Here is a 110,650-nt window from a genome sequence, read left to right as displayed (position 1 = left end):
GCGGCATCGGCCTCCTGAACAAGCTCAAGGCCTATGCCCTCCAGGAGCAGGGGCTCGACACCGTGGAGGCCAACCATTCGCTGGGCTTCCCCGACGACCTGCGCACCTACGACTGCGCGGTCGAGATGCTCAAGTTCTTCGGCATCACCAAGGTCAAGCTGCTCACCAACAATCCCCGCAAGATCGGGGCCCTGGAATCCGCCGGCATCGAGGTCGAGCGGGAGCGCCACCAGCTGGCCTCCAATCCCCACAATCTGCGCTACCTCAAGACCAAGGCCCGCAAGAGCGGCCACATGCTGGATTTCGAGGAAGAGGCGCTGTAGAAGCTGTCAGCCATCGGCTGTCAGCTTTCGGCTCAAGAAGGGCCCGGCCGCATTTTTTAGCTGACAGCGGAGAGCTGATAGCTGATAGCTATAGAGCCATGCCCGCACCTGTCTCCGACCAGACCATCTATGACATCTCGCATGTCATCCAGCTCTCGGTGGCGCCGGTCTTCCTGCTCACCTCCATCGGGACCATCCTGGGCGTGCTGTCCAACCGCCTGGCGCGGATCGTGGACCGTGCCAGGGCCCTGAAGGACCTGCTGGAAGGCGCGACGGAAGCCCGGATCCCGGCCATCCATGACGAGATGCACACGCTGGCCCGCCGGCGGCAGTTCATCAACCTCGCCATCACGACCGGCACCATCGCGGCGCTGCTGGTCTGCGTCAGCATCGCCACGGTGTTCCTGGGCGCGGTGCTGAAGGCCAATGTGGCCGGGGTGGTCGCCTCCCTGTTCATCCTGGCCATGGCGGCCTTCGTGGCGGCGCTGGTGTCCTTCCTCCGGGAGATCCTGCTGGCCGTGCGGAGCCTGCACCTGGCCTGAGCCCCGGGCCTCCGCCTGGCTTCACCCCCCGCACGGGGGTGTGGCGTTCCGGCCGGCGCCCTTGGTGCCACAATGCCCAGCAGGAGGATGCCCATGGCTCAGGAACTGGAAGGCAAGGTGGCGCTCGTGACCGCGGCCAGCCGGGGGCTGGGCCGTGCGTCGGCCGAGGCTCTGGCGCGGGCGGGCTGCGACCTCGCCATCTGCAGCCGGGACCAGGCCGCAGTGGAGAAGGCGGCGGAGGAGATCCGCCGGGCCACCGGCCGCGCCGTCCTGCCGATCGCCGCCGACCTGGGCCGCGCCGAGGACATCCAACGGCTGGTGGAGGCCACCCTGGCCGCCTACAACCGCGTGGACGTGCTGGTCTCCAACACCGGCGGGCCCCAGCCGGGGCCCTTCATGGCTTTCGATGATGCCGCCTGGCAGGGGGCCTTCGACAGCCTGCTCATGCCCGCGGTCCGCCTGGCGCGGTCCGTGGTGCCCGGCATGCGGGAGCGGAGCTGGGGCCGGATCCTCTTCGTCACCTCCAGCGCCGTCAAGCAGCCCATCCCGGCGCTGGTGCTGTCCAACTCGCTGCGGGCCGCGGTGACGGCCATGGCCAAGACCCTCGCGGGGCAGGTGGCCAAGGACGGCATCACCGTCAACTGCGTGGCGCCGGGACGCATCTACACGGACCGGGTGCGGTTCCTGGATGGCGAGGCCGCCAAGGCCAGCGGCCGCTCCGCGGAGGACATCCTCGCCGAGCAGGGCACCCGCATCCCCGTGGGCCGGTACGGCGAGCCCCGGGAGTTCGGCGAAGTGGTGGCCTTCCTCGCGAGCCCCGGGGCCTCCTACATCACCGGCAGCACCCTGGCGGTGGATGGCGGGGCGATCTCGTCGCTGCTGTAGCGGAGACCTACAGGCTCTTGATCGCCGCGATCTCCTGCGGGTGCAGGAAGCGCCAGGCGCCGGGCTTCAGCAGCGGGTCCGACAGGGGCCCGAACTGCACGCGGCGCAGCTTGCTCACGGGGTGGCCCACGGCCGCGAACATGCGGCGGATCTGCTGGTTCTTGCCTTCGGTGAGCGTCACCTTCAGCCAGGGGTTGTCACCCTTCTCGGCGACCTCGATGTGGCAGGGCTTCAGGCGGCGCCCGCTGAGGAGGAAGCCCTCCTGGAATTCCTTCAGCAGCTCGGGACGCGGATTGCGGTGGACCTTCACCAGATAGACCTTGGGGATCTCGTGCTCGGGGCCCATCAGCACCTGGGCCAGGGCGCCGTCATTGGTCATGAGCAGCAGGCCCTCGGAGTTGAAGTCGAGGCGGCCCACCGGGTAGAGGCGGCCCGGCACGCCCTTGAGCAGGGCCATGACCGTGGGCCGGCCCTGGTCGTCCTTCACCGTGGTGACGTAGCCCTTGGGCTTGTTCATGAGGATGTAGACCGGCGCCTCCCGCTGGATGGGGATCAGGTCCACGGTGATCTCGTCCCGGCGCGGGTCGGCCCGGGTGCCCAGCTCGGTGACGGTCTTCCCGTTCACCTGCACGCGGCCGTCGAGGATGATCTGCTCGCAGGCCCGGCGGCTGTCGATGCCCGCGGCGGCGAGGATCTTCTGGAGGCGGTCCTGTCCTGCCTGGGGCGGGCGGGGCGGGGCGCCGCCGGAGCGGGGTGCCGCGGCCGGGCGCGGCGCCGGCTTGGCCGCGGGGCGGGACTTGTCGATGGCCGGCCGCCGGGCGGAGGCGCCCGAAGCCGAGCGGGCAGCAGGACCCGAGGACGGGCGGGCGGCGGGCGGACGGGAAGCCGAGGCTGGCCGGGCCGGACCTGCGCCCGGACGGGCTGGCGCCGAGGTCCGGGGCGTCCCGGCTGCTGGGCGGCCGGCGGCAGGCTTGCGGGTGGCGGGCGCAGTGCGCGGCCCCTTCGGGGCGGGCTTTCTCATGGCGGCTCCTTCGGCGTCTCCCGACGCGGAACCGTCAGTCTAGCAGGCGGCCGGGGCCCGCGTCGCCCGGACGAAGTAGTGGATGCCCGAGGCCAGCACGAGCGCGGCCACCACCCAGTACATCTCGGGCAGGAAGGGGTCCATCCAGCGCCGGTAGCCCAGCCCGTTGAACATCAGGCCCAGGGACACGGCGACGAGCTGGGCCGCCGTGCTCACCTTGCCCAGGAGGCTCGGATGGAACTTGCTGTCGCTGAGACGGTCCACCGAGGCGAAGGCGTAGAAGGAGATCACCAGGTCCCGCGTGATGGCCAGGATCGCCACCCAGACGGGGATGGGGGCCGTCATGCCCTGGGTGCGCCAGGCCAGGAGGACGAAGGCCGTGGTCATCAGGAGCTTGTCCGCCGCCGGATCCAGCACGGCGCCCAGCGCCGAGCCCTGGTTGAAGGTGCGGGCGATGAAGCCATCGAGCAGGTCCGTGAACCCGGCGGCGGCGAACAGGATGAAGGCCTGCCAGTGGTGCCCGTACCAGACCGCGATGGCGAAAAAGGGGATCGCGAGGATCCGCAGCAAGGTCAGCGCGTTGGGCAGGGTCAGTGGGCTGGTGGTGATCATTTCGTCCAGTTTAGACGGAGATCACATCCTTTGACTTGGACCTTGTAGCACCCTGAGGTTGGGCTAGACTGGATCACGGAGTTGAGACTATGACTCAAAATCTACCAATTCCTCTGAGCGACCTCCAGCCGGGGGATCAGGGGGAGGTGGTCCAGGTGCAGGCGCAGGGGCCCATCCGTCAGCGTCTGCTGGAGATGGGCTTCATCCGCGGGGTGCGCCTGCGGGTGGAGAAGCTGGCGCCCCTGGGTGATCCCATGGAACTCGTGATCAAGGGCTACCACCTGTCGCTGCGGCGGGACGAGAGCGCCTGCATCCTCGTGCACCGGGTGGCCTGATGTCCCTCACCATCGCCCTGGCGGGCAACCCGAACTGCGGGAAGACCACCCTGTTCAATGCCCTCACCGGGGCCCGCCACCATGTGGGCAACTGGCCCGGCGTCACGGTGGAGCGGCGCAGCGGCTCCTTCGAGCAGGACGGCCTGACCCTGGAAGTGGTGGACCTCCCCGGCACCTACTCCCTGGCCGCCCGCAGCGCGGATGAACGCGTGGCCGCCCAGTTCCTGGCCTCGCCCGAGGTGGAGCTGGTCCTGAACGTGCTCGATGCCTCGAACCTGGAGCGCAACCTCTACCTCAGCACTCAGCTGCTGGAGCTCGGCAAGCCTGTCGCCTTCGTCCTCAACATGGTGGACGACGCCGAGAACCGCGGGATCCACATCGACGTGGCGGCCCTGGAGACCCTGCTGGGCGGCCCGGTCATCCCCACCGTGGGCAACCGCGAACAGGGCATCCCCGAGCTCAAGACCCTGCTGGCGGCCATGGCCCGGGGCGAGTCCAACCGCTGCCGGCGCATCACGGTGGACTACGGCCACGACATCGAAGGCGAACTGGCCAAACTCGAGACGGAGATCTGCCGGGACGAGAAGCTCGAGGCGGCCATGCCGCCCCGCTGGCTGGCCCTGCAGCTGCTGGAGAACAGCGCCGAGGCCAAGCGCCGGGTGGCCGAGAGCCATGCCAGCGAGGCCATCAGCGCGCAGCTGGCGAAGAGCTTCGCCTTCCTGGAACCGCATCTGGGTGCCGATGGCGCGACCCTCATCGCCGAGCGCCGCTACGGCTTCGCCCACGGCCTGGTGAAAGAGGTGGCCTCGGCGGCGGATGAGCGGAAGACGCCCACGGCCCGCCTCGACGCCCTGCTCACGCACCGGTGGCTGGGCATCCCCATCTTCCTGGGCATCCTGGCCCTGGTGTACTCGCTGTCCTTCGTCATCGGGAAGATCCCCCAGGACTGGATCGCCGAGGGGTTCAAGGCCCTGTCCGACTTCGCCGGGGCCCGGCTGCCCGCGGGCGAGCTGACCAGCCTGCTGGTGGACGGCGTGATCCCCGGCGTGAGCGCCGTGATCGTCTTCGTGCCCGTGATCATGATCCTCATGGGCTGCATCGCCTTCCTGGAGGACACGGGCTACATGGCCCGGGCGGCCTTCATCATGGACCGCCTCATGCACGTCATGGGGCTCCACGGGAAGAGCTTCATCCCCCTCATCATGGGCAGCGGCTGCAACGTGCCCGCCATCCAGGCCGCCCGCACCATCGAAAGCCCCCAGGACCGGCTCATCACCATCCTGGTGACCCCCCTGGTGAGCTGCTCGGCGCGCCTCCAGGTCTTCATCGTCATCGCGGGAACCTTCTTCACGCCCTTCAAGGCCGCCCTCGCCATCATCGGCATGCATTTCCTGGGCCTGGGCCTGGCCGTGCTCATGGGCCGCATGCTGCGCAGCGCCCTGTTCAGCGGGCCCAGCTCTCCCTTTGTGATGGAGCTGCCGCCCTATCGGCTGCCGGTCCTGAAGGCCACGCTCATCCACATGTGGGAGAAGGGGTCGGTCTTCCTCACCCGTGCCGGCACCACGATCTTCGCGGGCGCCACGCTGATCTGGTTCCTGTCGCGCTATCCCGGCATCGCCAACCGCGAATGGACGGCCCAGTACCAGGACCAGCGCCAGGCCGTGCAGGCCCTGAACCTTTCCGCGGGGGAGACGGAGGACCGCCTGAAGGCCCTCGAGCTGGCGCATGAAAGCCGCATCGTGAACACGAGCCTGGCCGCGCGGCTGGGGCAGAAGGCCTCGCCGCTCCTCCAGCCCATCCTCGATCCCGACCACAAGCGGCCGGAGGCGTGGAAGGATGTCATCGCCCTCACTGCGGGCTTTGTCGCCAAGGAGATCGTGGTCTCCACCATGGCCGTCATCCACCAGGCCAGTGATGAACCCAAGGTGGGCGAGCGCCTCAGTCCCCTCCAGGTGGCGCTGCGCGACAACTCGGGCCTGAGTCCCCTCACGGCCCTGGCCTTCATGGTCTTCACCCTGATCTACACGCCCTGCCTGGGCACCATCGCCATGATCCGCCGCGAGGCCGGCAGCTGGGGCTGGGCGGGCTTCACCATCGCCTATGGCCTGGCCCTGGGCTGGGGCCTGGCCTGGATCACCGTGGTCGCCGGCCGGGCCCTCGGTTTCGCGTGAGGTGGCCATGAGTCTGCAGATCCTCCTCGTCGCATCCGCCGTCAGCTGGTCGGCCTTCTACTTCCTGCGGGGCGCCTACCAGGACCTGAAGGCGGGGAACGCCTGTTCCCACTGCAGCTCCGGCGGCTGTCCCGCGGCGCGGCGGAAATAGGGATCAGAGTCCCCGCGCCCACTCGGGCCGGAGCGGGACCTGGCCTTCCAGGGCGGCGTCGATGGCGGCGAGGATGGCCTCCCGGTCGCGGGGCAGGCGCCCGCCGATGGGCAGGTAGTTCGAAGCATGGTTGGAGCGGAAGATGGCGCCGCTGGGGTGGGCCTCCTCCACGAACCAGCGCAGCTCGGTGAGCAGGCCCCGGACATCCGGGAGGTCGAAGCGGCCCTGCTCCTCCAGTGTGGCGATGGGGGTGCCGGGCACCACGGTCAGGGTCAGCGTGGAGAGGAACCGCGGGTCCATGGCGGTGGCCAGGCGTCCCGAGGCTCGGGCATGCGCTTCGCTGCGCTCGCGGCCGCCCGCGCCGAGCAGGAAGATCAGCGATTGGTCCATGCCGGCCTCCCGGGCCTTGCGCGCCGCTTCGGCATGTTCGGCGGCCGTGGCGCCCTTGGCGAGGCGCTGGAGGGTCACATCATCGCCCGACTCCGGGCCGATGTAGAGCAGCGAGAGCCCCAGTCGCCGGAGGCGCTCCAGTTCGTGGGGCGATTTCTCCAGCAGGTTGCGCGCCGTGGCGTAGGTGCTGACGCGCCGGAGCCGGGGGAAGGCGGAGGCCAGGGCGAGCAGGATGGGCTCCCACATCCCGAGGTCCATGCCCAGGGGATCTCCGTCGGCCACGAAGACGTGCCGCACCTGCTCCGCGAACCGGACGCCGGCCTCGGCGATGTCGGCCAGGACCTCCCCGAGAGGCCGTACCCGGTAGCGCTTGTCCCGGTACATGGCGCAGTAGGTGCAGGCATTCCACGAACACCCGAGGGTGGCCTGGAGGATGAAGGAAGCCGCCTCGCTGGGCGGGCGGAAGAGGGGTTCGTCATAGCGCATGACGGCATTCTCCCGCATCCGGCCGGGCCGGGGCCAAAGGGAGGGGACCCCCCTGGTAGAATGGTGCCGTCCCCGCGAGGTCTCCATGCGAGCAGGTCGCGGAAGGGTCCGGCCGGTCGTGCCTTGGGCGAAGCTGAGGTGCGCGGTCCGTCAGTTCGTCCTCGCGGTCCTGGTGGCCCTGGTGGCCTGGCCGGCCGGGCCGGCCGGGGTCGGGGAGCGGCGGGTCTGCGTGGCCCGGGTGCAGGGGACCATCGGTCCGGCAACGGCCAGCTACCTGGCGCGGGCCCTCGGCGAGGCGGCGGGACGGCAGGCCGAGTGCCTCGTCATCGAGCTGGATACGCCCGGGGGGCTTCTCGACTCCACCCGGGAGATCATCCAGAGTTTCCTGCGCTCGCCCGTGCCCACGGTCGTGTTCGTGTCGCCGCAGGGCGCCTGGGCCGGCAGCGCGGGCTGCTTCATCACCCTGGCCGCCGATGTGGCGGCGATGGCCCCCTCCACCAGCATCGGCGCGGCGCATCCAGTCGGGCTCGGCGCCGGGGGCGAGAAGCAGGACGAGGTGATGAAGCAGAAGCTGGAGAACTTCGCCGCCAGCTACCTCGAGGCCATCGCCATCAAGCGCCACCGCAACATGGAGTGGGCCCGGGCCTCGGTGCGCGAGAGCGCCGCCATCCCCGCCGACAAGGCCCTGGAGCTGAAGGTGGTCGACCTGATCGCCGAGGACCTGCCGGACCTGCTGAAGCGGCTCGACGGCCGGGAGGTGGGCGGCCGGCGGCTGGCGACCGCGGGGGCCACCACGGTCGTGCTCCCGATGTCGGTGCGGGAGCAGGCGTTCCAGACCATCGCGCATCCGCAGGTGATGCTGATCCTGATGCTGGTCGTGGTGTACGGGATCATCGGGGAGCTGACCAGCCCCGGGGCCATCCTGCCGGGCGTGGCGGGCGTGATCGCGCTCCTCCTCCTGCTCTATCTCGCCTCCGTCCTGCCGATGAACATCACCGGCCTGGCGCTGATCGCGGTGGCGCTCCTGCTGTTCACCATCGACGCGTTCGCGCCGACCCACGGCGTGCTCACGGGAGGCGGCGTGGTGGCCTTCTTCCTCGGGCTGTTCATGCTGTTCGACCGGAGCGAGCCCTTCCTGCGCCTGTCGCTGCTGTGGATGCTGCCCGCCACCATCGTGACGGCCCTGTTCTTCATCTTCGTGGCGGGCGCGGGCCTCCGCGCCCAGCGGCTCCCGGCCCGGGCGGGCGCCGAGACGATGCTGGGCCGGACCGTCCCGGCCGTGGTGCCGATCCATGCCACCGGCGGCAAGGTGTTCATCGAGGGCGAGTACTGGGATGCCGTCAGCGCCGTGCCCATCGCGGCGGGCCAGATCGTCGAGATCGTCGCCCGGAACGGCTTGACCTTGACCGTGCAACCGGCAGGGACTTCCAAGGAGGAGGAACCATGAACGACTACGTGCTGTACCTGGGCCCCTGGGTGGTCGTGCTGGTGGTGCTGGGCCTGATCGTCCTGCCCCAGGCCGCCCGCATCCTGCGCGAATACGAGCGGGGCGTGATCTTCCGCTGGGGCAAGCTCAAGGGCGCCAAGGGGCCGGGCCTGATCTTCCTGATCCCCTTCATCGACCGCATGGTGCGGATGGACCTCCGGGTGGTGACCATCGACGTGCCGAAGCAGGAGGTCATGACCCGCGACAACGTTCCGGCGACCGTCGATGCCGTGGTCTATTTCCGCGTCGTGGATCCGGAAGCCGCGGTGGTGAAGGTGGAGAACTTCCTCAAGGCGTCTTCCCTCATTGCCCAGACCACCCTGCGCAAGGTGCTGGGCCAGTCGGAGCTGGATGAGCTCCTCGCCCATCGCGAGAAGATCAATGTCCAGCTGCAGGAGATCATCGACCGCCAGACCGCGCCCTGGGGCGTGAAGGTGAGCACCGTGGAGGTGCGCGACGTCGTGCTGCCCGACGGCATGAAACGGGCCATGGCCAAGCAGGCCGAGGCGGAGCGGGAGCGGCGCGCCAAGGTCGTCAACGCCGAGGGCGAATTCCAGGCCGCGGAGAAGATGGTGCAGGCCGCCGCCATGATGGCGGAGCAGCCGATCTCGCTCCAGCTGCGGTTCCTCCAGACCATGGTGGAGATCTCCAGCGAGCACAACACCACCAGCTTCATCCCGCTGCCGAGCGAGCTGTTCCGCCCGTTCATCCAGAAGGGGTAGGGCACCCGATCTTCTTCAGCAGCCCCGGCGCCGCGCCTCGGAGACCAGGTGCAGCCCCAGGTCCACCGGATCCACGCCCAGCATCGGCAGGCCCGCCACGAAGCCGGGGCGGCCCACGCGGTCGTCCAGGGGGGCCTGCGGGCACAGCGCCTGGAACCGCGCGGTGAGCAGGAGGAGGTTCGCCAGGGTGGCCGGGCCCATGGCCGGGCCCAGGCACTGATAGTTCATGCGGTGTTCGTAGATCATCAGATCCGGCAAGCCGTCGTCCCGCTGCACCAGGAGGAAGGGCTCCTTCGCGTGGGTGGTGTGTTCCGTCGTCCGCGTCACCTTCTTCGTCAGCATCATGCCGCCGCTGAGCACCGCCCGCCCCAGGTCCAGCTTCCGCGTCGTCGTCGTCTCCAGGTCGGTGGTCGTGCGGATGCGCGCGCCGCGCTGGAGGAGGCGCACCGCCGGGAAGGGGCACACATGGGTGCCGCCCTGAGCGTCCTGGGCCTCAAAGCCCTCTGTCGTCCAGGCGAGGCCGCGGAGAACCGCACGGCGGGCGTCCGTGGGCACCTGGGCCGGGTCCGAGATCCAGGCGAGGAAGCCCTCCGCCGTGAGGGCGGCGGCAAGGCCCTCGGGATCGGGTGCGGCCCGCAGGAGGATGCGGGGGAAGGTGCCCGCAAGCAGGCGCGCGCCATCCGACGGCGCCAGGCCCGCGATCCGGGAGGCGCGGGCGAGGGCGTCCGGGTGGTCCGGAAGGCGGCCGAGGGCGATGAACATGGGCGGGGGGGGTGGGCAGGGCGGCTCCCCATGGGTCTGAACAAGGCTTTTCAGGAGGCGCCCGAGTCGAGGATATATCCTGTCGGTACACCGTCTCCAGGGTTCTCTTCCATGGACCTTCCGGGGCGGCGCTATGCTGGCCATTCCGACCAAGGGACTCCCATGCAGCCTGGCCTCTTCATGCACCTCCTTCCGCATTCCGCCGCTTCCACGCGCTAGCCCATGCGAACCCCGCGCCGGATCCTCCTCCTCGTCCTAGGGGCCCTGCTGGGACCGAGGCTCCCGGCCCAGGGCCCCGTCCGGGACGCCGCCGACCTGCAGAAGCAGCTGAACCGCCTCCAGACGGTGGGCAGCGTCCTCTATATCGCCGCCCACCCGGACGACGAGAACACGGCGGTGCTCGCCACGCTCTCCAAGGGGCGCAACCTGCGCACGGCCTACCTCGCCATCACCCGGGGTAGCGGCGGCCAGAACCTCATCGGCCATGAGCTGGGCGACAGCCTTGCGGCCATCCGGACCCAGGAGCTGCTGGCCGCGCGGCGCCTCGACGGGGCAGAGCAGTTCTTCACCTCGGCGGTGGATTTCGGCTTCTCCAAGACGGCGGAGGAATCCCTCCGCATGTGGGGCCACGACCGGGTCCTGGCCGAGGTGGTGCGGACCATCCGCGCCTTCCGGCCCGATGTCATCCTCACCCGGTTCCCGCCGGATGCGCGGGCGGGGCATGGCCACCACACCGCCTCGGCCCTGCTGGCCATCGAAGCCTTCAAGGCCGCCGCCGACCCGACCCGCTTCCCGGAGCAGCTCAAGGCCGGCCTCCGCCCCTGGCAGGCCACCCGGCTGCTGTGGAACCACTACCTCTTCACGGATGAGGCCCCGGCGCCCCCCGCCGGAAGCTTGACGCTGGACGTGGGGGCCTTCGATCCGCTGCTGGGCCGCTCCTACGGGGAGTTGGCCGCCGAGAGCCGCAGCCAGCATCGCAGCCAGGGATTCGGTGTGCTGGCCCAGCGGGGGCGGCGGGTGGAGACCTTCGAGCTGCTGGACGGCCGTCCGGCCAAGGGGGACCTCTTCGACGGGATCGATCTCACCTGGTCCCGCTTCCGGGGCACTCGGGGCGTCGCCGCCCTGTTGCGCGAGGCGCGTCAGGGGTTCCGACCCGATCACCCCGCCGCCATCCTGCCCCAGCTCGTGCGGGCCCTGCACGACCTTCGCAACCTGCCTCCGGAGGCGCAGGCCGAGCCGCTCGTCCAGGCCAAGCGCGCGGAGCTGGAGGAGGTCATCCGGGCCGCCGCCGGCCTCTGGGTGGAAGCCATCGCCGACCGTCAGCGCCTGGCGCCCGGAGACCGGCTCACCGTGCAGGCCGCCGTGCTGGTGCGCGGCGGGGCTCCCGTGGTGCTGGACGCCCTCACCCTTGAGGCGGTTGGGCCCGAAGGGACGCGCGTCCTCGAAACCCGCCGGGATGGGAAGCCTCTGCCCGACAACGCGACCCGCAAGGAACGCTTCGCGTTCACGGTGGCCGCGGACACCCCCCTGAGCCAGCCCCACTGGCTGGGTGGACCGGGCGCCGAGGCCTGGGCGGGTCTGCCCGAGTCCCCCGCGCCCTTCCGCCTCCGGGCCCGCCTGGCGACCCCGGAGGGCCCCTTCGAAGTTACGGTGCCCGTGCAGTTCCGCTTCCGGGATCCGGTCCTCGGCGAGCGGTACCAGCCTCTGGCGGTGGTGCCCGCGGCGCTCGTGACCTTCGCCGATCCGGTCCAGGTCTTCGAGGGGCCCGCGGCGAAGGAGGTGCGCCTCAAGGTGCTGGCCGGGGGGGCGGCGGCCGCGGGGAGGGTGCGCCTGCAGGCGCCGGAGGCGTGGAAGGTGGAGCCTGCCGAACAGCCCTTCGCCCTGTCCCGCCCGGGGGAGGAGCGGGAATTCACCTTCCGCCTCACACCGCCCGCCACCACGGCCTCCGGCGAGCTGCGCGCCGAGGTGGACACGGGCACGGGCTTCAGGCCCGCGCACGCCCTCGTGAGGGTGGACCATCCGCACATCCCCCTGCAGACCCTCCTGCCGGCGGCCAGAGTCCGTCTGGAGCGCTTCGAACTGAGGCACGACGGCCGCCGCATCGGCTACGTCATGGGCGCCGGCGATGACATCCCCCAGGCGCTGCGCCGCATCGGCTACGAGGTGGAGCTGCTGTCGGACGAGGCGCTGGCGCGGGAGGATCTGGCCCGCTTCGACGCCATCGTGCTGGGCATCCGCGCCTTCAACACGCGGCCCGCGCTCCAGAGCCTCAAGGAGCGGCTCCACGCCTATGTGGCCGCGGGCGGCACCGAGCTGGTGCTCTACACCGTGAATACAGGCATTCCGGGGATCAATGCCGGCATGGTCACGGAGGCCATCGGCCCCTATCCGTTCAAGGTGGGCCGGAAGCGCGTCACCGTGGAGACGGTGCCGGTGCACCTGCTCCAGCCCGGGCACCCGGCCTTCCACTGGCCCAACGAGCTCACCGCGCAGGATTTCGACGGCTGGGTGCAGGAGCGGAGCCTCTACCACGCCGAAGGCTGGGATGCCCGCTACACCCCCCTGCTCGGCATGGCCGACCCCGGTGAGCCCGAGGACGGCGGCGCCCTGATCGTGGCCCGGCACGGGAAGGGCCACTACGTGTACACGGGGCTCTCCTTCTTCCGCCAGCTGCCGGACGGAGTGCCCGGCGCCACCCGCCTCTTCGCCAACCTGCTGGCCCTGGGGCATGCCCATGACTGAGGAAGCCCCGCCCCTCCTGGGTACCTGGAAGCGTCTCTACCTGCTCGTGCTCGGTGAGCTGCTGCTCTGCATCCTGGGGTTCCGCCTGCTCGGCTGGGCCTTCTCGTGAGCCGGCTCGACTGGTTCGTCCTGGGCGCCGCCCTGCTCTTCGTCGTCTGCTGGGGCCTCTACAAAGGGCGCGGCGCCACCACGGGGGAGGGCTACATCGGCGGTGGCCGCGACCACCGCTGGTGGCTGATCGGCCTGTCCATCATCGCGACCCAGACCAGCGCCATCACCTTCCTCTCCACGCCGGGCCTGGCCTACACGGACGGCCTGCGGTTCGTGCAGTTCTATTTCGGCCTGCCCCTGGCCGCCATCGTGCTGTCCATGACGGCCCTCCCGCTCTACCACCGCCTGAAGGTGTCGACGGCCTACGAGATCCTGGAGGACCGCTTCGACCTGAAGACCCGGCTCCTCGCCGCCTGCCTCTTCCTGATCCAGCGCAGCCTCGCGGTCGGCATCACCATCTTCGCGCCGGCCCTGGTCCTTTCCGTGCTCCTGGGCTGGAGCATCCACGCCAACATCCTGCTGGTGGGCCTCCTGGTCATGACCTACACGGTGGTGGGCGGGACCCGGGCCGTGGCCTGGGCCCACAGCTCACAGATGGTGATCATCGCCTTCGGGATGATCCTGGCGGGCGTGATGACCGTCCACCGCCTGCCCCCCCACGTGAGCCTCGGCGACGCCCTCCACGTGGCGGGCGGGCTGGGGCGCCTGAACGCCATCGACCTGCGCTTCGACCTCAACAACCGCTACAACCTGTGGTCGGGGCTCATCGGGGGCTTCTTCCTCATGCTCTCCTACTTCGGCACCGACCAGTCCCAGGTCCAGCGCTACCTGGCGGGCAGCTCCCTCACCCAGGGCCGCCTCGGCCTCCTGCTGAACGGCATGGTCAAGGTGCCCCTGCAGTTCCTCATCCTGCTGCTGGGCGTGCTCGTCTTCGCCTTCTACCAGTTCCAGGCGCCGCCGCTCTTCTTCAACCCCGGGCCCGTGAAGCAGGTCCTGGCGGGTCCGGAGGCGCCCGCCTACCGCGCCACGGAGGCGGACTACGCCCGGGCGCGGGAAGCCCAGCGCCAGCGGGCCGAGGCCTTCGTGACCGCCCGGCATGGCGGGGACGCGGCGACGATCGCCGCCGCCAGGATGGAGCTCCAGCGGGCGCAAGCCGAGAGCGAAGCGGTGCGGCAGCGGGGCCTGGCGATCATCGAGAAGGCCAACCCCGGCACCCATCCCAGCGACGTCAACTACATCTTCCTGGCCTATGTGCTGAGCAGCCTGCCTGCGGGGCTGGTGGGCCTCGTGCTGGCCGCGGTGTTCTCGGGCTCCATGTCCTCCATGTCCGGGGAGATCAGCGCCCTCGGCGCGACCACGGTGGTGGACCTCTGGCGCCGCCTCATCGGGGGCAGCCGCGGCGTGCGCGAGGTGTGGGTGGGCCGCATCGCGACCTTCGCCTGGGGCTGCTTCGCCATGGCCTTCGCCGAGTACGCCGCCCGCCTGGGCTCCCTCATCGAGGCCGTGAACATCCTCGGCTCCCTGTTCTACGGCACGATCCTCGGCATCTTCATCACGGCCTTCTACCTCAAGCGCGTGCGCGGCGGCACGGCCTTCTACGCGGCCCTCGTGGCGGAAGCCGGCGTGCTCCTCTGCTTCAAGTTCACGGCCATCTCGTTCCTCTGGTACAACCTCATCGGCTGCCTGGCGGTGATGGGGCTGGCCTGGGGGTTCAGCTGGTTCCAGTCGCCGGGCGCCCTCCCGGAGTCGACCTGATGGGGCCCGCCGGTCCGGCCCCTTCGATAGGGCGCCAGCCGATGGACAGGCCTGGGGCCCTCCCGGCGGAAGCACCCTCGCAGCTCACCTGCTCCTGGGCGTGCCGGGGACACTGCCCGACCTGCCAGGCCCTACGCCGGCGGGAACAAGGCCGGCCCCTGCATCTCGACCTGACGGGAGGCCCTCCCGACGGGGTGGACCACCATGAGGTCCCCCGGGCAGGGAACGAGTAGGGGCTTCACGTCCCGGGTCTGCGCGGCGGGATCCAGCCAGAGATCCCAGGCGGATTCGGGGAGGATGACGGGCATCCTCGGGTGGATGCCGGCCAGGAGGTCGTTCGCCTCCGTCGTGATGAGGCAGGTGCTGACCATCACCTCGCCATCCGGTCCCTGCCAGTCCTCCATCAGTCCCGCAAAGGCGAAGCCTGCGCCCGCCACGGGGTGGATGTAGAACGGCTGTTTGACCTTCCCCTCGGCCTTCCACTCATAGAACCCCGAGGCCGGCACGAGGCAGCGCTTCCGCCTGAAGGCGCCCCGGAAGGTCGGCTTTTCCTCGACGGTCTCCGCCCGGGCCTGGATCGGTTTCGAGCAGGCATTCGGGTCCTTGACCCAGTGCGGGATGAGACCCCAGAAGGCCACATCGGCCACGCGCCGCCCCCGCTCGGGCCGCACGATCACGACATGCTGCCCAGGGGTGATGTCGGAACCCTCCACGATGTCGAAGCCGGGAGGGGCGATGCCGAACGCCTCCACCAGGGACTGCACCGTGAAGAGGAAGGTGTAGCGGCCGCACATGGAATTCATGATGACCGGGATGGGCCCCTGGATTGGGAGAAGCCAGGGCCTCCCACCGGACTTCGGTTGAGGCGCGGCCCCTCTGCTCTCCGCTTCGTCTCGTCGACCCATGAAGGCGCGATTTGAACGGGGCCCGCTGCGCGGTCCCGGTCTGCTCCGGACGCGACATCAAGTCGCCCCCTCCACATCCCACTCGCAGGTCCCGATCCTGCGGACGGTGCCAGGCGTACGCGAAAACCGGAGCACTCGGCTCCGGTTTCCATTCAGGTTGGTAGCGGGGGCAGGATTTGAACCTGCGACCTTTGGGTTATGAGCCCAACGAGCTACCGGACTGCTCCACCCCGCGGTAGATCTTGAGTGTAGCAGGGATCCGGGAAGAGGCAAGGACGCAGGCTGGGCGAGTGTTGGTAGACTCGACGGACGCTCTGGGAGGATCCGATGGGACGCCGCATGGTGGCTGCGCTGGTGCTGTTCGCGGCCATGGGGCTGGGCGCGGCGCCGCGGACCTGGACGCCGGAGAAGTGGTTCGACAAGCCGAGATCGCCGCGGATCGCCAACTACCGGATCGATGCCGTCCTCGACTACGAGCACAAGACACTTGAGGCGACCGAGACTCTGTCGTGGCGGAACACGGGCACGGCTTCCACGCAGGAGCTCCCGCTGCATCTCTACCTCAACGCCTTCAAGGGCCCCCAGAGCCTCTTCGTGCAGGAGAGCGGGGGGCGTCTGCGGAGCGATCAGCAGGACCGGCCGGCGGACGCCTCCTCCTGGGGCTACTGCCGCCTGATCAGCGCCCGCATGGACGGCCGGGACCTCCAGGGCCACGCCGGCGAGGACGAGACGGTGCATTGGCTCAAGCTCCCGCGGCCGGTGGCGCCCGGCGAGACCATCCAGGTGGAGATCGCCTGGGAGAACCGCTATCCCAGGGTCTTCGCGCGCAGCGGGTGGGCAGACGACTTCCTCATGTCCGGCCAGTGGTTCCCCAAGGTGGGGGTCTACCAGGGCGATCGTTGGAACTGCCACGCCTATCACGCCAACACGGAATTCTTCGCGGATTTCGGGGTCTACGACGTATCCCTGTCCCTGCCGAATGCGCTGGGTCTGGCCCACACGGGAACGCAGACGAACTTCATCACCGAGGTCGAGACGGACCCCAAGCGCCCGCTGAACGCGATCTGGCGGCTGCACGCGGAGGACGTCCACGATTTCGCCTGGGCCGTGATGCCGCGGGAGAGCTGGCGGAACCCGACCATGATCGAGTACCGCGGGGTGCAGGTCTTCTACTACATCAATGACCGCAACCGGGGGAACTTCCAGCGGCAGCGGCGGGCCGTGGAGAACGCCCTGCGCTGGAGCGAGGAGTGGTACTTCAAGTACCCGTATCCCACGCTCACGGTGATCGATACGCCCAAGGAGGCCGAAGGGGCGGATGGCATGGAATACCCCACCTTGTTCACCGCCACCTCGGTGGCGTTCGATCCGCTGCAGCAGCGCTTCGAACCGGAGGAGGTGGCCATCCACGAATACGGACACCAGTTCTTCTACGGCATGCTGGCCAGCAACGAGTTCGAAGAACCCTGGCTGGACGAGGGGCTCACCACCTGGTTCACCCACAAGGCCATGGAGCGCAGCTACCACAGCCTGCTGGGCGGCCGGCGGTTCCAGGTGCCCACGGACTTCCAGGAGTGGACCGGCTACTGGTCCCTGCCGTCCGCCGACCCGCTCACGCGGTTCGGGTTCAGGACGATGAACATGGACAGCTACTTCGTCATGGCCTACGGCAAGCCCACCCTGGTCCTGAATCAGCTGGAGGCCATGCTGGGCCGGCCCGTGATGGAGCAGGTGATGCGGGCCTACGCCCAGGAGATGGCCTTCCACCACCCGACCCGGAACGACTTCAAGCGGATCGCCGAGCGGGCGTCGGGCCGCGATCTGTCGGGGTTCTGGCGGGATTTCGTGGAGGGCACGGAGGTGCTCGACTACGCCATCCGGGGCGTGAAGACCCGGGAGGTCACCCAGGGCGGCTGGCTCTTCTCGGACAAGCACCCCGTCTTCGCCTCTCCGCAGCCCGCGGCGCCCGGCCGGGTGGGGTCCATCACCCTGGAGCGGAAGGGCGGCCTGAAGGTGCCGATCACGCTCTGGGTGCGCCTGGAGAACAAGGACGAGCAGCGGCTGGTGTGGGACGGGCAGGACCGCTGGATCACCTACGAGTTCGATTCCCCGGTCGCCGCCGCCGTGCTGGATCCCGACGGGAACTACCCGATGCTCAAGGACCGGCTCCACGCCAGCTACACGCCGAAGCCCATCAAGCGGGGCTTCTACTACTGGTCGCAGATGGTCTGGGGGGCCGTGGCCGGGTGGCTGCAGGGGTGCGGGATCGGCTGATCCGCCCAAGGTCCGGTTCAATCGGGGACTCTGGGACCTCCGTGTTCCCGCTTCCCCTGAAATCCGGGAAAGCCTAGGGCTTCAGCGGCGCCGCATCTCCCATGCGGAGGGCCTGGATGTTCCCCCGGGCGTCCAGGTCGACGAGGATGGGGAACCAGGCCATGCCGAGGCTTTCGAAGGCGGCCCGGCTGGGGACGAAGCGGGCGGTCCGCCCTGCCGCCCTGAAGCGCGCGGCCAGGGTTTCCGCCTCGATCCGCAGGCCCGTGGGGATGCTCGCGTTGCGGTCATCGAACCCGGCGTCGAGGCTGGGGATGATCCAGGCCACATCCGCCGGGAGGTCGGGGAGCGGGCCCTCCTCCGCGGGAAGGATCCAGACGCGGGCCGCGCCCAGCTGATCGAGCCGGAGGTCCTGGTACTCCAGGTCCGGCAGGGTCCAGAGGCGCAGGATCGGCGAAGGGCCGCCGAGCAGGCCGAAGAGGCGCTGGAACCGGGAGATCACGGGCTCGGCCGCCTCGTCCGCCCGGCCCTTGAGCGAGGCGAACCGCGCCTCGTCCTGCTCGGCCAGGGCCCAGCAGAGGGCGTGGCGGAGGGCGTAGCCGCGCGTGAGGCCCGGCCCGCCGGCCAGCAGCCGATCCTCCCAGGCCCGGCGGATCGCGGGCGTGAAGTGGCCCTCGCGGACCTGGACTTGGCCCCACCGCCACAGCGCCAGGGCCGTGCCCGCCTGGTGGAGGGGGAGCGCCGCGAGGCGGGCGGCCAGGCGCGCCCTGGGCGCCTTCAGCAGGGCCCGCAGGGCTTCGGCCTCCCGGTGGGCGGCCCCGGTCGGGAAGGGATTGGCCGGCGGCGCGGCCTGGGGGTCGAAGGTGGCCGCCGCCTGGAGCCACCGGTAGGCCAGGGCCCCCGGACCCTTGGGAGCCTTGGGCAGGGGGCGGCCCCAGTCATAGGCTTCCAGCAGCCGGTCCTGCAGCTCGGCGGCCGTGGGCGGCGCGGGTCGGACCTCGGCGGGTGGCGTGGACGGTGGCGTGATCAATGGCACGGGGTCCCCTTGGTGGCAGAATGATTCTCCGCATCATACGGGAGCCGTCCTTGAATCCAGCCCCAGCAACCCTCATGCCCCGGGAACGCCTTGTGGTGGCCCTGGACCTGCCCACGGCCGGGGAGGCCCTGGCCATGGCCCAGCGGCTGTCGGGCCGCGTGGGCATGCTGAAGGTGGGCCTGGAGCTGTTCTGCGCCGAGGGGCCCGCGTTCGTCCGGGAACTCCAGAAGCAGGTGCCGGTCTTCCTGGACCTGAAGCTGCACGACATCCCCACGACGGTGCGCCGGGCCCTGGAGGCTGTCCTGAAGCTGGATCCGCGCCTGGTCAATGTCCATGCCCAGGGCGGCCCTGCCATGCTGGAGGCGGCCGTGGAGGCCGTGCGCGCCCACCAGGCCGCCGGCGGCCGGACCGAGCTGCTGGCCGTGACCGTGCTCACCAGCCTGGACCGGGAGGCCCTGGCGGCCCTGGGCCATGCCGGGCGGCCCGAGGATCTGGCCCTGGCCTACGCGAAGCTGGCCCACCAGGCCGGCTGCGGCGGCGTGGTGTGCTCGGCCTGGGAGGCCGCGGCGATCCACGAGGCCTGCGGCGCAGGGTTCCACTGCCTCACCCCCGGGATCCGCCCCGCCGGGGCTGCCGCCCAGGACCAGGCCCGGGTGATGACGCCCGCCCAGGCCCTGAAGCAGGGCGCCACCTGGCTCGTGGTGGGCAGGCCCATCACCCACGCGGCGGACCCCCCCGCCGCCGCCGAGGCCATCGTGGCGGAGATGGAAGCCTGATGAGTGCCGGTTCCCCCCTGGTCTTCCGCCCGTCCTTCGCCCAGCGGGCCATGGCCGTGCTGCTCTTCGCCGGGTCCTGGCTGGTGGGGGTCCGCGCCCTGGCGCAGATCCTTGAGCGCCTGCCCGTCCTGCGCGCCTCCCTGAAGGTGGCCGAGGCCGCCAGCGAACCCACTTGGTCCTTCTGGGTGGCGGTGATCGCGGCCATCGGCGCGGTGGTGGCGGGGAGCCTGCTCCTCCTGGGCACCCTCTTCGGCCTGCTCCTGGTGGAAGGTTCTCAGGTGCTGGTGGATGAGCTGGGGCTCGCCGTGGAGCACAACGCCCTGCCGACGCCCTTGGCCCGGAAGCTGGGCGCCGGGCGACTGCCCTGGAAGCAGATCTCCCGGCTGGAACGGTCCGGTCCCTTCTTCGTGCTGCGGGGGGGCGCCGAACCCAAGCAGGCCGGCCCGAAGGATCCGACCCTCCGCTTCCTCATGGTGGACCAGCTCGAGCGCCTGGTGCTCATCGTCCTGGAGCGCAGCCCGAACCTGAAGCACGAGGACTGATGCCCTCTTTCATGGAAGTCTTCGGGTTCATCACCGGCGCTGCCTGCGTGGGCCTGCTGGTGCGCCAGAACATCTGGAACTGGCCGCTCGGCATCGCCAACAACCTGGTGTTCATCGTGCTGTTCTACCGGACGGGCCTCTACGCCGACGTCGGCCTGCAGGGGTTCTACATCGCCATCTCCGTCTACGGCTGGTGGAGCTGGCTGCACGGGGGCCGGGACCACGGCGCCCTGGAGGTCAGCCGGGTGAGGCCCGCCATGGCCGGCCTCCTGGCGCTGGTGGTGGCCGCCGCCACCGGCCTGCTGACCTGGCTGCTCCGCCGCTACACCAACAGCACCGTGCCGGTGCTGGATTCCCTCATCACCGCCCTCAGCCTCGTCGCCCAGTTCATGATGACCCGCAAGTGGATCGAGAACTGGCTGGTGTGGATCCTCGCCAACTTCCTGTCGGTGGGCCTGCTGATCTACAAGGGCCTCTATGTGGCCAGCGCGCTGTACGTCGTGTACCAGGCGCTCTGCGTGATGGGGCTGCTGGAGTGGTGGCGGGCGCTGGGCGGGTCGCGCCAGGTCGCTACATCTTCGGCCGGCTGAGGTAGGCTTCTGCGCCCTTCATCTCGGCCGTGGGCCCGTGAGCGGGCTTCTTCGCCCGTGTCTTGTGCTGCTTCAGGCCCCAGAGGGTCGCCAGCTCCGTGGCCTCGGGATTGCCGGGGGCCAGGGCCAGCACCTCGGCCAGGTCGGCGCGGGCCAGGTCCAGCCGGCCGGTCTTCTCGTGCAGCAGGGCCCGCTTCATGAAGCCCCAGGGATTGGCCGGTTCCTTCGAGATGATCTCGGCGTACTCCGCCTCGGCCTCGGTAAAGCGGCCCTCCTCCTCGGCCGCCTCGCCGCAGAGCAGGTTGGTGACGGCGCAGAAGCCCAGCCAGGCCTTCTGCTCGGCGAACTCGGCCGGCGTGAACCGCGACTTGGCCTTGGCCTGCTGGGCCACCCGGTCGATGTGGCGCAGGGCCTTCTCCGTGTGCGCGTCCACGCGGGCGAAAATCTCGGCGTCGCCGCTGGCCCGGTAGAAGTCCTTCTGGATGCGGCCCTCGGCGCGGTACTGGTCGAACATGCGGGTGCCGGGATACAGCGCCAGGGGGCTGATCTGGCAGTCCTGGGGTCGGGTGTCGCGGATGAAGGCGGCGGTCTCCTCCACATCGGCCCAGGTCTCGCCGGGGATGCCCGTGATGAGGTAGATGCCCAGGTTCATGCCGACCTTGCGCACCAGGCCCAGTGCCCTTCGCGCATGCCTCAGGTTGGTGCCCTTGTCCAGCAGCTGCAGCACGCGCTCGCTGCCGTGCTCCACGCCGAACTGCATGAACTCGCAGCCGGCCCGCTTCATAGCCACCAGGCGGTCCTCGTCCACCAGGTTCACGCGGCTCTGGCAGTTCCACAGGGGATGGAGGCCGCTCTCCTGGATGCCCTGCATCAGGGTCAGCACCCGGTCGCGGTTGGCGGTGAAGGTGTCGTCTCGGAAGCTGAAGTAGGTGAGGCCGTGCTGCTCGCGCAGCAGCCGCATCTCCCGCAGCACCGAGGGCGCGCTGCGGAAGCGGATGGAGGTGCCCCAGAACTCGGGGGTGTTGCAGAAGTTGCAGGTGGCCGGGCAGCCCCGGCTGGTGCTGAGGTAGGCCAGCTGGCCCACGTCGTTCAGGAAGTCAGCCTCCAGGTGCTCGGCGGGGATGCCGATGGCGTCCAGGTCCTCCAGGGGCGGCTGGGGCAGGGTGCGGCCCTCGCGGAGGATGAGGCCCGGCGTGCGCTTCCAGAGGTCCGATCCGGGCGCGGTCTGGAGGCGCTCCGCGAGGCCCAGCAGCACGGCCTCGCCCTCGCCCTGCACGATGGCGTCCAGGGCCGGGCAGTCCTCGAAGACCTCCTCGGCCAGGTGCGTGGGATGCGGCCCGCCCGCCAGGAGGATCGCGCTCGGGCAGGCCTCCCGGGCCCAGGCCAGCAGCTCGTAGGAGCGCTTCCGGTTGAAGGTGAACATGGACACGCCCACCACCGCCGGATTCTGGGCTTTCAGGTAGGCCAGGATCTCCTTGCGCCCCTTGCCGCTCAGGTTCGCCACCCGGCAGGGCAGGTCCCGGGCCTTGAGCATGGCCTGGAGGTAGCCCAGCCCGATGGGCAGGAAGGTCATCCACTCGTCCCCGAAGCCGCTGCGGGGGGCGCTGTAGGTGAGCAGGGTGCGGGGAGGGGGCATGGGCTCCGAAGGCGTGACTTTCCAGTGTACGGAAAGGGATTCCAGAAGGAAGCGGACATTCCAAGTACGGATGTCAAGCCTCGTCTGGAGGGTCCGGAACCGCTAGAATCAAGGCTTCCGGAGCCTCCATGTCCGTTGCCCACGAACCGGCCGTCACTGAACCCCTGGCTCTGGAGCTGGGCCTGTCCAAGGATGAGTGGCAGGTCCTCCTGCGCCTGCTGGACGGTCGCCTGCCCACCTATCCCGAGCTGGGCGTGTTCAGCGCCATGTGGAGCGAGCACTGCTCCTACAAGTCCAGCCGCATCCACCTGAAGAACCTGCCCACCGAGGGTCCCCGCGTCATCCAGGGCCCCGGCGAGAACGCGGGCGTGGTGGACATCGGCGACGGCTGGGCCGTGGCCTTCAAGATGGAGAGCCACAACCACCCCAGCTTCATCGAGCCGTATCAGGGCGCGGCCACCGGCGTGGGCGGCATCCTGCGCGACGTCTTCACCATGGGCGCCCGGCCCCTCGCCAACCTCAACAGCCTGCGCTTCGGAGAGATCGATGCCCCGCGCATGAAGGGGCTGGTGAAGGGCGTGGCCGCGGGCATCGCCGGTTACGGCAACTGCATGGGGATCCCCATGCTGGGCGGCGACTGCGCCTTCGACGCCAGCTACAACGGCAACATCCTCGTGAACGCCTTCACCCTGGGTGTGCTGCGCAGCGACAAGATCTTCAAGGGCTTCGCCTCCGGCATCGGCAACAAGATGATGTACATCGGCTCGAAGACGGGGCGCGACGGCATCCACGGCGCCAGCATGGCTTCGGCCGAGTTCGGCGAGGGCAGCGAGGAGAAGCGCCCCACGGTGCAGGTGGGCGATCCCTTCACGGAGAAGCTGCTGCTCGAGGCCTGCCTGGAGATCTTCCAGACCGACTGGGTCATCGGCATCCAGGACATGGGCGCCGCGGGCCTCACCTCCAGCAGCTTCGAGATGGCCAGCCGCGCGGGCACGGGTCTGGAGATCCGCCTGGACCAGGTGCCCATGCGCGAGGAGGGCATGACGCCCTTCGAGCTCATGCTCAGCGAGAGCCAGGAGCGCATGCTGCTGGTGGCCCGCCCCGGCTGCGAGGAGAAGATCATCGCCGTGCTGCACAAGTGGGGCCTCGACGCCTGCGTGGTGGGCGAGGTCACCGACAGCGGCCGCTTCATCGGCAGCTGGCACGGGGAACCCGTCATCAACCTGCCCATCCAGCCCCTGGTGGACGCCGCGCCGAAGTACGACCGGCCCCGCCAGCGTCCCGGCTACCTGGACGCGGTGGCCGCCGCCCCGCTACCGGCGGACCTCAAGCCCGCCGAGGTGGAGCGCACCCTGCGTCAGCTCCTCCAGGCGCCCACGGTGGCCAGCAAGCGGTGGATCTTCGAGCAGTACGACGGCACCGTGCGCAGCAACACGCTGCTGGGCATGGGCCGCGGCGACGCCGGGATCATCCGCGTGAAGGACGAGGCCGGGCAGGACACGGGCAAGGCCGTGGCCATGAGCAGCGACTGCAACAGCCGCTTCTGCTACCTGGATCCCTTCTGGGGGGCGGCCCACGCCGTGGCCGAGGCCTGCCGCAACCTGGCCTGCGTGGGCGCCGAGCCCATCGGCCTCACGGACTGCCTCAACTACGGCAACCCCGAGAAGCCCGAGAACATGTGGACCTTCGAGCAGGGCTGCCTGGGCATCCGCCAGGCCTGCCTGGCCCTCGATGTGCCCATCGTCAGCGGCAACGTCAGCCTCTACAACGACACCGAAGGCCAGAGCATCTTCCCCACGCCCATGATCGCGGCCGTGGGCCTCATCGAGGACTGCTCAGGCCCGGTCGTCCTCGGCGCGCCCGATGCCACGGCCCTCTCCAAGGTGGGCAACCGGCTCTGCGGAGCCAGCTTCCGGGCCGCCCACGACGGCATCTTCCTGCTGGGCGAGACCCGCGACGAGCTGGGCGGCAGCGAGTACCTGAAGCTGCGCACCGGCAAGGTGCAGGGCGCCTGCCCCGAGCTGCGCCTGGACGAGGAGCTGCGGCTCCAGGCCTGCGTGCGCGAGGGCATCCGCCTGGGCCTCATCCGCAGCGCCCACGACACCAGCGAGGGCGGCCTGGTGGTCGCCGCGCTGGAGAGCGCCTTTGGCGCCAACGACGGCGAGGGCATGGGCTGCCAGCTGATGCTGACCAGGGGCGCCCTGCGCCTGGACAGCCTGCTCTTCGGCGAGACCGCCGGCCGCATCGTGGTGTCGGTCAGCGCCGAGGCCGAATCCAGCCTCGCCACCCTCTGCGCCACCCATCGCGTGCCCTTTGCGAAGATCGGAGCCACCGGCGGTGCCCGCTTCACCCTCGCGGTGGACGGCCAGCCCCTGCTGGACGCCGAGGCTGCCGAGCTGAAGGGTCTGCACGCCGGGGCCCTGGAGGCCGCCCTGGGTTGACAGGGGGCGGCAGCCCCGGGAACCCTGGGGCATTCCCAGAGGGCCCCATGCGTCTGCCCATCCTGCTGCTTCTGGCTTCCTCCCTGGTCATCGCCGGAGTACCCCCGAAGGTTTCGAAGGGTCGGCCCTCGGCCGCCGGGGCCGAAGCCGCCCGCCTGGAATCCGAAGCCAAGCGCGCCAAGGCCTCGGCGGAGCGCCTGAAGGCCAGCGCGGCCAAGGCAGAGGCGCAGGCCAAGGTGGCCGCGGCGAAGGCCAAGGAGGCGGAGACCCGTGCGGCGGACCTTCAGATCCGCGCCTCGGAGGCCCGGGCCAAGGCCGCGGAGGCCGAGGCGAAGGCGGCCTCCGACAAGGCCACCGAGGCCCGCGTGAAGGCCCGCGAAGCGCAGCAGCGGGTGGCCAGCCTCAAGGGGGCCAAGGCGAAGCCGACCAAGCCCGCCAAGCCTGTGGGGCCGGCCGCCAAGCCCGAGGAAACCCCCGCGGCCAAGGCCGAGCCCGCCCCCAAGACCAAGCCCGCGCCGAAGCCCGAGCCGGAGGACGTTCCCAAGTAGCGCCCTTCCGGGCGCTCAGATCCCCATGGCGGCCGGGGCCTTGAGCCTGGCGAGGAGCTTCTGCATCAGCTCCTGGTCCGACTTGAGCGTGGCCTTGAAAGCCGCATGGTCCGTGTGATGGATCTCCCGCCGGATCTCCTCGAGGCTGCGCTCGAGGATCCGCATGAGGAGATCGGTTTCCTTGGCGTCCAGGTAGAGTTCCATCGGTGCCTCCCGCCCGCGCGGCCACCGGTCCGGGCTGGCCGCGTTCGCAGCCAATATCAGGTCCCCGGGGCCCGGGCGCTAGCCCCTTCCTCCCACGAGCCTCGCCGGCAGCAGGAACAGTCCCTTCACGAGCCCGAACACGCCCTCCACGGCGAAGCCCAGGAGCCGGAAGGGGAGGAGCAGGAGCCAGACCAGCGGATAGAGGATCAGGGCCAGGAAGGCCAGGGGCCAGCAGACCACCAGCAGGATGAGCCAGAGCAGGAACGCGGCCATGGGAGCCTCCGACGGGTCAGGATCGGGCTCCGACCCCGCCCACGCCGGGGCGGATCGGCGAACGGGCGCTGGGGACCGGCGGCCGGCAGGGTTAACATCCTTCCACACCTCTTCGGGGAACGACGATGCCGCAGCAAGACGATGCTCTGACCTTCGATCGCCGCGCCTTCCTGGGCGCGGGTTTGGCCACGGGCGCCGCGGCGCTGGTGGGGGGCGACCTGAAAGCCGCTTCCGGCGCCAAGGCCCTGGTGCTGCAGGAGGCCACGGTGGATGGCCTCCAGGCCGGCATGGCGGCGGGGCACTGGACGGCCGTGGAACTGGTGAAGCGCTACCAGGCGCGCATCCGGGCCCTGGACCAGGCGGGCCCGAAGCTGAACTCGGTCATCGAGCTGAACCCCGATGCGCTGGCCATCGCGAAGGCCCTTGATGCGGAGCGGAAGGCCGGGCGGGTGCGCGGCCCCCTCCACGGCATCCCCGTGCTCATCAAGGACAACCTCGATTCGGCGGACGCCATGAAGACCACGGCCGGGTCGCTGGCGCTGGCCGGGGCCCCGGCCCCGAAGGAGGACGCCTTCGTGGTCAGGCGGCTGCGCGAGGCCGGCGCCGTGATCCTGGGCAAGACGAACCTCAGCGAGTGGGCGAACTTCCGCTCCACGCGCAGCAGCAGCGGCTGGAGCGGCCGGGGCGGGCAGACGCGGAACCCCTACGCCCTGGACCGCAGCCCCAGCGGCTCCAGCTCGGGCTCCGGAGCCGCCACCGCGGCCAGCCTCTGCGCCGTGGCCGTGGGCACCGAGACCGACGGCTCCATCGTGAGCCCCGGCAACGCCAACGGCCTCGTGGGCCTGAAACCCACGGTGGGGCTGGTGAGCCGCAGCGGCATCATCCCCATCTCCAGCACCCAGGACACGGCCGGGCCCATGGCGCGGACCGTGCGCGACGCGGCGCTCCTGCTGAACGCGCTGGCTGGCGCCGATCCGAAGGATGCCGCCACCGGCGCCCCCGCCGCCCACCGGGAGAAGGACTACACCCAGTTCCTCGCCGCGGAGGGCCTCAAGGGCGCGCGGCTCGCGGTGGTGAAGAACCTCCTGGGCGTGCATGCCCATGTGGACGCCGTCATCCAGCCCGCCCTGGACCTGCTCAAAGCCCAGGGGGCCGTGCTCGTGGAGGTGGAGCTGAAGACCGCCGCCTACGACGAGGCCGAGTTCGAGGTGCTGCTCTACGAGTTCAAGGCGGGCCTCAATGCCTACCTGGGCGGCCGGGGTGGCGCGGTGAAGGATCTGGCGGGCCTCATGACCTTCGACGAGCGGGAGAAGGCGCGGGAGATGCCTTTCTTCGGCCAGGAGCTCCTCGCGCAGGCCCAGGCCAAGGGGCCGCTGACGGATCCCGCCTACCGGAAGGCCCTGGAGACCTGCGCCCAGGCCCGGAAGGACATCCTGGACCTGCTGGAGAAGCACGCGGCCCAGGCTCTGGTGGCCCCCACGGGTGGGCCCGCCTGGCTCATCGACCACCTCAACGGCGACAGCTCCAGCCTCAGCTTCTCGAGCCCCGCCGCCGTGGCGGGCTGCCCGCACATCACCGTGCCCGCGGGTTTCGCCTCGGGGCTGCCCGTGGGGCTCTCCTTCGTCTCCGCCCCCTGGCAGGAGGGCACCCTCCTGAAGCTGGCCTATGCCTTCGAGCAGGCCTCCAGGGCCCGCCGCCCACCCCGCTTCGCACCTTCCTGCCGCGTCACGCGTTGACAGGGCGGGGACCGAAGACCACCCTGATGTTCCATTTCAAGGAGACCCCATGAACCGCACCCTGTTCGCCCTCCTTCTCGCCGCCTCGCTGGTGGCCGTGGCCCAGGAACCCAAGACCAAGCCCGCCGAGCCCAAGACCGCCGCTGAGCTGAAAGCCGACAAGAAGGCCGAGAAGAAGGCCAAGAAGGCCGATGAGAAGAAGAAGGCCGCCGAGGCCAAGGCCGCCGCCGCGAAGCCGGCTCTCGCTCCGGCCGCCAAGGCTGCGCCCGCCCCCGCGCCGGCTGCTGCCGCCAAGCCCGCGCCTGCGCCCGCCCCAGCCGCTGCCGCGAAGCCCGCCCCGGCCCCCGCAGCCGCCGCGGCCGCTGCCAAGTCCGCCGCCCCCAAGGCCGCGGCTGTGGCCACGGCCATCGTGGCCAACAAGGACTCCAAGATCTACCACCGCGCCGACTGCAAGCTGGCCGGGAAGATGAAGGAGTCGAACAAGGTCGCCTTCGCCTCCGCCGCGGAAGCCGACAAGGCCGGCTACAAGGCCTGCAAGGTGTGCAAGCCCTAGCGGGCACTCTTCAGTCCTCAATTCTCAAGGGAGGTTCCGATGAAAGTGGTTCTGTGTTTGATGCTGGGTGCTTCGCTGGCGATCGCGGCCCAGGTTCCCAGCAAGGATGATCTGAAGGGCGCCGCGAATGCGGCCGTGGACAAGGGCCAGGCCAAGGTGGACACCAAGGCGGATGAGGCCAAGTCCAAGGCTGACAAAAAGGCCGCGGACGCCAAGGCCAAGGCGGATGCCAAGGCCGGCGCGGTTCCCGTCGCCGGGGACAAGGTGAAGGCCGCCACCGCCAAGGGTGAAGGCGCCGCCAAGTCCGGGACCAGCAAGGCCAAGGCCAAGTCCAAGAAGGGCACCACCAAGGGTGCGGAGAAGGCCAAGACCGTGACCGAGAAGGTCACCAAGTAGGCTGTTGTCCAAGCAAAGGAAAAGGGCGCCGACCGGCGCCCTTTTCCTTTGCAGGGGCTTCGCCCTACTTCTTGGGGAACTGCCGGTCGTAGGCTTCCTGCGCGTACTCGCTGGGGGGGACGCCGAAGCGGCGCTTGAAGGCGCGGGTGAAGGCGCTGGCGTCGTAGAAGCCGAGGATCTTCGCCACGTCGCTGGGCCGCTCGCCGTTGGCCAGCAGGGTGACGGCGCGCTGAAGGCGGCGCTCGATGAGGTACTGGTGGGGCGTGGTGCTGGTGGCTTCGCGGAAGAGGCGGATGAAGTGGTCCGGCGTGCAGCGGGCCATGGTGGCCAGCTCGGGCACGCTGTTCTTGGAGCCGATGTGGACCTCCATGTGGTCCAGCACCAGCTGCAGGGTCGAGCGGTTCAGGCGGTAGGGGAAGCGGCCCCGGTCCTCCTTCTCCGTCAGGCGCGACAGCTCGGCGCCCAGCAGGATGAGGAACAGCTCGCGGGTCATGAGCTGCACACCGTCGGGATTCGCCAGCTCCTGGGTGAAGATGCTGAACAGCTGCTTGAGGCTGAGGCTGCGCAGCACGGCGAAGCTGGACTCCTGCCACTTCCGCGGCGGGTTCTGCAGCGAGGACAGCAGCGGCTCCGGGAAGGGCCCCTCCATGAACAGCGCCGTGAAGCCGAAGGGCGCGTTCGCGTGGTGGCGCTTCAGGGTGTGGCCGAAGCCCGGCAGCAGCAGGGCCAGGTCGCCCGAGCGGATGACGCCCTCCTCGCGGTCCTCGCTGGTGCAGACGCGCACCGCGTGGGTGGGCTGCAGCAGGGTCCACGCATCCCGCGCGGGCAGCAGCTTGGCGGGCACGGGATCCCGCTTGAGGACAGCCAGGCGGAGGGGGCCGCTGGTATAAGTTTGGAGGTTTTTGGCTTCAGGTTCGCTCATGGCTCAGGAATAAACAGGCATGCCCATCGGGGCTATCCGGAAGGATGACAGGAAATCTTTTTGCAAGGCATGAAATTTTCACAAGCCAAGGCTGTTTTTTTTTCCAGGATCCCCGGAAGGCCCGCATCACACCTTGCTGAAGGCCGCCGCCAGGCTCCGGAACACGCCCAGGCCGCCCGTGGGGCCCAGCTTGGGATCCACGGCCCGCTCGGGGTGGGGCATCATGCCCAGCACATTGCCCTGGAGGTTCACGATCCCCGCGATGCCGTTCATGGCGCCGTTGGGGACATGGTCCTCGCCGATCTCGCCCTGGGCCGAGCAGTAGCGGAAGGCGACACCGCCGCGGGCCTCCAAGTCCGCCAGGTCGGCGGGGTCCAGCGTGAAGTTGCCCTCGGCGTGGGCGATGGGCACCCGGAACACCTCGCCGGCCTTCATGGCCTGGGTGAAGGGCAGGTCGGCCCGCTCCACCCGCAGGTGGACGTCCGCGTGGATGAAGCGCAGGGATTCGTTGCGCAGCAGGGCGCCGGGCAGCAGCTGGGCCTCGCAGAGGATCTGGAAGCCGTTGCACACGCCCAGCACCAGGCCGCCGTTGTCCGCGTGGCGCTTCACGTCCGCCATGATCGGCGCCAGGGCCGCGATGGCGCCGCAGCGCAGGTAGTCGCCATAGCTGAAGCCGCCGGGAACGAAGACCAGCTCCGTGCCTTCCGGCAGCCGCGCCTCCTGGTGCCAGACGGGGATCGTCTCCCAGCCCATCACCGTGCCGCAGGCGTGGAGGGCGTCGTGGTCGCAGTTGGAGCCCGGGAAGATCGGCACCGCCACCCGCATCACAGCACCTCGATGGAGGCCTTCTCCATCACGGGATTGACCAGCAGCTTGTCGCACATGGCCTGGGCCCTGGCCTTCACCTCGGCCGGATCGGCGCCCGGAATGTCCAGCTCGATGAGCCGGCCGATGCGGACATGCTCCACCTCGAAGCCGAAACCGTGCAGACCCTGCTCCACCGCCTTGCCCTGGGGATCCAGGATCCCCGGCTTCAACTGTACCGACACGCGCACCTTCATGGAGCCCTCCGCCCCTCCAGTGTACCTGAGCGGGCCCCGGTCCGGCGGGGCGGGCGGCCCCGGAAGGCGGCGGAATCAGGCCTTGTTCCGGGTCCCGGGGCGTCTGGGGGCGGCCTTCGGCTTCCGGTCCAAGCCGTCCCAGCGGTGGGCCTCCAGGTCCAGGTTGCCCTGGTCGTCCACCTCGATGCCTTCGTCGCGGAGGCGGGTGATCTGCTCGAAGGCCCCCCACCAGCGGCCCCGGCTCGGCACATAGCCCCGGGTGTTCACCACGCGGTGCCAGGGCAGGTCGGTGCCCTCGGGCAGGCCCGACAGCACCATGCCCACCTGGCGCGGGCGCTGGGGGAACCCCGCCAGCAGGGCCACCTGGCCGTACGAGGCCAGGCTGCCCTTGGGGATCCGCGCCACCACCGCCAGCACCGCCGCGCGGAAGTCGCGGGGCGGGGCCATGGGTTCGATGCGCTTCGCGGGTCTGGGCTTGGGCATGCGCTCAGGCCTGCACGCCCGGCCGCTGGTCGGCGGGCACGCGGGAACGGAAGCCGCCTTCGTAGCTGTGCCAGTGGTCGAGGGTCTCCTCGGGGTAGGCCCAGCACCAGTAGCCGTCGCCGGAATCGAAATCCACGAGCCACAGGCCCTTCACGTCGGCCTCGAGGTCCTGCATGCTCTCCTGCCAGGATTCGACCAGGGTCTGCAGGCGTTCGCGGAGTTCCTCGGCCCGGACATCGTCGGGCACTTCCTCCGCATGGCTGAGCTCTTCGGCGAGACTCGCGGCCAGTGTGTAGACAGGTTCCGTCACCGCCTTCACTTGCGGCATCAGGGCCCGGGCTTCGTCGAGGGTGAAAATGCGGCCCATGGCGCCTCCATTGCTCCATGATAAGCCGATGCGGTTCGTGCCCCAGATTCCATCCAGTTTTGATCCCGGGTCCTGGTTCCCCTTCGCCCCCGTGACCCTGCGGTGGGAGGGCCAGCTGCATCCGGACTGGCCGGCCGCCGTCCGCCGGGGACTGGCGGTCCACGCCATCGACCTGCCCGGCCAGGCCCCCGTGGAAGAGGCCCTGGCGGCGCTCCATGCGGCGCTGGCCCCGGATTTCCTCATCCTGCCCGCGGCCCGCCCGCAGAACCGGGAGGGCGGCTTCCGCCTGCTGGGCCACCTCGAGACCCTGCTGGAGGCCACCAGCGGCCGCGGCGTGAAGCTGGCCCTGCGGATCGAGGGCGGGGCCGAGGCCGAAGTGGTGGAGCTGCTGCGGCAGGCCCGGGCCGAGGCCGTGGGCTACTGCTGGCATCCCGGCACCACGGATCCCGAGCTGCTGGCGGACCGCCTCTGGTGCGGCGTCTGCGAGCCGGGCTCGGACCTGAGCGCCCTCCAGAGGCTCGGCTACCGCTGGGACATGGCCCTGCCCGCCGCGGAGCCCGCCACCTTCCGCGCCCAGGCCGCGGCGCTGGAGGCCGCCCATCCGCCGGTGCTCTTCCCCGCGGAGATGCCCGCCACGGCCCTGGGCCGCCCCGTGGTCCCCGACGACAGCGTGATGTTCGGGCGGCACCTGGAGCGCAAGGGGGGCCACGCGTGACCCCGACCCTGCTCGTCATCGCGGGCGAGGACTCCGGCGACCTGCATGGCGCGGAGCTGCTGCGCGAGCTGAAGGCGCGCCGTCCCGACCTGCGGATCATCGGCGTCGGCGGCCCGCGCATGACGCCTTTCCTGGACCGCAAGCTGGCGGACGTGAAGGATCTCGCTGTCGTGGGCTTCGTGGAGGTCATCAAGCACCTGCCGCGCCTGAACCGGCTCTTCAAGGCCATCCTCGCCGCCGCGGCGGAGGAGGCGGTCGCCGGCGCCCTGCTCATCGACTACCCGGGCTTCAACCTGCGGCTGGCCAAGGCCCTGCGGAAGCAGCTGCCCGCCGTGACGCTGCACCAGTATGTGTGCCCCCAGGTGTGGGCCTGGAAGAAGGGGCGCATCCCCGAGCTGGGCACGGTGCTGAACACCCTCTACTGCCTCTTCGACTTCGAGCCGGAGCTGTTCCGCGGCTACCCCGTGGATGCCCGCTTCGTGGGCCATCCCCTGGTGGAGGTGGTGAAGCCCGAGTGCGACCGCGCCGCCTTCTTCGCCGAGACCGGCCTCGATCCCGCGCAGCCCCTGGTGGCCCTGCTGCCCGGCAGCCGCAGGGGGGAGATCGAGCGCCTGCTGCCGCCCATGGCGGAGCTGGCCAGGCGCTGGCGCACGGCCCGGCCCGAGGTGCAGTGGGCGCTGCCCGTGGCCCCCACGCTGGACCCCGCCTTCGTGCGCGCCCATCTGGGGGACGCCCCAGTGACGCTCGTGCAGGACCGCCCCTACGCCGCCCGGGCCTACGCGGACGCGGCTCTGGTGGCCTCCGGCACCGCCACCCTGGAGACCGCCCTGCTGGGCACCCCCTTCGCCATCGTCTACAAGCTGAACGCCCTCACCTACCAGATGGCCCGCCGCATCGTGAAGGTCCCCCTCTTCGGCCTCGCCAATGTGGTGGCCCGCCGCGAGGTGGCCCCCGAGCTGCTGCAGGGCGAGGTGAACCCCGAGCGGCTGGGCGTGGAGCTGGCCCGCCTGCTGGACCCCGGCACCGCCCGTCGCGTCCGCGCCGAGCTGGGTGAGGTGCGCGGCCACCTGGGCGAGCCGGGAGCCGCGGGCCGCGTGGCCGAGGACCTGCTGGGGAAGCTCCAGGCCTGAGCGGCGGAGTCTGAACCCCCTGAAGATGGCGGCCGCGCAGCAGGGTAATCCATGTTCCCGCGCCATCCGAGGGGCGGGGAGTCCCCGTTCGCCCCAGGTTTTGCCTCCGTTCAGCGGGGAAAGGACCCGGTGGTCACCAATGTGGGTATCGTTCCTACATCCATAATCTGGCGACGGGCTCCGTGATGGGTTGAGTCGTCTAATCCAAGGTTAGGCAACCAATGAGCGCAAAGAAATCCATCTGCTTCATTGCAATTCTTCTTTTGAGTACCTTGGACTGCAGCACACCAACAGCCACCGTTGTGAATTCAGCTAGTGCATTCGAGATCTCTACCGAAATTATCAACAGGAACGATGGCCTAGCTTCGCTCGAGATTACCTCGGTAGACCCTAATGGTGAATTGCTACCAGATATGGTCATCATTATCACTCCAATAAATGACTGGCCACGCTCCTTGAGAACTTACGAGAGTACCCGGTATTCCGAAGGTTCTTTATATCCAGGTCAATACTCAATTAGTGTAGGTAGTGTAGGCAAAACCAATTATTCACTTCAGTCTCATCGGCTCAAGCTACCGGCCAATTCTCACATCACAATTCGAGTCCATCTTGTCCCATCTACAACTGCTCATTGATTACCAACAAGCTTGCCTAACCCTCAGTTCAACTCGGACCCCGCCTGCAATGCCTTCCACTCTTTCTCGTCGCCTCGCTTCCTCGGCTCCGCTCATCGCCTCGGCGCAGGCGGGGCTGATTAGTTTTATTTTTTAGGCCCCGCACCAACCCAAGGAGAAGTCATGGACCAGAACCCCTATGCAGGGCCAAACGCCGTCGTCGCTGATCCCCAAGGCGAGGGTACGAACACTCAGGATGTCGCCAGGGCCCAGAGACTGTTGCTTCTGAGCATTCTCGCGAGCCTTGTGGGCAACATTCTGATGAAGACAGACACCTTGATCGGTCTGCTGGTCATTCCTGTGGCATTGGCAGTCGCTGTATTCAGCATCTGGTGCGTCTACAAACTCTGCAAGGCGCTGTCATTGGGCCCAGTTCTCTGGATCATCGCCATGTTCATCCCCCTTATCAACTTGATTTGCCTTGTTATTCTCAATCAGAAGGCCACCACTTACCTCAAGAGCCAGGGCCTCAAGGTCGGTCTGCTGGGTGCAAAAGTCTAAGTGCGGTCCCATCGGCCTAACCCTGAGTTCAACTCAGACCCCGCCTGCATGGCCTTCCGCTCTCTCCCAGCTTCCCGCTTCCTCAGCTCTGCTCAGCGCCTCGGTGCAGGCGGGGTCGGTTCGCTTCGTCCGTTAGGTGCCACATTTTTCGGATTCATCATGAAAACAACCATGATTCTCTTCTCCCTTATGGCTATTGGTTGTAGTAAGACCGACACGGAACCTGCGCCCGCCCGAGGATCAATGGTAATCGAGAAACATTTTTCTCAAGTAGTCGTGAGATTCCAACCTCCGGCGCCTCTATATCCGGAGGGCGCAAAAGCAACACACATTCAGGGAACGGTGGTCGTCGAGCTCATCATTGATCCAGATGGCATCCCATCACGTGCAACGACTCTCTCTGGGCCAGTAGAACTGGCTCCAACCTCCGAATCGTATGCCATGACTTGGCGATTTGCGCCCACCCTTATCAAAGGCGTACCACAATTCACCAAAACCCAGATCATTTTCCCCTTTAAGCTGCCCCGGTAACCGCCTAATTCTCCACTCAACCCGGGTTCCGCCTGCACGGCATTTCGCGCGCTCTCTCTCAACTGCACGCTTCCTCGGCTCCGTTCATCGCCTCGGTGCAGGCGTGGCCGCTTGGCTTCATTCGTCAGGAAGCCTTTCCAAGGTTCCGGGTTTCACGATCAAAGGTGCCTCATTGAGAGAAAATCCACCCATCATGGTGATCTCCGAAGAAACACCCGAAAGCGTGACGTTCCGGTTCAAAGGAAATCGCTGGGCGGTGGCGACGCTGCTTCCAGGCGTCGCCCTGCTCTGGTTGGTCAGGAACCTTTACCTCTCCAATCATTCTGCCCATTGGCTCCTGGCCGTCGTCGGGCTGTTCGGACTGCTTCTTGTCTATTCGAGCATCTACAGCGCCACGGCCGATCAATGGTTAACCGCTTCCAGCCATCCCAAGGTGATTCAATTTCACAAGAAGAATCTGTATGGCCTCGTTGAATGGAGAAGGCCTTCGGAGGCCTTTCAAGCCATCAAAGTCGGGAGATACGGAAGGTCCTCCAATTGGCAGATCGCCCTGGTTTGCCGTGATGGGCTCGAGTTATATCTCGGTGAAAACGCCTTTGGCGCTTTCACCCACGAGCGAGCCATGAACATCGCCATGAAAGTCAGCAGCAGAACTGGAATCATGGTGGAATCCACCGCCCAGAGATAACGGCCCTGCCTGGCCTTCTGCTCCATTCGGGCCCCGCCTGAAACACCTTCCGCCCTCTCCATCTTTTGTTTTCCCGGCCTCGTTCTCGGCCTCGAGGCCGGTGTGGCCGGATCGCTTCCCTCGTTGGTCTCCACTTCAAGCAAGGAACTCCCGTGAATCCAGTCCAAGCTGTGTCCCAGGCCGCCCCCCGGCTTCTCTGCGCCTTCGGCCTCGCGGCCCTGATCGCCTGTGGGGGCGGGGGTGGCGGCGCGTCGAGTGCGGGAACGCCCGCCCCCGGAACGGATCCCGCGCCTCCTGCCTCCACGGAGTATTGGGCCAAGACCCTGGGCGGATCACAGGCCGATTCGCTCTACCTGATCATTCCCACCGCCGACGGCAAGCTGCTCATGGGCGGCGTCACCCAAAGCTTCGGTGCCGGGGGGACGGACGTCTGGCTGGTGAAGGCCGGTCTCGATGGCGCCCTGGTGTCCCAGTTCGCCTATGGGGGGGCGGGGGAGGACAAGGTCTATGACCTTCGGGCGACGCCCGACGGCGGCTACCTCCTGGCGGGGAGCACCACCTCCTTCGGCGCGAGCGGGACTCAAGGATGGGTCGTGAAACTCAACGCCGACTTGAGCATCCAGTGGGAGCGCCGCCATGCTCCGGAAAGCGGGTATCAGAGTTCCGTCTTCACAGCCGCGGTTCCCACCGGGCAGCACATCGGCGTGCTGGGCTTCCAGTCGACCACCAGCATGGACCGGGGCCTCCTCCTCGATCTGAATGCGGACGGTTCCCTCAACGGTCAAGTCGGATTGAATGGGAATGGACACGACGGCCCAGGGTTCACGAGGGTGGCTTCGGCGTGCAAGACGCCGGACGGCGGGATCGCCTTGGCTGGAGATGCCGACCTGATGCTGTCCGTCTACCATCGGGGCGGATGGTTCGCCCGGATCGCTCCGGACTTGAAGACCGTGACCTGGAGCAACTGGATCGGCGGGAGCAGCTCCTCCTCTTCCTTCGCCATCATCCGCCCGACGTCCGACAACGGCTTCATCCTGGCGGGCCAGTCCCCCGATTCGATCGGGTTCACGGATCCCTGGTTCGTCAAAATCGGTGAAACCGGCCTGACGGCCTGGCAGAACGGGATTGGCGGGTCAGGCTGGAATTCAGCCCTCGATATCCAGGAGCTTCCCAATGGGCATTTCCAGTTGCTGGGATCGACCAGCGCCTTCGGCGCTGGCAGCTATGACCTTTGGCTGATCGATCTGATGGCCAGCGGCGCGGTGCAATGGCAGAAGACCCTGGGGACCACGGCCAGCGAAGGCTTTTTTGGCGCCGCCCTTCACAGCGATCCATCCACCGGCGCCGCCTACCTCGTCTCGGACCGGACCGCAGCCGGGTCGGCCAGCAGCGACGCCTGGTTCTTGAAGGTCAAGCCAGGCGGCATCTGCCCTCCGCTCGATGCCGTGTCCAGCGGCTATGCCTACAGCACCGGCAAGCTGCCCACCTCCCTTGCCCTCTCCACGCCGGCCTTGAACGGAACGCTCACGCCGACAGCCGCCACCCGGACCCCCATCGGCACCCCCTGAAGGCCCTTCACGCGACTTCGCTGAGCCGAATCCGGTCACTTTCACCCGCCCCGCGCCACCCAAGGGTGGGAGGGCCTGATGACGGTGTCCGTCTTTGTGGGGGCGAGCGTGGACGGGTTCATCGCGCGCCTGAACCACGACCTCGACTGGCTGCCGGAGGGAGGCGGGGAACCCCATGGCTACGAGGAGTTCCTGGCGGGCATCGATGCCCTGGTCATCGGCCGCAGGACCTTCAAGAAAGTCCTGACCTTCGAACCCTGGCCCTACGGTACCAAGCGGGTGGTGGTGCTGAGCGGCCAGCCGCTCCGGCTGCCGAGCTCCATCGGCAGCGCGGTGGAGCAGATGGCGGGCTCGCCGGCGGAGATCGTGGCCCGGCTGGCGGTGCGCGGGGCCACGAACCTGTATGTCGACGGCGGCATCACCATTCAGCGGTTCCTGCGGGCGGGGCTGGTGGACCGCCTCATCATCACCCGGGTTCCGGTGCTGATCGGCGAGGGCATCCCGCTCTTCAGCACCCTGCCGCACGACCTCCGCCTGCATCACGTCGCCACCCGGTCCTTCCCGAGCGGCCTGGTCCAGAGCGAGTACCAGGTGCTCCGCTGACCGGGTGGCGCGCTGCGGGTCGGACTAGTGCCCCGCCGGCTTGTTGTCGTACTTGCCCGACTGCTCGACGTAGACCACGGCTCCGTCCGGCTGGCTGTTGGAGTGGGGGTGGTTCGCCGGGATGAAGACATACGAGCCGGGCCCATAGGGTTGCTCGTGGTCGGGGTCGCTTCCGTATCGGAAGGTGCCCGACACCACGACGAGCCTCAGGGCGCTGGAGTGGGCGTGGACGCCGCTCTTGCTGGCCACGGGGAACTTGACGAAGCCGTGCCAGGCCCCCTTGGCGTGGTGGCCCTCGACATCGGCCACCATCACGCCGACGCCCTTGGCCGCCAGGTCCTCCCAGGAAAGCTGGTCGGCGGCGAGGGCGACGGCCTTGCCGGGCGCTTCGCCGGCGTGGGCGCTGGGCGCAAGGGCCAGGGCCCCGGCCAGCAAGGCCGAGGGAAGCACGAACAGCCTTGAAGGTGATATCCGCATTGCCTCCTCCTTGTAGAAAGCCCGCATCGGGCTGTCAGACGATAGCCCCCCGTCTTGCCTGTTGCAACAAGCAGTTCGCCGGCGGCAGAGGCCGGCCTGCCGGCCCGGCGTAGGGTATTGTCAGAACCTCTAAACCCATCCCGGGCTTGGAGCATCCAAGAGATGGATGTGCGGAGGTGCCCATGCTGCCCGGTCTGCTGCTGCTTCCCATGGTGGTCCTCCAGGCCCCGGCGCCCCTGCCGGTGGTGGAGGCCAAGGACCTGCCCAAGGCCCCGCGGGGGCCCATGGTGCCGCATCGCCCGGATGTCGCCGCGGAGGCGAGCATCACGGGGGAGACCCGCCGGGCCGCCCGGAGGGGGCCGTCCATTCCGGCGCTGCAGCTGCCGGCCGGCAGTGTCCGGGTGACGGACAAGGTCCCGGACATCAGCGGCTGGCGGGCCTACGCCATCGAGGTGCCGGCGGGCGGCAAGGTGAAGGTGCACGTGGTGGAGGGCCGGAAGGCCTGGTTCCGGGTGCTGGGCGTGAACGCCTGGGGGCGGGACGAGCCCGGGCTGCTCCAGAACCGGATCGCCACCGGCGAACCCCAGGCCACCTACGAGAACCCCACGAAGGAGACGCGCACCATCTACTTCATCGTGGACACCCTGGACGCCAACATGATCGGCGAACCCTTCACGCTGGAGGTCACCCGGGGTTAGGGCTGGCTTTCGGCGGATCGCCGGGCAGGTGCTGGAACCGGAGGGGCAGGGCGTCGTGGAAGGCCTTCTTCAGCGGCGCGGGGGCTTGGCTCCAGGCCTTCAGGGCCGCGGCGCGGGTGGGGTAGGCGCCGTAGCAGGCCTGCCACCAGCGGAAGCCGTCCGGGCGCACATAGGGCAGCACGAGGACATCCGCGGCTTTGGGCCCCGCGGCCCGGGCCACCTGCTTGAGACCGTCGGCGCGGCCGGAGACCACGAGGCGGAGGGTCCAGGAACCCTGGGGCGCGGCGGCCCGCCGGGCGGCGCCCCGGTGCAGGGCCTCCTGCAGGTCCAGGTGCTCCAGGGGCTTCGCGGCCTCCTCGGGATCGGCGAGGTCCTTCTCCGTGAGGACCCGGCGCGGGGCCTCCACCTGGACCTCGACGCTGCGGGAGGAGCCGCCCATGAGGTTGCTGACGCTCAGCGTGTACACCGTGGTCTTGTCCGGGACCACGGCGATGCTGGACTGGCCGTCCAGTTCCAGGCCGCCGGGTTCCAGGCGCACCTTGGCGTCGCCCTGGCAGATCCACCTCAGGTCCACCTGCTCCCCGGGCTTCACCACGGTGCGGCTGGCCTCGAAGGTGCAGACGCTGGCCATGGGGGTCTTGGTGGCCGCCAGGGCGCGGTGGCCCAGCACGGCCACCTCCACGGTGCGGCTCTGGCCGCCGGCGGCGTTGTTGGCGGTGATGGTGTAGCGGGTGCTCTCCAGGGGCGTGACGGTCACTTCGCTCTTGCCGTCGAGCTCCAGCCCGCCGGGCTCCAGGCGCACCTTGGCGCTGCCGGCGCACTCCCACTTGAGCACCACCGGATCGCCCGGCAGCACGGCCTTGGCGCTGGCGTCGAAGGCGCAGATGCGGGCGGCCTCGCCCAGCGGCAGCCCCGGAGTGACGCGCACCTCCGCGTGGCCGAGCTCGGCGCCGCCGGAGCTGGCATCGAAGACGCGGTAGGTCGTCGTGTAGGCCGGCCGCACCGTCACCTGGGAGCGCCCCGGCAGGATCATGCCGCCGGGTTCCAGCCGCACCTGGGGCGTCTGGGCGCAGGTCCAGGCGAGCAGCACCGACTCGCCGGGGCGCACCTCTCTGGGCTCGGCGGTGACGACCGCAAGGGCGGCAGGGGTCGGAGCCTGGGCGTAGAGGGCCACCAGGGGCAGGAGGGGATGCATTCAGGGAGTGTACCGCTGGAAGGCCTGCGTCGAGGCAGCAGCTGTGCCGATGTCGAAAACATGGAATATGGACAGGGGTTGTAGACTTTTTGCGACTATCACCACTTCCTGAAAGGATGGGCCCATCGCCCGGGCGGGATGGTCAGTCCAGCTGGCGTCCCGTTCCAGCAACCTCCCATGGCACTCCAGACTGCCAGTCCGCTTCAGCCCGGCGATGTGGTCGGCCGCTACCGGGTGGAGGCTTTTGTGGCCGAAGGCGGCATGGGGCGGGTCTACCGGGCCTGGGACGGCTCGCTGGAGCGCCGCGTCGCGCTGAAGACCATCCGCACGGACCACGCCAGCCAGCAGGCGGCCCTCAGCCGGTTCCAGCGCGAGGCCCAGATCCTGGCCAAGCTCGACCACGGCGGCATCTGCCACGTGTACGACTGGCTGGACCACCACGGAACCCTGGTCATGGCCATGGAGTGGGTGGAGGGCACGCCCCTCTCGACGCTGCTGGAGCAGGGCCCCCTGCCGCTGCCGAAGGCGATCCGGCTGCTCCGGGAGGTGGCCCTCGCCCTGGCGGCGGCCCACGCCAAGGGCGTCATCCACCGGGATCTGAAGCCGTCGAACATCCTGATCACGCCCGAGGGCTCGGCCAAGCTCCTGGATTTCGGCTTGGCCAAGGACTTCGAGGGGGCGCCCGAGGACAACTGGGTCACGCGGTCCACACGGCCCGAGGACGAGGCCACCACCGTGACGAGCCCGGGTTCCCGGGGGTCGCTCACCCAGCCCGGCACGGTCATGGGGACCCGGGGGTTCATCGCCCCGGAACTGCTGCTGGGGGAGAAGGCCACGGCGGCCACGGATATGTACGCGCTCGGGGTGGTCGCCTCCCTGGCGCTGGCAGGCGATCCGCCCCCCGCGAAGGACCGCACGCCGATCCCCTGGACCCGGCGGGTACTCAAGTGGCGATCGAGCCAGGGCCAGCATGCCCATGGGCATGCCCCGGGACCTCACGCCCTGCGCGTGCTGGTGGACCGCCTGCTGTCCATGGATCCGGACGCCCGCCCCGGCGCCCAGGAAGTGGTCGAGCGGCTGGATCAGCTCCAGGCGCCGGCCTCCCCGGTGTGGTGGGCCGCCGCCACGGCGGCCGTCACGCTGGCCCTGGCGGGGGTTGGCACCTGGGCCTACGGCCGGGGGGTGCTGCCGGAGTTCTCGGCCTCGCATCAGGCCCGGCTGGTGGTGGTGCCGATCCGGAACTTCACGCCCGATCCGGGGCTGACGCCCCAGGCGGAGATCACCACCACGGACCTGCTGGAGCATGTCCTGCGCAGCTTCCCGCAGGTGAAGGTCGTGCAGGATCGGGAGCCCGGGGAGGTCCGCCCCCTGGCGGCGGCCGCGGGGAACGAGGCCGCCCTCGTCCGGCGTCTGGTGGTCCGGACCGGCGCGGACCTGGTGATGCAGGGGGAGTTGGCCGCGGTTCCGGACTCCGCGGCGCCCGTGCTCCGGCTGAGGCTGCTGGATCGGCAGGGCCGTCTGAGGGCGAGCCGGGAGTTCCGCGCCCCCACGCCGAACTTCGAGCCCAACCTGGCGGTGCCCGCCGTGCTGAAGGAACTGAACCGGACCCTGTCGCCCCTGGGCCGGTCGCCGGAGTTCCCCCCCATGCCCCCGGCGGAGGCCCTCGAGGCCTATGGGATGGGCCGGGACCTGGTCCGGCACGGGGACTCGCTGCGGGCCCTGCCGTTCCTGGAGCGGGCGGCGCTGCTGGCGCCGCGCTTCGCCCCGGGCGTGCGGACCTACGGCTCGACGCTGTACGGCCGGGGAGATCCCCGGGCGCTGTCCACGCTCATGTGGGCCGTGGCCACTGCCCGCGAATCGAGGGACCGCTACTCCGAAGCCGAAGGCCTGATCGGGCTGGCGCTCCTGGCCCGGCGGACGGACCGGACCTCCGATGCCGAGGTCCCGCTGCTCGAGCAGGCCCTGGAACTGGGCCGGGCCACAAAGGACACGGACCTCCAGGCGAAGATCCTGAACGAGCTCGGCGCCCATTGGATCCACCGGGAGGACTGGGCCGCAGCGGAACGGGCGCTCAGGCCGGCGCTGGAGATGGTGACGGCCACGGGGAACCGGCAGCTGCGGACCCAGATCCTGGTGAACCTGGGCAACCGGTCCAAGTACCTGGGCCGCACCCAGGACGCCCGCGCCTTCTATCAGGACGCCTTCGCCGATGCGAGCGCGACCGAGAGCCCCCTGAACCGCGCCCTCACCCAGACCAACCTGGCCCTGCTCGACCTCGAGGAGGGCCGGGCCGGTCCCGCGGAGAAGACCTTCCTGGAAGTCCTCCGGCTGCGCCGGGAGCTGGGGGATGCCGAAGGCGGGTGCCGGACGCTGCTGCTCCTGGGCATCGCGGCCCACATGAAGGGCGACTTCGACCTGGCGGCCGCCCGGTACGAGGAGCTCCTGGAGGACACGCGAAAGCACGACTTCCTGCTGATCCAGGGGCGGGCCCTCTACCGGCTGGGAGACCTCCTGCGGGCACGCGGCCGGCTGCCCGCCGCGACCATCCGCCTGCTGGAGGCCACAGCCCTCCTGGCGAAGAAGGGCACTGTGCAGAACCGGGCCGAGGCGCTGGCGGCGCTGGCCGAGTGCCGGGCCCGGCAGCGGGACCTGCCGGAGGCCGAGCGCCTGCTGGAGGAAGCCCGCGGCCTCGCGGGCGACCGCCCCCAGATCTGGCGGGCCCGGGCCTGGGTGCTGCACCTGCGGGGCCGTGACAAGGAGGCCCAGGAGGCCCTGGCTGCGGCTCTGGCCAGTCCCCGGAGCGAGGATTCCGAACACCGCGAGGAAGTCCTTTCGCTGGTCTCCAGCTGGCGGAAGCGCTCTTGAACCGTTTTCCCCGGGCCGGTCCGCTCGGCCCATCGCCCTCAACCGCTCTGAAGGGAGCCGCCATGCACAACCTGAAATACGCAGGGAAACGCCTCGCCAAGCCCTCGCGGCACTGGGTCTTCACCAACCCGGAGGTGAGGCATTCGATCCACTTCAAGGCCGACAAAAAATGGGAGCTGACCGGGCACGATGCCAAGGGCCTCAAGATCCTGCTGCCCATGCCGGCGGGCGAATTCACCCTCGATTTCCCGGTTCAGTCCTTGAACCTGGCCGAGATGATCATCGACCCGGATCCCGGTGGGGGCACGGTCATCCCCTAGGCGTGAACCCGGCGCCCCAAGGCGCGCTGGTTCAGTTCCCGAGGTAGGTGAACCAGAAGCGCACGCCCAGGTACGAGCCGTCGTAGCCCTCCGGCAGGCGCTGGAGGGGGGCGGCGCGCAGGACGGCCATGCGGGCGCTCTCGTCCATGGCGGCGTTGCCGCTGGGGATCTCCACCCGCACGCGGTCGAGGCTGCCGTCCCGGGCGATGCGGAAGTAGATCTGCACGCGGCCCTGGGTGCTCGACACCCGGTTCCAGTTCGAGGTGATGCGGGCCTGGACCTGCTGCAGGTACCACACGAAGGGGAAGTTGCCGTCCACGCCCCCCACGAGGCCCACGCCGCCCTGGACACCGGAGGTGGGGTTCAGGCCCGGGATGCCGGAGCCTGCCCCGAAGGCCGCGCCGTTGCCGGAGCCCACGGCGCCGGCCACGGGGTTGGCAGTGGCGGTCTTGCCCTTGGCGGCGGTGGTGCCGGTGCCCTGGCTGGTGGCGTCCTTGCTGTCGCCCTTGGCGGCGGACTTGGTCGTCTTCGCTGCGAAGGGGTCCGGGGCCGTGGCGGAGGGCGAGGTGCTGCGGACCGGCGCCACCTCCTCCACGCGGCGCAGGCGCTCGCCGGTCTTGCCCACCTCCATGGCTTCGGAGCCACCGGACTGGCCACCCATGGCCGCGGGCAGGTTCACCCAGGTGACCTTGACCTCCTCGGTCGGCGTCGGGCCGCCCCCCCGGTGCCAGAAGAAGGCGATGCCGACGGTCAGGTGGAGGGCCAGGCTCAGGGCCAGACCCGGCCCCCAGCGGAGCTCGCCGAGGTGGGCGCGGCTGCGGAGGTAGGCCTGGAGGTCCTGGCTCATTTCGCTTCGGTCGGCGGGGCGGCGATGGGCGCGGCGGCGGTGACGAAGCCCACCTGGGTGAAGCCCGCATCCCGGATGGCGTCCACCACCTGGATGACCCGGCCGTAGGGCACGTTGTGGTCGGCCCGCACCAGCACGGGGCGCTTGCCGCCGCTCTGGGCCTTGGCCTTCAGCTGGTTGGCGAGGACGGGCAGGGCCATGAAGACCTGGTCGAACTGCAGGCGGCCGTCGAAGGTGATGCTCACCGTGAGGGCCTCGCTCTCCAGGTTCCGGCCCGTGCGGCTCTCCGGCAGCTTCACATCCACGCCCGTCAGCATCATGGGCGCCGCAATCATGAAGATGATCAGCAGCACCAGCATCACGTCGATGAGCGGCGTCATGTTGATGTCGGCCATGGCGCCGCGCCTGCTGCCTGGAGTGAATGACACGGGTACCTCGCTCGGGGAGGCACCAGTTTAGCGCGGAGTGGCCCGGCCTCTGGACGGCCGCCCGGGTCGTGCGAATCCGCGGTAGGCTACCTTAATATCGTAAATTGACAAGTTGACTGTTGATGGCAAGCGGATCTACCGTGCCATAATTCGGTTCTGGATAGCGGTCTCCGCCGCCAACCTCTCGTCCCGGGAGCTGAGCAGATGGAAGAAGACCCGAAGGCGCGCGACCTGGATCCGGGGCTGTCCCGGGCCGAGACCCTGGCGGGCGGGGCCGCCGATTCCGGAAGCGGCCCCACGCTGGGGACACCCCTCCGGCCCTCGGCCAGATCCGCAGATCCCGGCTTTCCGGTGCCGGCCTGGGACCGCTACGAATGCCTGGGCTTCCTGGGTCAGGGCGGCATGGGCAAGGTGTTCCACTGCCGCGACCGGCGCCTGGGCCGCGAGGTGGCCATCAAGTTTGTGCGCCTCGACGACGACCGCTACGTCGCGCGGTTCATGCTGGAGGCCCGGGCCCAGGCCCGCGTGGACCACGACCATGTCTGCAAGGTCTTCGAGGTGGGCGAGGTGGAGGGCCGGGTCTTCATCGCCATGCAGTATGTGGCGGGGCTTCCCTTCGACGCCGCGGCGAAGGACCTGTCGCTGGAGCAGAAGGTGATGGTGCTGCGGGACGCGGCCCTGGGCGTCCAGGAAGCCCATCGCGTGGGGATCATCCACCGGGACCTCAAGCCCTCCAACATCATGGTGGAGCGCGTGGCGGACGGCTCCCTGCGCACCTTCGTCATGGACTTCGGCCTCGCGCGGGAGTGGAACCAGGACCTCACGGAGACGGGCTCGGTGCTGGGCACGCCCGCCTACATGTCGCCGGAGCAGGCCCGGGGCGAGGTCTCGCGCCTGGACCGCCGCACGGACATCTACAGCCTGGGCGCCACGCTCTACCACATGGCCACGGGCCGTCCGCCGGTCGGCGGTTCCAATCCCCTGGAGGTCCTGGGCGCCATCGCCTCCGAGGACATCCAGCCCATGCGCGGGCCCGGCCTGGACATCCCCCGGGACCTGGAAGCCATCACGCTCAAGTGCCTCGAGAAGGACCGCGCGCGGCGCTACGAATCGGCGCGCGCCCTCGCCGATGACCTCGACCGGTTCCTGGCGGCGGATCCGGTGCTGGCCCGGCCCACGGGGCTCTGGTACCGCCTCCAGCGCAAGGTCCGCAAGCACCGGCAGCTCAGCGCTGTGGGCGCCGCGGCGCTGCTGGTGGTGCTGGTGGCCCTGGGCGTGGCGGTGAAGACCCGGCGCGACGCCGGGCGCCGGGAGCGGCTCGCCCAGCAGTTCACCGAGGCCACGGGCCGCATCGATGCCATGGCCCGCTACTCCGCGCTGTCGCCGCCCCACGACATCCGGCCCGACCTCCAGGCCGTGCGGGATCAGATGGCCCAGCTCCAGGCTGACATGGCCCGGGCCGGCGCCATCGCCAACGGGCCCGGCCACTACGCGCTGGGCCGGGGCCACTGGACCCTGGACGACACGGAGAAGGCCCGGGAGCACCTGCAGATGGCCTGGGACGCCGGCTACCGCGAGCCGCGCGTGGCCTACGCCCTGAGCCTCGCCCTGGGCCGGCAGTTCCGGGACCAGTTCCTGGAGGCGGAGCGCATCGTCTCCAAGGATCAGCGGGAGGCCCGCCTGCGGGAGGTGGAACGCACGCTGCGCGATCCGGCCCTCGCCTACCTCCGCCAGGCCAAGGGTGCGGACGTCCCCTCGCCCGCCTATGTGGAGGCGCTCCTGGCCTTCTACGAGGGACGCCTGGACGAGGCCCTGGTCCGCCTCAAGGCCCTGGGCACCGAGCTGCCCTGGTTCTACGAGGCGCCCCTGCTGCGCGGCTCCCTCCTGCAGGCCCGGGCTTGGCAGAAGTGGAACCAGGGCGACCGGGAGGGGGCCCGTGAGGATTTCGCCGAAGGCCGCCAGGCCCTGCAAGCCGCCGCCATCACCGGGCGCAGCGTGCCCGCGGTGTACGCCGCGGCCGCCGATCTGGAGAACAACGCCTTCTTCATGGAGAAGTACGGGCAGGGGGATGTCCAGGGGCCCTTCGACCGCGGCATGCAGGCCCTGGCCGCGGCCCTCCGCCTCCAGCCGGACCATGCCCCGTCGCTGATCCTCGCCGCGGGGCTGCAGGGGAACCTCGCGGACACGCGGGCCCTCCGCGGGGAGGACGCCCAAGCGCTCGCGGGTGAGGCGGTGGCCTCGGCCTGGCAGGCGGTGAGTGCGGGCCCGGCCCGCGCGGATGCCCGGGTGGCCCTGGGCAAGGCCTACTACGCGCTGGGGAACGTGCGCCTCCTGCGCAACCTGGACCCCACGGAGGCTCTGTCGCGGGGGCTCGCGGCCTTCGGCGGGCTGTCGGCGGAGAAGCGCGACTATGCGGTCTGGAACCACCTCGGCATGGTGAACCAGACGCTGGCCCAGTTCGAAGGCAGCCGGGGGCAGGATCCTTCGGCCCAGTTCAGCGCGGCCATCGAGAGTTTCGGCACGGCCACGCGGATGGAGCCCCATCTTCTCCCCGCCTGGATCAACCTCGGCGCCTGCCTCGAACAGCGGGCGAGGCTGCCCAGGGCCGCCCAGCCTGAGGCCGATCTCCGGGCCGCCGTCGAAGCCCTGGAGCGCGCCCGCAGCCTGAACCCGAAGCACTTCGTCCCCTACTTCATGCTCGGGAAGGTGCACTACGCCCAGGCCCTCCGCGCCCGGGCCAAGGGTGAGGATCCCCGGCCGTCCCTGCTGCGTTCCCGCGACCTGAACCACCAGGGGCTGGCCATCAATGCCACCAGTCCCCATCTCCACAACGGGGAGGGCATCGCCCTGTCCGAACTGGCCCGGGAGGCCTGGGAGCGGGGCGAGGATCCGGCCCAGTGGAGCACCGAGGCCAAGGCCTGCTTCCGGCGGGCGATCCAGGTGGCCCCGGCCCAGTCCTACGGCTACCTGAACCTCTCGGACCAACTCATCACGGAGAGCCAGTGGCTCGCCGCCCCCCGGATTCTCGCGGAGGCCGAGGCCGTGGTGCGGAGGGGCCGCCAGGTGGCGCCGGGAGACCAGGGACTCCTGGACAATGCCGGCCATTGCAGCGCGGTCCGCGTGGCCTGGGCCGTGGCCTCGGGGGCGGATCCCCGCGCCCAGGTGCGAACGGGCGAGGCGCTCCTCGCCCAGTCGCTGGCCCTGGACCCCAAGAATCACGACACCTGGCAGTACCTGGGGACGCTCCGGGCCGCCCATGCCCGGTGGAAGGCCACCTGGTCCCAGGCGACGGAGGCGGATTTCGCCGCCGCCCGGGATGCCTTCGACCATGCCCTGGCGGCTGATCCAGCCTCTCAGGAATCGCTGCTCGCCCTGGGGCAGCTCTGGCGTGCCCAGGCCGAGTGGGAACTGGCCCGCGGACAGAATGCGAGCAGGGCCCTGGCCGAAGGGAGCGCCCGGGCCGAAGCCCTCCTCCAGGCCCGTCCCGAGTGGGCCGAGGCCCTGGCTTTGAAAGGCACGCTTCGTTTGCTCGAGGCCGAAGCGGAACCCCGGGGGACGCGCCGCAGGAAGGGGCAGGAGGCACTGAAGGAACTCGCCGCCTGCGGAGGCGCCAACCCGCACCTCGCACGGACTTTGGCGCCCTGGATGGAGCGGGCCCGGCGACTGGAGCGCGGCGACGCCGCACCGCTCCAGCCGTCGGGCCCGGTGGGTCTCAGCCGGTGACGTTGATCGTGCCGCTGTCCTTGGTCGCCCTGGGCGAAGCGGGCAGCGACACGATGTAACTCCCATCCGTGGCCGTTCCCAGGACCTGGTAGATGTTCGTTCCGCTCGTGCTGGCGTCCACCTCGCAGGTGTCCACACCGAAGAGCGCGGAGCTGCTGAGGGTCACCGAACTGGGTGCGCCCTGGCCGCTCTGCACGAAGTGCACCGAGTCCTGGTTCTTGTTCACCGACAGGTCCTTCGGATTGAACCCGTCGGATTTGACGTTCATCTGCTTGGTGGCCATGGGGCCTCCAGAGGAAGGGGTGGGGTAGATGCCAGAGGCCCAGGTCGGACCCTGGCTGATCGGGAGTGGCCTCATAGCCTAGTCGTGTCATGGAATAAATCGCAATTGTTTAATAAAAAAGTTTCTTTATATGGCGAGGTGGCAGGCCCCATCGGCTCATAGGGCCGGGCGCGCTCCCACGTTCCGTTCAGGACCGCCGGAGCAGCAGCAGCGTCCGATCATCGGCGAAGGGCGTGCCCTGGGCATGGGCCTCCAGCTCGGCCATGAGCTCGGCGTCCAGGGCCTCGACGGGCGCCGCTGCCCTCGCCATGAGGAAGGCCTTGAGCCGTTCCGGGGTGTATTCCTCATCCTTGGGATCGGCCGCCTCCGTGATGCCGTCCGTGTAGAGCGCCAGGAGCCCGCCCGGCGGCAGCAGGAAGGTGCCGGAGCCGTAGCCCTGGCCGGGCAGCATGGCCAGGGGGAGGCCCTGGGATTCCAGCTCCCGGCAGGGCTCGCCGGGAAGGAGGAGGAACCCGGGGTTGTGGCCGGCGTTGGTGTAGGTCACGAGGCCCGTGGCCGGGTCGAGCAGGGCGAGGAAGGCGGTCACGAACCGCCGGCCATCGGTATGCCGCGCCAGGGCCTTGGAGAGGTGGAAGGCGAGGGTTTCCGTCGAGACGTCCCGTCCGGCCCAGGCCTCGAGGAACGCGGCCAGGCTCGCCATGAGGAGCCCCGGGCCCAGGCCCTTACCGCTCACGTCCGCCAGGGCGATGAGCCAGCGGCCATCGCCGCGGGGCCACCACCCGAACAGGTCGCCGCTCACCTGGCGGCTCGGCAGGTTGGTCCCGTAGAGCTGGTAGCCCGGGATCTCCGGGGGGAAGCCGGGCAGCAGGCCCTGCTGGATCCGGCGGGCGAGGTCCAGCTCGTGATCCAGCTTCCGCCGGCTCAGCTCCGCCTCGCGGAGGCGGACCTGCTCGAGCTTGGCGGAGGCCAGGTGGGCGAAGGTGGTGGCGAGGCCCAGGTCCTGTTCGTTGAAGGACCCCCGCGGCGGGCGGGCATCGAGGTAGAGCAGGCCCAGCACGGTTCCCTCGTATTCCAGGGGGGTCAGGATCGCTGTGGTGATGCCGCTGAGCAGGATGGACGGGCTGGCCATGTCCAGGCCGAATTCCCGGAACAGCACCGCCTCCTTCCGCTCGAGGGCCGACTCCACCAGGCTGCGCGAGAGCAGGATGGGGGCCTGTCCCTCGTTCGCGCGGGACACCACCAGGCGGAGCTCGCCCGAGGCCTCCTTCATCAGGATCGCCGCCCGCCAGGGCGAGAGGAGCGTCCACAGCTGGTCCAGCACCTGGGTGAGCAGGGCATCCGCCGGGGCGTCCTTGATGAGCTCGAGGCTCAGCTCCTGCAGGGCCCGGATGACGGCTCCCGTCCGGTCCCGGTCCTGGGCCGGCGTCCAGGCCTTCCGCGCCTGGTCCAGGGACAGGACGAGACTCTGCTGGGAATCGATCTGGTCCTGGGCCTGGATCCGCACCTCTGGGCCCCGGGAGCCCTGGGTCACGCGGATCCGCACGGACCCCATGCGGATCTCCTCGCCGCCCTGCAGCGCGCGTGGGGCCTGGATCGGCTCATCGTTGACGAAGGTGCCGTTCCGGGACCCCAGATCCTCCAGGCAGGGCGTACCGTCCTGGAGCACGATGCGGGCATGCCTGCGGCTGAGACCGCCATCGAGGAAGACCACCTCGTTCTCGTGCGACCGCCCGAAGTGCCAGGCCCGACCATCCTCGCCCCTGAGGAGCAGAGGCGGACGGCCAGGGAGGAGGAGCGTCAGGGGGGTCATGGCGGCTGGCAGGATTGTGGGCCCTTTCGGGCTCCATCGCCATCGGACATGACGCTTTTTCCTGATGCGCGTCCAGGCCCAGGTGGAGGCTGCTAGACCTGGACGGGCACCACGGCGTACTTCCCCTTCGCGTCGCGGCTGACGGTGCCGGCGGGGAACTCGGGATCGTGCTCGAAGATGCAGACGGTGCCCGTGCCGGTCACCTCGTCGAGCAGCTTCTGGCGCTCGTTCACGCAGGTGACCACGTCGAGGTCGTAGCCCATGCACCAGGCCGGCTGGATGTGGCGGGCTGTGGGGATGAGGTCCGCCAGGTAGACGAGGCGCTTGCCGCCGCCCTCGACGATGACGTTCTGGAGGCCCTCGATGTGGCCGGGGGCGGGGCGCACGGAGATGCCGGGCAGCAGCTCGGCGATGCCGTCCACGGTGTCGAGCAGACCTGCGGCCTCCAGCGGCTCCCAGTTCTGGGGCAGGTAGCTGGCCTTCACGCGCAGGTGCGGGTGCTTCGCGTCCGCGAGGTCCTTCGCCTGCACCACGTAGCGGGCGTTGGGGAAGCTGGGGACGGGCTTGCCATCGGCGCCGAAGCGCGTGCTGCCGCCCGCGTGGTCGAAGTGCAGGTGGGTGAGGATGCAGAGGGTGATGTCGGCCGGCTGCACGCCGTGCTTGGCAAGGTTCACGTCCAGCACGCCCCGGCCCTCGAACTTGAAGCGGGCCATGAAGTCGTCGGTCTCCTTGTCGCCGTTCCCGTTGTCCACGAGGATGACGTGCCGCTTCCCGCCCACCTCGCCGCGGATCAGCAGACAGTTCGTGGCCATGAGGATCTGGTTCTCCTCGTCGGCGGGGTAGAGCTTGTTCCACACCACCTTCGGCACCGTGCCGAACATGGCGCCGCCATCCAGCCGGAAGGTGCCGCCGCTGACGATCTGGACGTCCCAGGGACCGAACTGCATGGAGACTCCTAGAAGGCGAGGACCTTGCGGGCGGCCGCCAGCACCTTGTCGGCGTTGGGGAGGATGGCGCGCTCGAGGATGCGGTTGAAGCCCACGGGCGTGAACTCGGAGCCCACGCGCTCCACGGGAGCGTCCAGCCAGACGAAGCACTCGGAGGCGCAGATGGCCGCGAGCTCGCCGCCGAAGCCGCCGAAGACCTTGTCCTCGTGGGCGATGAGCACGCGGTGGGTCTTCTTCACGGACTTCAGGATGGCGGGCAGGTCCAGGGGACTGAGGCTGCGGAGGTCGATCACCTCGGCGGACTTGCCTTCCTTCTCCAGCTTGGCGGCGGCATCCAGGGCGAAGTGGACCGGCGTGCCGTAGGCGAGGATGGTGAGGTCCGTGCCTTCGCGGCGGACGCGGGCCTTGCCGAAGGGCACGGCGAAGTCCGGCGGCACCACGGCGTGGGCCATCTTCGCGTTGTAGAGGAACTTCGGCTCGAGGTAGAGGGTGGTGCCGCGGCTGCGCAGGGCCGTGCGCAGCAGGCCCGCGGCATCGTCCGCGAAGGCAGGCACGACCACGCGGATGCCGGGCAGGGTGGTGAGCCAGCCTTCGACGTTCTGCGAGTGGTAGAGGCCGCCGCCGATGTAGCCGCCGGAGGCCAGGCGGATGGTGACGTTGGGGGCGAACTGGCCGTTGCTGCGCCAGTAGTCGTGGCTGCACTCGACGATCTGCTCGGCGGCGGGCCAGATGTAGTCGGCGAACTCGGCGCCCTCCACCACGACGCGGATCTTGTCGTCCAGGCGGGAGAAGCCGTTGGCGGTGCCGACGATGAAGTCCTCGGCGATGGGGGCGTTGAAGACGCGCTTCTCGCCGAACTCCTGCTGCATCCCCTTCGACACGTTGAAGATGCCGCCCTTCTCCTTGTTGGCCATGTCCTGGCCCCAGATGAAGGTGTCGGGGTTGAGGCGGAACTCCTCCTTCAGGGTCTGGTTGAGGGCCGTGATCACGCTGATGGGGCTGCCTTCGGCGTGGTGCGTGCCGTCTGGATACTGCGCGGAGATCCAGCCCTCGGGGATGACGAAGTCGTGGATGGTGGCGGGGTCGGGATTCGGGGCGGCCATGGCCTGGTCGTGGGCGGCCAGGTAGCGCGCCTGGTTCTCCGTTTCGATGGCCTTCAGCTCGTCTTCGCCGAGGCCGTGGGCCAGGCAGTAGGCGCGGAACTTGGGCAGGGGATCCTTGGCTTTGGCCTCGGCCCGCTCGGCGTCGTCGCGGTACAGCTCGTGGCGGTCCGAGTTGGAGTGGCTGCCGATGCGCACGCACATGGCGTAGACCATGGCGGGGCCCTGACCCGTGCGGACGTAGGCGATGGCCTCCGCCACGGCGCGCATGGAATCCAGGAGGTCCAGGCCGTCGCACTTGATGATCTTCAGGTTCGGGTAGCCGCTGAAGTTGTCGCAGATCTGGGCGTTGGCGCTCTGGTCGCGCTTGGGCACGGAGATGCCGTAGCCGTTGTCCTGCACGATGAAGACCACGGGCAGCTGCTCGCGGTCGGCGCCGTTGATGCTTTCGGAGCAGTAGCCTTCGGACAGCGAGGACTCGCCCTGGCTGCAGAACACCACGCTGTCGCGGCCGTAGTACTTGACGGCCCGGGCCAGGCCCACGGCGTGCTGGGTGTGATTGCCCGTGAGGCTGGACACGTTCTGGATGCCGATGGCGGGCTTCGCGAAGTGGTTGCTCATGTGCCGGCCGCCGCTGGCGGGGTCGGTGGCCTTGGAGATGCCGTTGAGGATGATCTCCTCGGGCGTGAGGCCGGCGGCGAGGCAGGTCATCATGTCGCGGTAGTACGGGAACAGGAAGTCCTGGCCGGCCCGGAAGGCCAGGCCCGCGGCCAGCTGGATGCCGTCGTGGCCCGCGCAGGGCGCGTGGTACGACCAGCCGATGGCCTGCTTGAGATAGTTCGGCGCCTTGTCGTCCAGCAGGCGCCCGAGGTGCATCAGTTCATACCAGTGGCAGAGATCCTCACGGCTCGGAGAGGCCGCGGCCTCCAGCTCGTTCTGGGTCGCTTTCACCAGGGTCGGAGTTTCCAACATCCACCTCCACGAGGCCGGAATCCACCGGCGGTACCAGAGCCCACCATCTTCCCATGGACCCGCCGGACGGGCCAGAGCGCAGGCCGCAGGTCATCCCCGCCGGCTGTTCCAGATCAACGCGGTACCTTGGCGATTGGCTTCGGTAAAGGCTTTGGCGGCGCGCGTCAAAGCCGACTTCAAGGTCATGTCGTCTTCACCCGGGAACCACAGGGTGGCGCCGGTGGGGTGTTCCCCGAGGATCCCGCGAAGCCGCGTGATCAGGACGTCTGCGCCCTCCTCGCTGGTGTGGGGCATGATCAGCAGGTACTGGTCCGTCGACAGTTCGATGAGCAGATCCTCGCCGCGCAGGCGTGAGGCGGCAGCGGCCAGCCGGCCCCGGGTGCCCGTGACCATGGGCTGGGACCAGATCGCCAGCGCGATGGGCTCCTTGCGGCGGCGGGCCATGAACAGCGAGGCGCGCAGCCAGATGTCGAGGTAGCGGCGGTTGGGCAGGCCGGAGCGCGCGCTCTGGAGGGCGCTGTCCTCCACGATGGCGCCGCTGAGTTCCAGGGCATCGAGGGCCCCGTGCAGCTCCTGCTTCATGGATTCGGATTCGAGGGTGCGGGCCATGAGATGACCCATCGCGCGGATCAGTTCCGTCTCAGCCCGGTCGAAGGGTTTGGGGGCGCGGTGCTGCACGCACAGGGTCCCGATCACGTTCTCGCCTTCCTTCAGGGCCACGCCGGAGTAGGCCCGGATGCCGAGTTCCAGATGACCCGGGCTCTTCCGCCACCGCGGTTCCAGGGCGGCATCCCGGATGGTGAGCGGCCGGTCCGGATGGGCCATGACCCAGGGGCAGAACCCCTTCTCCGGAGCCTCGAACACGCCGTTCATGTTGGCGCCGTCCGCCACGGCCCACCAGAAGACCTCGTAGCCCAGGCCGGTGACGCGGGTGAGCAGGGCCCGGTCGACGCCGAGGCGATCCACCAGCATGGCGAGGCCATGCTCGAAGAGCCGGGCCGGGTCCGTCCGGCTGGCGTTGAGCAGATCCGCCAGCGCGGCGAGGTGGTTCCCCTTGGCACTGCGACGCTTGACCGCCTTCCCAGGGCTCACGCATGTCTCCAGATGGTAACCCTAGGGTGCCGGACTTTTCCCACAGCGCAAGGGTCGAGGTGCAAAGCCGGTCTACCAGCTCACAACGCGAATGCTGGGACTCACTTCCTCCTGCAGCAGCCCCTCGATGTAGCGCAGGGTGCCGCTGGTGGAGGAGGGGCAGGAGCCGCAGGCGCCGTGGTAGCTGATCTGGAGGGTCTGGCCGTCGAAGGAGATGACCTCCAGGCCGCCGCCATCCCCGGCCAGGCCGGGACGGATGCGGGAGTCCAGCAGCTGATTGATGCGCTCCAGGGTGGCGTCGGCGTCCCCGCCGGGCGTCAGGGCCGTGTCGCCCGTGTCGTTCTCGGGGAGCTTCAGGTCCTCGATGGACTCGCAGATGGGATCGATGAGGTCGGTCCACTCGGCCGACGGGTCCTTGTTCACCGTGACGAAGCGGTCCATGTAGAACACGGAGGTCACCTTGCCCAGGGCGAAGAGCGCCGAGCCCAGCGGATCGCCCACGGCCGCGCCGAAATCCTTGAAGGATCGGGAGCCGGCCTTGAGGATGGCCGGGTGCACCAGGAACTTCAGGGCGTCCGGGTTCGGGGTGGGCTCGATGTTGATGACCTTGGGCATGGAGGGCTCCCAACAAAGTTTACCAAATTCGTCAGGATTTTCGAGCCGTATCCTTTGGGGGATGATTCGACCCAAGGCTCTCCTGAGTTGGTCCAGCGGCAAGGACGCCGCTTGGGCCCTGCATGTCCTCCGGCAGGCCAGCGAGGTGGAGGTGGTCGGGCTGCTCACCACCACGAACGCCGCCTTCGACCGGGTGGCCATGCACGGCGTGCGGGCTTCCCTGCTGGAGGCCCAGGCCGAGGCCACGGGCCTGCCCCTCTGGAAGGTGCCGCTGCCCTGGCCCTGTCCGAACGAGGCCTACGAGGCCCTCATGGCCGAGGCCTGCGCCCGGGCCGTGGCCGAGGGGATCGGGGCCATGGCCTTCGGGGACCTGTTCCTGGAGGACGTGCGGGACTACCGCATCCAGAAGCTGGCCGGCACGGGCCTGAGGCCCCTCTTTCCCATCTGGAACTCGGACACGGCCGCCCTGGCCCAGGCCATGGTCGCCGCGGGCCTGAAAGCCACCCTGACCTGCGTGGACCCCCGGGCCCTGGACCCGTCCTTCGCGGGCCGGGCCTTCGACGCCCAGCTCCTGGCGGACCTGCCGGCCCCGGTGGACCCCTGCGGCGAGCGGGGGGAGTTCCACACCTTCGCCTGGGACGGGCCCATGTTCCGCCACCCCGTGCCAGTCCGGCGGGGCGAGGTCGTGGAACGGGACGGGTTCGTCTTCGCGGATCTGGCGCCCGCATGAGCCCGCAGGCCACGGGCGCGAGCCTGATGGATCCCGGCAAGCCGCTCATCCTGGTGACCGGCGCCACGGGCTACATCGGCGGACGCCTGGTGCCCCGCCTGCTGGCGGCGGGCCACCGCGTGCGCTGCATGGCGCGCAACCCCGACCGCCTGGCGGGCCGTCCCTGGCCGGGCGTGCAGACGGTGAAAGGGGACGTGAGCGACCCGGCCTCCCTGGCGGTGGCCCTGGAGGGCGTCTCGCAGGCCTACTACCTGGTCCACGCCATGAGCGAGGACCGGCCGGACTTCCGCGACCGGGACCTGGGCCATGCCCTGGTCTTCGCGGCGGCCTGCGCCCAGGCTGGCGTGCAGCGGATCATCTACCTGGGCGGCCTGGGGGATCCCACCCGCCAGCGCAGTGAGCACCTGGCCAGCCGGCAGGAGGTGGGCGGGGCCCTGGGGTCCACCGGTGTGCCGGTGCTGGAGTTCCGGGCGGCGGTGATCGTGGGCAGCGGCAGCGCCAGCTTCGAGATGATCCGCCACCTGACGGAGCGCCTGCCCGTCATGATCACGCCGCGCTGGGTGAACACGCGCTGCCAGCCCATCGGCGTGCGCAACGTGCTGGGCTACCTCACGGAGGCCCTGGAGCATCCGGAAGTGTCCGGTATCTTCGAGATCGGCGGCCGCGACGTCCTCGACTACCGGCGGATGATGCTGGGCTACGCCGAGGCCCGGGGCCTGCGCCGCTACATCATTCCCATGCGCGTGCCGCTGCCGATCCTGTCGGCCCTGTGGGTGGACCTGGTCACGCCCATCCCCCTGGTGCTGGCCAAGCCCCTGATCGAAGGCATGACCACGGAGGTGGTGGTGCGCGATCCCCGGGCCCTCGAGGTGTTCAAGGTACGGCCCATGGCCTACAAGGAGGCGCTGGCGCTGGCGCTGCAGCGCCTGGACGAGGATGCGGTGGAGACCACCTGGGCCACGAGCCTGTTCCGCGAGCAGGAGGAGGAGGTCCTGGGCTCCCACGAGGGCATGTTCCTGGAGCGCCACCACCGGCACGTCAAGGCCCCACCCCAGGTGGTGTTCGAGACCTTCTGCGCCCTGGGCGGCGAGAATGGCTGGCCCGCCGGCAACTGGCTGTGGCAGATCCGGGGGATCCTGGACCGGGTCTTCCGGGGGATGGGCATGCGCCGCGGCCGGCGCCACCCCCGGCAGCTGCGCGTGGGCGATCCGGTGGACTTCTGGCGGGTGGAGGCCCTGGAGGAGGACCGCCTCCTGCGGCTCCGCTCCGAGATGAAGCTGGACGGCCATGCCTGGCTCCAGTTCACCGTGCGGCCGGAAGGGGCCGGCTCGCGCCTGGAGCAGACCGCCTTCTTCGAGCCCCACGGCCTCCTCGGGCTGGTCTACTGGTACGCGATGCTGCCCTTCCACCTCTTCGTCTTTCCCGGCATGATCCGGGCGCTGAAGAGGCGGGCGGAGGCGGCCATGACAGAATCGAGGCCGGGAGCCTGACATGTATGACGCGCAACGGGATGCCTGCCTGGCCGCGGCCCAGGCCGGGGGGAAGGTGCTGCTGGGCTACTTCCGGAAGCTGGACCCGGCCACCATCACCGAGAAGACCAAGAACGACGTGGTGAGCGAGGCCGACCGCGCCGCCGAGGCCGCCATCCATGCCGAGCTGGACTTCCGCTTCCCCCAGTACGGCTTCGTGGGCGAGGAGGGTGGAGCCTCAGGTGATGCCCAGCGCCGCTGGATCGTGGATCCCCTCGACGGCACCCTGAACTTCGTCCAGGGCTTCCCCCACTGGTGCGTCTCCGTGGCCCTGTGGGACGCCGAGGGCCCCGTGGTGGGCTGCGTGCTGGACCCCCTGCGAAACGACTGCTTCCTGGCCGTGCGGGGCATGGGCGCGACCTGGAACGGTCAGCCCATGCACGTGTCCCAGCAGGCGGGCCTGGATGGCGCCTTCCTGGCCACGGGCTTCGCCTTCCAGCTGGGCGAGCGCTGGCCCGCCTTCAATGCCGCCCTTAGTCGTGTGTTCCCCAGAGCCAAGGGCATCCGCCGGGCCGGTAGCGCCGCCCTGGACCTGGCCCACGTGGCCTGCGGCATCTTCGACGGCTACTTCGAGCTGGGCCTCAAGCCCTGGGACATCGCTGCCGGCGCCCTGCTGGTGCAGGAGGCCGGCGGCATGATCACAGACTGGGAAGGCGGGCAGGGCTGGTTCGAGAGCGGGAGCCTGGTGGTGGGGAATCCCCGAGTGCAGCAGGCGTTGCGGGCCTGTTTGCACCAGGCCTAGGCTGCATCGAGGGAAAGGCGCTCCGTTTTGCGCTGGAGGCGGAGGTGCGTGGGTCCGCCCCCCGGGGAGAACAGCTAGTCAACCGGCTTGATCAGATCCTCGAAGGGGGGGTATCCACGGAACTTGCGGAAGTCCTCATCGTGGGTCAGGACGATGGCCAGGTTCGAGCCGCCCATCACAGCCTGGCGGAGGAGTTCGACCATCTGCTCCTTCTGCCCGAGTGCAGCCAGGACGCAGGCACGTTCGAACGGATGGCCGGGCATCGCTCCGGGCCGCGGTGGAAGTGCAGCCAGCTGCGCGTCCACCGCACGGGCCTCGGCGACCGCACCGAGTTCCGCCAGGAGCATGCCCCGATCGGAGAGCGGATCCGGATTGCCGGGATCCTTTGCCAGCCGGGCGTCCACCAGGGCCAGCGCCTCCTTCTGCCGCCCCAGAATGCGGAGCATGTGGATGGTGTCGCCCCACAGCCGCGGGTCCGCCGAAGGGGGATGGCGATCGAGGAATCGCGCCGCCCAGCGCCGGCCCTCCTCCTCCCTGCCGTGGGCATGGAACTCCGAGGCGGCGACGGCCTCCAGGGCCCGGGGGGGGCCGGCCAGCCCACGGCTCGGCTTGACGAGGCTGCCGGCCTGGACCGCCTGCTCCACCTCCGCCACCCGGCCCATGGCCGCGAGCGCCCCAATTTCCCGTATGCGGAAGAAGGTGTTGTCCAGCACCACCGTCATGCCTTTGCGGGCCAGCCGGAGTTCCTCCTCGTACTCTCCCCGCTGGTGCAGGATCCTCCCCATGGGGAGGGCGATCCATCCAGCGAACCAGCCCTCCCAGACCATCGACGAATCCATGATTGGCCTGAATTCCCGAAGCGCGCTGCCATCGTGGTGCAGGTTCAGGTACAGGTTCCCCAGGTCGTAGTGGAGCGAATCGAAATCGCCGCAGGCCGCACGGACATCCAGCAGGGCTTTGACGCCTTCCGCGGGCCGGTTCTCGGCTCTGGCCCGGAAGTAGCGCAGGTAGCCGCGCTCCGCGAACGTGTAGCCGGAGCTGCGGGGTTCGATCTCGTCGAGCAGGGCCCGCGCCTCCTCAGCGCGCTTGGGTGTAGCGATGTAGGCGAGCAATACCTGGATGGCGTCGAATCCGTCCGGGTCGCTTTCCAGGAGCTTGCGCAAGGCGGCAATGGTCCCTTCGGGATCGGCATTGAACTGCTCGTAGTACTTCTTCGACTGCAGCCAGGTGTCCAGGCGGGGTGCTCGCCAGGTGCCGAACCTGGCCCCGCTGTTGTCGCAGAGGGACACGGCCAATGCCCCAGCCAGGTACTGCCTGAGCTCTTTCATCGCGACGGTGGGGTCCTCTGCCGGTGCCTGCCATGGCCCGAGGGAATAGATGGTCGTGCCTGTCCAGGGATCCTCGAGCCGGGCCTGGAACACCAGGTCCCGGCCGCGCCGCGCGTAACTGCCGGTCGCAACCAGCCTCGCGTGCGCGGCCTCTGCCAGCCGGTGCGTGTCACGTCCCCCCGGGGTCACGGCCAGCTTCAGGCTCTGGACCTTCTCGAGGTCCTGGCGGACCAGGTCCGCGGCCTGCTGGCCCAGATCGTCCAGGGAAGGGTCCCCGGTCCGGTTCTCCAGGGGCAGGACAAGCGCGAGGTGATCGTCCCATCTGGGCGCGGCAGGCACCCAGGGGCGCCACCACAGGAGGAGGCCGAGGACTGCGGTCAGTGCCACTGCGGCGGCGGGCAGCCGTCCCCTGCGGGGCAGCCGCAGGCGGGCCCGCAGCCCGGACGGGGACCGGAGGACCGGCGTGCCCTCCTCGGTCGTCATGGCCGCCAGTGCCGCCTCAAGCTCACCGTCGCTCCTGTAGCGCTTGGCGGGGTCCTTCGCCAGGCAGCGGTGGACGATCGCGGTGAGACCCGCCGGGATGCCGGTCGCCAGGCTTTCCAGCGGCACTGGCTCGTCCCGTACGATCGCCGCCAGCGTCTCCGCCACCGAATCGCCGGAGAAGGGGCGCCTCCCGGCAAGCATCTCGTAGAGCACCACGCCGAGGCTGAACTGATCGGACGCGAATCCCACGGGCTTCCCGGTCGCCTGCTCGGGGCTCATGTAGAACACCGTTCCCACCACCATCCCGGTGCCGGTCTCGAGAGTCATCGCCGCGGTTGGCTCCTCCCCCATGTCGCTGCGCTTGGCCAGGCCGAAGTCCAGGATCTTCACCACGCCGTGCCGGGTGAGGAAGAGGTTCTCGGGCTTGAGGTCCCGGTGGATGATCCCCCGCTCGTGCGCTGCCGCAAGTCCTGCGGCGGTTTGCCTCCCCAGTTCCGCGATGCGCGCCACCGTCAGCGGACCCTGGTCCATCAACTCGCGCAGGGTCGATCCCTGGAGCAACTCCATGACCAGGAAGGGCGAGCCCTCGTGGGTACCGAGTTCATAGATCGTGAGGATGTTCGGGTGGTTCAGCGCGCTCGCCGCACGGGCCTCCCGCTCGAAGCGCCGAAGCCGCTCAGCATTCTCGGCGAAGGTCGCCGGGAGGACCTTGATCGCCACCTCTCGCCCGAGCTTCGGGTCATAGGCGCGGTACACCTCGCCCATCCCGCCCTTGCCCAGCAACGCGAGCACGCGATACGGACCGAGGAACGTGCCGATGGGAAGATTTTGAGCGGACATCTTCCTCCCCTCAGAAGCTCAGGGACAGACCCCAGCGCAGGTTGCGGCCTGTGAGCCAAGCCCAGGGCTGGCGCCAAGTAGGGTTGCCTTCCGGGTAGGGGTAATTCCCCCAGGCCTTGTTCTCGTCCACGCCAGTGACCGTCAGCTTGTTGAACAGGTTGAACACGTCCAAGGAGGGCGTGACCTTGACTCGGCGGAAGCGCATCTCATAGCGCAGGTTGAGATCGCATACGACCTGGGTGGGCAGGCGGCCGTGGTTGCCGTACCTGCCGTCGATGGGGTGCGCCGGCCCGTAGCCGCCGAAGTCGTTGGTGCCGTCCCAATCCGTGCTGGGAATGCCGCTCACCAGCCGGGAGAAGGTGCCGACCGTGAATGTGTGGCCGAACAGCGGGAGGCTCTTGGTAGCGAGCAGCTTCAGGCTGTGGGTGTGGTCCAGGGGCAGGAGGCCCACGCCCACATAGGGCCAGTAGTCGTAGGTGAAGGACAGGTTCGCGTTGGCCTGGAACTGCACGGCCAAGCCCTCGTAGGAACCCTCGAAGCGGCTGCGCGTGTAACTGAGCTCGAGGCTGTAGTCGGGGCCGTGCTTGGCCAGGGTGAGGTCGAGGGCTCGGTAGAGGTTGTAGGCGGTGGGGAAGACGTCGTTCACCCACACGTTGAGCGCGCCGGGGTCACTGTGCAGGGCATTGTTCCGCCAGCGCACGGTGGCGCCGGCCTTGGGGTTCCAGAGGATCGAGAAGCCTTCACCATCGATGGGCTGGCCCTCCCTGTCCGTGGGCACCGAATCCTCGATGACATTGGTCAGCTTGCGCCAGCGGAAGTGAACCCCGGCGTACCAGCCGCCATCGAAGAGGTGGTCGTAGCCGAGGGTGTACTCATCGCGCCGGGGCAGCTGGATGCCTTCGGCGATGGGCGGCCGTGTTCCCCAGTGGGCGGAGTAGTCGTTGATCGGCAACGGCTGGAGCCCGGGGATGCCGTCCGGTGGGCCCGTGATGGCCCAGGCGCGGGTGGCGAGGTCGTAACTGGACTGGGCCGGACTGTAGGATTCCAGGTAGTTGCTGTACCCGCCACCGGAGGCCATGACCGGGTTGAGGGGGATCTGCTCGTAGTAGCGGCCATAGCTCCCGCTCAGCTTGCGGTGGCCGTCACCCTTCAAGTCCCACGTGAAGCCGATGCGTGGCTGGGTGACGTCCTTGGCCCTGGTGAACTTGAAGAAGGTGCTGCCCTGGCTGTCCCGCAGCTCCTGGCTCTCGTAGCGCAGACCGTACTTCAGGCGGAAACCCGGCCGAACCTCCCAGGTGTCCTGGATGTACAGGGCAGAGTAGTCGCCCGTGGCTCGGGAATCACGCGTGTAGAAGGTGCGCACCAGGCCACGGAACTGGTACTGGTTGGGGCCGGAGTTGAACTGGTAGATGTCGATGGTGTAGCCACCGGTGGTCCGGCTCTGCTGGATCCATTCCGGGAGGGTGCGGCTGAATCCGGCCTTCAGCGCGTGGCTGTCCCATATCCAGAGGAGGTCCGCCCGGATCTGCCGGGTGGCGATGGTGTTCTTCATGGTGTAGGTTCCCAGGCCTCCATACTGGAAGGCCGTGCCGGCAAGGGTTGCCAGAGGCAATGGCGATCCATCCCAGGGGCCCAGAGGGCTGTAGTACATGCGGTCCCACACGCGGACCTCGCCGCCGTCCGTGGGTGTCCGATTCAGTTCGAACCGGGACCGGCCGGCCTTCACGGCCAGCAGCACGGTTGAGCTGATGGTCCAGTCCCAATTGAGATTCAGGTTCCGGGTGCGGTCGTGGACGGCGGCCCCGAGTTGGGCAGTGCCGTTGGGCGTGGGATAGCGGTTGTCCTGGCCCTGGTCGCGGTTGCGGTCCTGGAGCACGAAGGTCAGCTGATGGTCCGGGTGCGGGAACCAATTCAGCTTGCCGTACAGATTGCGGGTTTCGTCCTTCGGTGGGTCGGACTTGAGGCCTTGGTTGTTGGGGCTCACCGAGGCCGGGTCGGGCTCCACCCGGTTGAAGTTCCCGCCGAGGAAGTAATACAGCCGATTCTCATGCAGGGGGCCGCCGACGGTGAAGGTGGTGTCCCAGGTCCGCTGCGGATCGTTGGGTCTCAGCTGGCCCACGACCGGGTTGTACTTCGGGCGCGCCTGCAGCTGCGGCAGGGTCGAGGTGTAGGCCAGGGAGCCGGCGAAAGTGTTGGTGCCCTGTTTGGTGACGGCCACCACGACACCGCCGAGCGCCGAATACTCCGGGGCAAAGCCGCCGGTCTGAACCTCCACCTGGTCGACCCATTCCTTGGGCAATGCGGCACCCTGAAAGCCGGTGCGGAAGTCGTTGGTCACCAGGCCGTCGAGCAGGTAGAGGTTTTCCAGGGAAGACGCGCCGCTCACCGAAGGGTTGCCATTCCAATTGGTGGTGCCGGTACCCGTGAAACCCGAATCCTCCACCCCGGGCCCGAGCATGAGCAGGTCGCTCAAGTCCCGGCCGGTGGGCAACCGCTCAAGGTCGTGGGCGGTCAAGCTGGAGCCCTGGGTGTTCGTGCTCAGATCCACCTGCAGGGCCGTGTCCACAACCTCGACCCGCGCCTGTCCCAACGGTGCCAGCTTGACTTTCACAGGGTGGGCATTGTCGGTGGTGACGGTGAGGGGCAGGGACAGGGTGGTGTAGCCGGCCAGAGTGAACTCCAGGATCCAGTTGCCGGGGTTGAGCAGGGCGAGATGGAACCCGCCCTTCTGGTCCGAGGTGGTCGTTCGCTGGATTTGCGGAGAGGTCGCACAGATCCTGGCGCCCGCCAGAGGCGTACCTCTGGTGTCACACACCAGACCGGTGATTGCCCCAGTGGTGGACGTCTGTCCCCGCAGCGGCGGATCGGCGATCAGCAGAAGAGAGATGAAGTAGCTGGCGGACCGGGGGGACAACATGTTGCCTCCCTTGGTGCTTTGCGAGCCGGATCAGGAGGGTGGGGTGGATTAAGAAGATAGATAGTTTAGCGATGGGTCGTCTTTTTCAAGGGAAAAGATACCCGCGTCGTCAATGCGTCCAGGCTGGCCTCACGTCCGACGATTCGATCGTGCGACTTCAGCCCTTTCATCAGGTGCACCCCGAAGAACTCGCTTCGTCGCTGCAACCGCCGCCAGTATGTCACCCCGCCTCTGCAGCCATCTCGCCCTCACCAGGCCGGTGGTCGTTTGGGTGGACCGGGAAGGCAAGGCCAACATGGCTAATGGTTTCCAGACCATCGCATTCAAGTGCGGATCCTCCCCCCCGGGGCATGGGGAACCACGCAAGCTGGTCCTTCTTTCCCAGTCCTCCACGATGGGAGGGGATAGGGCCAACCACGACAAGACCGGCTACCCCGGCTCCGATTCGGACAGCCTGGCGTTCAGCCGGTTGAAGCTCTAAACCGGTCACTCGCGGATGAGGCCTCAGCCTTCATCCGCGAGCGACCGTACCTCTGGGTTCGGCCATTCGCCGCCTCAGGCCTCGCCCTTGGCCCGGCGGCTGTAGACGACGACGTAGAGGCACAGGGCCACCAGAGCGGCGAGCCCGAGCCACTCGCCCAGGGCGCCTTCGGCCTGGTGCGCGGTGAGGATGGGGAAGCCCTCGGTCCACTTCAGCTTCACGAAGCTGGCCACCACGCCCATGATGGCGCCGCCGGCCATGAGGCCGCTGGCGATGAGCACGCCGCGGTTCTCGCGGGCCTTGGCGTCGGCTTCACTGGTGCCGGCCTTGGGTCGGTTCACCCAGTGGGCCAGCAGGCCGCCCAGGAACAGCGGGGTGTTCAGCTCGATGGGGAGGTACATGCCCAGGGCGAAGCCCAGGGCGGGCAGCTCCACCATGCGCAGCACGATGGAGAGCATCACGCCCAGGCCGAAGGCATACCAGCGCAGGGGCATGGACACGGTGCCGAAGATGCCTTCGAGGATGGCCTTCATGGCGCTGGCCTGGGGCGCTGGGATGGAGGTGCCCAGGGCCATGGTGCCGTCCAGGTTCACCTGCTTGGCCATGAGCCACATGGCGATGCCCGTGAAGAGGGCCGCGACGAAGGTGCCCACGAACTTCCAGCCGATCTGCCGGGCGGGCGTGGCGCCGATCCAGTGGCCGATCTTGAGGTCGGTGCTGAAGGCGCCCGAGGCCGCCAGGGCCGTGCAGACGATGCCGCCCACCATCATGGTGAGGAACATGCCGTAGCCGCCCGTGAAGTTCAGCTTGAGCATCAGCACGCCCGTGATGACGAGGGTCAGCATGGTCATGCCGCTGATGGGGTTGGTGCCGATGGTGGCGATGGCGCGAGCCGCCACGGGCGCGAAGAAGAAGGAGATGACCATCACCACGAGCGTGGCGGTGAGGGCCGGCATCAGGGCCTGCTTGATGCCCAGGCCGAAGCTGAGGAAGGCCATGGTGCCCACCATGCTGGTGACGAGGCCCACGGCGATCATGGAGCCCGCCAGGCTGCGCTCCGTCCGGACGGCCGTCCGGGGGGATTCGACCGCGGCGTCGCGGTTCATGAGGGCCTTCATGTTGCTGATGATGCTGCGGATCATGTTGGGCATGGAGGCCAGCACGCCCATGACCCCCGCGCCGGCGATGGCGCCCACGCCCACGATGCGGATGTAGGAGAAGAACACCTGTTCCGGCGTCATGTCGGCGATGAGCTTGGTGCCGGGGGCCACGACCAGGGGCACATACTGGCCGATGGCGTGGAAGAGGGGCACCAGCACGAACATGCTGAAGAACGAGCCCGCAGCGATCACGGCGGAATACTTCAGGCCGATGATGTAGCCGATGCCGAGCGTGGCGGCGCTGTTCAGGAAGTTGAAGGACATGAACTTGTCGCGCAGCGCCCGGCCGACCCAGACGTGCTCCAGCCGCAGGTATTCACCCATGCCGCGGAAGATCGAGGTGATGCCGTCGTAGGCGGCGCCGATGCCGGCGGCGACGGCCAGCTCCTTGGCCTGGTTGCCAGCCTTCTCGCCGGTCACGAGGATCTCGGCGGTGGCGGTGGCTTCGGGCCAGGGGAAGATGCCGTGGTTCTCCACCATGAAGTGGTGGCGCAGGGGCACGAGGAACAGGATGCCGATGCAGCCGCCCAGGAAGCTCACCAGCACCACCTGCCAGAGCGTGGGTGTGGGCACGCCGCTGCCGGGCGTCTGGGCCAGGATGTAGAGGGCGGGGATGGTGAAGGCTGCGCCGCTCACCACGTGGCTGCTGTTGGCGCCGATGCTCTGGACGATGACGTTCTCCAGGATCGTGTTCTTGCGGGGGAAGAAGCGCGAGAGGCCCACGGCCAGGATGGCGATGGGGATGGCGGCCTCGATGCCCTGGCCCAGCTTCAGGGCCAGGTAGGCGGCGGCCATGCTGAAGATGGCGCAGAAGATGAGGCCCATGGTGATGGCCCGGGGCGTGGTCTCCGGTACGCCGTCCTGGGGCACCAGTGGGATGTAGGCCTCGCCGGCATTCAGCGGCCGCCGCGCGTTGGCGGGCAGCCCCTTGATCTCCTGGGGTTCGGATCCGTGGGGCATGGGTGGCTCCTGGGCGCTAGGCGGGATAAGACTCGAGCACGGATGCCACCACGCGGCGCGACAGGCCGTGGTAGCCGGGACTGGCGGCGGCGAAGATCTCGCGGGCCAGGGCGCGGGTGCGGGCGTGCTGGCCCAGGGCGCCGTAGAGGGGCCGGAGGTACTTCATGCGGCCCACGCGGGCCAGGACTTCGCGGATGCGGGGGAAGGCCGGCTCGTACTCGGCGGCTGCGGCCAGGGTCAGCCACTCCACGAGGATCTCGTGGTTGCCCCGGCCCATGAGCTGGAGGTGGCCATCCAGCCAGGCGCAGTCGGCCTGGGAGAGCTGGCGGGGCAGCTTCTGGAGGTAGACCTGCAGCTCCGCGGGGGTCCAGGCTGCGATCTGCTGGGGGGTGGGCCGGCCGCCGAGGGCCCAGCTTTCGGCCAGGGCCGTGAGGCCATCCAGCTGCGCGCTACGGAACTGGGGGGCGGTGGCGGGCATGCCGGGCTCGTCCAGGTAGGCCTTGGCGTTCACCGCCTTCAGGGCGCCCGGCAGCTGCTCGTCCACGAAGGCGCAGAACTGCTCGGTGGTGATGGAGGTGAAGCGGAAGGCGTCCATGTACTCGCGGATGAAGCGCTGGAAGCGCGCCTCGCCCGCTTCGCGCTCCAGGGCGGCCACCAGGCGGGCGCCCTTCTCGTAGGGGATGCTGGAGAAGGCGTCGTCGGGATCGATGCCTTCCAGGTGCAGGCGCAGGACGGTGAGGTGGGGTTCCTTCTGGAAGCGCTCCAGGCTGTCCTCCAGGGCCTTCTGGCCCGTGGCCCAGCCCAGGGCCGCGGCGTCGTCACCGTGGAGGGTGCGCAGGATCTTGCGCTCGGCCCAGACGGTGAATCCTTCGTTCAGCCAGAAGTGCTCCATGCTGGCGTTGGTGACGAGGTTGCCGGTCCAGCTGTGGGCCAGCTCGTGGGCCACCACATCCACCAGGCTGCGGTCCCCCGCCAGCAGCGTGGGCGTGAGGAAGGTCATGCGGGGGTTCTCCATGCCGCCGTAGGGGAAGGAGGGCGGCAGGACGAGCATGTCGTAGCGGTCCCAGGGATAGGGCCCGAAGAGCCCCTCGGCCTTGACGATCATCTCCTCCACGCCCGCGAACTCCCAGGCGGCGGCCTCCACCGTCTCGGGCTCGGCCCACACGCGGCTGCGGGGGCTCAGGTCGCGGGCTTCCAGCCGTCCCACGGCCAGGGCCAGCAGGTACGAGGGGATGGGTTGGGGCATGGTGAAGCGGAAGACATGGCGGCCGTCCCCGGTGGCTTCATCCCCATCGGGGCCCGCGGACATGACGGCCGTGAGGCCCTCGGGCACGGTGACCTCGGCCTGGTACGAGACGCGGGCGATGGGCGTGTCCTGGCAGGGCACCATGGTGCGCGCGTGGATCTGCTGGCACTGGCTGAAGAGGTAGGGCGCCACCTTGCCCTCGGTCTGCTCCGGATCCAGCCACTGGAGGGCCATGGCGTCCGGGGCCGTGCGGTAGGTGATGGCCACTTCCTGCGTGCCCGTGGGCGCCGTCACCCGGAGGCGGCTGCCGAGGATGGGATCCGCCTCGCCCAGCTCCCAGGGGATGGGGCCCTGGCCGGGCACCTGGACGGCGTGGATCTCCAGGCCCTTGGTGTCCAGGTCCAGGATCCCCGACACGGGGCCGCCGAACTCGATCGCGACCTCGCCCTCGATGCGCTTGGCGGTGAAGTCCACCCCCAGCTTCAGCCGCAGGCGCCGGGCCTTCGGCTGGGCAGCATCGTAGTAGGAATGCGGATCGGGGCGGGACATGGGGACCTCGGGGAACCCGCCATCATCCCACAGGGCGCGGATCGGCAAGCGTCACAACTAAGAGGCCCCGCGAGCGGGGCCTCTGTAAGGGAAAGGGGGTGCTGGATGGTCAGTGATCGTCACGCTCGTGGGATTCCTCCCGGTGTGTCTCCGGGCTCGGCGCTGCAGCATCCGGCCCCGTGGCGGCCACGATCGAACGGACGCCGAATTCGTGGACCAGCCGCCCTCCTTCATGGGCCACCCGAGTCAGTTGGCCCAGGCCGATGAGGTAGGCGAACAGGAACACCACCGACACGGTCTGCCGGAGCCAGGCCTTGGGCTCCCGTTTGAGCACGAGGGGGACGAGCACCAGAATCGCGAAGGCGAGGGTGAGGAAACTGAACACGACCTGCCCGGTCTCCGCCAGGGATTCATGGCGCTCCAAGGCGGCGGTGATCTGCGGCGTGCGTTCCGCCAGCTGGCCGGCGGCCTCCCCGGTGGCCGCCGCCAGGAACAGGCTGAGGGTCCCGAGCACCATCAAGACCAGGGCCGCCAGGAACCAGCCCTCCCGGGCCCGGCGCCAGAAGATCGCCGCCACGATGAAGAGGGGCGCGACATAGAGCAGTGCGATCGGGAAATGGATGATCAGGGGATGGAGGCTGGTCCAGGCGGGGATGGGAGGCATGGTGACCACCTCAGCCGATGGTGAGGAAGCGGGCGCTCGCGGTGAAGGAGGACGGGCACTTCTCCTGCGGGCGGGTGGTGCTGGTGTACCCGCAGACCGGGCAGACGAAGAAGCTGACGTTCTGGGTCTTCCAGCCATCCAGGTTGTCGAGGGCCTCCTGGTAGAGCCGGGCGTGCTCCGCCTCGGCCGTCTTGGCGTAGTTGAAGGTCCGGATGGCGTCCACCTTGCCCTCCTTGCGGGCCTGGGCGAGGAACCCCGGGTACATCACATCCCGCTCGTAGCTCTCCCCCTTGATGGCGGCCTGGAGGTTCTCGCGGGTGGACTTGACCTCGGGTGCCTTGATGTCGGCCTTGGGTTCGGAGCCCAGGGCCTTGATCACCTGGGCGTGGTTGGCAGCGTGGATCTCTTCGGCCTTTGCGGCAGCCCGGAAGAGCGCAGCCGCCTTGGCGTAGCCCTCCTTCTGGGCCTTCGTCGCGTAGGCCAGGTAGGTGGCGCGGGCGTTGGATTCGCCGTTGTAGGCCGCCTGCAGGTTGTTCAAGGTGCCGGTCTGGGGGCCGGGGGTGGCTGGGCCGGCGGCCGACAGGAGGGTGGTGGCCAAGGCCAGGGGGCTGAGGAAAGCGGAGCGGAATCGGATCATGGAGGTCCTCCGGTGTGGGGCACGGCCCAGATCGGACTAGGCAGGGCGCATGCCAGAGGCCTCGCTGATGCGGATATATTGAAATGCAAAAGTTTATGATCTGTCGATCGCAAGCGGCCGCCCGGTGCCCGTCCCACCATTTGAACGGTCGTCAGGATCCTTGAACGCCCCGGCGCTTCAGCCGGTAGTGCAGATCGCTCCGTGAGATGCCCAGGCGCCGGGCGGCTTCCGCCTGTACGCCCCGGCTTTCGTGAAGGGCCCGGTCGACCAGGCGTTCCTCCAGGGCCGAGACCAGGGCTGGCATGTCCGTTGGGAGGGGGAGTCCCCCGGTGAAGGTCTCGAGGTCGGGCGGAGTCGCGGCGCCCAGGCCTGGCTCGAGGGGGAAGTCCTCCGCCCCGATGTCGGGCCCCTTCGCGAGGATGCAGGCCCGTTCAATGAGGTTCCGGAGTTCCCGGATGTTGCCGGGGAACGGATAGGCCTGAAGCCGGGCCAGGGCTCCGGGAGTCAGGGAACGGCGCGGGAGGCCCATGTCCCGGATCGCATGGTCGAGGAAGTGGGAGCACAGTTCCGGGAGATCCTCCAGGTGCTCACGCAAGGGCGGGACCCGGATGGGTACCACGGCGAGGCGGAAGTAGAGATCTTCGCGGAACAGGCCCTCCCGCACCCGCGCCGGCAGATCGCGGTGGGTGGCCGCGATCAACCGGACGTCCACGTGGCGGGGGGTCCGGCTGCCCACGCGCTGGACCATCCCATCCATCATCACCCGGAGCAGCTTGGCCTGGAGGGAAGGCGGCATCTCCCCGGCCTCATCCAGGAACAGGGTCCCGCCGTGGGCGGCCTCGAAGAGCCCCTCGCGGGCCCGGTCGGCTCCGGTGAAGGCCCCGCGCTCATGGCCGAAGAGTTCGCTCTCGAGGAGCGTTTCGGGCATCGCGGCGCAGTTCACGGCGATGAAGGGCTTCGGGGCCCGCGGGCTCAGCGCATGGAGGGCCCGTGCGGCGAGTTCCTTGCCCGTCCCCGTCTCTCCGGTGATCAGCGCCGTCGCCTGGGTGGGGGCCACCCGCTGGAGCGTATCCCGGAGTTGGGTCATGGGGGCGCTGAGGCCCAGGAGGCCGCGGAGTCCTTCGGGGTGGCCTGCCTGCCGGCGCAGGCGGCGGTTTTCCTTCAGGAGCCCGCCATGTTCGAGAGCCCGGTGCACGGCGGCCTTGATCCCCTCGGGATCGAAGGGTTTCTGCACCACATCGAAGGCCCCCTGACGCATGGCCGCTACGGCCAGTTCGACGGTGGCATAGGCGGTGAGGAAGACGATGGGGACGGCCTCCTCCCCCTGGCGGGCAGCTGCCAAGACGTCCAGGCCCTCGCCATCGCCGAGCTTCTGGTCCGTGATCACCAGGTCCGGCGCCTCGTCCTCCAGGCGCTGCCTGGCCTCGGCGACCGAAGCGGCCTCCACCACCCGGTGCCCTTCTTCCTGGAGCACCATCCGCAGAAGGCGGCGGAGGTTGGTCTCGTCGTCCACGATCAGGATGGTGCCCATGGGGCCTCCTCCTCAGGGATCCGCAGACCGAAACGGACACAACCCGCCCGGTTCTCCTCCAGGACCAGATCCCCCCCGTGGCCACGCGCCATGGAGCGGGCGATCGCCAGGCCAAGCCCGGTTCCCCGGGGCTTGGTGGTGAAGAAGGGCTCTCCCAGCCGGGCGGCCACGGCCGGAGGGATCGCGTCGCCTTCGTTCTCCACGAAGAAGACCACATGCCCCTCTTCGTGCCGGAGGCCCATGCGGATCCGGCGTCCGCGGGGCGTGGCGTCGACGGCATTGAGGAGCAGGTTGAGCAGCGCCTGCTGGATCTGGAACGGATCGAGGCTGGCCATCCGGTCTTCGGAGGGCACGACCTCCAACTGCAGCCCCGCCTCCTCGGCCCGGGCCCGGGCCAGTCCCGCGGCTGAACCCAGGGCCGTGGCGGTCTCCAGGCTCCTGCGATCTGGCCGCCGCTGCCGGGCATAAGCGAGGAAATCCTCTGTGAGCCGCTCCAGGCGCAGGGATTCCTGGGCCAGGATCGAGAAGAACTCATCCCGGTTCTCCGGGGAGGCGTCGGGGCGGCGGGTGGCGCTGAGCGCTGTCCGGATCATGGCGACAGGGTTGCGGATCTCGTGGGCGATGGCCCCGGACAGCCGGCCGATCGCCGCCAGCTTCTCCTCCTGGACCAGGCGGTCCCGGGTCCGGGCCAGCTCGGCCATGCCGGCGCGCACTTCGGCCTCCTGGTGCCACTGCTGGACCACGAGGAGGCGGACGATGATCGCGAACAGGAGGAAGATGAGCGCGACGGTGGTGGCCTCGAAGTACTCGACGAGTGCTCCCGCCGGCGTCGATCCGGCGGGGGTCCAGACCTGGAAGATGGTGAGGCCGCTGGCCACCAGCACGGTGGCCGCCAAACCGGCCAGGGACAACCAGAACGCCGAGGCCAGGACCGGGATGACGAGCAGGACCACATAGTGGCTCTCCTGCCCCGAGTTGATCCGGGCGAGGATGACCGCGAACAGGAGATGCACTGCCACCGAGACTCGGGCGAAGGTGGCCGGCCGCAGCCAAACCCGGCCGGACATGAGCCAGAGTTCGCCGAGGAGGAGCAGGAAGCGGAGGCAGAGCGCCAGCGCGATGGCGAAGGGCAGGGGTCCGAGGAGGGGGCGGAAGACCAGGTGGATGCCGAGCAGGCAGAGCAGCACCCCCAGGCTGAGCAGGATGAGGAGGCTGTTCTGCCTGCGGAAGGCGGCGAGTTCCAGAGGAGGTGGAGATCCCCAGATGCCCGTGGCGAATTGGGAAGTGTCGGGCCCCATGCGTTGATTTGAGCCCTATTCCTCGTCTGGCGCCAGCCCATCCACCTTCTTCATCTTGATCACGTCGCCGTGGTCCTGGACGATGCAGCGTAGCCAGTCCTCGGGGGCCTTGGGGTGGGTGACTTCGCCCTTGCCGTTGCGCACATTGCCATCCAGGTACTTCCAGATGAGGAACTCGCCCAGCTTCTTCCAGCGGCCCATGAGCTCCTCGGACTGGATGGCGGCGCGCTGGGTGAGGTAGGCCTGGGCCAGGGCGGGGTCCTGCTTGTAGAGTTCCAGGGCCTTGCGGTCCACCTCGGCCTGCTCGGCCAGGTAGCGGCCCTCGAACTCACGCTGCACCTTCTGGACGTCCACGATCATGTCGCTCCAGCGGGTGTAGGTGTAGTTGCTGACGAAGTTGAAGGTCCAGAAGGCGCTGTCCCAGCTGAAGGCATCGAAGTTCCCCGTGCCGATGGCGAACGCCTTGGGCGGCGCGGTGATGGCGCAGGAGATGGGCTGGTAGACCGTCGTGTAGGTGTCGTCCACGCCGAACCAGAGGATGCCGCCCACGGGGCCGGGCATCCAGCCGCGGGCCTGGCTCACGAAGGAGAAGCCGGTCTGCTGGGTGCTGATGGCGCGCTCGTGCAGGTATTCCTGGCCATCCACCTTGAAGGTCATCGGACGCCAGCGGTAGGGCAGCTTGTAGGGGCCGGCACCCACGTCCTTGGTCATATCGAATTCGGTGCCTTCGAAGTGGTCGCGCATGAGCTGCATGGCGTCATGCACGTCCAGCTTCTGGTCGGGCTTGATGAAGAGCGGCATGGGCTTGGCGCCCTTCACGGCCTTCACGTAGTCGATGGAGAGGTTCTGGCTGGGCGCGGCGCGGCGGAACAGGCTCCACACGCGGGCCTCGCAGGCGCGCAGGGCCCCGAAGCTGAGGGGCGCGTAGGTGTCCGCGAAGCTGAAGTCCTTGTCCGCGCCCTTGAAGTAGCCCTTTTCCCGGGCGAAGGGGATGACGTCCCTGCTGTAGAGGGCGGTGCCGGGATCGTTCAGGGGGAACTGCCGGATGCGGGCCTGGTTGGCGTGGGCGCTGATGGTGCCGTCCGGCAGGTGGTAGGCCACCCACAGGGCGCCGGTCTGGCCCTTGCCCTTGCCGATCATCTCGAGGATCCAGACTTCGTTGGGATCCGCGATGGAGAAGCTCTCGCCTTCGGAGGCGTAACCGTAGGTCTCCGCCAGGCTGGTCATCACCTGGATGGCCTCGCGGGCGGTCTTCGCCCGTTCCAGGCCGATGTAGATGAGGCTGCCGTAGTCGATGAGGCCGCTGGGAACCTGCAGTTCCTTCCGGCCGCCGAAGGTGGTCTCGGCGATGGTGACCTGGTGCTCGTTCATGTTGCCGACGCGGGTGTAGGTGACGGGGGCTTCGGGGATGCTGCCCAGCACCTTGCCCGTGTCGAAGGTGAAGCCGCTGTCCCACTCCCGGATCACGCGCACCTCACCGGGGCTGTGCTTCGCGCCGGGCTTGAAGTAGAGCTCGCCGTAAAGGGTGTGGCTGTCGGCGGCGTAGGTGATCATGGTCGAGCCGTCCTTGCTCGCGCCCTTGGTGATCAGCAGGTTGGTGCAGGCCTCCAGCGCCGCGCCGGCGGTGAGGAGGGTGGCGAGAAGGACGATGGGGCGGAAACGCATGAAACCCTCGTATCAGGTTGATCAGAAGCGGAAAGTGGCGCCGCAGGTCAGGAAGGACCGGGTGGAACCGTAGCGGACGTCCCGGTGCTCGTGGAAGGTCAGGTCGCTGTAGACATAGCGGGCCTCCACCGAGAAGGTGGGGTTGAAGCGCCAGCCCGCTCCGCCGCTGAGGGTGAGGCCCCATTTGGTGTCGGTGTGGCTGCCGTCGAAGAGGTTGGGGGCGCGCATGGTCTCGTTCCACAGGGTCCCGCCCACGCCGAAGATGCCAAACAGGCCGTGGCGGGCCGGCTCCTCCACATGGGGCATCCACTCGTAGGCCACGCTGTAGGCCTCCATTCGGCTGTCGGCCATCAGGGGGGAGGACACCCAGGCGGAGCCGGTCCAGGTGAGCTGGGTGCCCGCCAGCACGGGGCGCTTGGCGTCCATGCGCAGGTAGTCCATGCGGAACCGCCCCAGGAAGCGGCTCTCGCGGTTGAAGTGGATCTGGAAGCCCGCCTGGAAGCCAGGGTTGAACACGGGCTCCAGGTTGTCCACCGGCGCCAGGAAGGCCACCGCGATGGCGGTGCGCTCGCCGCCCGGGTCGGCCTGGGCGCTGAGGGGCAGCGCCAGGGAGGACAGGACGAGGAGGGCGGCGGTGGCTCGTGTCATGGGATCACCAGATGGAAGGTCGTTCGCTGAGGGGCCGCTTCATGGGATCTCCACCCTTGCAGCCGAACGCCTCGTAGAACTCCGGAAGATTGGCCAGGGGCCCATTGACGCGGAATTTGGCGGGGCTGTGGGGATCGGTGACGACCCGGAGGCGGGTGGCCTCCTCGCGGGTGAGGGTGCGCCAGGTCTCGGCGTAGCCCAGAAAGAACCGCTGTTCGGGGGTGAACCCGTCGAGTTTGCCCACGGCCGCCTTCCCCTTCTGGCTCAGCTTCCAGGCGTCCCAGGCGATCTTGAGGCCGCCCAGGTCGGCGATGTTCTCGCCCAGGGTGAGCTTGCCGTTCACGTGGAGCCCGGGCAGGGGTTCGAAGGCGTCGAACTGCTTCACGACGAGCTCGGCGCGGGCGTTGTAGGCCTTTTCATCCGCAGGGGTCCACCAGCTCTTGAGGTTCCCGTCCGCATCGTACTGGCGGCCCTCGTCATCGAAGCCGTGGGTCATCTCGTGGCCGATGGTGGCGCCGATGTTCCCGTAGTTCACCGCGTCATCAGCCGAGGCGTCGAAGTACGGCGGCTGGAGGATGCCCGCCGGGAACACGATCTCGTTCATGGTGGGGCTGTAATAAGCGTTGTTGGTCTGGGGCGTCATGTCCCATTCGTTCCGGTCGATGGGCTTCCCCAGTTTCGCCAGCCGCCGCTGGAACTCGAAACGCCGGGTCTCCAGGAGGTTCAGGACATAGGGCTGCCGCTTCACCGCCAGCGCCGAGTAGTCGCGCCAGGCGTCCGGGTAGCCGATCTTCACGCGCATGGCCGCAAGCTTCTGCCGGGCCTTGGCCTTGGTGGGGGCGGTCATCCAGGCGAGCCCGTCGATGCGGGTCTTCAGCGCGGTGCGGAGGTTCTCGACCATCTCGCGCACCTTGGCCTTGCTGCTGGCGGGGAAGGCCCGCTGCACGTAGAGCTTGCCGAGCGCCTCACCCAGCCCGCGATCTGCCGCGAACATCACGCGCTTCCAGCGGGGATGCTGGGCGGTGGTGCCCTGGAGTTTCGTGCCGTAGAAGGCGAAGGCTTCCTCTTCAAAGGCCTTCGGCAGGGCCGGCGCGGCGTTGCGGAGGATCGTCCAGCGCAGGTACACGCGCCACTGGTCTGCCGGGACCTCCTGGACCATGCGGCCCAGTTCCGCCAGGAACGCGGGTTGCCGCACGATGAAGCGGTCGGGCGCCGGCACGCCGAGGGCCTTCAGGTAGAGGTCCACGGGGAAGCCGGGGGCGGCGGCCTTGAGCTGGGCCGGGGTCATGGCGTGGTAGATGGCGTTGGGATCGCGCTGCTCCACCCGGGTCATGCTGGCCTTCGCGAGACGGGTCTCCAGGGCCAGGATGCGGTCGGCCTCCCCGGCGCTGGAACCGGCGAGCGTGAGCAGCTTCGCCATGTGGGCCCGGTAGGCGGCCAGGAGTTCCTTCGATTTGGGATCGTCCTTCAGGTAGTAGTCCCGATCCGGCAGGCCCAGGCCGCCCTGGGCCAGCACCATGGAATGGCGGCTGCTCTGCTTGTCGTCCTGTTCGACGCCGAAGTAGAAGCCCGCGAAGGCGCCCACCTGGTGGAGGTCCGCCAGGACGGAAGCCAGGGAGGCGGCATCCTTCACGCTGTCGATGCGCGCGAACAGCGGGGCCAGGGGTGCAAGTCCCGCCGCTTCGATGCCGGCCTCGTCCATGCCGCTGGCATAGAAGTCCCCGACCTTCTGGGTCTCGGTCCCCGCGGCGGCCTTGGCGGCCGCCGCGGAATCCATGATCTCCCTCAGGATCTGGTGGGTGCGGGTGTCGATCTCCTGATCCACGCCATAGCGCTCGTACTCTGCCGGGATGGCGGTGCGCCGGGCCCACCCGCCCACGGCGTACTGGAAGAAGTCCTGGCAGGGCTTCGCGGTGGGATCGAGGTTGGCGGGGTTGAAGCCCTTGTAGGGCAGCTGCGCGGAGAGCGGCGCCAGCAGTGCCAGGACGAGCAGAGCGGATCGGGTGTTCACACGGTTTCCTTTGGCTATCTCCCCGGGGGGCGCAGCCCCCCGGGGGCAGGGGCTACCAGATGGCGGGCCGCACCTTGATGTCCCGCTTCATGGGCTGGCCGTCGGTGCAGCCGAAGGCGTCGTAGAACTCCGGCAGGTTGGACAGGGGACCGACGACCCGTTCCCGGCCCGGGCTGTGGGGATCGGTCTTGAGGCGCAGCGACAGGGCCGCCTCGCGGATGTGGTTGCGCCACACGGCCGCGGCGCCCAGGAAGAAGCGCTGGGGGCCGGTGAAGCCGTCGATGGGCGCGGGTGCGGGCTTGCCCTTGAGGCTGTTCTGGTAGGCGGCGAAGGCGATCTTGAGTCCGCCGATGTCGGCGATGTTCTCGCCCAGGGTGAGCTTGCCGTTCACATGCTCGCCCTTGATGGGTTCGTAGGCGTCGTACTGCTTCACCACCAGGTCCGTGCGGGACTGGTAGGCCTTCTTGTCCGCGTCGGTCCACCAGTTCTTGAGGTTGCCCTGGGCGTCGAACTGGCTGCCGCTGTCGTCGAAGCCGTGGGTCATCTCGTGGCCGATGACGTAGCCCAGGGCCCCGTAGTTCACGGCATCATCGGCCTTCGGGTCGAAGATGGGGGCCTGCAGAATGCCCGCCGGGAAGACGATCTCGTTCATGAGGGGGTTGTAGTAGGCGTTCACGGTGGGCGGCGTCATTCCCCACTCCGTGCGGTCGATGGGCTTGCCGAGCTTGGCGAGGTTCTCGGCGATGCGGAAGGCGGCGGCGCGGCGTACGTTGCCGAAGAAATCATCCCGCTTCACATCGAAGGCGTAGGTCTTCCACTTGTCCGGGTAGCCGATCTTCACGCCGAAGGCGTTGAGCTTCGTGAGGGCCTGCTGCTTGGTCTCGGCGCCCATCCAGTCGAGGTTCGTGATGCGCTCGCGCAGGGCCGTCCGGAGGTTCTCCACCAGCTCGAGGACCTTCTTCTTGGCTTCGGGCGGGAAGGCGACCTTCACGTAGAGCTGGCCCAGGGCCTCGCCCAGGGTGCCGTCCGTCATGGCCTCGATGCGCTTGGCGCGGGGCTCGCGCTCGGGCGTGCCGTTCAGCACCTTGCCATTGAAGGCGAAGGATTCCTCGCCGAAGGCCTTGGGCAGGAGGCTGGCGGTGGCGCTGAGGGCATGCCAGCGCAGGTAGGTGCGCCACTGGGGGGCGGGGACTTCCGAGGCCAGCTTGCCGAAGGCCTGGAAGAAGGAGGGCTGGCTGAGGTTCAGGTCGGTGAGCTTCACGCCGCGGGCCGCGAAATAGCCCTTCCAGTCGAAGCCCGGGGCCTCCGTCGCCACCTGGTCGAGGGTGCGCTTGTTGTAGGTCTTCTGGGGGTTCCGCAGCTCCACCCGGCTCCACTGGGCCTGGGCCAGGCGGGTCTCCAGGTCCAGCACCACCTTGGCGCGGACCCGGGCGAGGTCGGGCGCGTCGCCTGCCAGCTCCAGCATCTTCGCCACGTGGGCTTCGTACTTGGCGCGGATGTCCCGGCTGCGGGCGTCATCCTTCAGGTAGTAGTCGCGGTCCGGCAGGCCCGTGCCGCCCTGGCCCAGGTTGCCCAGATACTGGGTGGAGGCCTTGGCATCCTGGCGCACGAAGAAGCCGAAGCCGCCGGGCAGGCCCTGGCTGTGCAGCTTCCCCAGCAGGGCGGGGAGCTGCTTGACGTCCTTGAGGCCGTCGATGGTGGCGAAGATCGGCTTCAGGGGCGCCAGGCCGCGCGCCTCGATGGCGGCTTCATTCATGCCGGAGGCGTAGAAATCACCCACTTTCTGCTGGACGCTGCCCTTGGCCCAGGTGGTCTTCGCGCTGGTTTCGTTCAGGATCTTCTGGAGGACGGCGCGGTTCCGCTCGCTCAGTTCCTCCATGGCGCCGTAGCGGGACTTGTCCGCCGGCAGGCTGTGGGACTTGAGCCAGCCGCCGTTGGCGAACTGGTAGAAGTCGTCGCAGGGCTTCACGGTGGTGTCGAGGTTGGCGCGATCCACGCCGGGGTTCGACTGGGCGACCAGGCTGAAGGCTGCGAGGCCCAGGCAGAGGCAGAGGGAGGCTCGAAAGGGGGATGCCATAAATGACCTCGTAAGATGAGGGTAAAAGCCTATCAGGAAGGGGCTCGAAGGGATATGTGGATCACCTTCTGCACTTCCGCATGGACGATGCCCTGGGCATCCCGCAGCTCCACGGGGTAGGTGCGATCCACCTTGGGCTGGTCCAGAAGGAGGCGGCGGATCTCGGCCACCTCGGCCTCATCGATCCGGAAGGTGGCGAAGAGGGTGCTGCGGCCCGGCTTGCGGAAGCGGATGGCGGCGGCCTTGTCCCACACGACGTAGCCCGGGCCCAGCCGGTGGATCAGCATGAGCATGCAGAAGGGATCCACCGCCGCGTAGAGGCTGCCGCCGAAGATGGTGCCCACGTAGTTCCGGGTCCGCCAGGACAGGGGCAGGCGCACGCGGATCTCGGACCAGTCGGAGGCGATGAAGGCCACCCGGGCGCCGGTGCCCCGGAAGCAGGGCCAGACGTTGAACGCCCAGCGGAAGAGGCGGGTGCGGAGGGATTCGCGCAAGGGATTCGCGGAGGCTAGAAGCGGACCGTGACCTTCTCGCCTTCCTTCATGTGCACGGTGTCGATGAAGCGCACCTGGCGGCTGCCGTAGGTGAGGATGAGGCTGGAGGTCCGGACGCCGTGCCCGAAGTGCAGCACACCCTTCAGGAGGTTGCCGTGGGTCACGCCGCAGGCGGCGAACACGATCTGCTTGCCGGGGCAGAGGTCGTCGGTGAAGTAGATGCGGTTGAAGTCCACGCCCATGGCCTCGGCCTTCTCGCGACTGGCGGTGTTGGTGTCCACCTTGAGGCGGCCCTGGATCTCGCCGTTGAGGCACTTCAGGGCGGCGGCGGAGAGCACGCCCTCGGGGGCCCCGCCGGTGCCCATCACGGCGTGGATGCCCGTGCCGCTGACGGCGGCGCTGATGGCCGCGCTGAGGTCCCCGTCACCGATGAGCTGGATGCGGGCCCCCGCTTTGCGGATGTCCGCGATGAGCTGGGCGTGGCGCTCCCGGTCGAGGACCGTGACGGTGATCTCCTCGACCTTGCGGTCCAGGGACTTGGCGATGATGTCGAGGTTTTCCTGCACGGAGGCGTCGAGGCTCACCTTGCCCTTGGCGGCGGGGCCCACGACCAGCTTCTCCATGTAGAGGTCCGGGGCGTGCAGGAGGCCGCCCCGCTCGGTGGCCGCCAGCACGGCGATGGCGTTGGGGGCGCCGGTGGCGCACAGGTTGGTGCCCTCGAGGGGATCCACCGCGATGTCCACGGCCGGGTGATCTCCGTCCAGGTCCGCCCCCATGCCCACCTTCTCGCCGATGTAGAGCATGGGCGCCTCGTCACGCTCGCCCTCGCCGATGACGATGGTGCCGTCCATGCGGACGGTCTCCATGGTGTGACGCATGGCCTCCACCGCCAGCTTGTCGCTGTGCTTCCGCCGGCCGTGGCCGATGGAGGTGGCGCAGGCGATGGCCGCCTGTTCGACCACGCGCAGGAATTCGAGGGACAGGGTCTGTTCCATGGGGGACTCCCGGGGGGGCTGATCGAAGCAGGGTCAGGCGAGCCGGTTCACGCTCTGGTGGATCCAGTCGAGGAAGCCCTCGGATCCAGCCTCGACGGGAAACATCAGAATCTCGGGGACTTCGTAGGTGTGCAGGTCGCTGATCACTTCCGACACCTGCGGGAAGAGCTCCCGGGTGGTCTTGATGATGAGCATGACCTCTTCATCGAGATGGGTCTCGCCTTTGAAGTAGTAGTAGCTCTTGATGCTGGGGACGATGTTCACGCAGGCGGCGTAGGCCTGATCCACCAGGGCGGCGGCGATGGTCAGGGCTGTCTCCTCGCTGCCACAGGTGGTCATGATGGTGCAGGCGTCGCTCATCGGGTGGGCTCCCCGCCCGGCGGGCGGAACCTGCCATTGTATCGTGCCGGCAGGGGCGCCGTTCATCACGAAAGCCACGCCTGGATCCCCGCGGTTCCCCGTGGTCTGACCACGACAGGGCTAGGCCCGCATTTGGAGCGATATCCATTTGCGGGGGATCGGTTGAGGTTGCTCTGCCGGAGTTGGGCCCGCCGACCTTTCTGAGGGCTCGATCCACCCGGGCGCGGATTCGAACGCACCCGGCTTCGCCGTGTGCCGGTCTTTCTGTGGCGCCACAGAGGCTCCACCTCCGCGAGCGAAGCGAGTGGGAGCATCCTCCCGCGGAGGATGCGTCAGGTGGAGAGGCACGCCTCGGGCGGTCCCACTCGGAGGTTCGAATCATCGTCTTTTCCCGACCAACAAGAAGGGGGCCCGCAGGCCCCCTTCTTGTTGGTCGGGGCGAGAGGATTCGAACCTCCGACCTCTCGGTCCCGAACCGAGCGCTCTACCAGGCTGAGCCACGCCCCGACGAAGGTTTGACTTTACTGGAAACGGGCGGGGGCGTCCAGTCTGGCGCTATTCCTTCTCCAGACCGAGGCGGATGCGCTCTTTGCGGCGGGCTTCGAGGAGACGCAGGGCGCGGCGGAGGGGATCGGGATCCTGGGGTTCGGTGGGGGATTCCGCCGGGGGATCGCAGGGCACGACCTGGAGGCCGGTCAAGCTGAGGCCCAGGGCCCGGTGGATGCGGTCCCGGATCTGGGGCCACACGGCGGCGACGGCTTCGCGAAGGGGACCGATGCGGGTCAGCTCCCAGCAGCCCATGACGAGCACGCTCCGCTCCACACGCAGGGGGCGGGTGCGGTCCGCCAGGGCGGGGCCGACGAGGAAGGCCCAGGCCCGGTTCAGGCGGGCCAGGGCCTTCTGGTCCGGCAGGCGGGCGCCCAGAGGCACCAGGCGCGGGGCGCGGCGGCGATCGGAGCTCACGGGTTCCAGCGGGGCGGGGGAAGGGGCGCGCAGGGGCGCTCGCCGTTGAGCAGGAGGGGGGTGGCCAGGGTGGGGATCATCTCGTTGGTTTCGGGTTCGAACAGGGGCTGGAGGAGGTTGTGGAGCTCGCCGCCGTGGCGGAACAGCACGTCATCGACGCTCCGCACCCGGCTGGCGGGGATGGCGTTGGCTTCGCAGAAGGCGAGGACCTCGTCGACCGTGCTGGCCTGGGTGCGGACCTCGATGAGGGCGACCAGCTCCTCGCGATCCCTCACGCGGCCCCGGTTCTTCCGCCACTCGGGACGGACCTCCAGGTCCAGGTCCAGCCACATGGCCAGCACCTCGAACTGGCGGTCGCTGCCCACGGCGATGGCCACCTCCCCATCCGTGCAGCCGAAGGATTGATAGGGCACGATCTGGGGATGGGCGTTGCCCCAGCGCCGGGGCGGCTTGCCGGTCATGAGGGCGCCGGCGGCGACGTTCACCAGGCCTGCCAGGGCCGCCTCCATGAGGGGCACCTCGATGTGCATGGCCTCGCCGGTGCGCTCCCGATGGAGCAGGGCGGCCTGGATGCCATTGGCGCAGTAGAGGCCTGCCAGCACGTCCACCAGGGCCACGCCCATCTTCATGGGACGGCCTTCGGGTTCGCCACTGATGGCCATCCAGCCGCTCTCCGCCTGGATGATGAAGTCGTAGCCGGCCCGGCGGGAGGCCGTGACGTCCGAGGCGAACCCCCGCACGGAGGCCAGGATGAGCTTGGGGAACTTCGCGTGGAGCCGCTTCCAGCCCAGGCCCAGGCGATCGGCGGAATCGGCGCGGAAGTTCTCCACCAGGACATCCGCGTCCTTCAGCAGCTCGAAGAGATCGGCCCGGCCTTCCTCCGTGTGCAGATCGATGGCGCGGCTCCGCTTGCCCCGGTTGGCGCAGCGGAAATAGGCGCTTTCGCCGAGGTCCCCGTCCTCGAAGGGGGGCCCCCAGCCGCGGGTGGGGTCGCCCTCGGGCGGCTCCAGCTTCTGCACCTCGGCGCCGAAATCCGCCAGCAGCTGGGTCGAGAAGGGCCCTGCGAGCACGCAGGACAGATCCACGATCCTGAAGTGGGACAGAGGCTTGGGCATCGGGTTCTCCGACACCCAGCCTACTTCAAGTCCACGGGGGCTTCCTTCAGCCTGCGGCCACGGTCTGGCGATAGGCCGCCGTGAGCGTGGCGGCGATCTCTTCGGGGCTGTGGGCCAGGAAATCCTGGCGCTGCATGAGGTGGACCAGCTGGCCGTCCTTGAAGATGGCGGCCTGGGGGCTGGTGGGCATGGCGCCCTCGAAGTACTCCCGGGCCTGCGCGGTGGCGTCCTTCTCCATGCCGGCGAAGACGGTCACCAGATGGTCGAAGCGCAGGTTCTGGGACCGCAGGGCCTCGGTGACACCCGGTCGCGCGCCCGCCGCGGCGCAGCCGCAGACGCTGTTCACCACCAGCAGGGTGGTGCCGGGGCGCTGGAGGGCCTCGTCCACCTGCGCCGGGGTCAGGAGCTGCTGGAAGCCTTCCCGGACCAGTTCCTCACGCATCGGGGCGACCATGTATTCCGGATAGTTCGACACGACTTCCTCCTCGGGTCTTAAAGTTTACCGATTAAGTAAAGATTGATCCAGGTCACAATTCAGGCCGACGAGGAGGAGCCATGCGCATGGCCTTGATGGGCGGGAGTCTCCGCCCGGATTCCCTGAACGCCCGGCTGCTGGGCCACCTCGCGGCCGAACTGGAAGGGCGGGGCCAGGAGGTGGCCGCCTTCACGGGGGCCGCCCTGCGCCTGCCGCTCTATGAGGATGGGGCCGCCCCGTCGCCGGAGGCCCGGGCCCTTCACGCCGCCCTCCAGGCGGCGGAGGGCCTCCTGATCGTGTCGCCCGAATACAACGCGGGCATTCCGGGCCACCTGAAGAACGCCGTGGACTGGCTCAGCACCATGGGGCCCAGTCCCTGGCAGGGGCTGCCGGTGCTGCTGTGCGCGGCGAGTCCCGGCGCCTTCGGCGGCGCCCGTGGCCTGGTGGCCTGGCGGGCGACCCTGGCGAACATGGGCGCGCTCGCCTATCCCGCCGCGATCACGGTGCCTCACGCGGACCAGCAGCTTGATGAGTGCGGGGCGCCGACCGAGCCCCGCACCGCCGCCTCGGTGAAGAAGACTCTGGATGGATTCCTGGCCCTGGTGGCGCGACTCCGCCCGCAGCCTTAGAGGTATGCGATCCTGAACCGTCTTTCTGGAGCCGTCATGAAGGATTTCTTCAAGAGCTTCTTCGCCACGCTGCTGGCCCTGCTGGTGACCGGCGGGTTGGCCCTCGTGCTGTTCTTCGGGGTGCTGGCGGCCATCGGCTCGTCCGGCAAGCCGACCGTGCCGGGCAAGGCCGTTCTGGTCTTCGACCTGGGGACCAGCCTGTCGGATGCGGATCGCGATCCCGAGCCCAGCGAGGCCCTCAGCGAGGCCCTGGGCGGCGGCGGGACCCACACCCAGTCCCTCCCCGCGGCCATCGAGGCCTTGGACCGGGCGGCTGCCGATGGTCGCATCACGGCCCTGTTCCTCACGGGCAGCCTCCAGGGTGCGGGCCCGGCCCAGCTGCGGGAGCTGCGGGAGGCCATCCAGCGGTTCAAGACCCGGAAGCCCGTGCTGGCCTACAACCTGGGCTGGGCCAAGCGGGACTACTACCTGGCCGCCGGGGCCACCACGGTGTTCATCAACCCCTTCGGTGAGATGGAAGTGAATGGACTGGCCAGCGAGCCGATGTTCTTCGGCGAGGCCTTCAAGAAGTACGGCGTGGAGGTGCAGGTCACCCGCGTGGGCAAGTACAAGAGCGCGGTGGAGCCCTTCATCACAGACCGCATGAGCGAGCCCAACCGCGAGCAGGTGCAGAAGCTGCTGGACGACATCTGGGGCGAGTGGAAGGAGACCGTCGCCAAGGATCGGAAGAAGACCCCGGCGGACCTGCAGACGATCGCGGATGAAAAGGGGCTCGTGGAAGCCGAGGACGCGAAGAAGCTGGGTCTCGTGGACCGCATCGCCCCCTACGACGAGGTCCTCGACGAACTCAAGAAGCTGGCGGGCAAGCAGCCCAAGGACAAGGATTTCCCCCAGATCACGCTGGCCACCTACGCCGGCATCCCCGGCGAGGCGAAGCTCGGGAAGACCCGCATCGCCGTGGTCGTCGCCGAGGGCGAGATCGTGGATGGTGAAGGCAAGGCCAGCCAGGTGGGTGGCGAACGCCTGAGTCGCGAACTGCGGCAGCTGCGCCTGGACGACCGCATCAAGGCGGTGGTCCTCCGCGTGAACAGCCCCGGCGGCAGCGCGGCGGCCTCGGAGCTCATCCAGCGCGAGGTCATCCTGACGAAGAAGGCGAAGCCCATGGTGGTCTCCATGGGGCACCTGGCGGCCTCGGGCGGCTACTGGATCAGCACCTACGGCGACCGCATCTTTGCGGAGCCCAGCACCATCACGGGCTCCATCGGGGTCTTCGGCCTGCTGCCCAATGTGAAGAAGCTGGCCAATGATCACGGCATCACCTGGGACAGCGTGCAGACGGCGAAGCTGGCCAATCCCATGACCCTGGCCCGGCCCAAGAACGACCTGGAGCTGGCCCGCATCCAGGGGCTGGTGGATCACATCTACGATCAGTTCGTCGCCAAGGTGGCCGACAGCCGGAAGATGAAGAAGGAGGCGGTCCACGAGATCGCGCAGGGCCGGGTCTGGTCCGGACAGGAAGCCGTAAAGCTCGGGCTGGTGGACGAACTCGGGGGCCTCGATGCGGCGGTGACCTACGCCGCAGGGCGGATCAAGGCGGGCACGGACTACCAGGTGGTAGGGCCGGAACGGGAGCCGGACACCCTCAAGGAGCTGCTGAGGAACCTGGGCGGGAAGCCCCGGAAGCTGGCCAAGCGCGGCGCGGTGGATGGCCTGGTGGACTCCTTCCGACGCCAGCTGGACCTGCTCACCTCCCTGAACGATCCCCAGGGCATCTACGCCCGGCTGCCCTACGAGCTCGACCTGAAATAGCCCGCATGGACTCGTCCTCGTTCGTTTCGGCGATCATCCTGCTGGTGCTGGTGACGGATCCCCTGGGCAACATCCCGGTCTTCATCGGGCTGCTGCGCCAGGTGGACCCGGCCCGGCGCCAGCGGATCATCGTGCGCGAGGTGGTCTTCGCGTTCGCCATCCTGCTCTTCTTCGCCCTCTTCGGGCAGAAGGTACTGCGCCTCATGCACCTCACGGACACCTCCCTCGGCATTGCCGGCGGGGTGATCCTCTTCCTCATCGCCCTGAAGATGGTCTTCCCCCACGCCGAGGGGCCGACGGACCTGCCCGTCCACGGGGAGCCCTTCCTCGTGCCCCTGGCCATCCCCTTCATCGCCGGGCCTTCGGCCATCGCCACCGTCCTGCTGCTGGTGAGCCGGGAGCCGCAGCGGCTCTGGGAGTGGCTGGGCGCCCTGACGGTGGCCATGGCCATCTCGGCGGTGGTGCTCGGGTTCGCCGAGAAGATCGCCGCCTTCCTGGGCGAGAAGGTCACCCTCGCTTTCGAGCGGCTCATGGGCCTGGTGCTCACCGCCATGGCCATCGAGATGCTGCTGGCCGGCATCCAGAAGTTCGTGATCCAGCTGCGGGCGGCCTGAAGTCTAGGCCTTCCGCTTGAGGCTCAGCTCCAGCGTGAACTCCGCCACGGGCTCGAAGGAGCCGTCCGGCAGCTTCACGGCCGCCTGGATGTGCATGGGTTCGGTGATGCGCTCCTCGGAGGCCAGCGTGCGGCGCACCTGGTCGCGGATGGCGGCGCCTTCCTCGCAGATGAAGTAGACGTCGGACTCGGGGCGCTTCAGGAAGGTGGCCTGGAAGGCCTTGAAGACCAGGGAGACCGGCTGCCCGGAGCGCTTGATCTGGTCCATGGCGAGCAGCCCCCCGGCGCAGTCCGCACCGATGGCCAGGGCGCCGAAGTACATGGAGCCCAGGTGGTTCTTCGTCCAGCGCCGGAGCGGAATCCGCACCACGCAGCGGGCCTCCGTCAGCTCGACCACGCTGGGATGCACGGAGGCCAGGAGGGGGATCTTCAGCCACCCGAACAGGCGCATGCCGAAGGTCTGTTTGAATCGGTCGAAGGCTGGGGACATCCCCTCATTCTCAGTCGCCGACCTGGTTCACGTCCAGCAGGCCTTCCGGGGGATCCAGGTCCAGGCGGCGGTTCGGCAGGTCCAGGGTCCACCAGGCCTTGATGTAGGGGATGTCCCGCTGGCCCGTGCGGCCGGGCCGCAGGTCGCGCATCACCACCATGTCGTAGCCGGCCGGTCCGGGATCCAGGCGCAGCACCTCGCCCACCTTGCGCCCGCCGACGTAGACCTCGCAGCCGATCCACTGGTGGCGGAAGCTCTCGCCCTCGTCCAGGACCGCTGCCGATTCAGGCATCCAGAGGGCCCAGCCCTTCAGGGCCTCGGCCGCGGTGCGGTCGGGCACTTCGGCGAAGGCGAGGCAGGGCCGCTCCTGGTGCCAGCGGAAGCCCCTCAGCTTCACGGGCCGGGCCGGGGCGGCCGCTTCGCCATGCTCGAGGTCCATCTGAGGCGGGGCCAGCACCAGACCGGCCATGCCGTCCAGCCGCTCCGGCTCGTCCATGACGGAATGAAAGAGGAACTCGCCCTTGAGTCCCTGGATCTTGGCCAGATGACCCGCCAGCAACATCTCAGGCCTCCCGCTCGTCCTCGTCGTCCAGCTCGAGGTTCACCGACAGGCCGGCCTTCTCGCCGGCCACCTTGCAGAGGGTGCGGAGCGCCGAGATCATGCGCCCATGCTTGCCGATGATGCGCCCGCGATCCCGGGGATCGGCGAAGACCAGCACGTCGCGCTTCTTGCCTTCGCCGCTGATCTCGACCCGGAGCGCCTCCGGGTGGTCCAGCAGGGGGGTCAGCACATCACGCAGGAAGGCTTCGGGATTCATGGTCGCTCCACGAACAAAGAAAGCCGGACCAGGGCCCGGCTTTCGGACGTCGGAAACCGGATTACAGGATCTGGTTCTTCTTGAACAGATCGAGCACGGTCTTGGAGGGCTGGGCGCCCTTCTGGAGCCAGGACTTCGCCTTCTCGGCGTCGATGCGGACCTCTTCGCCGGAACCGGCGATGGGGTTCACGAAGCCCAGCACCTCCACGGCGCGGCCGGTGGGGATGCGGTCATTCTCGGAGACGACGATGTGGTAGAACGGGCGCTTCTTGGCACCATTGCGAGCAAGTCGGATCGAAAGCATGGGCACTCCCTGAGCAGGAAAGTGTATCCCATAAAGGGGCATCGCCCAAGCGCTAATTCAGGGCTCGAAGCTGGAGAGGGGGAAGGTCCCCTCGAGGACGGCCTGGCGCTCCCGGACATTCCGCCTCAGGGTCGGCCAGCGCGGATGGGTCCGCATCTTCTCGAGAAAGGGTGAGGTCTCGTACCAGCGGGCGCAGCTGAAGCCCTGGACGAAAGCCCGGGTGGCGCAGTCCACGGCCCGGTCCGCGTCGCCCAGGAGCGAATAGGCCTCCGCCTGCTTGAAGGTCAGCTCCCCGTCGGGGATGCGGAGCTTCCCGCGGATCTCGTCGATGTTCCGCAGTTCGGCCAGGCCATCCTCGATGCGCCCCTCGAGCAGGGCGCGATAGACCCGGCTGAGATCCTGGAACGGGCTGGAACCTGTCGCCGCTTCGGAGGCCTTCATGTGCGCGAGGGCGGCCCTGCGGTCGCCCTTCAGCAGGGCCAGGTAGCCCTGGTAGAACAGGACGCCCGCATCCTCCCGCACGGCGCGGGCCTGCTGCAGGTCCCGCTCGAAAGCCGGCCAGTTGCCGAGATAGAGATTGGTGGTTTCCACGGTCCAGAATGAACTGGGCGCAAGGGGGGTCAGGAGGGCTTCCCGCCGGGTCAGGGCCGAGTGCGCCCCGGCCAGCAGGCCCGCGGTGCGGCCCGCGTAGGTGAGGCCCAGGTAGAGGTCCGGTGCATCGGGCCTCAGGCGCACCGCTTCGCCAAGCACCCGCAGGGCGAGGTCCTGGTTCCCGGTGTCCGTGAGCATCAGGGACCACAGGAAGGTGGCCCGGGGGTGCCCCGGAACCAGGCTGACGGCGCGCTGGAACACCTTGTGGGTGCGGGAATTGAGGCCGATTCCCGCCTGGGCGGGATCCACCCACAGGCTGCGGTAGAGATGATCCCCCAGCGTCACCCAGGCTGTGGCGCACATGGGCTCAGCCTCGGCCAGGGCCTGGGTGTCACCCAGATGGGCCGTGGCTTCCCGGTCGTCCTGGATGGCCATGGCGTGCAGAAGCGCCCAGAAATGCTCGGGATTGCGAGGGTAGAGGTCCGCCCTGAAACGATGGCGGCGCTCCAGGGGCCAATGGGCCAGCCAGGCCGCCATGGCCTGGTCGGGGTCCATGGGGGGCTGCACATTCAGGTTCCAGGGGTGTCCCGCCAGCAATTCGGCGGGCGTGGTCCACTGGGTCGTCAGGGCCAGCCGCTGCCCCTCCCGCCGCCCATGGAAGCGGAACAGCGCCAGGTCCAGAGGGAGTTTCCGGAGGACCGCGGGCGGAGGGACCGCGGCGGCGTGGATGACCGTGGCACCGGCCAGCACCTCGAAGTGGTCCGAGATCAGGGTCTCGAGCCCCTGGTTCACGTCGGTCTGATGCGAAGGTTCGGGGCTGATGATGAGCACCCGCCGCGCCCCTGGGGAGTGGGCCTGGGATCGCCACAGCCACGCCCCCGCCAGTCCGACGGCCAGAACCACCCCGAGGACCATCCAGGTTCTTGCGGACGACAGGGGGCGGGGGAGCACCAGGGGGACCTCTCGAAGGGAGGGCTAGAAGGGAAGGTTCGGCCCGCCGCCCATCTTGGCCATGCGCTGCATGCGGGCCATGAACTTGGGATCGTTCATCTGGCCCATCATCTTCTTCGTCTCCACGTACTGCTTGATGAGCTGGTTGATCTCGCTCACGGGGCGCCCGCAGCCCGCGGCGATGCGGCGCTTGCGCTTGCCGTCCAGCAGGTTGTGGTTGGCCCGTTCCGCAGGCGTCATGGAATTGATGATGGCCTCGAGATGCTTGATGCGCTTGTCCGTGGCTACGCTCGCAAGCTGATCCTTCATCTGCCCCAGGCCCGGCAGCATGCCGATGATCTTGTTCATGGAGCCCAGCTTCTGCACCTGCTGGAACTGCTTGCGCATGTCCTCCAGGGTGAACTGGTTCTTGGCCATGCGCCGGGCCATGACCTCGGCTTCCTTCTCGTCGATCTTGTCCTTGGCGTGCTCGATGAGGCTGAGGACGTCACCCATGCCGAGGATGCGCTGGGCCATGCGGTCCGGGTGGAAGCGCTGGAAGTCCTCCAGCTTCTCGCCCTCGCCCACGAACTTTAGGGGCTGCCCAGTGGCCTGCTTGATGCTGAAGGCCGCACCACCGCGGGTGTCGCCGTCAGTCTTGGTGAGCACCACGCCGGTGATGCCCAGCTTCTCGTGGAAGGCCGTGGCGCTGCGGACTGCGTCCTGGCCGGTCATGGCATCGGCCACGAAGAAGATCTCATCCGGCGAGGTGGCGGCCTTGATGCGGACCAGCTCCTCCATGAGGCCTTCATCAAGATGCAGACGGCCCGCGGTGTCGAGGATGACCGTATCCCAGCCCTTGAGCTTCGCTTCGGCCAGGGCCGCGGCGCAGATGGCGACAGGATCCTTCACGTCCGTGCGGAAGGAGGGCACGCCGGCCTCCCTGGCCACCACATGCAGCTGCTCGATGGCCGCGGGGCGGTAGACATCCGCGGGCACCAGCAGGGGCGAGCGGCCCAGCTTCTTCAGGAACACCGCCAGCTTGCCGCAGGTGGTGGTCTTGCCGGCGCCCTGGAGGCCCACCATCATCACCACCGTCGGCGGCTTGGAGGCGAAGGTGATGGGATGCTCCGGCGCCTGGCCGCCCATGATCTCCACCAGCTCCCGGTGGACGATGTCGATGAAGGCCTGGGCCGGGTTGAGGCCCTGCATGACCTCGGCGCCGAGGGCCTTCTCCTTCACCCGCTGGAGGAAGGTGCGCGCCACGCTCACGTGGACATCGGCCTCCAGCAGCGCCATGCGCACTTCGCGCAGCACGGCTTCGAGGTTGGCTTCCGTCAGCTTCGACTGGCCCCGGAGGGTCTTCATCGCCTGGCTGAGTTTTTGGGTGAGGCTGTCGAACATGGGACTCCAGGTCGGCACGAAAATTCCATTCTACCGGTGTGCGAGGGCATTCCCCTGTCGTGAAAGGCATCCTCGGTCATAATCCGGTCCGGGGGAGCCGGATATGTCCAATCATCTCGCTGGAAGCCTCAGCCCCTACCTGCTCCAGCACGCCCACAACCCCGTGGACTGGTTCCCCTGGGGCGAGGCGGCCCTGGCCAAGGCCCGCTCTGAAGCAAAGCCCATCTTCCTCAGCATCGGCTACAGCGCCTGCCATTGGTGCCATGTCATGGAGCGGGAGAGCTTCGAGGACCCGGCGGTGGCCGAGGTGCTGAACGCGCACTTCGTGAGCATCAAGGTGGACCGGGAGGAGCGGCCCGACCTGGATGACCTCTACATGGACGCGGTGCAGACGCTCACGGGCCGGGGGGGGTGGCCCATGAGTGTCTGGCTCACGCCGGACCTGGAGCCCTTCTACGGCGGCACCTACTTTCCGCCGGAGCCGCGGGGCGGCATGCCGGGCTTCATTCCGTTGCTCACCCGCATCGCCGAGGTGTGGCGGGAGGACCGATCCGGGGTGGTGGCCCAGGCCGGCAGCCTGGCCACGGAACTCCGTCGCCAGGCCGCCGTGGAGCGGGGCGATGGCTTGCCGGACGACGCGTGGTTCAAGGCCGCCCTCCAGCAGCTCCGCCAGGGCTTCGACGCCCGCTGGGGCGGCTTCGGTCCCGCGCCGAAATTCCCGCAGCCCATGGCCGTGGAACTGATCCTGGCCCGGGGCGGGGCCGAGGACCAGCTCATGGCCCGGCGCACTCTGGACGCCATGTGGGAGGGGGGCATGTACGACCACCTGGGCGGCGGCTTCGCCCGCTACAGCGTGGACGATCGGTGGCTGGTGCCGCACTTCGAGAAGATGCTCTACGACAACGCCCAGCTGGCCGCCTGCTACCTCACGGCCTTCCAGGCCACGGGCGAGCCCCGGTACGCCCAGGTGGCCCGGGAGACCCTGGACTACCTGCTCCGGGATCTGCAGGATCCCAGCGGCGGTTTCCATTCCAGCGAAGACGCCGACAGCGAGGGCGAGGAGGGGAAGTTCTACGCCTTCACGCCCGCCGAGGTCCGCAACGCGCTGGGGGAGGCCGATGGCGCGCGGTTCTGCGCGGCCTTCGGCATCACGGCCGGCGGGAATTTCGAGCATGGCCGGAGCGTCGTCCACCGCTTCTCCAGCGAGGCGAGCGCGCGCCTGCCCGAAGGCGAGGACCGGGCCCTGCGCGAGAAGCTGCGGCTCTGGCGGGACCGCCGCGTCCGCCCCGCCAAGGATGACAAGGTGCTGGCCGCCTGGAACGGCCTGGCCCTGTCCGCCATGGCCCGGGGGTTCCAGGTGCTGGGCGACCCGCGCTACCTGGACGCGGCCCGGGCCTGCGCCGCCTTCCTGCGCCGGGACCTGTGGCGGGACGGCCGCCTGCTGCGGGTGTGGCGGCAGGGGCAGGCCCACACGCCGGGCTTTCTCGAGGACAGTGCGGCCGTGGTCGAAGGCCTGGTGGATCTCTATGAGGCCGGTTTCGATCCGGCCTGGCTGCGCTGGGCGGAGACTCTGGCCGAGGACCTGCTGGCCCGCTTCCAGGATCCCGCGGAGGGCGGTTTCTTCAGCACCGAGGCGGACCAGGCGGATCTGCTCTTCCGGCAGAAGCCAGGTTTCGACAACGCCCTTCCCGGAGGCAATACGCTCGCCGCCCGGGCCCTGCTGCGGCTCTCCCGGCACCTCCAGCGCGAGGATTTCCGGCAGGCGGCCGAGGGGGCTCTCCGCTGCTTCGCCGCCTGGATGCAGCGGGCGCCCCGGGCCTTCCTGGGCATGCTCGGGGTGCTCGATCTGGCCCTGCGCGAGCCGGTGGAGGTGGCCATTTCGGGCGACCCCGGCAGTCCCGCCGTGCAGGCGCTGCTGGCGGAGGTCCATCGGCGGCACTTGCCGGGCAGGGTGCTCTCCGCCTCGGAAGATCAGCTCCTCCCGCTCCACGAAGCGCGAGGCCTCTCCACGGCCGGTCCCTTCGCCTTCGTCTGCCGGGGCCACACCTGCGCCCGGCCCGTGACTTCGCCAGCAGAACTGGCGGCGCTCCTCCACTGACCGGGGTCCTCATGTGACCCGCTGCCCTGGGGTAGATTGGCTACACTGGGGTGGTCATTCGCGCGGCCTTCTTGGATTCCGGCGCGTTCGCATGATCCTGTGGATAAGGGGCTCCCATGAAGACCTTCACCTTGAAGATCGACCCGCTGACGGGCGAGGAATACTACGACGTCTACGTCCGTGGGCGGGCCCTGCTGAACAACCCGCACCTGAACAAGGCCTCCGCCTTCAGCAAGGAGGAGCGCCTGAGCCTGGGCCTGGACGGGATGCTGCGCCCCGGCATCTCCAGCCTGGATTCCCAGCTGGACCGCACCTATGAAGCCTTCCTGCGCAAGTCCGACGACCTGGAGAAGTACATCTACCTGTCTGGCCTCCTGGATCGGAATGAAGTCCTCTTCTACCGGCTCCTGGTGGACCACCTGGACGAGATGGTGCCCATCGTCTACACGCCCACCGTCGGCCAGGCCTGCCTCCAGCTGAGCCACATCCAGCGGCGCTACCGGGGCATCTACATCACGCCGGAGAACATCGGGAACATCGACCAGATCTTCCATGGCCTCTCCCAGCCCCAGGTGAACCTCGTCGTCGTGACCGACGGCGAGCGCATCCTGGGTCTGGGCGACCTCGGCTCGGACGGCATGGGCATCCCCGTGGGCAAGGTGAGCCTCTACGTGGCCGCCGGCGGCGTCCACCCCGGCGTCTGCCTGCCCATCACGCTGGATGTGGGCACGAACAATCCCCGGCTGCTGGAGGATCCCCTCTACCTGGGCATCCGCAAGCCCCGCCTGCGCGGCGCGGAATACGAAGAGCTCGTCGAGAAATTCGTGCTTGGCGTGAAGCGCAACTTCCCCGGCGCGCTGCTCCAGTGGGAGGACTTCGCCAAGCACACGGCCTTCAAGAACCTCGACCGCTACCGCGAGCGGATCCTCTCCTTCAACGACGACATCCAGGGCACGGGGTCCACGGCCCTGGCGGCCCTCATGACGGCCATGCGCATCAAGAAGAGCCGCTTCCAGGACGAGCGCTACGTCATCGTGGGCCTGGGCCAGGCCGGCACCGGCATCGCCATGAACATCCGCGCCGCCCTGAAGGCGGAAGGCCTCTCGGACGAAGAGGCCCGCCAGCGCATCTTCGCCGTGGACATGCAGGGCCTGCTCATCGAAGGCGATCCGCTGCTGGAGGGCCCGCAGCTGCCGCTGGCCCAGTGCCGGTCCGTCGTGGAGGGCTGGAAGCTGGACGACCCCTCCCGCATCGGCCTCCCGGATGTGGTCCGCAACGCCCACCCCACGGTGCTCATCGGCGTCACCGCCCAGCCGGACCTCTTCAACGAGGCCATCCTGGCGGAGACCGCCAAGCACTCCGAGCGCCCCATCGTGCTGGCCCTCTCGAACCCCACCCACAAGTGCGAGTGCTCGCCCGAGGCGGTCTGGAAGGCCACGGACGGCAAGGGCCTGGTGGCCACCGGCAGCCCCTTCGCGCCCATGGACTGGAAGGGCCGCACGCTCCAGGCCTCCCAGTGCAACAACATGTACATCTTCCCCGGCGTGGGCCTCGGCGCTCTGGTCTGCAAGGCCACCCGGATCACCGACCGGATGTTCCTGGCGGCCAGCAAGGCCATCAGCGCCTTTGTCACGCCTGAGCAGGAGGCCACGGGCCTGCTGCTGCCCGAGATGAAGGACATCCGGGGGGTATCCGCCGCCGTGGCTGTGGCCGTCGGCAAGGAAGCCCGGGATGCCGGGCTCGGCCGGCTGCTGGATGACGGGCAGTTGGAGGCCATCGTCGCCAAGGCCCAGTGGGAGCCCCACTACACCTCGTACCGGCCCGGCACCCTGCACCAGGAGGATTGACCCAGGACCGATTTTCCCCCTTGAGGGGGCTGGGCCAAGGCCTAGCCTGGGGGCGGGAAGAGTCCCTCTTTCCTCCCACGGGGCGACCGTTCACGCCAGCCCCTTCCGGCCCATGATCCAAGCGGCCGAGACACTTGGGCACCCTTCGGGGTGCCCTTTTGCTGTCCGGGGGTTCCTCGCTGCGCGAACACCCCCGGGGCCCCCGCGTACAAGCCCGGCAGAGCCGGGCTTGTACTTTTCCTGGCCTGACGGCGTTTTGTCTCTGGGCGGCCCTTGACAACGGGGTGAATCTACACAAAATGGTCTACATCATCTTGTGTAGGATTCCCATGAAGCGCCCCCTCAAGCCGACGGACGTGGAGCTCAAGTTCCTGCGGGTCCTCTGGGACCTGGGACCCTCCACCGTGAAAGAGGTCCATGCCTGCCTGAACCGCCGGGAGGTCTACGCCTATACGGGGGTGCTGCGGATGCTCCAGGTGATGCTGGACAAAGGGCTGGTGACCCGCGATGAGCGGCAGCGCAGCCACGTCTATGCCCCGGCCCACAGCCGCTCGGCCATGGAAGGGGGCCTGGTGGCAGATCTGACCGAGCGCCTCTTCGGGGGCTCTGCCGGAGCGCTGGTGCTCGCGGCCCTCCGGTCCGGGGAGGTCAGCCCCGAGGAAAAGGCCCGCATCCGCGAGCTGCTGAGCGGGGAGGAGTGATGGAAACCCTCGTCCAGATTCTCGGCTGGACCCTCGTCCACGCGCTCTGGCAGGGCTGCCTGCTCGTCGCGCTGGCAGCCCTGGGCGGAGTGGCCCTCCACGGCCAGGCCCGGCATCGGCTGAACGGCCTGGTCCTGCTCCTCTGCCTGGTGCTGCCGGCCGCCACGGGCTGGCGCTTCCATCGCCCCGCACCGGCCGAGTACGGCCAGGCGGGAAGCGCAGACATGGATTTGGCGGCTTCCACCAGCCTGCCGCGGATGAACCCTCCTGCCCGGCCCCTGCTGGCGCGATGGGAGGCTTCCCTGCAGCCCCGGCTGCCGCTCCTGGTGGCCCTCTGGGCCCTGGGGGCCGGCCTCATGGCCCTGCGCCTCGCCGGAGGGTATGGCCTCAGCCTGCGGTGGCGACGGCGGGCGGTTCCTGCGTCCGGCGAATGGCAGGAGCGGCTGGAGGCGCTCGCCCGGCGCATGGGGATCTTGAGGCCGATCCGTCTGCTCCTGGCGGGGCAGGGCGACACGCCCATGGTCCTCGGACTCTGGAAGCCCGTGGTGCTGGTCCCGGCGGCCCTGCTCACCAGCCTGCCGCCCAGCTACCTGGAGGCCCTCCTGGCCCACGAGCTGGCCCATGTGCAGCGGCTGGACCCTCTGTCCAACCTCATCCAGGGTCTGGCCGAAACTCTGCTCTTCTTCCACCCCGCCATCTGGTGGCTCTCGGCCCGGATCCGGGCCGAGCGCGAAGAACTCGCCGACGGCCTGGCGGCCCGGAGCCTCGGTGATCCGCGGCGGCTGGCCCTGGCCCTCAACGCGCTGGACGATCTCCAGCGCACCCTCCCCCACTCCCTGTTCCCGGCCCTCGCGGCCCGAGGAGGACACTTGCTCACCCGCATCGAACGCCTGCTTGCCCCAAAGCCTGCCCGTGGATCCTCCTGGGGGCTGCTGACCCTCCTGCTGGCCCCGTGTCTGGTCCTGGCCCTGCGGGCGGGAACCCCGGAACGGCCTCCCATCGGCGCGCCCGCCGAGGTGGTGGCGAAGCTGGATGCCCTGGCGGCCCAGGAGGGCCTGGACCCCCAGCTGCTCCGCAGCATGGCCTGGGTGGAAAGTGGCTTCAACCCTGCGGCCAGGAGCTCCAGAGGCGCCTCGGGTCTGCTCCAGGTCATGCCTGGGACGGCCCGGACCTATGGCGCGAAGGACCTGGATGATCCCACCCAGGTGATGGCGGCGGGGGCGAGATACCTGCGCTTCCTGCTGGACCGCTACCAGGGGGACGTGCAGAAGGCCGTGGCGGCCTACAACTGCGGCGAGAAGGCCCTGGATGAGGGACGCATCACCGAGGAGGCGACTCGCTACCGGGAGATGGTGCTGGGCGTGCTGGCGGCGAAGGCCGTGCAGCCGGAGGCGCCGCTGGCGGAGGGAGAGGTGCAGGGTGTGCTCCGGCGGGGCAGTGGCGGCCAGATCACGCTCCAGCTCCGCGCGAGCGGTCGCGGCAACCTGAAGCTGGACCTGCTGCCCGCGGAGGGCGTCGCGGTGTTGGGGACCGTCCAGATCGGGGAGAAGCGCCAGGATGGGACCTACACGGTGGGGCCCTGGACGGAGTTCCGGCCCAAGGTCCTGCTGGATGGCTCCAAGGCTGGCGCGAGCCTGCGGATCCGCGGCGAGGATCCGGGCACCGGCTGGCGTGGCGAGACCCGGGTGCTGCTGGATGCCCCCTGGAAGACCTTCGCCTTCCGGATGGAACCTCCCAGACCCTGAGCTGCTCCGTACGCAGAACGGCCCGGCATCGCCGGGCCGTTCTGCGCAGGAGCCAGCCTCAGGCCGCGAAGGTCCGGTGGCTGCGGTGCATGACCTCGGCTTCGAGCTCGGCCTCGAGCGCCTGGACCTGCCGGAGGACGGCGAGGCCGCGCGGAGAGGCGCTCATCTGGCGCTCAAGCTGGTTGAAGACTTCGTGCAGCCGCTCGGCGGTGGTCCAGAAAGCCGGGTTGTGCTGACGAACGCTGGTATCCATGTGCATGGCCGCTCCACTTGCTTGCTGGACATCATCATCGTCTTTGATGATCACCAATGCTAGTGATAGACATCACAAGAAATGTCACGAGTTACGTCATTTTTTGTCATGGATTGCGTGACAATCCGACAAGCGCTTGAAAAACATGACCTTCAGGTCGCGCATCACCCGGCTCAGGCCCGCCGGGAGGCCAGAAGATGGCCGATGGCGACCGCCGCGGCATCGGCGGCGTCCGCCGCCAGGGGTTCCCTCAAGTTCAACAGCGTCATCACCATCTTCCCCACCTGGTGCTTGTCCGCCCAGCCGTAGCCGCTGACGGCCTTCTTCACCTGCATGGGGTTGTAGTCGCCCACAGGCAGGCCATGGAGGGCCGCCGTGAGGAGGATGCCGCCGCGGATCTGGCCCAGCTTCAGGGCGGTGGCGGCGTTCTTCTCCACGAAGGGCGATTCCACCGCCATGAAGCCAGGGGCGTGGGCGGCGATGGCCTCGGACAGCCGCACATGGATGCCGAGGGCCCGCTGGTCGAAGTCGGCCCCGCGCGGATTGCGGATGACGCCGGCCTCCACGAGGGTCAGCCGGGAACCGAACCGTTCCACCACGGCCCAGCCGCAGGCCAGGGAGCCCGGGTCGACCCCCAGGCAGCGGACGGGGGAGGGGGCGACGATCATCGGCCCTTCCGCTTGCCGACGCCCCGGACGCTGCCCTTCGGGGGCTTGGGGCTGGCCTCACGGCGCTTCCCAGCCGTTTCGCGGGCCTTCTTCGGCGGACGGCCCTTGGGGGCAGCCTCCCGGCGGGCCCGGGTCTCCGGCGTCTGGGATCGCCCCCGCCGGGGCTTCTCCAGATCCCCTTCCCGCAGCGTCGCGGGTGCGGCGAGCGTGGGTACGAACTGGAACACCTTCCCATGGGCATCCTGGGCCTTGGCTTCGGTGACCCAGGCGCTGATGCGGCGCAGGTCCTCGTCCACGGTCGTGATCTCCACCTCCACCGCATCGCCGATGGTGAGCACGACGGTGCCCCGCAGGCCCGTGGCCTTGGTGCGGTGCTCGTCGATCCAGAAGTTGCCGCCCAGGGCCGCCAGGGGCACCCCCACTTCCACGAAGGGGGCGTCCAGCGTGATGAAGACCACCTTGGCCGAGAATCCCTGGATGCGCCCATTGAAACGCTGGCCGGTGCGTCCCTTCATCAGCAGGCAGGCCTTCCACTTGTCGTTCTCGCGCTCGGCCTCCGTGGCCTTCTGCTCGGCGTCGCTGGCGCCCTTGGCCAGCACGGCCAGGTGGCTCTGCAGGGCCTCGGGCAGGCGTTCTCCGCGGAGAACCTTCCGCAGCAGGCGGTGGACGATGAGATCCGGATAGCGTCGGATGGGGCTGGTGAAGTGCAGGTAGTCCTGAAGGGCCAGGCCCGCGTGGCCGATGTTCTCCGCGCTGTACTCGGCCCGCTTGAGGCTGCGCAGCAGCAGAGTGTTGATCATGGCCTCCAGGGGGCCGCCCCGGATCTTGTCGAGCATGGCGTTCAGGTGCTCGGGGGTGGGCGTCTCCTTGGGTTTGAGCAGCCCGAAGGTGCGGGCGACTTCCGCGAAGATTTCCAGCTTCAGCGGGTCGGGTTCGTCATGGATGCGGTAGATGGTGGGGATCTTCTTCCGCGTGAAGAACTGGGCCACGGTCTCGTTCGCCAGGAGCATGAACTCCTCGATCATGCGGTGGGCATCGTGGCGCGGGTAGCGGCGGGCATCCACGGGGCGTCCCTCGGCATCGAAGATGAACTCGGCCTCTTCGGTGTCCAGATTCATGGCGCCGCGGCCCAGGCGAATCTCCGTGAGCCGGCGCGACAGCACCAGCGACTCGTCCAGCAGGGCGCAGAGCCGGTCGCCCAGCTCGGCCCGCTTCCGCGTGGACAGGTCGATGCAGGCTTCCTTCACCTCGTCGTAGGTGAGGCGCTTGGCGCTACGGATGACGCTCTCCGAGATCCGGGTCTCCACGACTTCCAGCTCCGGCGAGATCGTCATCCAGGCCGTCATGGTGAGGCGGTCCACGCCTTCGCGGAGGCTGCAGAGGTCCCCGCTGAGGCGGTCCGGGATCATGGGGATGGCCTCGTCCGGGAAGTAGACCGAGGTGCCCCGCAGGCGGGCCTCCTCGTCCAGGGGACCGCCCTCAACGACATAGTGGCTCACGTCCGCGATGTGGACGCCCAGGAGCCAGCCGCCGCCTTCGGACCTGGGCAGCACCTCCAGGCTGATGGCGTCGTCGAAGTCCTTGGCCGTGGGCGGATCCACGGTGCAGGTGAGCACCTCGCGGAGGTCCTCCCGGCCCTGCATCCACTCGGCGGTGATGGCCGTGGGGAAGGGCGCCAGTTCGCGCATGACCGCATCCGGGAAGGCCGTGCGCAGGTTGAAGAGGGCCGCTGTGAGCTTGTTCTCGATCTTCAGGTCGGTCTTCTTCCCGAGCCGGGCCACCACGGTACCGCGCAGCTGCTTGGCCTCGGGATCGGCCTCGAGTTTCACGCTGACCAGCTCGCCATCCTCGGCCAGGTCCGTGGGCGGCACGGTGATGACCTGGGGCAGGCGGGGTTCGAGGGGGACCACCCGCCAGCCCCAGGGCTGCTTCTGGAGGGTCCCGGGCAGGGGGACCTCGCCCCGGCCCTTGATCTCCAGCACCCGGGCCTTGAGCCGGCCGTCCCAGCCTTCGCCGCACACTTCGGCGACCACGCGGTCGCCGTGGATGGCGCCGCGCGCGTCGCGCCAGTCCACCAGCAGGTCCATGCCCGGCCCCTTGCGCGCACCCGCCAGCCTCAGGAAGCCGCCGGCGCCTTCGGGGTGGCCCAGGAACGTGGCCTCGAAGCTCTCGTACGGACGAAGCCCCGCAGCCTGGGGCCGCGGGGCTCGGGAAGGTTCCCGCCGGTCAGGCGTGCGCGAGGGAGCACGGACGGGGATGCGGGAAGAAGAACGGCGGGCCATGCCCTCAGGGTACAGGGCCTGGAGGGGTTCAGCCCTTCTTTCCCTTCTTGACGGGCTTGGCGGCCTTGACGGGAGTCGCCGGGGCCCGCCCGAACAGGACATCCAGCTGGTGCTGGACCTTCTTGCTCTCGGGATCCAGGACCGCGAGGCGATACAGGAAGCGGGCCTTGCCGGCCTTGTCGCCCTGGGCCTCAAGGTAGGCGGGGCTGGAGACGACGGCTTCGACCCACTTGAGCTTGTCGCCCTTGCCGGCCTTGTATTCCTCCACCTGGTTGACCTCGCCTTTGAGCTTGTCCTCCATCACCTTCACCATGGGATCGTAGGTCTCGCTCTCACGCTTGGTCACGTCCAGGTAGGTCTGGAAGAACTTCACCCACTTGGCGTCCTCGACCTGCTCCTTCTCCACGCCGATGGCGAGATCCAGCTCCTGGCGTTCGCCGGGATCGAGCACGCTCTTGCCCTTCAGTTCCTTGATCCGGGCATCGTTCTCCTCGAGCACCTGCTTGGCCCTGGCCCCGGCCTGGACGTAGTAGGCGATGGTCTGGGTGAACGGCTCCTTAATGGCGGCATAGCTCTCGGCGCTCAGGGCCTTGGCGGTCTTGGCGTAGTCCAGGGCCTTTTCCCAGCTGCCGGCGGCGTCCGCGGTCTCCAGGGCCAGACGGTAGGTCTGGCAGAGGTCCATGTAGTCGGAGGTGCTCTGCACCATGGTCTGGTTGTTGGTCTTGTCGAAGGCCGGCTTCACGGCCGGAAGCAGGCTCTCGACCCGCTTCAGGGCCTCAGGGTACTGGAGGTCCACCATCAGCTTCTCCACGGCCGGACGCTCAGCCTTGAGCCGGTCCCCGAAGGAGGCGGCAGGGGCCTGGGCGACCAGGGCAGCGGACAGGAGGAGGGCGGGAAGAAGGGCGTAGGTGCGCATCAGCATGACCCGAGATGAAGGGGGGCTACCCCAGGGGGAAACCCCCATTGTTCCGAGATCCTCCCGCCTTGGCTAGTCCCAGGATCGGATGTCGCCTTATCCCAAGGCTTCGCCACTGGGCGAGGAGGAAATCACGCTTGGGTGGGTCGATCCGGTTTGGCGGGCATCACCCCAAGGCTTCGGTCATCCCCCGGATCTCGGCCTTGATGCGCGCCATCTCCTCGCGGTCGATCCTGCGCGCGGGGACGCCCCCCCAGGTCTCCCCCGAGCCCACCCGGCTGCCCGGCAGCAGCACGCTCTGGGGCAGGATGGTGGCGTCGTCCCCGATGACGACATCGCCCATGACGCAGCAGGCCAGGCCGAGGGTGGCGCGGTTCCCCACGGTCACCGGGGCGATGACCAGGTTTCCGCCGCCGCCGTAGTGGGCGAAGATGCGCACGCTGCCTCCCAGGGCGGCGTCATCGCCGATGGTGATGAGCTGGGGGTCGCTGATGTACTCGGTGTTGATGAACGCGTGGCGCCCGATCTTCATCCCCATGGCCTTCAGGAACCAGATGCCGAAGGGCGTGAGCGTCACGAAGGGCAGGAAGGTGAACCGCACCAGGTAGAAGAGTCCGTTGTGCAGGAACCAGGGCAGGGCATGGATGGTGTAGTAGCCGCCCTTGAACGGCTTCACACGGGTGGGGAGCACCCAGTTGTAGGCGGGGATCACCAGCAGCAGCGTGAGCCCGAAGACGAAGAAGCAGATGGACAGGGTGAAACCGGAGGCCACCCAGGGCAGGGGGGACGGCAACCCGCGGAGCCAGGGGCGCACCTGCGTCCAGGCCCACAGGGCCGGGGCGAGGGCCAGGCCCAGGGCCGTGGAGGCCAGGGTGTACATCAGCAGTACGGCGACACCGTAGGCGAACCTGGAAAACCGGCGCAGAAGCCGGTCGAGCCAGTTCGCCGGCGGGGGATTCTTGGACTGATCCTGGGCGAAGGGCTTCATGGCTCCAGCCTAGCGGCATCGGCAGGTAGCATGGGGGCATGGATCTGGTCCTGCTCCGCCTCTCCGCCCTTGGCGACATCCTCCGCGTCCTCCCCGCCTGGGCAAACCTGTGGGAGGCCTTTCCCGGGGCGCGCTTCCGGGCTGTGGTGGAGGATCGCCACGCCTTTCTGCTGGAACCGCTGCCCTGGCTGGAACCTGTGATCGTGCGGCGGAAGCGCCTCTCGAACCCGCTGACGGCCCTGTCCGAGTTGAAGCGCGTGGCGGGTCTGGTCCGGGAGGCGGAGGTCAGCCTGGATTTCCACGGGATCCTGAAGGCGGCTCTCATCCCGCGGCTGGCGGCCATCCCGGAGCGCTGGGGGGACGGCGTCACGAAGGAGTTCGCCGGATCCCTCCAGACCCGACCGCTGCCGTTCCGCCATCAGACCCGCTACGACCAGGCTCTGGGACTGTCCGAGGCCTTCGGGCTGAGCCGGGGCGCAGGGGGGCTGGACCGCTTCAGGCCGGTGCTGAAATCGGTGGAACTGCCCGATCCGGGTGCCGTCTGGCCGCAGGGCGCGAAGCCCCGGGCGGTGCTGGTGCCAGGCGCCTCCAGGCGCGGCGCCATCAAGCGCTGGCCGCTCCGCCACTGGATCACCCTGGCGCGGCTGCTGAAGGACCGGTGGGAGCTTCGCTGGTCCCTGGGGCCCGAGGAGGAGGATCTGCGGGCCTGGCTGCCGGAAGCCACGGGAGTGCCGGCCCTGCCGCGGCTGGGTTTCTGGCAGCTGGCCGCCGCGCTCCGGCAGGCGGACCGCGTGGTGGCGCCGGACACTGGGCTCCTCCACCTGGCGGTGGTCCTCGGCGTGCCGGTCCTGGGCCTCTACGGATCCAGCGACCCGGTGGTGGCGGGGCTGCCGGGCGGCGTCGGGACCATCCTGCGGACCGGCATCAGCTGCTCCCCCTGCCGCGAACGGGCCTGCCAGCGGAGGCAATGCCTGGAGGAGCTGCTTCCTGGGCAGGTGCTGGACCACCTCTGACGCGCGGGTCCGGCGGTCTCCGGAAATTCAGGACATTCCCAAGAAAGCCCTGCTTACAGCGTGGTTTTTTGCAAGAATGGGCAGATCGGGATCGGATGCGCTATGTCTTCCTTTGACGCCTTCCAGGAACTGTTCCGGCGCCACCCGGTGCCGATGTGGATCTACGATCTGGAGACGCTCAAGTTCCTGGAGGTGAACGAGGCGGCCTGCCAGACCTACGGGTACGACCGCAGCGCCTTCCTCGCCCTCACCCTGCGCGACATCCGCCCCCCGGAAGACGTGCGCCTATTGGAAGGCAATGTCGCCCAGGGCCGGCCGCCTTTCCAGCGCAGCGGCACTTGGCGCCACATCACCCGGACCGGCCGGATCCTCCAGGTGGAGATCACCTCGCACGCCCTGCCGTTCGAGGGACGGGAGGCGGCCCTGGTGATGGCCCGGGACGTGACGGATCGGCAGACGGAGGAACAGGAACTCCAGCGGAGCCTCGTCCGGCTCGGCCAGGCCCGCAGGCTGGCCCGGCTGGTGACCTGGGACTACGATCTGCTGGCGAAGCGGCTCGAGTGGCCCGACGAGGCCATGGAGATCCTGGGATGCCAGGGGCAGGCGCCGGTCAGGCGCGCGCGGGACTACATGGCCCTGGTGCACCCGGAGGATCGGGATTGGGTCCAGGCATGGATCCAGAAGGCCCTGGGCGGCGAAGCGAATTTCGACTTCGAGCACCGGGTGCTCCTGGATTCAGGGGTGGAGCGGATTCTCCATCTGTCTGCGGAAGTCATTCGCGATGGCCACGGCCGGCCCGCCCACCTTTGGGGAGTGGCCCAGGATGTCACCGAGGCCCGCCGCCGCCTGATGGCGGACCTCCAGAGCCAGAAGCTGGAAAGCCTGGGCCTGCTGGCCGGAGGCATCGTCCACGACTTCAACAACCTCCTCACGGCGATGCTCGCGAACTTCCAGCTGGCCGCCGCCACGATCCCGGAGGACAGCCCGGCCCATCGGCACCTCCGCCTGGCCGCCGCCGCTGCCGAGAAGTCGGCGCTGCTCACCTCCCAGCTTCTGGGGTATTCGGGCAAGGGGCGGTTCCATGTGCGGCCCCTGGATCTCAACCAGGCTGCGCGGGAAGTGCTGGACATGCTCCGGTCCTCCCTGGGTTCCAGGACCGAACTCCACCTCCACCTCGAGGAGGGATTGCCGCCCGTGCTCGGGGACCCCGCCCAGATCCAGCAGGTCCTCCTCAACCTGGTCACCAACGCCTCCGAGGCCCTGGAGGGGAAGCCGGGGTCCATCCGGATCACCACCCAGTCCGCCAAGCTGGACCCCGCCTACATCCAGGGCACCTTCGCGCCCTCGGATCAGGTGACCCCCGGGCCCTATGTCTGCTTCCAGATCTCCGATACCGGGTGCGGCATCCCGCCTGACCGGCTGGGGCGGATCTTCGATCCCTTTTTCACGACGAAGGTGAAGGGACGGGGCCTGGGGCTTTCCGCCATCCTCGGCATCATCCGGAGCCATGGCGGGGTGCTGAAGGTCTACAGCGAGGAGGGCCGGGGGACGAACTTCCGGATCTTCCTGCCGGCCTCCAGCCGGGTGCTCCCCGCCCCCGGAACCGAGCCGGTGCCGGAGGGCGCGGGGGCCGTGGGCGGGTGGGTGCTGGTCGTGGACGACGACGACCTGGTCCGGGCCACCGCCCGCGGCGTCCTGGAGCGGGAGGGGTTCGAAGTCATGGAGGCTCCGGATGGCGGCAGCTGCCTGGAGGCCCTTCGGAACCATCCCGGGCGGTTCCGCCTGGTGCTCATGGACCTGACCATGCCGGGCATGGACGGCGTGGAGACCTACCAGGCCTTGAGGACCCTCGACCCGGAGGTCCAGGTGGTCCTCACCAGCGGCTACAACGAACAGGAGGCCATCAACCGGTTCGTCCAGGGGGACCTGGCCGGCTTCATCCAGAAACCATTCAGCGCCGGGGACTTGGCGCGAAGGGTGCGCGAGGCTCTGGTCAAAGCCTGAATGGCGGCTACCGGATGTTGAACTTGAACTTGCCCTCGTGGCATTCCAGGCACTTCACCTTCAGCGCCTGGTGCTGCCGGTGGCATTCCGTGCAGGGGATCTCACCCAGGTGGGAGTCGTGTGGATTGGGCTTCACGTCCTTCGTCAGGGCCTTCATGGCGGGATAGTCGCCGTGGCAGGTCATGCAGGAATCGGAGGCCACCGCCTTCTTGGTGGGCTTCTCCTCGTGGTGGCAGTCGAAGCAGTGGACGCCGGCCTTGACGTGATGGTCGGGCAGCTTGCGCCCGCCCGCGTCCTGGGCCAGGGCCGGAGCCGCCAGGAGCAGAGCGCAGAGCAGGTGGGCGATAGGTCGGGCGAGTGTCATGACGATTCCCATGAGCCGGCGGTGGGCCGCCGGATTCCAGTGCAGTCTACAAAGAGGCGTTGGCCTTGTCCGAGCAGCGTGCCTTGGGCGGCGCCAAGGATCCAGACCCTGGGTCGATTTTTCCTCGGACGCGTGACCTCAATCACGTTTAGGGCCAGATGGACGGGGGGGGCTGGTTCAGGTGTAGGATCATGACCCTGAAGGCATCTATGGTGGCATCTTTCCAGATCATTGCTAGTTAACCGATGAACTTTCAGGGGATCGACGCGGGGGCTGTACCCACCGCCCCCCTGATTCAACAAGGGGTCCATATGAGAGGGAACCGTACTCACTTCGCCGCGGGCTTGGCCGTGGTGATGGGGCTCTGCTGTTTCACGGGGCTCCAGGGCCAGACGGCCCAGACGCGGGCGAAGGTGCCCACCGTCATCCCCCACTATCAGCCCAAGGCCGCCGTGAAAGGTCCCATCGACCTGCCAGGTGCGGACGAACTCATGGACCTTGGCGACGAATGGTCCAGCGGGTTCAAGAAGTTCCATCCCGAGGCCAATCTCATCTACCGCTCGAAGTTCACGAAGGAGGCCGTGAAGGACTTCCAGGACGGCACCGCCCTGCTCATCCTGGCCGACCGGGAACTCACGACCGAGGAGACCAAGGCCTTCCAGGCCAAGTTCGGCTACATGCCGATGCGCATTCCCGTCTGCCTCGACGCCAACATCGTGTTCGTCAACAAGGCCAACCCCATCACCTCCATCTCCATGGAGCAGCTGGACGCCATCTATTCCAAGGCCCGCCTCGGCGGCAGCAAGGCTCCGGCGATGGTCTGGGGCGACCTGGGGGTCAAGGGCGAGTGGGCCAAGATGCCCATCGTCGCCTACGCCCGGGCCGAGGGGACGAACACCCGCACCTCCTTCGCCACCCAGGCCATGCTCAAGGGCGAGTTCCGGCCGGGCATCCAGGAGCGCGGCGATTCCTCCGCCCTGGCGGAAGCGGTCATGACCGACCGGGCCGGCATCGCCTTCGGCACCATGGCGTCCTGGTACTTCGCCAACAAGGTGCTTCCCGTGACGCCCTACCACATCGAGGATGCCCGCTTCCCGAACCAGGAGGCCATCACCACCAGCAAGTACCCCATGCCCCGCCTGTTCTACGCCTACCTGAACCGGACGCCGGGCCAGCCCCTGCCTCCCGCGGTCGATGAAGTCATCCACTTCCTCCTGACCCAGGAAGGCCAGAACGCCGTCGCGGATTCCGGCCTCCTCCCCGGCCCTCCGGAGTTCATCCAGATCGCCCTCAAGCGCCTCAGCCGATAGGGCAGGGGCCATCCAGGAAGAGGGAAGCCCGGCTTGGCCGGGCTTCCCTCTTCCTGGGACTACCCGCGGCGCCAGCCGACGGTGCCGTCCTTGCGGTCCTCCAGCACGATGCCCATGGCCTTGAGCTGGTCGCGCACGCGGTCGGCTTCGGCCCAGTTCTTCGCGGCCTTGGCGGCCTTCCGGGCCTCGATGAGGGCCTCGACTTCGGCGTCGAGGCTGGCCTCCTCGTGGGGCCAGGCGGCGAAGATGGCGTCGGCCTCGTCCAGGAAGGCCAGCGCGGCGTCCCGCTCCTCGCGGGTGAGGGCCACATGGTCGTCCTGGGCGTTGAGGTCGCTGATGAGGGTGAAGATCGCCGCCAGGGCCTCCGGCGTGTTGAGGTCGTCCGCCATGGCCGCCCAGAAGGCCTCCCGTGCCTGCGCGAGCCGGGCCGCGGGATCGATGGCCTCGGCCCAGGGGCCACCGCCCGCCTGCCCCTCCCCCTCCATGCGCTTGCGGAAGGCCCGGATGCGCTTGAGGGAGTTCTCGGCGGCGCGCAGGCCCTCGAAGCTGAAGTTCAGAACCTTGCGGTAGTGGTTGCTCTGGATGGCGTAGCGGAGCGCGATGGCGTCCACACCCTTGGCCACGAGGTCGCGCAGGGTGAAGAAGTTCCCCAGGCTCTTGGCCATCTTCTGGCCTTCGACCATGAGGAACTCGCCGTGGACCCAGTGGTTCACCCAGCGGTGGCCCAGGCAGCCCTCGCTCTGGGCGATCTCGTTCTCGTGGTGGGGGAAGATGAGGTCCACGCCCCCGCTGTGGATGTCCACGCGCTCGCCCAGCAGCTCCATGCCCATGGCGGAACACTCGATGTGCCAGCCGGGCCGGCCGGGGCCCCAGGGGCTGTCCCACCAGGGCTCGCCGGGCTTGGCGGCCTTCCACAGCACGAAGTCCGTGACGGAATCGCGTTCGTACTCGTCCGCGTCCACCGAGGCGCCCGCCTGCATGCCCTCGCGATCGAGGTGGGCCAGGCAGCCGTACTGGGGCAAGCCGGCGATGCGGTAGTAGACGCTGCCCTCGCGGACGTAGGCCAGCCCCTTCGCCTCGAGCTCCTGCACCAGGTGGATCATCTGGGGAATGTAGGCCGTGGCGCGGGGGAGGAAATCGGCCTGCTGCACGCCCAGGGTGGCCAGGTCCTCCAGGAAGACGGCGGTGAAGCGCTCCGTGAGGGCTTTCATGGCCTCGTGGCGGGCCTCGTTGCTGGCGTCCGCCGGCAGGGCCCCTTGGGAATCCCGGATGATCTTGTCCTCGACATCCGTGATGTTCATGCAGTGGCGGACCTCGTGGCCAGCGGCCTGGAAGGTGCGCTTGAGGAGGTCCTGGAAGAGGAAGGTTCTTAAATTTCCAATGTGCGCGTAGTTGTAGACTGTGGGTCCACAGGTGTACAAGGAGACACTCCCTGGCACCACGGGCACCACGGGCTCGATCTTTCGGGTCAGGGTGTTGAAAAGGGAGATCTGCCGCTGCATCTTCATGGCACTAGGTAACCATCTTTGTCCGTTCTTCTGAAGGCTTCGTGTGTCCTCATGGGTCTCTTCGGCGGAAAATCCAGGGAACAGGCCCCCCTCAGGCAAGACGAGCGCCTGCGCCAGGTGGAGGAGGAGAACCGGGCCCTCAAGAGCCGCCTGGAGGAAACCCAGGAGCTGGTGCGCCATCTCGACCAGGACCGGGATCTCCTCCTGGGCACCGTGGAGCGGCTCCGTCCGGGGCTCACCCCCCGGGAGCTGGGCGAGGCCCTCATGGAGGTCTGCTTCAAGCCCCTGGGCCTGGCCTGCTTCTACCTGGCCCTGGCGGATTGGGACCGCGATCAGCTTGAGTTCGTGCTCTACCACGAGGGTGGCCGGGTCCGGCAGCACCCGTCCCGGCGGCTCTCCGAGCGGGCCGGTCTGTCCGAGCGGGTCCTCGCCAGCGGCCGGGCCATCTACATCCGGACCATGGAGGAGGGGCAGGCTTCCGGCAGCCTGCTGACCGCCGCCGAACAGGCCACCGGACTCATCCCCCATTCCTGGTACGGCGTCCCCCTGGGCCGGGGTGACCGACCGGTCGGGCTGGTGAGTTTCCAGAGCTTCCAGACGGATGCCTTCAGCGAAAGCCGGCGGCGGGTCATGGACGCCCTGGCCGCCCTCACGTCCACCTGCCTGTGCCCCCAGGAGACGCTTCAGCGCCCCTGAACCAGGGCCAGGAGATCTTCGGGCAGCACGCGGGCGCGGTTGTCGGAGCCGGCCACCAGGTGGACGCTCTCCCCCTCGGCCAGCAGCGCGCCATCCCGCTCGATGCGGTAGCCGAACACCATGCGACGGCGGCCGGTCTCCTGCAGGAAGGTCCGCACCTGCACCAGCTCGTCGTAGCGGGCCGGCGCGCGGAAGCGGACCCGGATCTCGTTCACCACGAGGCGCACGCCCCGGGCCTCCCAGTCCGCGTAGCTCTGGCCCAGCTCCCGCAGGAAGTCGCTGCGGCCCAGCTCCATCCAGACCGGATAAGTGGCGTGGTGGACGATGCCCATGGCATCGGTCTCGGCGTAGCGCACTCGAAGTTCGGTCAGCGATTCCATGGCTCCAGCGTACAACGAGAAGCCCCGCCGAAGCGGGGCTTGTGGTGCACGCGGAGGGGCTCCCGGCTACTCGATGGTGACGCGGATGTGATCGCCCTTGTCCGTGGTGACTTCCAGGAGCAGGTCGCCCGGCTTGGCGCCGGCAAGCAGCTTCTGGAGCTGTTCGGGCTTCATGCCCTTCTTCGTTTCACCGTTGATCTTGATCTCGCCCTCACCGGCCATGTCGAGAATGCCGTTGGCCAGGCTGATGGGCATGCGGATGTGCACTTCGTTGGGGCCATCCTCACCCTTGTGCCTGGCATGGTGGTGGAAGGATTTGGAGACGATGTCCACCTTGAGAAACCGCGCGCTCTGCGCGGCCAGGGGAAGACTGAGGCTGGCCGCCAGGGCCAGCGGGATCATGATGGCGCGCATGAGCGGCCTCCTTGGAAGGAATGGGGTCGGCACTCGCCGGGTCGCTTGAGATTACGGGCCGCTGAACCGGAAGATTAGCCCGGGTATCCTGGAAGATGGAACGGAAGGCCGCCTGCCTCCATCCAAGTCCCTGTCAAGTCCCTGTGCGGTCCGCCCGCCCTCTCCCCGGAGTCCCAGCATGAAGTCCCTCGCCGCCCTCCTGCTCATCGCCGCGCCCCTGGTGGCGCAGGGACCCGTGAAGTGGGAGCACGATTACAAGACCGCCCTCAAGCGCGCCAAGGCCGAGAAGAAGGTCATCTTCATGGACCTCTGGACGGAATGGTGCCCCCCCTGCCAGTACCTGCAGAAGAACATCTTCCCCAGCGCCGAGGGCCAGGCTGCCCTAGCCAAGGTCGTGCCCTTCTCCGCCCTGGTGCAGAAGCGCGACCGCACTCCGTTGCCGGAGGGGACTCGGCTGGCCGAGCAGTTCGGGCTGGAAGCCTTCCCGACCATGGTGATCCTCGATGCCAACGGCAAGGAGGTCCGCCGCCAGGTGGGCGCCTTCCGCACCGGCGCCGAGTTCGCAGCCTGGCTGGGGGCGAAATAGCTTTCGGCTATCAGCTGTCAGCTATCGGCTGTCAGTCAACAAAGCACGGCGGCCTGAGGGCCGCCGTTTCTTTCGCTGAAAGCTGACAGCTGATGGCTGACGGCTTCTAGAGATCCTTCACCCCACCGGCCGTTTTCGGTGGTTTGGGCAGGCGCTGCTTGAGGCCCTCCAGCTCGTCCTGCTGGGCGCCCATGCTGGGACGGGGTGGGGGCGGCGGCGGGGGCTTCTTGGGGTTGGGCGGAGGCGGCGGAGCGGCATCTTTCACGAGGGTCTGGAGGTCGTGGATGGCGTCCCGTTGGCCCGGCTGTTCGAGCAGCAGCCGCTCCAACAGGGCCCGGGCTTCGGCGGGGCGCTGGGCGTCCAGCTGGGCCCGGGCGGCCAGCAGCAGGGCGGGGGCGCGCCAGGGCGGCAGGGGCCGGGGGGCGCCCTGGCCCA

At 68.8% G+C, this 110,650-nt stretch carries 103 protein-coding genes and 2 tRNA genes (2 of these 105 running past the window's edge); 45 read left to right on the top strand and 60 right to left on the bottom strand.

Annotated features, from left to right (window positions below):
• From ribA to MLE43_RS11905, 3 genes are all read left to right on the top strand, one after another.
• On the top strand, positions 1–323 hold the end of the coding sequence (ribA, locus tag MLE43_RS11915; RefSeq protein WP_243304288.1) for a GTP cyclohydrolase II. It extends 337 nt beyond the left edge of the window; 323 of the gene's 660 nt are visible here — the last part of the coding sequence; its start codon lies beyond the left edge, outside the window; the stop codon is at positions 321–323.
• A gap of 98 nt (positions 324–421) precedes the next feature.
• Positions 422–865 carry a DUF2721 domain-containing protein gene (locus MLE43_RS11910; RefSeq protein ID WP_243304286.1) on the top strand — a complete coding sequence of 148 codons (444 nt, stop codon included), beginning with the start codon at positions 422–424 and terminating at the stop codon, positions 863–865.
• Between the two features lie 93 nt (positions 866–958).
• Entirely contained in the window at positions 959–1,750 is a 792-nt protein-coding gene (locus MLE43_RS11905) for an SDR family oxidoreductase (RefSeq protein WP_243304284.1), read from the top strand.
• A 7-nt stretch (positions 1,751–1,757) separates the two neighbouring features.
• On the opposite strand, the gene MLE43_RS11900 is transcribed toward MLE43_RS11905, so the two are convergent.
• Both MLE43_RS11900 and pgsA read right to left on the bottom strand, forming a co-directional pair.
• Positions 1,758–2,771 carry a pseudouridine synthase gene (locus tag MLE43_RS11900; RefSeq protein WP_243304281.1) on the bottom strand — a complete coding sequence of 338 codons (1,014 nt, stop codon included), beginning with the start codon at positions 2,769–2,771 and terminating at the stop codon, positions 1,758–1,760.
• Positions 2,772–2,810: 39 nt separating this feature from the next.
• Entirely contained in the window at positions 2,811–3,383 is a 573-nt protein-coding gene (gene pgsA / locus MLE43_RS11895; RefSeq protein WP_243304279.1) for a CDP-diacylglycerol--glycerol-3-phosphate 3-phosphatidyltransferase, read from the bottom strand.
• Between the two features lie 89 nt (positions 3,384–3,472).
• Here pgsA and MLE43_RS11890 point away from each other — a divergent pair, with 89 nt between their 5' ends.
• The 3 genes from MLE43_RS11890 to MLE43_RS11880 are packed head-to-tail and all read left to right on the top strand — an operon-like array spanning position 3,473 to position 6,040.
• On the top strand, positions 3,473–3,718 hold the full coding sequence (locus tag MLE43_RS11890) for a FeoA family protein (protein ID WP_275976207.1): 246 nt from the start codon (positions 3,473–3,475) through the stop codon (positions 3,716–3,718).
• Positions 3,718–5,889 (top strand): ferrous iron transport protein B, encoded by a 2,172-nt coding sequence (gene feoB / locus MLE43_RS11885; protein WP_243304274.1) that lies wholly within the window; start codon positions 3,718–3,720, stop codon positions 5,887–5,889. Before MLE43_RS11890 ends, feoB begins: the two co-directional genes overlap by 1 nt.
• Positions 5,890–5,896: 7 nt before the next feature.
• On the top strand, positions 5,897–6,040 hold the full coding sequence (locus MLE43_RS11880) for a hypothetical protein (protein WP_243304272.1): 144 nt from the start codon (positions 5,897–5,899) through the stop codon (positions 6,038–6,040).
• Between the two features lie 3 nt (positions 6,041–6,043).
• On the opposite strand, the gene MLE43_RS11875 is transcribed toward MLE43_RS11880, so the two are convergent.
• Entirely contained in the window at positions 6,044–6,916 is an 873-nt protein-coding gene (locus MLE43_RS11875; protein ID WP_243304270.1) for a radical SAM protein, read from the bottom strand.
• 85 nt (positions 6,917–7,001) lie between these two features.
• Here MLE43_RS11875 and MLE43_RS11870 point away from each other — a divergent pair, with 85 nt between their 5' ends.
• Positions 7,002–8,363: an NfeD family protein gene (locus MLE43_RS11870; RefSeq protein WP_243304269.1), complete on the top strand. Its 1,362-nt coding sequence runs from the start codon at positions 7,002–7,004 to the stop codon at positions 8,361–8,363.
• Positions 8,360–9,124: a slipin family protein gene (locus MLE43_RS11865; protein ID WP_243304267.1), complete on the top strand. Its 765-nt coding sequence runs from the start codon at positions 8,360–8,362 to the stop codon at positions 9,122–9,124. Before MLE43_RS11870 ends, MLE43_RS11865 begins: the two co-directional genes overlap by 4 nt.
• A 15-nt stretch (positions 9,125–9,139) precedes the next feature.
• On the opposite strand, the gene MLE43_RS11860 is transcribed toward MLE43_RS11865, so the two are convergent.
• Positions 9,140–9,886: a hypothetical protein gene (locus MLE43_RS11860; protein WP_243304265.1), complete on the bottom strand. Its 747-nt coding sequence runs from the start codon at positions 9,884–9,886 to the stop codon at positions 9,140–9,142.
• A 222-nt stretch (positions 9,887–10,108) separates the two neighbouring features.
• On the opposite strand from MLE43_RS11860, the gene MLE43_RS11855 reads away from it, so the two are divergent.
• A complete protein-coding gene (locus MLE43_RS11855) occupies positions 10,109–12,628 on the top strand; it encodes a PIG-L family deacetylase (RefSeq protein WP_243304262.1) in 2,520 nt (839 codons plus the stop codon).
• A 105-nt stretch (positions 12,629–12,733) separates the two neighbouring features.
• Positions 12,734–14,434, top strand: a complete 1,701-nt coding sequence (locus MLE43_RS11850; protein WP_243304260.1) for a sodium:solute symporter — start codon at positions 12,734–12,736, stop codon at positions 14,432–14,434.
• Between the two features lie 131 nt (positions 14,435–14,565).
• On the opposite strand, the gene MLE43_RS11845 is transcribed toward MLE43_RS11850, so the two are convergent.
• The gene (locus tag MLE43_RS11845) at positions 14,566–15,237 is read right to left on the bottom strand and encodes an SOS response-associated peptidase (RefSeq protein WP_243304258.1); all 672 of its coding nucleotides are present in this window, start codon (positions 15,235–15,237) and stop codon (positions 14,566–14,568) included.
• A 260-nt stretch (positions 15,238–15,497) separates the two neighbouring features.
• Positions 15,498–15,574: transfer RNA gene (locus MLE43_RS11840), tRNA-Met, on the bottom strand.
• 92 nt (positions 15,575–15,666) lie between these two features.
• Between MLE43_RS11840 and MLE43_RS11835 the strand changes: the two genes are divergently transcribed.
• Positions 15,667–17,613, top strand: a complete 1,947-nt coding sequence (locus MLE43_RS11835; protein WP_243304255.1) for a M1 family metallopeptidase — start codon at positions 15,667–15,669, stop codon at positions 17,611–17,613.
• 73 nt (positions 17,614–17,686) lie between these two features.
• Here the strand turns inward: MLE43_RS11835 and MLE43_RS11830 are convergent, their stop codons facing one another.
• Positions 17,687–18,646: a hypothetical protein gene (locus MLE43_RS11830; protein WP_243304253.1), complete on the bottom strand. Its 960-nt coding sequence runs from the start codon at positions 18,644–18,646 to the stop codon at positions 17,687–17,689.
• 50 nt (positions 18,647–18,696) lie between these two features.
• Here MLE43_RS11830 and pyrF point away from each other — a divergent pair, with 50 nt between their 5' ends.
• From pyrF to pnuC, 3 genes are read left to right on the top strand one after another with little or no spacing between them, the layout of a single operon-like run.
• Positions 18,697–19,422, top strand: a complete 726-nt coding sequence (gene pyrF / locus MLE43_RS11825; protein WP_243304251.1) for an orotidine-5'-phosphate decarboxylase — start codon at positions 18,697–18,699, stop codon at positions 19,420–19,422.
• Positions 19,422–19,964 (top strand): hypothetical protein, encoded by a 543-nt coding sequence (locus MLE43_RS11820; protein WP_243304249.1) that lies wholly within the window; start codon positions 19,422–19,424, stop codon positions 19,962–19,964. Before pyrF ends, MLE43_RS11820 begins: the two co-directional genes overlap by 1 nt.
• Complete coding sequence (gene pnuC / locus MLE43_RS11815; RefSeq protein ID WP_243304247.1) at positions 19,964–20,554, top strand: nicotinamide riboside transporter PnuC; 591 nt, start codon at positions 19,964–19,966, stop codon at positions 20,552–20,554. The genes MLE43_RS11820 and pnuC overlap by 1 nt, the downstream gene beginning before the upstream one ends.
• Here the strand turns inward: pnuC and MLE43_RS11810 are convergent.
• Positions 20,535–22,190 (bottom strand): B12-binding domain-containing radical SAM protein, encoded by a 1,656-nt coding sequence (locus MLE43_RS11810; RefSeq protein WP_243304246.1) that lies wholly within the window; start codon positions 22,188–22,190, stop codon positions 20,535–20,537. The genes pnuC and MLE43_RS11810 overlap by 20 nt on opposite strands.
• A 128-nt stretch (positions 22,191–22,318) precedes the next feature.
• Between MLE43_RS11810 and purL the strand changes: the two genes are divergently transcribed.
• Together purL and MLE43_RS11800 are read left to right on the top strand one after the other, a co-directional pair.
• The gene (gene purL / locus MLE43_RS11805) at positions 22,319–24,631 is read left to right on the top strand and encodes a phosphoribosylformylglycinamidine synthase subunit PurL (RefSeq protein WP_243304244.1); all 2,313 of its coding nucleotides are present in this window, start codon (positions 22,319–22,321) and stop codon (positions 24,629–24,631) included.
• A gap of 47 nt (positions 24,632–24,678) precedes the next feature.
• The gene (locus MLE43_RS11800) at positions 24,679–25,179 is read left to right on the top strand and encodes a hypothetical protein (RefSeq protein WP_243304241.1); all 501 of its coding nucleotides are present in this window, start codon (positions 24,679–24,681) and stop codon (positions 25,177–25,179) included.
• A 15-nt stretch (positions 25,180–25,194) separates the two neighbouring features.
• Here the strand turns inward: MLE43_RS11800 and MLE43_RS11795 are convergent, their stop codons facing one another.
• Together MLE43_RS11795 and MLE43_RS11790 are read right to left on the bottom strand one after the other, a co-directional pair.
• On the bottom strand, positions 25,195–25,383 hold the full coding sequence (locus MLE43_RS11795) for a hypothetical protein (RefSeq protein ID WP_243304239.1): 189 nt from the start codon (positions 25,381–25,383) through the stop codon (positions 25,195–25,197).
• A gap of 78 nt (positions 25,384–25,461) precedes the next feature.
• Positions 25,462–25,656 (bottom strand): hypothetical protein, encoded by a 195-nt coding sequence (locus MLE43_RS11790; RefSeq protein WP_243304237.1) that lies wholly within the window; start codon positions 25,654–25,656, stop codon positions 25,462–25,464.
• 125 nt (positions 25,657–25,781) lie between these two features.
• Here MLE43_RS11790 and MLE43_RS11785 point away from each other — a divergent pair, with 125 nt between their 5' ends.
• Genes MLE43_RS11785 through MLE43_RS11775 form a run of 3 tightly spaced genes read left to right on the top strand, consistent with a single transcriptional unit; the run spans position 25,782 to position 28,341 of the window.
• A complete protein-coding gene (locus MLE43_RS11785) occupies positions 25,782–27,392 on the top strand; it encodes an amidase (protein ID WP_243304236.1) in 1,611 nt (536 codons plus the stop codon).
• Positions 27,393–27,441: 49 nt separating this feature from the next.
• Entirely contained in the window at positions 27,442–27,945 is a 504-nt protein-coding gene (locus MLE43_RS11780) for an Ada metal-binding domain-containing protein (RefSeq protein WP_243304234.1), read from the top strand.
• Positions 27,946–27,984: 39 nt separating this feature from the next.
• On the top strand, positions 27,985–28,341 hold the full coding sequence (locus MLE43_RS11775; protein ID WP_243304232.1) for a hypothetical protein: 357 nt from the start codon (positions 27,985–27,987) through the stop codon (positions 28,339–28,341).
• A 64-nt stretch (positions 28,342–28,405) separates the two neighbouring features.
• On the opposite strand, the gene MLE43_RS11770 is transcribed toward MLE43_RS11775, so the two are convergent.
• The 5 genes from MLE43_RS11770 to MLE43_RS11750 form a co-directional block, all read right to left on the bottom strand.
• Entirely contained in the window at positions 28,406–29,263 is an 858-nt protein-coding gene (locus MLE43_RS11770) for an AraC family transcriptional regulator (RefSeq protein ID WP_243304231.1), read from the bottom strand.
• 126 nt (positions 29,264–29,389) lie between these two features.
• On the bottom strand, positions 29,390–30,088 hold the full coding sequence (purQ, locus tag MLE43_RS11765) for a phosphoribosylformylglycinamidine synthase subunit PurQ (protein WP_243304229.1): 699 nt from the start codon (positions 30,086–30,088) through the stop codon (positions 29,390–29,392).
• Complete coding sequence (gene purS, locus MLE43_RS11760; protein ID WP_243304228.1) at positions 30,088–30,324, bottom strand: phosphoribosylformylglycinamidine synthase subunit PurS; 237 nt, start codon at positions 30,322–30,324, stop codon at positions 30,088–30,090. The genes purQ and purS overlap by 1 nt, the downstream gene beginning before the upstream one ends.
• 75 nt (positions 30,325–30,399) lie before the next feature.
• Entirely contained in the window at positions 30,400–30,807 is a 408-nt protein-coding gene (locus tag MLE43_RS11755; RefSeq protein WP_243304226.1) for an MGMT family protein, read from the bottom strand.
• 4 nt (positions 30,808–30,811) lie between these two features.
• Complete coding sequence (locus MLE43_RS11750) at positions 30,812–31,174, bottom strand: DUF2203 domain-containing protein (RefSeq protein ID WP_243304224.1); 363 nt, start codon at positions 31,172–31,174, stop codon at positions 30,812–30,814.
• Positions 31,175–31,202: 28 nt separating this feature from the next.
• Between MLE43_RS11750 and MLE43_RS11745 the strand changes: the two genes are divergently transcribed.
• From MLE43_RS11745 to MLE43_RS11720, 7 genes are all read left to right on the top strand, one after another.
• On the top strand, positions 31,203–31,889 hold the full coding sequence (locus MLE43_RS11745; RefSeq protein WP_243304222.1) for a hypothetical protein: 687 nt from the start codon (positions 31,203–31,205) through the stop codon (positions 31,887–31,889).
• On the top strand, positions 31,886–33,019 hold the full coding sequence (gene lpxB / locus MLE43_RS11740; RefSeq protein WP_243304220.1) for a lipid-A-disaccharide synthase: 1,134 nt from the start codon (positions 31,886–31,888) through the stop codon (positions 33,017–33,019). Before MLE43_RS11745 ends, lpxB begins: the two co-directional genes overlap by 4 nt.
• Before the next feature lie 797 nt (positions 33,020–33,816).
• Positions 33,817–34,194 carry a hypothetical protein gene (locus MLE43_RS11735; RefSeq protein WP_243304217.1) on the top strand — a complete coding sequence of 126 codons (378 nt, stop codon included), beginning with the start codon at positions 33,817–33,819 and terminating at the stop codon, positions 34,192–34,194.
• A gap of 48 nt (positions 34,195–34,242) precedes the next feature.
• Positions 34,243–34,725 carry an energy transducer TonB gene (locus tag MLE43_RS15105; RefSeq protein ID WP_420843198.1) on the top strand — a complete coding sequence of 161 codons (483 nt, stop codon included), beginning with the start codon at positions 34,243–34,245 and terminating at the stop codon, positions 34,723–34,725.
• A 103-nt stretch (positions 34,726–34,828) separates the two neighbouring features.
• Positions 34,829–35,413 carry a hypothetical protein gene (locus tag MLE43_RS11730; protein WP_243304216.1) on the top strand — a complete coding sequence of 195 codons (585 nt, stop codon included), beginning with the start codon at positions 34,829–34,831 and terminating at the stop codon, positions 35,411–35,413.
• A gap of 152 nt (positions 35,414–35,565) precedes the next feature.
• Entirely contained in the window at positions 35,566–36,981 is a 1,416-nt protein-coding gene (locus MLE43_RS11725; protein ID WP_243304920.1) for a hypothetical protein, read from the top strand.
• 78 nt (positions 36,982–37,059) lie between these two features.
• Entirely contained in the window at positions 37,060–37,584 is a 525-nt protein-coding gene (locus tag MLE43_RS11720) for a dihydrofolate reductase family protein (RefSeq protein WP_243304215.1), read from the top strand.
• Positions 37,585–37,608: 24 nt separating this feature from the next.
• On the opposite strand, the gene MLE43_RS11715 is transcribed toward MLE43_RS11720, so the two are convergent.
• Positions 37,609–38,061 carry a DUF4437 domain-containing protein gene (locus MLE43_RS11715; protein WP_243304213.1) on the bottom strand — a complete coding sequence of 151 codons (453 nt, stop codon included), beginning with the start codon at positions 38,059–38,061 and terminating at the stop codon, positions 37,609–37,611.
• A 182-nt stretch (positions 38,062–38,243) separates the two neighbouring features.
• Here MLE43_RS11715 and MLE43_RS11710 point away from each other — a divergent pair, with 182 nt between their 5' ends.
• Positions 38,244–38,759, top strand: a complete 516-nt coding sequence (locus tag MLE43_RS11710; RefSeq protein ID WP_243304210.1) for a hypothetical protein — start codon at positions 38,244–38,246, stop codon at positions 38,757–38,759.
• On the opposite strand, the gene MLE43_RS11705 is transcribed toward MLE43_RS11710, so the two are convergent.
• On the bottom strand, positions 38,746–39,954 hold the full coding sequence (locus MLE43_RS11705; protein WP_243304209.1) for a hypothetical protein: 1,209 nt from the start codon (positions 39,952–39,954) through the stop codon (positions 38,746–38,748). The genes MLE43_RS11710 and MLE43_RS11705 overlap by 14 nt on opposite strands.
• Before the next feature lie 177 nt (positions 39,955–40,131).
• On the opposite strand from MLE43_RS11705, the gene MLE43_RS11700 reads away from it, so the two are divergent.
• Entirely contained in the window at positions 40,132–42,819 is a 2,688-nt protein-coding gene (locus MLE43_RS11700; protein ID WP_243304207.1) for a serine/threonine-protein kinase, read from the top strand.
• A 62-nt stretch (positions 42,820–42,881) separates the two neighbouring features.
• Positions 42,882–43,139: a hypothetical protein gene (locus MLE43_RS11695; protein WP_243304205.1), complete on the top strand. Its 258-nt coding sequence runs from the start codon at positions 42,882–42,884 to the stop codon at positions 43,137–43,139.
• Positions 43,140–43,170: 31 nt separating this feature from the next.
• Here MLE43_RS11695 and tolA read toward each other — a convergent pair whose 3' ends face one another.
• A complete protein-coding gene (gene tolA, locus MLE43_RS11690; protein WP_243304203.1) occupies positions 43,171–43,986 on the bottom strand; it encodes a cell envelope integrity protein TolA in 816 nt (271 codons plus the stop codon).
• Positions 43,983–44,381: an ExbD/TolR family protein gene (locus MLE43_RS11685; RefSeq protein WP_243304201.1), complete on the bottom strand. Its 399-nt coding sequence runs from the start codon at positions 44,379–44,381 to the stop codon at positions 43,983–43,985. Before MLE43_RS11685 ends, tolA begins: the two co-directional genes overlap by 4 nt.
• Before the next feature lie 237 nt (positions 44,382–44,618).
• Between MLE43_RS11685 and MLE43_RS11680 the strand changes: the two genes are divergently transcribed.
• Complete coding sequence (locus MLE43_RS11680; RefSeq protein ID WP_243304199.1) at positions 44,619–48,137, top strand: serine/threonine-protein kinase; 3,519 nt, start codon at positions 44,619–44,621, stop codon at positions 48,135–48,137.
• On the opposite strand, the gene MLE43_RS11675 is transcribed toward MLE43_RS11680, so the two are convergent.
• From MLE43_RS11675 to MLE43_RS11640, 6 genes are all read right to left on the bottom strand, one after another.
• Complete coding sequence (locus MLE43_RS11675) at positions 48,127–48,420, bottom strand: hypothetical protein (protein ID WP_243304196.1); 294 nt, start codon at positions 48,418–48,420, stop codon at positions 48,127–48,129. The genes MLE43_RS11680 and MLE43_RS11675 overlap by 11 nt on opposite strands.
• Before the next feature lie 187 nt (positions 48,421–48,607).
• A complete protein-coding gene (locus MLE43_RS11670) occupies positions 48,608–50,230 on the bottom strand; it encodes a SpoIIE family protein phosphatase (protein ID WP_275976206.1) in 1,623 nt (540 codons plus the stop codon).
• Between the two features lie 92 nt (positions 50,231–50,322).
• Positions 50,323–51,177 (bottom strand): MBL fold metallo-hydrolase, encoded by an 855-nt coding sequence (locus MLE43_RS11655; RefSeq protein ID WP_243304195.1) that lies wholly within the window; start codon positions 51,175–51,177, stop codon positions 50,323–50,325.
• Positions 51,178–51,185: 8 nt separating this feature from the next.
• On the bottom strand, positions 51,186–53,249 hold the full coding sequence (locus tag MLE43_RS11650) for an alpha-ketoacid dehydrogenase subunit alpha/beta (RefSeq protein ID WP_243304193.1): 2,064 nt from the start codon (positions 53,247–53,249) through the stop codon (positions 51,186–51,188).
• Between the two features lie 90 nt (positions 53,250–53,339).
• Entirely contained in the window at positions 53,340–54,341 is a 1,002-nt protein-coding gene (locus MLE43_RS11645; RefSeq protein ID WP_243304191.1) for a sensor domain-containing diguanylate cyclase, read from the bottom strand.
• Between the two features lie 72 nt (positions 54,342–54,413).
• Positions 54,414–54,956, bottom strand: a complete 543-nt coding sequence (locus MLE43_RS11640) for a NifU family protein (RefSeq protein WP_243304189.1) — start codon at positions 54,954–54,956, stop codon at positions 54,414–54,416.
• A 61-nt stretch (positions 54,957–55,017) separates the two neighbouring features.
• On the opposite strand from MLE43_RS11640, the gene MLE43_RS11635 reads away from it, so the two are divergent.
• Genes MLE43_RS11635 through MLE43_RS11625 form a run of 3 tightly spaced genes read left to right on the top strand, consistent with a single transcriptional unit; the run spans position 55,018 to position 57,957 of the window.
• Positions 55,018–55,686: a Dph6-related ATP pyrophosphatase gene (locus MLE43_RS11635; RefSeq protein ID WP_243304187.1), complete on the top strand. Its 669-nt coding sequence runs from the start codon at positions 55,018–55,020 to the stop codon at positions 55,684–55,686.
• The gene (locus MLE43_RS11630; protein ID WP_243304185.1) at positions 55,683–57,176 is read left to right on the top strand and encodes an SDR family oxidoreductase; all 1,494 of its coding nucleotides are present in this window, start codon (positions 55,683–55,685) and stop codon (positions 57,174–57,176) included. Before MLE43_RS11635 ends, MLE43_RS11630 begins: the two co-directional genes overlap by 4 nt.
• A gap of 1 nt (position 57,177) precedes the next feature.
• A complete protein-coding gene (locus MLE43_RS11625; protein ID WP_243304183.1) occupies positions 57,178–57,957 on the top strand; it encodes an inositol monophosphatase family protein in 780 nt (259 codons plus the stop codon).
• Positions 57,958–58,031: 74 nt separating this feature from the next.
• Here the strand turns inward: MLE43_RS11625 and MLE43_RS11620 are convergent, their stop codons facing one another.
• The 19 genes from MLE43_RS11620 to MLE43_RS11530 all read right to left on the bottom strand — a co-directional run bounded on the left by MLE43_RS11620 (position 58,032) and on the right by MLE43_RS11530 (position 82,833).
• Positions 58,032–60,608 carry a serine/threonine-protein kinase gene (locus MLE43_RS11620; RefSeq protein ID WP_243304181.1) on the bottom strand — a complete coding sequence of 859 codons (2,577 nt, stop codon included), beginning with the start codon at positions 60,606–60,608 and terminating at the stop codon, positions 58,032–58,034.
• A gap of 10 nt (positions 60,609–60,618) precedes the next feature.
• Entirely contained in the window at positions 60,619–63,525 is a 2,907-nt protein-coding gene (locus tag MLE43_RS11615; RefSeq protein WP_243304180.1) for a TonB-dependent receptor, read from the bottom strand.
• A gap of 555 nt (positions 63,526–64,080) precedes the next feature.
• Complete coding sequence (locus tag MLE43_RS11610) at positions 64,081–66,126, bottom strand: OPT family oligopeptide transporter (RefSeq protein ID WP_243304178.1); 2,046 nt, start codon at positions 66,124–66,126, stop codon at positions 64,081–64,083.
• Positions 66,127–66,142: 16 nt separating this feature from the next.
• Positions 66,143–67,921, bottom strand: a complete 1,779-nt coding sequence (locus MLE43_RS11605; protein WP_243304176.1) for a M1 family metallopeptidase — start codon at positions 67,919–67,921, stop codon at positions 66,143–66,145.
• Between the two features lie 109 nt (positions 67,922–68,030).
• A complete protein-coding gene (locus tag MLE43_RS11600) occupies positions 68,031–68,585 on the bottom strand; it encodes a DUF2231 domain-containing protein (RefSeq protein WP_243304174.1) in 555 nt (184 codons plus the stop codon).
• Positions 68,586–68,595: 10 nt separating this feature from the next.
• On the bottom strand, positions 68,596–69,222 hold the full coding sequence (locus tag MLE43_RS11595) for a rubrerythrin family protein (protein ID WP_243304172.1): 627 nt from the start codon (positions 69,220–69,222) through the stop codon (positions 68,596–68,598).
• Positions 69,223–69,373: 151 nt separating this feature from the next.
• A complete protein-coding gene (locus MLE43_RS11590; protein ID WP_243304170.1) occupies positions 69,374–70,753 on the bottom strand; it encodes a sigma-54-dependent transcriptional regulator in 1,380 nt (459 codons plus the stop codon).
• The gene (locus tag MLE43_RS14910; RefSeq protein WP_275976205.1) at positions 70,738–72,051 is read right to left on the bottom strand and encodes a sensor histidine kinase; all 1,314 of its coding nucleotides are present in this window, start codon (positions 72,049–72,051) and stop codon (positions 70,738–70,740) included. Before MLE43_RS14910 ends, MLE43_RS11590 begins: the two co-directional genes overlap by 16 nt.
• Positions 72,052–72,066: 15 nt before the next feature.
• A complete protein-coding gene (locus tag MLE43_RS11580) occupies positions 72,067–73,716 on the bottom strand; it encodes a dipeptidase (protein ID WP_243304168.1) in 1,650 nt (549 codons plus the stop codon).
• A gap of 21 nt (positions 73,717–73,737) precedes the next feature.
• On the bottom strand, positions 73,738–74,364 hold the full coding sequence (locus MLE43_RS11575; RefSeq protein ID WP_243304166.1) for a porin family protein: 627 nt from the start codon (positions 74,362–74,364) through the stop codon (positions 73,738–73,740).
• A 4-nt stretch (positions 74,365–74,368) separates the two neighbouring features.
• A complete protein-coding gene (locus MLE43_RS11570) occupies positions 74,369–76,375 on the bottom strand; it encodes a M13 family metallopeptidase (RefSeq protein WP_243304164.1) in 2,007 nt (668 codons plus the stop codon).
• A 52-nt stretch (positions 76,376–76,427) separates the two neighbouring features.
• Positions 76,428–78,452 (bottom strand): M13 family metallopeptidase, encoded by a 2,025-nt coding sequence (locus tag MLE43_RS11565; protein ID WP_243304162.1) that lies wholly within the window; start codon positions 78,450–78,452, stop codon positions 76,428–76,430.
• Positions 78,453–78,484: 32 nt separating this feature from the next.
• On the bottom strand, positions 78,485–78,946 hold the full coding sequence (locus MLE43_RS11560; RefSeq protein ID WP_243304161.1) for a DUF4442 domain-containing protein: 462 nt from the start codon (positions 78,944–78,946) through the stop codon (positions 78,485–78,487).
• Between the two features lie 14 nt (positions 78,947–78,960).
• Positions 78,961–79,941, bottom strand: a complete 981-nt coding sequence (gene glpX, locus MLE43_RS11555) for a class II fructose-bisphosphatase (protein WP_243304159.1) — start codon at positions 79,939–79,941, stop codon at positions 78,961–78,963.
• Between the two features lie 33 nt (positions 79,942–79,974).
• The gene (gene cutA / locus MLE43_RS11550; protein WP_243304156.1) at positions 79,975–80,301 is read right to left on the bottom strand and encodes a divalent-cation tolerance protein CutA; all 327 of its coding nucleotides are present in this window, start codon (positions 80,299–80,301) and stop codon (positions 79,975–79,977) included.
• 430 nt (positions 80,302–80,731) lie between these two features.
• Positions 80,732–80,808, bottom strand: a tRNA-Pro gene (locus MLE43_RS11545).
• A 48-nt stretch (positions 80,809–80,856) separates the two neighbouring features.
• On the bottom strand, positions 80,857–81,264 hold the full coding sequence (locus MLE43_RS11540) for a DciA family protein (protein WP_243304154.1): 408 nt from the start codon (positions 81,262–81,264) through the stop codon (positions 80,857–80,859).
• A complete protein-coding gene (locus MLE43_RS11535; RefSeq protein WP_243304153.1) occupies positions 81,261–82,379 on the bottom strand; it encodes a CaiB/BaiF CoA transferase family protein in 1,119 nt (372 codons plus the stop codon). Before MLE43_RS11535 ends, MLE43_RS11540 begins: the two co-directional genes overlap by 4 nt.
• 46 nt (positions 82,380–82,425) lie before the next feature.
• The gene (locus tag MLE43_RS11530; protein ID WP_275976221.1) at positions 82,426–82,833 is read right to left on the bottom strand and encodes a BrxA/BrxB family bacilliredoxin; all 408 of its coding nucleotides are present in this window, start codon (positions 82,831–82,833) and stop codon (positions 82,426–82,428) included.
• A gap of 101 nt (positions 82,834–82,934) precedes the next feature.
• Between MLE43_RS11530 and MLE43_RS11525 the strand changes: the two genes are divergently transcribed.
• From MLE43_RS11525 to MLE43_RS11515, 3 genes are read left to right on the top strand one after another with little or no spacing between them, the layout of a single operon-like run.
• On the top strand, positions 82,935–83,483 hold the full coding sequence (locus tag MLE43_RS11525; protein WP_243304147.1) for an NADPH-dependent FMN reductase: 549 nt from the start codon (positions 82,935–82,937) through the stop codon (positions 83,481–83,483).
• A 36-nt stretch (positions 83,484–83,519) separates the two neighbouring features.
• The gene (gene sppA / locus MLE43_RS11520) at positions 83,520–85,292 is read left to right on the top strand and encodes a signal peptide peptidase SppA (protein WP_243304146.1); all 1,773 of its coding nucleotides are present in this window, start codon (positions 83,520–83,522) and stop codon (positions 85,290–85,292) included.
• 5 nt (positions 85,293–85,297) lie between these two features.
• Positions 85,298–85,906: a MarC family protein gene (locus MLE43_RS11515; RefSeq protein WP_243304144.1), complete on the top strand. Its 609-nt coding sequence runs from the start codon at positions 85,298–85,300 to the stop codon at positions 85,904–85,906.
• Positions 85,907–85,909: 3 nt separating this feature from the next.
• On the opposite strand, the gene MLE43_RS11510 is transcribed toward MLE43_RS11515, so the two are convergent.
• The 6 genes from MLE43_RS11510 to ffh form a co-directional block, all read right to left on the bottom strand.
• A complete protein-coding gene (locus MLE43_RS11510; protein ID WP_243304143.1) occupies positions 85,910–86,395 on the bottom strand; it encodes a DUF4442 domain-containing protein in 486 nt (161 codons plus the stop codon).
• 10 nt (positions 86,396–86,405) lie between these two features.
• Positions 86,406–86,957, bottom strand: coding sequence for a ribosome maturation factor RimM (locus MLE43_RS11505; protein WP_243304140.1), 552 nt, complete (start codon positions 86,955–86,957; stop codon positions 86,406–86,408).
• 1 nt (position 86,958) lies between these two features.
• The gene (locus MLE43_RS11500) at positions 86,959–87,213 is read right to left on the bottom strand and encodes a KH domain-containing protein (protein WP_243304139.1); all 255 of its coding nucleotides are present in this window, start codon (positions 87,211–87,213) and stop codon (positions 86,959–86,961) included.
• A gap of 61 nt (positions 87,214–87,274) precedes the next feature.
• Positions 87,275–87,517: a 30S ribosomal protein S16 gene (rpsP, locus tag MLE43_RS11495; RefSeq protein WP_243288668.1), complete on the bottom strand. Its 243-nt coding sequence runs from the start codon at positions 87,515–87,517 to the stop codon at positions 87,275–87,277.
• Between the two features lie 57 nt (positions 87,518–87,574).
• Positions 87,575–89,023, bottom strand: coding sequence for a tetratricopeptide repeat protein (locus MLE43_RS11490; protein WP_243304137.1), 1,449 nt, complete (start codon positions 89,021–89,023; stop codon positions 87,575–87,577).
• Positions 89,024–89,083: 60 nt separating this feature from the next.
• Entirely contained in the window at positions 89,084–90,460 is a 1,377-nt protein-coding gene (gene ffh / locus MLE43_RS11485; RefSeq protein ID WP_243304135.1) for a signal recognition particle protein, read from the bottom strand.
• 85 nt (positions 90,461–90,545) lie between these two features.
• Between ffh and MLE43_RS11480 the strand changes: the two genes are divergently transcribed.
• The 4 genes from MLE43_RS11480 to MLE43_RS11465 all read left to right on the top strand — a co-directional run bounded on the left by MLE43_RS11480 (position 90,546) and on the right by MLE43_RS11465 (position 96,833).
• A complete protein-coding gene (locus tag MLE43_RS11480; RefSeq protein WP_243304134.1) occupies positions 90,546–92,540 on the top strand; it encodes a thioredoxin domain-containing protein in 1,995 nt (664 codons plus the stop codon).
• A gap of 116 nt (positions 92,541–92,656) precedes the next feature.
• Positions 92,657–94,387: an NAD-dependent malic enzyme gene (locus MLE43_RS11475; RefSeq protein ID WP_243304132.1), complete on the top strand. Its 1,731-nt coding sequence runs from the start codon at positions 92,657–92,659 to the stop codon at positions 94,385–94,387.
• Positions 94,388–94,716: 329 nt separating this feature from the next.
• Positions 94,717–95,088, top strand: a complete 372-nt coding sequence (locus tag MLE43_RS11470; RefSeq protein WP_243304131.1) for a BlaI/MecI/CopY family transcriptional regulator — start codon at positions 94,717–94,719, stop codon at positions 95,086–95,088.
• The gene (locus MLE43_RS11465; protein ID WP_243304128.1) at positions 95,088–96,833 is read left to right on the top strand and encodes a M56 family metallopeptidase; all 1,746 of its coding nucleotides are present in this window, start codon (positions 95,088–95,090) and stop codon (positions 96,831–96,833) included. Before MLE43_RS11470 ends, MLE43_RS11465 begins: the two co-directional genes overlap by 1 nt.
• 58 nt (positions 96,834–96,891) lie before the next feature.
• Here MLE43_RS11465 and MLE43_RS11460 read toward each other — a convergent pair whose 3' ends face one another.
• The 5 genes from MLE43_RS11460 to MLE43_RS11440 all read right to left on the bottom strand — a co-directional run bounded on the left by MLE43_RS11460 (position 96,892) and on the right by MLE43_RS11440 (position 101,940).
• Positions 96,892–97,092, bottom strand: a complete 201-nt coding sequence (locus tag MLE43_RS11460) for a hypothetical protein (RefSeq protein ID WP_243304126.1) — start codon at positions 97,090–97,092, stop codon at positions 96,892–96,894.
• Between the two features lie 167 nt (positions 97,093–97,259).
• On the bottom strand, positions 97,260–97,754 hold the full coding sequence (gene ruvC / locus MLE43_RS11455) for a crossover junction endodeoxyribonuclease RuvC (protein WP_243304124.1): 495 nt from the start codon (positions 97,752–97,754) through the stop codon (positions 97,260–97,262).
• The gene (locus MLE43_RS11450) at positions 97,751–100,036 is read right to left on the bottom strand and encodes a ribonuclease R family protein (protein ID WP_243304121.1); all 2,286 of its coding nucleotides are present in this window, start codon (positions 100,034–100,036) and stop codon (positions 97,751–97,753) included. The genes ruvC and MLE43_RS11450 overlap by 4 nt, the downstream gene beginning before the upstream one ends.
• Before the next feature lie 28 nt (positions 100,037–100,064).
• Complete coding sequence (locus tag MLE43_RS11445; protein WP_243304120.1) at positions 100,065–100,952, bottom strand: hypothetical protein; 888 nt, start codon at positions 100,950–100,952, stop codon at positions 100,065–100,067.
• Positions 100,953–101,118: 166 nt separating this feature from the next.
• On the bottom strand, positions 101,119–101,940 hold the full coding sequence (locus MLE43_RS11440) for a hypothetical protein (RefSeq protein WP_243304117.1): 822 nt from the start codon (positions 101,938–101,940) through the stop codon (positions 101,119–101,121).
• Positions 101,941–101,978: 38 nt separating this feature from the next.
• Here MLE43_RS11440 and MLE43_RS11435 point away from each other — a divergent pair, with 38 nt between their 5' ends.
• Both MLE43_RS11435 and MLE43_RS11430 read left to right on the top strand, forming a co-directional pair.
• Positions 101,979–102,953 (top strand): glycosyltransferase family 9 protein, encoded by a 975-nt coding sequence (locus MLE43_RS11435; RefSeq protein WP_243304115.1) that lies wholly within the window; start codon positions 101,979–101,981, stop codon positions 102,951–102,953.
• 102 nt (positions 102,954–103,055) lie between these two features.
• Positions 103,056–104,957, top strand: coding sequence for a PAS domain-containing hybrid sensor histidine kinase/response regulator (locus MLE43_RS11430; protein ID WP_243304112.1), 1,902 nt, complete (start codon positions 103,056–103,058; stop codon positions 104,955–104,957).
• Between the two features lie 7 nt (positions 104,958–104,964).
• Here MLE43_RS11430 and MLE43_RS11425 read toward each other — a convergent pair whose 3' ends face one another.
• Complete coding sequence (locus tag MLE43_RS11425; protein ID WP_243304109.1) at positions 104,965–105,321, bottom strand: cytochrome c3 family protein; 357 nt, start codon at positions 105,319–105,321, stop codon at positions 104,965–104,967.
• Between the two features lie 311 nt (positions 105,322–105,632).
• Here MLE43_RS11425 and MLE43_RS11420 point away from each other — a divergent pair, with 311 nt between their 5' ends.
• Positions 105,633–106,631: a PstS family phosphate ABC transporter substrate-binding protein gene (locus tag MLE43_RS11420; protein WP_243304107.1), complete on the top strand. Its 999-nt coding sequence runs from the start codon at positions 105,633–105,635 to the stop codon at positions 106,629–106,631.
• Positions 106,632–106,690: 59 nt separating this feature from the next.
• Here the strand turns inward: MLE43_RS11420 and cysS are convergent, their stop codons facing one another.
• Complete coding sequence (gene cysS / locus MLE43_RS11415) at positions 106,691–108,139, bottom strand: cysteine--tRNA ligase (RefSeq protein WP_243304105.1); 1,449 nt, start codon at positions 108,137–108,139, stop codon at positions 106,691–106,693.
• A 51-nt stretch (positions 108,140–108,190) separates the two neighbouring features.
• Between cysS and MLE43_RS11410 the strand changes: the two genes are divergently transcribed.
• Positions 108,191–108,835, top strand: coding sequence for a GAF domain-containing protein (locus MLE43_RS11410; RefSeq protein WP_243304102.1), 645 nt, complete (start codon positions 108,191–108,193; stop codon positions 108,833–108,835).
• Here the strand turns inward: MLE43_RS11410 and MLE43_RS11405 are convergent.
• Both MLE43_RS11405 and MLE43_RS11400 read right to left on the bottom strand, forming a co-directional pair.
• On the bottom strand, positions 108,823–109,215 hold the full coding sequence (locus tag MLE43_RS11405; RefSeq protein ID WP_243304100.1) for an acyl-CoA thioesterase: 393 nt from the start codon (positions 109,213–109,215) through the stop codon (positions 108,823–108,825). The genes MLE43_RS11410 and MLE43_RS11405 overlap by 13 nt on opposite strands.
• A 66-nt stretch (positions 109,216–109,281) precedes the next feature.
• Positions 109,282–109,629: a hypothetical protein gene (locus MLE43_RS11400; protein ID WP_243304098.1), complete on the bottom strand. Its 348-nt coding sequence runs from the start codon at positions 109,627–109,629 to the stop codon at positions 109,282–109,284.
• Positions 109,630–109,807: 178 nt separating this feature from the next.
• Between MLE43_RS11400 and MLE43_RS11395 the strand changes: the two genes are divergently transcribed.
• On the top strand, positions 109,808–110,215 hold the full coding sequence (locus tag MLE43_RS11395; RefSeq protein ID WP_243304097.1) for a thioredoxin family protein: 408 nt from the start codon (positions 109,808–109,810) through the stop codon (positions 110,213–110,215).
• Between the two features lie 106 nt (positions 110,216–110,321).
• Here the strand turns inward: MLE43_RS11395 and MLE43_RS11390 are convergent, their stop codons facing one another.
• Positions 110,322–110,650, bottom strand: the final stretch of a protein-coding gene (locus MLE43_RS11390) for a vWA domain-containing protein (RefSeq protein WP_275976204.1). 1,183 nt of this gene lie beyond the right edge of the window; the window shows 329 of its 1,512 coding nt (coding positions 1,184–1,512); the start codon falls outside the window, past its right edge; it ends in the stop codon at positions 110,322–110,324.

The organism is Geothrix oryzisoli (assembly GCF_022808865.1).
GTDB lineage: Bacteria > Acidobacteriota > Holophagae > Holophagales > Holophagaceae > Geothrix > Geothrix oryzisoli.
This window is presented reverse-complemented; position numbering and strand designations above follow the sequence as displayed.

What these genes read in the sequence shown, in the direction of transcription:
- MLE43_RS11910 (WP_243304286.1), top strand. Translation starts at nt 422, where the DNA reads ATGCCCGCACCTGTCTCCGACCAGACCATCTATGACATCTCGCATGTC.
- MLE43_RS11905 (WP_243304284.1), top strand. Translation starts at nt 959, where the DNA reads ATGGCTCAGGAACTGGAAGGCAAGGTGGCGCTCGTGACCGCGGCCAGC.
- MLE43_RS11900 (WP_243304281.1), bottom strand. Translation starts at nt 2,771, where the DNA reads ATGAGAAAGCCCGCCCCGAAGGGGCCGCGCACTGCGCCCGCCACCCGC.
- pgsA (WP_243304279.1), bottom strand. Translation starts at nt 3,383, where the DNA reads ATGATCACCACCAGCCCACTGACCCTGCCCAACGCGCTGACCTTGCTG.
- MLE43_RS11890 (WP_275976207.1), top strand. Translation starts at nt 3,473, where the DNA reads ATGACTCAAAATCTACCAATTCCTCTGAGCGACCTCCAGCCGGGGGAT.
- feoB (WP_243304274.1), top strand. Translation starts at nt 3,718, where the DNA reads ATGTCCCTCACCATCGCCCTGGCGGGCAACCCGAACTGCGGGAAGACC.
- MLE43_RS11880 (WP_243304272.1), top strand. Translation starts at nt 5,897, where the DNA reads ATGAGTCTGCAGATCCTCCTCGTCGCATCCGCCGTCAGCTGGTCGGCC.
- MLE43_RS11875 (WP_243304270.1), bottom strand. Translation starts at nt 6,916, where the DNA reads ATGCGCTATGACGAACCCCTCTTCCGCCCGCCCAGCGAGGCGGCTTCC.
- MLE43_RS11870 (WP_243304269.1), top strand. Translation starts at nt 7,002, where the DNA reads ATGCGAGCAGGTCGCGGAAGGGTCCGGCCGGTCGTGCCTTGGGCGAAG.
- MLE43_RS11865 (WP_243304267.1), top strand. Translation starts at nt 8,360, where the DNA reads ATGAACGACTACGTGCTGTACCTGGGCCCCTGGGTGGTCGTGCTGGTG.
- MLE43_RS11860 (WP_243304265.1), bottom strand. Translation starts at nt 9,886, where the DNA reads ATGTTCATCGCCCTCGGCCGCCTTCCGGACCACCCGGACGCCCTCGCC.
- MLE43_RS11855 (WP_243304262.1), top strand. Translation starts at nt 10,109, where the DNA reads ATGCGAACCCCGCGCCGGATCCTCCTCCTCGTCCTAGGGGCCCTGCTG.
- MLE43_RS11845 (WP_243304258.1), bottom strand. Translation starts at nt 15,237, where the DNA reads ATGAATTCCATGTGCGGCCGCTACACCTTCCTCTTCACGGTGCAGTCC.
- MLE43_RS11835 (WP_243304255.1), top strand. Translation starts at nt 15,667, where the DNA reads ATGGGACGCCGCATGGTGGCTGCGCTGGTGCTGTTCGCGGCCATGGGG.
- MLE43_RS11820 (WP_243304249.1), top strand. Translation starts at nt 19,422, where the DNA reads ATGAGTGCCGGTTCCCCCCTGGTCTTCCGCCCGTCCTTCGCCCAGCGG.
- pnuC (WP_243304247.1), top strand. Translation starts at nt 19,964, where the DNA reads ATGCCCTCTTTCATGGAAGTCTTCGGGTTCATCACCGGCGCTGCCTGC.
- MLE43_RS11810 (WP_243304246.1), bottom strand. Translation starts at nt 22,190, where the DNA reads ATGCCCCCTCCCCGCACCCTGCTCACCTACAGCGCCCCCCGCAGCGGC.
- purL (WP_243304244.1), top strand. Translation starts at nt 22,319, where the DNA reads ATGTCCGTTGCCCACGAACCGGCCGTCACTGAACCCCTGGCTCTGGAG.
- MLE43_RS11800 (WP_243304241.1), top strand. Translation starts at nt 24,679, where the DNA reads ATGCGTCTGCCCATCCTGCTGCTTCTGGCTTCCTCCCTGGTCATCGCC.
- MLE43_RS11795 (WP_243304239.1), bottom strand. Translation starts at nt 25,383, where the DNA reads ATGGAACTCTACCTGGACGCCAAGGAAACCGATCTCCTCATGCGGATC.
- MLE43_RS11790 (WP_243304237.1), bottom strand. Translation starts at nt 25,656, where the DNA reads ATGGCCGCGTTCCTGCTCTGGCTCATCCTGCTGGTGGTCTGCTGGCCC.
- MLE43_RS11785 (WP_243304236.1), top strand. Translation starts at nt 25,782, where the DNA reads ATGCCGCAGCAAGACGATGCTCTGACCTTCGATCGCCGCGCCTTCCTG.
- MLE43_RS11780 (WP_243304234.1), top strand. Translation starts at nt 27,442, where the DNA reads ATGAACCGCACCCTGTTCGCCCTCCTTCTCGCCGCCTCGCTGGTGGCC.
- MLE43_RS11775 (WP_243304232.1), top strand. Translation starts at nt 27,985, where the DNA reads ATGAAAGTGGTTCTGTGTTTGATGCTGGGTGCTTCGCTGGCGATCGCG.
- MLE43_RS11770 (WP_243304231.1), bottom strand. Translation starts at nt 29,263, where the DNA reads ATGAGCGAACCTGAAGCCAAAAACCTCCAAACTTATACCAGCGGCCCC.
- purQ (WP_243304229.1), bottom strand. Translation starts at nt 30,088, where the DNA reads ATGCGGGTGGCGGTGCCGATCTTCCCGGGCTCCAACTGCGACCACGAC.
- purS (WP_243304228.1), bottom strand. Translation starts at nt 30,324, where the DNA reads ATGAAGGTGCGCGTGTCGGTACAGTTGAAGCCGGGGATCCTGGATCCC.
- MLE43_RS11755 (WP_243304226.1), bottom strand. Translation starts at nt 30,807, where the DNA reads ATGCCCAAGCCCAGACCCGCGAAGCGCATCGAACCCATGGCCCCGCCC.
- MLE43_RS11750 (WP_243304224.1), bottom strand. Translation starts at nt 31,174, where the DNA reads ATGGGCCGCATTTTCACCCTCGACGAAGCCCGGGCCCTGATGCCGCAA.
- MLE43_RS11745 (WP_243304222.1), top strand. Translation starts at nt 31,203, where the DNA reads ATGCGGTTCGTGCCCCAGATTCCATCCAGTTTTGATCCCGGGTCCTGG.
- MLE43_RS11735 (WP_243304217.1), top strand. Translation starts at nt 33,817, where the DNA reads ATGGACCAGAACCCCTATGCAGGGCCAAACGCCGTCGTCGCTGATCCC.
- MLE43_RS15105 (WP_420843198.1), top strand. Translation starts at nt 34,243, where the DNA reads ATGGCCTTCCGCTCTCTCCCAGCTTCCCGCTTCCTCAGCTCTGCTCAG.
- MLE43_RS11720 (WP_243304215.1), top strand. Translation starts at nt 37,060, where the DNA reads ATGACGGTGTCCGTCTTTGTGGGGGCGAGCGTGGACGGGTTCATCGCG.
- MLE43_RS11715 (WP_243304213.1), bottom strand. Translation starts at nt 38,061, where the DNA reads ATGCGGATATCACCTTCAAGGCTGTTCGTGCTTCCCTCGGCCTTGCTG.
- MLE43_RS11710 (WP_243304210.1), top strand. Translation starts at nt 38,244, where the DNA reads ATGCTGCCCGGTCTGCTGCTGCTTCCCATGGTGGTCCTCCAGGCCCCG.
- MLE43_RS11705 (WP_243304209.1), bottom strand. Translation starts at nt 39,954, where the DNA reads ATGCATCCCCTCCTGCCCCTGGTGGCCCTCTACGCCCAGGCTCCGACC.
- MLE43_RS11700 (WP_243304207.1), top strand. Translation starts at nt 40,132, where the DNA reads ATGGCACTCCAGACTGCCAGTCCGCTTCAGCCCGGCGATGTGGTCGGC.
- MLE43_RS11695 (WP_243304205.1), top strand. Translation starts at nt 42,882, where the DNA reads ATGCACAACCTGAAATACGCAGGGAAACGCCTCGCCAAGCCCTCGCGG.
- tolA (WP_243304203.1), bottom strand. Translation starts at nt 43,986, where the DNA reads ATGAGCCAGGACCTCCAGGCCTACCTCCGCAGCCGCGCCCACCTCGGC.
- MLE43_RS11685 (WP_243304201.1), bottom strand. Translation starts at nt 44,381, where the DNA reads ATGGCCGACATCAACATGACGCCGCTCATCGACGTGATGCTGGTGCTG.
- MLE43_RS11680 (WP_243304199.1), top strand. Translation starts at nt 44,619, where the DNA reads ATGGAAGAAGACCCGAAGGCGCGCGACCTGGATCCGGGGCTGTCCCGG.
- MLE43_RS11675 (WP_243304196.1), bottom strand. Translation starts at nt 48,420, where the DNA reads ATGGCCACCAAGCAGATGAACGTCAAATCCGACGGGTTCAATCCGAAG.
- MLE43_RS11670 (WP_275976206.1), bottom strand. Translation starts at nt 50,230, where the DNA reads ATGACCCCCCTGACGCTCCTCCTCCCTGGCCGTCCGCCTCTGCTCCTC.
- MLE43_RS11655 (WP_243304195.1), bottom strand. Translation starts at nt 51,177, where the DNA reads ATGCAGTTCGGTCCCTGGGACGTCCAGATCGTCAGCGGCGGCACCTTC.
- MLE43_RS11650 (WP_243304193.1), bottom strand. Translation starts at nt 53,249, where the DNA reads ATGTTGGAAACTCCGACCCTGGTGAAAGCGACCCAGAACGAGCTGGAG.
- MLE43_RS11640 (WP_243304189.1), bottom strand. Translation starts at nt 54,956, where the DNA reads ATGCCCAAGGTCATCAACATCGAGCCCACCCCGAACCCGGACGCCCTG.
- MLE43_RS11635 (WP_243304187.1), top strand. Translation starts at nt 55,018, where the DNA reads ATGATTCGACCCAAGGCTCTCCTGAGTTGGTCCAGCGGCAAGGACGCC.
- MLE43_RS11630 (WP_243304185.1), top strand. Translation starts at nt 55,683, where the DNA reads ATGAGCCCGCAGGCCACGGGCGCGAGCCTGATGGATCCCGGCAAGCCG.
- MLE43_RS11625 (WP_243304183.1), top strand. Translation starts at nt 57,178, where the DNA reads ATGTATGACGCGCAACGGGATGCCTGCCTGGCCGCGGCCCAGGCCGGG.
- MLE43_RS11620 (WP_243304181.1), bottom strand. Translation starts at nt 60,608, where the DNA reads ATGTCCGCTCAAAATCTTCCCATCGGCACGTTCCTCGGTCCGTATCGC.
- MLE43_RS11615 (WP_243304180.1), bottom strand. Translation starts at nt 63,525, where the DNA reads ATGTTGTCCCCCCGGTCCGCCAGCTACTTCATCTCTCTTCTGCTGATC.
- MLE43_RS11610 (WP_243304178.1), bottom strand. Translation starts at nt 66,126, where the DNA reads ATGCCCCACGGATCCGAACCCCAGGAGATCAAGGGGCTGCCCGCCAAC.
- MLE43_RS11605 (WP_243304176.1), bottom strand. Translation starts at nt 67,921, where the DNA reads ATGTCCCGCCCCGATCCGCATTCCTACTACGATGCTGCCCAGCCGAAG.
- MLE43_RS11600 (WP_243304174.1), bottom strand. Translation starts at nt 68,585, where the DNA reads ATGCCTCCCATCCCCGCCTGGACCAGCCTCCATCCCCTGATCATCCAT.
- MLE43_RS11595 (WP_243304172.1), bottom strand. Translation starts at nt 69,222, where the DNA reads ATGATCCGATTCCGCTCCGCTTTCCTCAGCCCCCTGGCCTTGGCCACC.
- MLE43_RS11590 (WP_243304170.1), bottom strand. Translation starts at nt 70,753, where the DNA reads ATGGGCACCATCCTGATCGTGGACGACGAGACCAACCTCCGCCGCCTT.
- MLE43_RS14910 (WP_275976205.1), bottom strand. Translation starts at nt 72,051, where the DNA reads ATGGGGCCCGACACTTCCCAATTCGCCACGGGCATCTGGGGATCTCCA.
- MLE43_RS11580 (WP_243304168.1), bottom strand. Translation starts at nt 73,716, where the DNA reads ATGCGTTTCCGCCCCATCGTCCTTCTCGCCACCCTCCTCACCGCCGGC.
- MLE43_RS11575 (WP_243304166.1), bottom strand. Translation starts at nt 74,364, where the DNA reads ATGACACGAGCCACCGCCGCCCTCCTCGTCCTGTCCTCCCTGGCGCTG.
- MLE43_RS11565 (WP_243304162.1), bottom strand. Translation starts at nt 78,452, where the DNA reads ATGGCATCCCCCTTTCGAGCCTCCCTCTGCCTCTGCCTGGGCCTCGCA.
- glpX (WP_243304159.1), bottom strand. Translation starts at nt 79,941, where the DNA reads ATGGAACAGACCCTGTCCCTCGAATTCCTGCGCGTGGTCGAACAGGCG.
- cutA (WP_243304156.1), bottom strand. Translation starts at nt 80,301, where the DNA reads ATGAGCGACGCCTGCACCATCATGACCACCTGTGGCAGCGAGGAGACA.
- MLE43_RS11535 (WP_243304153.1), bottom strand. Translation starts at nt 82,379, where the DNA reads ATGCCCAAGCCTCTGTCCCACTTCAGGATCGTGGATCTGTCCTGCGTG.
- MLE43_RS11530 (WP_275976221.1), bottom strand. Translation starts at nt 82,833, where the DNA reads ATGGTCGCCCCGATGCGTGAGGAACTGGTCCGGGAAGGCTTCCAGCAG.
- MLE43_RS11525 (WP_243304147.1), top strand. Translation starts at nt 82,935, where the DNA reads ATGCGCATGGCCTTGATGGGCGGGAGTCTCCGCCCGGATTCCCTGAAC.
- sppA (WP_243304146.1), top strand. Translation starts at nt 83,520, where the DNA reads ATGAAGGATTTCTTCAAGAGCTTCTTCGCCACGCTGCTGGCCCTGCTG.
- MLE43_RS11515 (WP_243304144.1), top strand. Translation starts at nt 85,298, where the DNA reads ATGGACTCGTCCTCGTTCGTTTCGGCGATCATCCTGCTGGTGCTGGTG.
- MLE43_RS11510 (WP_243304143.1), bottom strand. Translation starts at nt 86,395, where the DNA reads ATGTCCCCAGCCTTCGACCGATTCAAACAGACCTTCGGCATGCGCCTG.
- MLE43_RS11505 (WP_243304140.1), bottom strand. Translation starts at nt 86,957, where the DNA reads ATGTTGCTGGCGGGTCATCTGGCCAAGATCCAGGGACTCAAGGGCGAG.
- MLE43_RS11500 (WP_243304139.1), bottom strand. Translation starts at nt 87,213, where the DNA reads ATGAATCCCGAAGCCTTCCTGCGTGATGTGCTGACCCCCCTGCTGGAC.
- rpsP (WP_243288668.1), bottom strand. Translation starts at nt 87,517, where the DNA reads ATGCTTTCGATCCGACTTGCTCGCAATGGTGCCAAGAAGCGCCCGTTC.
- MLE43_RS11490 (WP_243304137.1), bottom strand. Translation starts at nt 89,023, where the DNA reads ATGGTCCTCGGGGTGGTTCTGGCCGTCGGACTGGCGGGGGCGTGGCTG.
- MLE43_RS11480 (WP_243304134.1), top strand. Translation starts at nt 90,546, where the DNA reads ATGTCCAATCATCTCGCTGGAAGCCTCAGCCCCTACCTGCTCCAGCAC.
- MLE43_RS11475 (WP_243304132.1), top strand. Translation starts at nt 92,657, where the DNA reads ATGAAGACCTTCACCTTGAAGATCGACCCGCTGACGGGCGAGGAATAC.
- MLE43_RS11470 (WP_243304131.1), top strand. Translation starts at nt 94,717, where the DNA reads ATGAAGCGCCCCCTCAAGCCGACGGACGTGGAGCTCAAGTTCCTGCGG.
- MLE43_RS11465 (WP_243304128.1), top strand. Translation starts at nt 95,088, where the DNA reads ATGGAAACCCTCGTCCAGATTCTCGGCTGGACCCTCGTCCACGCGCTC.
- MLE43_RS11460 (WP_243304126.1), bottom strand. Translation starts at nt 97,092, where the DNA reads ATGCACATGGATACCAGCGTTCGTCAGCACAACCCGGCTTTCTGGACC.
- ruvC (WP_243304124.1), bottom strand. Translation starts at nt 97,754, where the DNA reads ATGATCGTCGCCCCCTCCCCCGTCCGCTGCCTGGGGGTCGACCCGGGC.
- MLE43_RS11450 (WP_243304121.1), bottom strand. Translation starts at nt 100,036, where the DNA reads ATGGCCCGCCGTTCTTCTTCCCGCATCCCCGTCCGTGCTCCCTCGCGC.
- MLE43_RS11445 (WP_243304120.1), bottom strand. Translation starts at nt 100,952, where the DNA reads ATGCGCACCTACGCCCTTCTTCCCGCCCTCCTCCTGTCCGCTGCCCTG.
- MLE43_RS11440 (WP_243304117.1), bottom strand. Translation starts at nt 101,940, where the DNA reads ATGAAGCCCTTCGCCCAGGATCAGTCCAAGAATCCCCCGCCGGCGAAC.
- MLE43_RS11435 (WP_243304115.1), top strand. Translation starts at nt 101,979, where the DNA reads ATGGATCTGGTCCTGCTCCGCCTCTCCGCCCTTGGCGACATCCTCCGC.
- MLE43_RS11430 (WP_243304112.1), top strand. Translation starts at nt 103,056, where the DNA reads ATGTCTTCCTTTGACGCCTTCCAGGAACTGTTCCGGCGCCACCCGGTG.
- MLE43_RS11425 (WP_243304109.1), bottom strand. Translation starts at nt 105,321, where the DNA reads ATGACACTCGCCCGACCTATCGCCCACCTGCTCTGCGCTCTGCTCCTG.
- MLE43_RS11420 (WP_243304107.1), top strand. Translation starts at nt 105,633, where the DNA reads ATGAGAGGGAACCGTACTCACTTCGCCGCGGGCTTGGCCGTGGTGATG.
- cysS (WP_243304105.1), bottom strand. Translation starts at nt 108,139, where the DNA reads ATGAAGATGCAGCGGCAGATCTCCCTTTTCAACACCCTGACCCGAAAG.
- MLE43_RS11410 (WP_243304102.1), top strand. Translation starts at nt 108,191, where the DNA reads ATGGGTCTCTTCGGCGGAAAATCCAGGGAACAGGCCCCCCTCAGGCAA.
- MLE43_RS11405 (WP_243304100.1), bottom strand. Translation starts at nt 109,215, where the DNA reads ATGGAATCGCTGACCGAACTTCGAGTGCGCTACGCCGAGACCGATGCC.
- MLE43_RS11400 (WP_243304098.1), bottom strand. Translation starts at nt 109,629, where the DNA reads ATGCGCGCCATCATGATCCCGCTGGCCCTGGCGGCCAGCCTCAGTCTT.
- MLE43_RS11395 (WP_243304097.1), top strand. Translation starts at nt 109,808, where the DNA reads ATGAAGTCCCTCGCCGCCCTCCTGCTCATCGCCGCGCCCCTGGTGGCG.